General features: G+C 40.0%; 107 protein-coding genes, 1 pseudogene and 2 riboswitches. Of the genes and pseudogenes, 45 read left to right on the top strand and 63 right to left on the bottom strand.

Annotation, left to right across the window (positions count from 1 at the left end):
- The first annotated feature begins 197 nt into the window (after positions 1–197).
- Both BN2425_RS06755 and BN2425_RS06760 read left to right on the top strand, forming a co-directional pair.
- Positions 198–623 carry a hypothetical protein gene (locus BN2425_RS06755; RefSeq protein ID WP_052352792.1) on the top strand — a complete coding sequence of 142 codons (426 nt, stop codon included), beginning with the start codon at positions 198–200 and terminating at the stop codon, positions 621–623.
- Between the two features lie 78 nt (positions 624–701).
- Complete coding sequence (locus BN2425_RS06760) at positions 702–971, top strand: hypothetical protein (RefSeq protein WP_042456680.1); 270 nt, start codon at positions 702–704, stop codon at positions 969–971.
- 67 nt (positions 972–1,038) lie between these two features.
- On the opposite strand, the gene BN2425_RS22465 is transcribed toward BN2425_RS06760, so the two are convergent.
- The gene (locus tag BN2425_RS22465) at positions 1,039–1,542 is read right to left on the bottom strand and encodes a hypothetical protein (protein WP_042456683.1); all 504 of its coding nucleotides are present in this window, start codon (positions 1,540–1,542) and stop codon (positions 1,039–1,041) included.
- 53 nt (positions 1,543–1,595) lie between these two features.
- A riboswitch (cyclic di-GMP riboswitch) is annotated at positions 1,596–1,681 on the bottom strand.
- 384 nt (positions 1,682–2,065) lie between these two features.
- Between BN2425_RS22465 and BN2425_RS06765 the strand changes: the two genes are divergently transcribed.
- Complete coding sequence (locus tag BN2425_RS06765) at positions 2,066–2,890, top strand: ATP-dependent DNA ligase (protein ID WP_042456686.1); 825 nt, start codon at positions 2,066–2,068, stop codon at positions 2,888–2,890.
- Between the two features lie 89 nt (positions 2,891–2,979).
- Here BN2425_RS06765 and BN2425_RS06770 read toward each other — a convergent pair whose 3' ends face one another.
- The 3 genes from BN2425_RS06770 to BN2425_RS06780 form a co-directional block, all read right to left on the bottom strand.
- Positions 2,980–3,984: a tyrosine-type recombinase/integrase gene (locus BN2425_RS06770; protein ID WP_042456690.1), complete on the bottom strand. Its 1,005-nt coding sequence runs from the start codon at positions 3,982–3,984 to the stop codon at positions 2,980–2,982.
- Between the two features lie 94 nt (positions 3,985–4,078).
- Positions 4,079–5,395, bottom strand: a complete 1,317-nt coding sequence (locus BN2425_RS06775; RefSeq protein WP_042456693.1) for a nucleobase:cation symporter-2 family protein — start codon at positions 5,393–5,395, stop codon at positions 4,079–4,081.
- Positions 5,392–5,988: a xanthine phosphoribosyltransferase gene (locus BN2425_RS06780; protein ID WP_042456695.1), complete on the bottom strand. Its 597-nt coding sequence runs from the start codon at positions 5,986–5,988 to the stop codon at positions 5,392–5,394. Before BN2425_RS06780 ends, BN2425_RS06775 begins: the two co-directional genes overlap by 4 nt.
- A 123-nt stretch (positions 5,989–6,111) precedes the next feature.
- Positions 6,112–6,213, bottom strand: a riboswitch (purine riboswitch).
- A 300-nt stretch (positions 6,214–6,513) separates the two neighbouring features.
- Between BN2425_RS06780 and BN2425_RS06785 the strand changes: the two genes are divergently transcribed.
- Complete coding sequence (locus BN2425_RS06785) at positions 6,514–7,704, top strand: glycine C-acetyltransferase (RefSeq protein ID WP_042456698.1); 1,191 nt, start codon at positions 6,514–6,516, stop codon at positions 7,702–7,704.
- Between the two features lie 24 nt (positions 7,705–7,728).
- Positions 7,729–8,694: an L-threonine 3-dehydrogenase gene (locus BN2425_RS06790; RefSeq protein ID WP_042456701.1), complete on the top strand. Its 966-nt coding sequence runs from the start codon at positions 7,729–7,731 to the stop codon at positions 8,692–8,694.
- Between the two features lie 255 nt (positions 8,695–8,949).
- Here the strand turns inward: BN2425_RS06790 and selD are convergent, their stop codons facing one another.
- Positions 8,950–9,969, bottom strand: coding sequence for a selenide, water dikinase SelD (selD, locus tag BN2425_RS06795; protein ID WP_406603186.1), 1,020 nt, complete (start codon positions 9,967–9,969; stop codon positions 8,950–8,952).
- 224 nt (positions 9,970–10,193) lie between these two features.
- Here selD and BN2425_RS06800 point away from each other — a divergent pair.
- Positions 10,194–10,379 (top strand): annotated as a pseudogene (locus BN2425_RS06800) (Rdx family protein); the annotation flags it as partial.
- Positions 10,380–10,461: 82 nt separating this feature from the next.
- Here the strand turns inward: BN2425_RS06800 and BN2425_RS06805 are convergent.
- Positions 10,462–10,866, bottom strand: a complete 405-nt coding sequence (locus tag BN2425_RS06805) for an Hsp20/alpha crystallin family protein (RefSeq protein WP_042456710.1) — start codon at positions 10,864–10,866, stop codon at positions 10,462–10,464.
- Positions 10,867–10,968: 102 nt separating this feature from the next.
- On the opposite strand from BN2425_RS06805, the gene selA reads away from it, so the two are divergent.
- Positions 10,969–12,381, top strand: a complete 1,413-nt coding sequence (selA, locus tag BN2425_RS06810; RefSeq protein WP_042456713.1) for an L-seryl-tRNA(Sec) selenium transferase — start codon at positions 10,969–10,971, stop codon at positions 12,379–12,381.
- 46 nt (positions 12,382–12,427) lie between these two features.
- On the opposite strand, the gene BN2425_RS06815 is transcribed toward selA, so the two are convergent.
- Positions 12,428–12,568 carry a small acid-soluble spore protein P gene (locus BN2425_RS06815; RefSeq protein WP_042456716.1) on the bottom strand — a complete coding sequence of 47 codons (141 nt, stop codon included), beginning with the start codon at positions 12,566–12,568 and terminating at the stop codon, positions 12,428–12,430.
- Between the two features lie 111 nt (positions 12,569–12,679).
- Between BN2425_RS06815 and BN2425_RS06820 the strand changes: the two genes are divergently transcribed.
- The gene (locus BN2425_RS06820; protein WP_042457133.1) at positions 12,680–12,949 is read left to right on the top strand and encodes a hypothetical protein; all 270 of its coding nucleotides are present in this window, start codon (positions 12,680–12,682) and stop codon (positions 12,947–12,949) included.
- 76 nt (positions 12,950–13,025) lie between these two features.
- Here BN2425_RS06820 and sspO read toward each other — a convergent pair whose 3' ends face one another.
- Positions 13,026–13,175, bottom strand: a complete 150-nt coding sequence (gene sspO / locus BN2425_RS06825; RefSeq protein WP_042456719.1) for a small acid-soluble spore protein O — start codon at positions 13,173–13,175, stop codon at positions 13,026–13,028.
- Positions 13,176–13,494: 319 nt separating this feature from the next.
- Here sspO and acnA point away from each other — a divergent pair, with 319 nt between their 5' ends.
- The 9 genes from acnA (at position 13,495) to BN2425_RS06870 (ending at position 23,065) form a co-directional block, all read left to right on the top strand.
- A complete protein-coding gene (gene acnA, locus BN2425_RS06830; protein WP_042456722.1) occupies positions 13,495–16,200 on the top strand; it encodes an aconitate hydratase AcnA in 2,706 nt (901 codons plus the stop codon).
- 322 nt (positions 16,201–16,522) lie between these two features.
- Positions 16,523–18,250 carry a ribosomal protection-like ABC-F family protein gene (gene abc-f / locus BN2425_RS06835; protein ID WP_042456724.1) on the top strand — a complete coding sequence of 576 codons (1,728 nt, stop codon included), beginning with the start codon at positions 16,523–16,525 and terminating at the stop codon, positions 18,248–18,250.
- Positions 18,251–18,388: 138 nt separating this feature from the next.
- Complete coding sequence (locus BN2425_RS06840) at positions 18,389–18,934, top strand: peroxiredoxin family protein (protein WP_042456727.1); 546 nt, start codon at positions 18,389–18,391, stop codon at positions 18,932–18,934.
- Between the two features lie 187 nt (positions 18,935–19,121).
- Positions 19,122–19,253: an FbpB family small basic protein gene (locus tag BN2425_RS06845; RefSeq protein ID WP_042456729.1), complete on the top strand. Its 132-nt coding sequence runs from the start codon at positions 19,122–19,124 to the stop codon at positions 19,251–19,253.
- A gap of 64 nt (positions 19,254–19,317) precedes the next feature.
- Entirely contained in the window at positions 19,318–19,461 is a 144-nt protein-coding gene (locus BN2425_RS06850; RefSeq protein ID WP_042456732.1) for an acid-soluble spore protein N, read from the top strand.
- Positions 19,462–19,597: 136 nt separating this feature from the next.
- Positions 19,598–19,828 (top strand): small acid-soluble spore protein Tlp, encoded by a 231-nt coding sequence (gene tlp / locus BN2425_RS06855; protein ID WP_042456735.1) that lies wholly within the window; start codon positions 19,598–19,600, stop codon positions 19,826–19,828.
- A 121-nt stretch (positions 19,829–19,949) separates the two neighbouring features.
- Complete coding sequence (locus tag BN2425_RS06860; RefSeq protein WP_406603185.1) at positions 19,950–22,280, top strand: AAA family ATPase; 2,331 nt, start codon at positions 19,950–19,952, stop codon at positions 22,278–22,280.
- Positions 22,281–22,288: 8 nt separating this feature from the next.
- The gene (locus tag BN2425_RS06865; protein ID WP_042456738.1) at positions 22,289–22,735 is read left to right on the top strand and encodes an acyl-CoA thioesterase; all 447 of its coding nucleotides are present in this window, start codon (positions 22,289–22,291) and stop codon (positions 22,733–22,735) included.
- Between the two features lie 30 nt (positions 22,736–22,765).
- The gene (locus BN2425_RS06870; RefSeq protein ID WP_042456741.1) at positions 22,766–23,065 is read left to right on the top strand and encodes a hypothetical protein; all 300 of its coding nucleotides are present in this window, start codon (positions 22,766–22,768) and stop codon (positions 23,063–23,065) included.
- A gap of 235 nt (positions 23,066–23,300) precedes the next feature.
- Here the strand turns inward: BN2425_RS06870 and BN2425_RS06875 are convergent, their stop codons facing one another.
- Together BN2425_RS06875 and plsY are read right to left on the bottom strand one after the other, a co-directional pair.
- Positions 23,301–24,452 (bottom strand): CapA family protein, encoded by a 1,152-nt coding sequence (locus tag BN2425_RS06875; protein ID WP_042456744.1) that lies wholly within the window; start codon positions 24,450–24,452, stop codon positions 23,301–23,303.
- 457 nt (positions 24,453–24,909) lie between these two features.
- Entirely contained in the window at positions 24,910–25,509 is a 600-nt protein-coding gene (gene plsY, locus BN2425_RS06880) for a glycerol-3-phosphate 1-O-acyltransferase PlsY (protein WP_042456747.1), read from the bottom strand.
- Positions 25,510–25,691: 182 nt separating this feature from the next.
- Here plsY and BN2425_RS06885 point away from each other — a divergent pair, with 182 nt between their 5' ends.
- From BN2425_RS06885 to BN2425_RS06925, 9 genes are all read left to right on the top strand, one after another.
- The gene (locus BN2425_RS06885) at positions 25,692–27,428 is read left to right on the top strand and encodes a glycosyl hydrolase family 18 protein (protein ID WP_042456750.1); all 1,737 of its coding nucleotides are present in this window, start codon (positions 25,692–25,694) and stop codon (positions 27,426–27,428) included.
- A 354-nt stretch (positions 27,429–27,782) separates the two neighbouring features.
- Positions 27,783–28,736 carry a GGDEF domain-containing response regulator gene (locus tag BN2425_RS06890; protein ID WP_052352793.1) on the top strand — a complete coding sequence of 318 codons (954 nt, stop codon included), beginning with the start codon at positions 27,783–27,785 and terminating at the stop codon, positions 28,734–28,736.
- Positions 28,737–28,781: 45 nt separating this feature from the next.
- Entirely contained in the window at positions 28,782–29,582 is an 801-nt protein-coding gene (locus BN2425_RS06895) for an ATP-binding protein (RefSeq protein WP_042456753.1), read from the top strand.
- Between the two features lie 124 nt (positions 29,583–29,706).
- Positions 29,707–30,120, top strand: a complete 414-nt coding sequence (locus BN2425_RS06900) for a CoA-binding protein (RefSeq protein WP_042456757.1) — start codon at positions 29,707–29,709, stop codon at positions 30,118–30,120.
- Positions 30,121–30,421: 301 nt separating this feature from the next.
- A complete protein-coding gene (gene parE, locus BN2425_RS06905) occupies positions 30,422–32,401 on the top strand; it encodes a DNA topoisomerase IV subunit B (protein ID WP_042456759.1) in 1,980 nt (659 codons plus the stop codon).
- A complete protein-coding gene (gene parC / locus BN2425_RS06910) occupies positions 32,398–34,842 on the top strand; it encodes a DNA topoisomerase IV subunit A (RefSeq protein ID WP_042456761.1) in 2,445 nt (814 codons plus the stop codon). The genes parE and parC overlap by 4 nt, the downstream gene beginning before the upstream one ends.
- Before the next feature lie 90 nt (positions 34,843–34,932).
- A complete protein-coding gene (locus BN2425_RS06915; protein ID WP_042456762.1) occupies positions 34,933–35,691 on the top strand; it encodes a hypothetical protein in 759 nt (252 codons plus the stop codon).
- Between the two features lie 67 nt (positions 35,692–35,758).
- Entirely contained in the window at positions 35,759–36,235 is a 477-nt protein-coding gene (locus BN2425_RS06920; protein WP_042456764.1) for a staygreen family protein, read from the top strand.
- Positions 36,236–36,402: 167 nt separating this feature from the next.
- Positions 36,403–36,825 carry a PH domain-containing protein gene (locus BN2425_RS06925; RefSeq protein WP_052352794.1) on the top strand — a complete coding sequence of 141 codons (423 nt, stop codon included), beginning with the start codon at positions 36,403–36,405 and terminating at the stop codon, positions 36,823–36,825.
- 158 nt (positions 36,826–36,983) lie between these two features.
- Here the strand turns inward: BN2425_RS06925 and xerS are convergent, their stop codons facing one another.
- Positions 36,984–38,066: a tyrosine recombinase XerS gene (gene xerS, locus BN2425_RS06930; RefSeq protein WP_042456766.1), complete on the bottom strand. Its 1,083-nt coding sequence runs from the start codon at positions 38,064–38,066 to the stop codon at positions 36,984–36,986.
- Between the two features lie 359 nt (positions 38,067–38,425).
- Here xerS and BN2425_RS06935 point away from each other — a divergent pair, with 359 nt between their 5' ends.
- Positions 38,426–38,827, top strand: coding sequence for a hypothetical protein (locus BN2425_RS06935; RefSeq protein ID WP_052352795.1), 402 nt, complete (start codon positions 38,426–38,428; stop codon positions 38,825–38,827).
- Positions 38,828–38,883: 56 nt separating this feature from the next.
- Here the strand turns inward: BN2425_RS06935 and BN2425_RS06940 are convergent, their stop codons facing one another.
- Positions 38,884–39,390 (bottom strand): hypothetical protein, encoded by a 507-nt coding sequence (locus BN2425_RS06940; protein WP_042456768.1) that lies wholly within the window; start codon positions 39,388–39,390, stop codon positions 38,884–38,886.
- Between the two features lie 154 nt (positions 39,391–39,544).
- Between BN2425_RS06940 and BN2425_RS06945 the strand changes: the two genes are divergently transcribed.
- Positions 39,545–39,745 carry a hypothetical protein gene (locus BN2425_RS06945; RefSeq protein ID WP_042456771.1) on the top strand — a complete coding sequence of 67 codons (201 nt, stop codon included), beginning with the start codon at positions 39,545–39,547 and terminating at the stop codon, positions 39,743–39,745.
- A gap of 4 nt (positions 39,746–39,749) precedes the next feature.
- Entirely contained in the window at positions 39,750–39,986 is a 237-nt protein-coding gene (locus tag BN2425_RS06950) for a hypothetical protein (RefSeq protein ID WP_042456774.1), read from the top strand.
- A gap of 84 nt (positions 39,987–40,070) precedes the next feature.
- Here the strand turns inward: BN2425_RS06950 and BN2425_RS06955 are convergent, their stop codons facing one another.
- The 4 genes from BN2425_RS06955 to BN2425_RS06970 form a co-directional block, all read right to left on the bottom strand.
- Positions 40,071–40,325 (bottom strand): hypothetical protein, encoded by a 255-nt coding sequence (locus tag BN2425_RS06955; protein ID WP_042456776.1) that lies wholly within the window; start codon positions 40,323–40,325, stop codon positions 40,071–40,073.
- 130 nt (positions 40,326–40,455) lie between these two features.
- Positions 40,456–41,658 carry an ABC transporter permease gene (locus BN2425_RS06960; RefSeq protein ID WP_042456778.1) on the bottom strand — a complete coding sequence of 401 codons (1,203 nt, stop codon included), beginning with the start codon at positions 41,656–41,658 and terminating at the stop codon, positions 40,456–40,458.
- Complete coding sequence (locus tag BN2425_RS06965; protein ID WP_042456781.1) at positions 41,658–42,335, bottom strand: ABC transporter ATP-binding protein; 678 nt, start codon at positions 42,333–42,335, stop codon at positions 41,658–41,660. Before BN2425_RS06965 ends, BN2425_RS06960 begins: the two co-directional genes overlap by 1 nt.
- Positions 42,319–43,533: an efflux RND transporter periplasmic adaptor subunit gene (locus tag BN2425_RS06970; RefSeq protein ID WP_042456784.1), complete on the bottom strand. Its 1,215-nt coding sequence runs from the start codon at positions 43,531–43,533 to the stop codon at positions 42,319–42,321. Before BN2425_RS06970 ends, BN2425_RS06965 begins: the two co-directional genes overlap by 17 nt.
- A gap of 207 nt (positions 43,534–43,740) precedes the next feature.
- Here BN2425_RS06970 and BN2425_RS06975 point away from each other — a divergent pair, with 207 nt between their 5' ends.
- Positions 43,741–43,995: a DUF2533 family protein gene (locus tag BN2425_RS06975; RefSeq protein ID WP_042456787.1), complete on the top strand. Its 255-nt coding sequence runs from the start codon at positions 43,741–43,743 to the stop codon at positions 43,993–43,995.
- A 9-nt stretch (positions 43,996–44,004) separates the two neighbouring features.
- Positions 44,005–44,316: a hypothetical protein gene (locus tag BN2425_RS06980; protein WP_042456790.1), complete on the top strand. Its 312-nt coding sequence runs from the start codon at positions 44,005–44,007 to the stop codon at positions 44,314–44,316.
- A gap of 82 nt (positions 44,317–44,398) precedes the next feature.
- Here BN2425_RS06980 and BN2425_RS06985 read toward each other — a convergent pair whose 3' ends face one another.
- From BN2425_RS06985 to BN2425_RS07000, 4 genes are all read right to left on the bottom strand, one after another.
- Positions 44,399–45,733 (bottom strand): YheC/YheD family protein, encoded by a 1,335-nt coding sequence (locus tag BN2425_RS06985; protein ID WP_042456794.1) that lies wholly within the window; start codon positions 45,731–45,733, stop codon positions 44,399–44,401.
- The gene (locus BN2425_RS06990; protein ID WP_052352796.1) at positions 45,717–46,172 is read right to left on the bottom strand and encodes a CotY/CotZ family spore coat protein; all 456 of its coding nucleotides are present in this window, start codon (positions 46,170–46,172) and stop codon (positions 45,717–45,719) included. Before BN2425_RS06990 ends, BN2425_RS06985 begins: the two co-directional genes overlap by 17 nt.
- Positions 46,173–46,263: 91 nt before the next feature.
- Positions 46,264–47,289 carry a YheC/YheD family endospore coat-associated protein gene (locus BN2425_RS06995; RefSeq protein ID WP_042456797.1) on the bottom strand — a complete coding sequence of 342 codons (1,026 nt, stop codon included), beginning with the start codon at positions 47,287–47,289 and terminating at the stop codon, positions 46,264–46,266.
- Positions 47,290–47,303: 14 nt separating this feature from the next.
- Positions 47,304–48,527 (bottom strand): ATP-grasp domain-containing protein, encoded by a 1,224-nt coding sequence (locus BN2425_RS07000; RefSeq protein WP_042456800.1) that lies wholly within the window; start codon positions 48,525–48,527, stop codon positions 47,304–47,306.
- Between the two features lie 221 nt (positions 48,528–48,748).
- Here BN2425_RS07000 and BN2425_RS07005 point away from each other — a divergent pair, with 221 nt between their 5' ends.
- Together BN2425_RS07005 and BN2425_RS07010 are read left to right on the top strand one after the other, a co-directional pair.
- Positions 48,749–49,564, top strand: coding sequence for a UTP--glucose-1-phosphate uridylyltransferase (locus tag BN2425_RS07005; protein WP_042456802.1), 816 nt, complete (start codon positions 48,749–48,751; stop codon positions 49,562–49,564).
- Between the two features lie 39 nt (positions 49,565–49,603).
- Positions 49,604–50,368 carry a hypothetical protein gene (locus BN2425_RS07010; protein WP_042456805.1) on the top strand — a complete coding sequence of 255 codons (765 nt, stop codon included), beginning with the start codon at positions 49,604–49,606 and terminating at the stop codon, positions 50,366–50,368.
- 81 nt (positions 50,369–50,449) lie between these two features.
- On the opposite strand, the gene BN2425_RS07015 is transcribed toward BN2425_RS07010, so the two are convergent.
- The 4 genes from BN2425_RS07015 to BN2425_RS07030 all read right to left on the bottom strand — a co-directional run bounded on the left by BN2425_RS07015 (position 50,450) and on the right by BN2425_RS07030 (position 54,354).
- On the bottom strand, positions 50,450–51,199 hold the full coding sequence (locus tag BN2425_RS07015; RefSeq protein ID WP_042456808.1) for a GT-D fold domain-containing protein: 750 nt from the start codon (positions 51,197–51,199) through the stop codon (positions 50,450–50,452).
- A gap of 100 nt (positions 51,200–51,299) precedes the next feature.
- On the bottom strand, positions 51,300–52,280 hold the full coding sequence (locus tag BN2425_RS07020) for a Gfo/Idh/MocA family protein (RefSeq protein ID WP_042456811.1): 981 nt from the start codon (positions 52,278–52,280) through the stop codon (positions 51,300–51,302).
- Positions 52,277–53,236, bottom strand: a complete 960-nt coding sequence (locus BN2425_RS07025; protein WP_042456814.1) for a glycosyltransferase — start codon at positions 53,234–53,236, stop codon at positions 52,277–52,279. The genes BN2425_RS07020 and BN2425_RS07025 overlap by 4 nt, the downstream gene beginning before the upstream one ends.
- Complete coding sequence (locus tag BN2425_RS07030; RefSeq protein WP_042456817.1) at positions 53,233–54,354, bottom strand: FAD-dependent oxidoreductase; 1,122 nt, start codon at positions 54,352–54,354, stop codon at positions 53,233–53,235. Before BN2425_RS07030 ends, BN2425_RS07025 begins: the two co-directional genes overlap by 4 nt.
- A 202-nt stretch (positions 54,355–54,556) precedes the next feature.
- Between BN2425_RS07030 and BN2425_RS07035 the strand changes: the two genes are divergently transcribed.
- Genes BN2425_RS07035 through BN2425_RS07045 form a run of 3 tightly spaced genes read left to right on the top strand, consistent with a single transcriptional unit; the run spans position 54,557 to position 57,877 of the window.
- On the top strand, positions 54,557–56,095 hold the full coding sequence (locus BN2425_RS07035; protein WP_042456820.1) for a glycosyltransferase: 1,539 nt from the start codon (positions 54,557–54,559) through the stop codon (positions 56,093–56,095).
- A gap of 46 nt (positions 56,096–56,141) precedes the next feature.
- Complete coding sequence (locus BN2425_RS07040) at positions 56,142–57,158, top strand: glycosyltransferase family protein (RefSeq protein WP_042456824.1); 1,017 nt, start codon at positions 56,142–56,144, stop codon at positions 57,156–57,158.
- Entirely contained in the window at positions 57,155–57,877 is a 723-nt protein-coding gene (locus BN2425_RS07045; protein ID WP_042456828.1) for a glycosyltransferase family 2 protein, read from the top strand. The genes BN2425_RS07040 and BN2425_RS07045 overlap by 4 nt, the downstream gene beginning before the upstream one ends.
- 135 nt (positions 57,878–58,012) lie before the next feature.
- Here the strand turns inward: BN2425_RS07045 and BN2425_RS07050 are convergent, their stop codons facing one another.
- The 5 genes from BN2425_RS07050 to BN2425_RS07065 all read right to left on the bottom strand — a co-directional run bounded on the left by BN2425_RS07050 (position 58,013) and on the right by BN2425_RS07065 (position 61,020).
- Complete coding sequence (locus BN2425_RS07050) at positions 58,013–58,273, bottom strand: hypothetical protein (protein WP_042456832.1); 261 nt, start codon at positions 58,271–58,273, stop codon at positions 58,013–58,015.
- 152 nt (positions 58,274–58,425) lie between these two features.
- Positions 58,426–59,742 carry a YheC/YheD family endospore coat-associated protein gene (locus BN2425_RS07055; RefSeq protein WP_195891910.1) on the bottom strand — a complete coding sequence of 439 codons (1,317 nt, stop codon included), beginning with the start codon at positions 59,740–59,742 and terminating at the stop codon, positions 58,426–58,428.
- A gap of 186 nt (positions 59,743–59,928) precedes the next feature.
- Positions 59,929–60,072, bottom strand: a complete 144-nt coding sequence (locus tag BN2425_RS22470; RefSeq protein ID WP_154663471.1) for a hypothetical protein — start codon at positions 60,070–60,072, stop codon at positions 59,929–59,931.
- Positions 60,073–60,170: 98 nt separating this feature from the next.
- Positions 60,171–60,650, bottom strand: coding sequence for an MltG/YceG/YrrL family protein (locus BN2425_RS07060; protein WP_052352797.1), 480 nt, complete (start codon positions 60,648–60,650; stop codon positions 60,171–60,173).
- The gene (locus BN2425_RS07065) at positions 60,640–61,020 is read right to left on the bottom strand and encodes a hypothetical protein (RefSeq protein ID WP_052352798.1); all 381 of its coding nucleotides are present in this window, start codon (positions 61,018–61,020) and stop codon (positions 60,640–60,642) included. The genes BN2425_RS07060 and BN2425_RS07065 overlap by 11 nt, the downstream gene beginning before the upstream one ends.
- Positions 61,021–61,223: 203 nt before the next feature.
- On the opposite strand from BN2425_RS07065, the gene BN2425_RS07070 reads away from it, so the two are divergent.
- The 4 genes from BN2425_RS07070 (at position 61,224) to BN2425_RS07085 (ending at position 64,687) form a co-directional block, all read left to right on the top strand.
- Positions 61,224–61,490, top strand: a complete 267-nt coding sequence (locus BN2425_RS07070; RefSeq protein ID WP_042456839.1) for a ferritin family protein — start codon at positions 61,224–61,226, stop codon at positions 61,488–61,490.
- Positions 61,491–61,513: 23 nt separating this feature from the next.
- Positions 61,514–61,858, top strand: a complete 345-nt coding sequence (locus BN2425_RS07075; RefSeq protein WP_042456842.1) for a spore coat protein — start codon at positions 61,514–61,516, stop codon at positions 61,856–61,858.
- 232 nt (positions 61,859–62,090) lie between these two features.
- The gene (locus tag BN2425_RS07080; RefSeq protein WP_042456845.1) at positions 62,091–63,290 is read left to right on the top strand and encodes an iron-containing alcohol dehydrogenase; all 1,200 of its coding nucleotides are present in this window, start codon (positions 62,091–62,093) and stop codon (positions 63,288–63,290) included.
- 26 nt (positions 63,291–63,316) lie between these two features.
- Positions 63,317–64,687, top strand: coding sequence for an aldehyde dehydrogenase (locus BN2425_RS07085; RefSeq protein ID WP_042456848.1), 1,371 nt, complete (start codon positions 63,317–63,319; stop codon positions 64,685–64,687).
- A gap of 47 nt (positions 64,688–64,734) precedes the next feature.
- Here the strand turns inward: BN2425_RS07085 and ftsH are convergent, their stop codons facing one another.
- The 3 genes from ftsH to BN2425_RS07100 form a co-directional block, all read right to left on the bottom strand.
- Positions 64,735–66,567 carry an ATP-dependent zinc metalloprotease FtsH gene (gene ftsH / locus BN2425_RS07090; RefSeq protein ID WP_042456851.1) on the bottom strand — a complete coding sequence of 611 codons (1,833 nt, stop codon included), beginning with the start codon at positions 66,565–66,567 and terminating at the stop codon, positions 64,735–64,737.
- The gene (locus BN2425_RS07095) at positions 66,564–67,196 is read right to left on the bottom strand and encodes a TetR/AcrR family transcriptional regulator (protein WP_042456855.1); all 633 of its coding nucleotides are present in this window, start codon (positions 67,194–67,196) and stop codon (positions 66,564–66,566) included. Before BN2425_RS07095 ends, ftsH begins: the two co-directional genes overlap by 4 nt.
- Positions 67,197–67,308: 112 nt before the next feature.
- Positions 67,309–69,246 (bottom strand): LTA synthase family protein, encoded by a 1,938-nt coding sequence (locus BN2425_RS07100; protein WP_042457154.1) that lies wholly within the window; start codon positions 69,244–69,246, stop codon positions 67,309–67,311.
- A 240-nt stretch (positions 69,247–69,486) separates the two neighbouring features.
- Here BN2425_RS07100 and BN2425_RS07105 point away from each other — a divergent pair, with 240 nt between their 5' ends.
- Positions 69,487–70,650, top strand: a complete 1,164-nt coding sequence (locus tag BN2425_RS07105) for a glycosyl hydrolase family 18 protein (protein ID WP_042456858.1) — start codon at positions 69,487–69,489, stop codon at positions 70,648–70,650.
- A gap of 42 nt (positions 70,651–70,692) precedes the next feature.
- On the opposite strand, the gene BN2425_RS07110 is transcribed toward BN2425_RS07105, so the two are convergent.
- The 4 genes from BN2425_RS07110 to BN2425_RS07125 form a co-directional block, all read right to left on the bottom strand.
- Entirely contained in the window at positions 70,693–71,688 is a 996-nt protein-coding gene (locus BN2425_RS07110; protein ID WP_042456861.1) for an LLM class flavin-dependent oxidoreductase, read from the bottom strand.
- Position 71,689: 1 nt separating this feature from the next.
- Positions 71,690–71,980: a DUF3219 family protein gene (locus BN2425_RS07115; protein ID WP_042456863.1), complete on the bottom strand. Its 291-nt coding sequence runs from the start codon at positions 71,978–71,980 to the stop codon at positions 71,690–71,692.
- A gap of 235 nt (positions 71,981–72,215) precedes the next feature.
- Positions 72,216–73,706 carry a class I adenylate-forming enzyme family protein gene (locus BN2425_RS07120; RefSeq protein ID WP_042456864.1) on the bottom strand — a complete coding sequence of 497 codons (1,491 nt, stop codon included), beginning with the start codon at positions 73,704–73,706 and terminating at the stop codon, positions 72,216–72,218.
- A gap of 256 nt (positions 73,707–73,962) precedes the next feature.
- Complete coding sequence (locus tag BN2425_RS07125) at positions 73,963–75,063, bottom strand: metallophosphoesterase (RefSeq protein ID WP_042456866.1); 1,101 nt, start codon at positions 75,061–75,063, stop codon at positions 73,963–73,965.
- A 195-nt stretch (positions 75,064–75,258) separates the two neighbouring features.
- Here BN2425_RS07125 and BN2425_RS07130 point away from each other — a divergent pair, with 195 nt between their 5' ends.
- Positions 75,259–75,621 (top strand): hypothetical protein, encoded by a 363-nt coding sequence (locus BN2425_RS07130; RefSeq protein WP_042456868.1) that lies wholly within the window; start codon positions 75,259–75,261, stop codon positions 75,619–75,621.
- Between the two features lie 44 nt (positions 75,622–75,665).
- Here the strand turns inward: BN2425_RS07130 and BN2425_RS07135 are convergent, their stop codons facing one another.
- The 10 genes from BN2425_RS07135 to wrbA all read right to left on the bottom strand — a co-directional run bounded on the left by BN2425_RS07135 (position 75,666) and on the right by wrbA (position 85,696).
- Complete coding sequence (locus BN2425_RS07135; RefSeq protein ID WP_042456872.1) at positions 75,666–76,460, bottom strand: alpha/beta fold hydrolase; 795 nt, start codon at positions 76,458–76,460, stop codon at positions 75,666–75,668.
- Positions 76,461–76,569: 109 nt separating this feature from the next.
- Complete coding sequence (locus tag BN2425_RS07140; RefSeq protein ID WP_042456875.1) at positions 76,570–76,815, bottom strand: hypothetical protein; 246 nt, start codon at positions 76,813–76,815, stop codon at positions 76,570–76,572.
- Between the two features lie 113 nt (positions 76,816–76,928).
- Complete coding sequence (locus BN2425_RS07145) at positions 76,929–77,207, bottom strand: DUF1292 domain-containing protein (RefSeq protein ID WP_042456878.1); 279 nt, start codon at positions 77,205–77,207, stop codon at positions 76,929–76,931.
- Positions 77,208–77,293: 86 nt separating this feature from the next.
- Positions 77,294–78,667, bottom strand: coding sequence for a nucleoside recognition domain-containing protein (locus BN2425_RS07150; protein WP_042456881.1), 1,374 nt, complete (start codon positions 78,665–78,667; stop codon positions 77,294–77,296).
- Entirely contained in the window at positions 78,668–79,360 is a 693-nt protein-coding gene (locus tag BN2425_RS07155) for a FeoB small GTPase domain-containing protein (protein ID WP_042456884.1), read from the bottom strand.
- Entirely contained in the window at positions 79,350–79,604 is a 255-nt protein-coding gene (locus BN2425_RS07160) for a FeoA family protein (protein WP_042456887.1), read from the bottom strand. Before BN2425_RS07160 ends, BN2425_RS07155 begins: the two co-directional genes overlap by 11 nt.
- Positions 79,605–79,718: 114 nt before the next feature.
- Positions 79,719–82,001, bottom strand: coding sequence for a helicase C-terminal domain-containing protein (locus tag BN2425_RS07165; protein WP_042456890.1), 2,283 nt, complete (start codon positions 81,999–82,001; stop codon positions 79,719–79,721).
- 113 nt (positions 82,002–82,114) lie between these two features.
- Positions 82,115–83,356, bottom strand: a complete 1,242-nt coding sequence (locus BN2425_RS07170; protein WP_042456892.1) for a glutamate-5-semialdehyde dehydrogenase — start codon at positions 83,354–83,356, stop codon at positions 82,115–82,117.
- Positions 83,357–83,362: 6 nt separating this feature from the next.
- Positions 83,363–84,475, bottom strand: a complete 1,113-nt coding sequence (proB, locus tag BN2425_RS07175; protein WP_042456895.1) for a glutamate 5-kinase — start codon at positions 84,473–84,475, stop codon at positions 83,363–83,365.
- Positions 84,476–85,084: 609 nt separating this feature from the next.
- Positions 85,085–85,696, bottom strand: a complete 612-nt coding sequence (gene wrbA / locus BN2425_RS07180; protein ID WP_042457158.1) for an NAD(P)H:quinone oxidoreductase — start codon at positions 85,694–85,696, stop codon at positions 85,085–85,087.
- A gap of 204 nt (positions 85,697–85,900) precedes the next feature.
- Here wrbA and BN2425_RS07185 point away from each other — a divergent pair, with 204 nt between their 5' ends.
- Positions 85,901–87,145 carry an MFS transporter gene (locus BN2425_RS07185; RefSeq protein ID WP_052352799.1) on the top strand — a complete coding sequence of 415 codons (1,245 nt, stop codon included), beginning with the start codon at positions 85,901–85,903 and terminating at the stop codon, positions 87,143–87,145.
- Positions 87,146–87,189: 44 nt separating this feature from the next.
- On the opposite strand, the gene BN2425_RS07190 is transcribed toward BN2425_RS07185, so the two are convergent.
- The 15 genes from BN2425_RS07190 to BN2425_RS07260 form a co-directional block, all read right to left on the bottom strand.
- Positions 87,190–88,743: an acyl-CoA carboxylase subunit beta gene (locus tag BN2425_RS07190; protein WP_042456898.1), complete on the bottom strand. Its 1,554-nt coding sequence runs from the start codon at positions 88,741–88,743 to the stop codon at positions 87,190–87,192.
- Positions 88,744–88,839: 96 nt separating this feature from the next.
- On the bottom strand, positions 88,840–90,195 hold the full coding sequence (locus BN2425_RS07195; RefSeq protein ID WP_042456900.1) for an aspartate aminotransferase family protein: 1,356 nt from the start codon (positions 90,193–90,195) through the stop codon (positions 88,840–88,842).
- A gap of 101 nt (positions 90,196–90,296) precedes the next feature.
- Positions 90,297–91,763: a CoA-acylating methylmalonate-semialdehyde dehydrogenase gene (locus BN2425_RS07200; protein ID WP_042456903.1), complete on the bottom strand. Its 1,467-nt coding sequence runs from the start codon at positions 91,761–91,763 to the stop codon at positions 90,297–90,299.
- Positions 91,764–91,888: 125 nt separating this feature from the next.
- Positions 91,889–93,520, bottom strand: coding sequence for a PucR family transcriptional regulator (locus BN2425_RS07205; protein ID WP_042456906.1), 1,632 nt, complete (start codon positions 93,518–93,520; stop codon positions 91,889–91,891).
- A 77-nt stretch (positions 93,521–93,597) separates the two neighbouring features.
- Entirely contained in the window at positions 93,598–93,816 is a 219-nt protein-coding gene (locus BN2425_RS07210) for a hypothetical protein (protein ID WP_042456911.1), read from the bottom strand.
- Positions 93,817–93,838: 22 nt separating this feature from the next.
- The gene (locus tag BN2425_RS07215) at positions 93,839–95,308 is read right to left on the bottom strand and encodes an NCS1 family transporter (protein ID WP_042456914.1); all 1,470 of its coding nucleotides are present in this window, start codon (positions 95,306–95,308) and stop codon (positions 93,839–93,841) included.
- Between the two features lie 149 nt (positions 95,309–95,457).
- On the bottom strand, positions 95,458–96,870 hold the full coding sequence (gene hydA, locus BN2425_RS07220; protein ID WP_042456917.1) for a dihydropyrimidinase: 1,413 nt from the start codon (positions 96,868–96,870) through the stop codon (positions 95,458–95,460).
- 24 nt (positions 96,871–96,894) lie between these two features.
- Positions 96,895–98,178 carry an NAD-dependent dihydropyrimidine dehydrogenase subunit PreA gene (gene preA / locus BN2425_RS07225; protein WP_042456920.1) on the bottom strand — a complete coding sequence of 428 codons (1,284 nt, stop codon included), beginning with the start codon at positions 98,176–98,178 and terminating at the stop codon, positions 96,895–96,897.
- Positions 98,179–98,352: 174 nt separating this feature from the next.
- Positions 98,353–99,708 (bottom strand): NAD(P)-dependent oxidoreductase, encoded by a 1,356-nt coding sequence (locus BN2425_RS07230; protein WP_042457163.1) that lies wholly within the window; start codon positions 99,706–99,708, stop codon positions 98,353–98,355.
- 395 nt (positions 99,709–100,103) lie between these two features.
- A complete protein-coding gene (locus BN2425_RS07235) occupies positions 100,104–100,916 on the bottom strand; it encodes a uroporphyrinogen-III synthase (protein WP_042456923.1) in 813 nt (270 codons plus the stop codon).
- 18 nt (positions 100,917–100,934) lie between these two features.
- Complete coding sequence (locus BN2425_RS07240; RefSeq protein WP_042456928.1) at positions 100,935–101,609, bottom strand: NAD(P)H-binding protein; 675 nt, start codon at positions 101,607–101,609, stop codon at positions 100,935–100,937.
- 146 nt (positions 101,610–101,755) lie between these two features.
- Positions 101,756–102,139 carry a YidH family protein gene (locus tag BN2425_RS07245; protein ID WP_042456931.1) on the bottom strand — a complete coding sequence of 128 codons (384 nt, stop codon included), beginning with the start codon at positions 102,137–102,139 and terminating at the stop codon, positions 101,756–101,758.
- Between the two features lie 88 nt (positions 102,140–102,227).
- On the bottom strand, positions 102,228–102,995 hold the full coding sequence (locus tag BN2425_RS07250; protein ID WP_042456934.1) for a cobalamin-binding protein: 768 nt from the start codon (positions 102,993–102,995) through the stop codon (positions 102,228–102,230).
- 26 nt (positions 102,996–103,021) lie between these two features.
- Positions 103,022–103,615: a hypothetical protein gene (locus BN2425_RS07255; protein WP_042456937.1), complete on the bottom strand. Its 594-nt coding sequence runs from the start codon at positions 103,613–103,615 to the stop codon at positions 103,022–103,024.
- Positions 103,616–103,731: 116 nt separating this feature from the next.
- Positions 103,732–105,264 carry a DHA2 family efflux MFS transporter permease subunit gene (locus BN2425_RS07260; RefSeq protein WP_042456940.1) on the bottom strand — a complete coding sequence of 511 codons (1,533 nt, stop codon included), beginning with the start codon at positions 105,262–105,264 and terminating at the stop codon, positions 103,732–103,734.
- A 190-nt stretch (positions 105,265–105,454) separates the two neighbouring features.
- Between BN2425_RS07260 and BN2425_RS07265 the strand changes: the two genes are divergently transcribed.
- Positions 105,455–106,366 (top strand): TetR/AcrR family transcriptional regulator, encoded by a 912-nt coding sequence (locus BN2425_RS07265; RefSeq protein WP_042456943.1) that lies wholly within the window; start codon positions 105,455–105,457, stop codon positions 106,364–106,366.
- 38 nt (positions 106,367–106,404) lie between these two features.
- Here the strand turns inward: BN2425_RS07265 and BN2425_RS07270 are convergent, their stop codons facing one another.
- Both BN2425_RS07270 and BN2425_RS07275 read right to left on the bottom strand, forming a co-directional pair.
- Positions 106,405–106,779 (bottom strand): hypothetical protein, encoded by a 375-nt coding sequence (locus BN2425_RS07270; protein ID WP_042456947.1) that lies wholly within the window; start codon positions 106,777–106,779, stop codon positions 106,405–106,407.
- A 174-nt stretch (positions 106,780–106,953) separates the two neighbouring features.
- A complete protein-coding gene (locus tag BN2425_RS07275) occupies positions 106,954–108,105 on the bottom strand; it encodes a lactate 2-monooxygenase (RefSeq protein WP_042456951.1) in 1,152 nt (383 codons plus the stop codon).
- Between the two features lie 225 nt (positions 108,106–108,330).
- Here BN2425_RS07275 and pepF point away from each other — a divergent pair, with 225 nt between their 5' ends.
- Positions 108,331–110,145, top strand: coding sequence for an oligoendopeptidase F (gene pepF / locus BN2425_RS07280; RefSeq protein ID WP_042456954.1), 1,815 nt, complete (start codon positions 108,331–108,333; stop codon positions 110,143–110,145).
- Positions 110,146–110,323: the final 178 nt, after the last annotated feature.

Below are 110,323 nucleotides of genomic sequence, written 5' to 3' on the forward strand. Positions count from 1 at the left end.
AATTTCAGTTGACAATTACAGAATTCTCTATATACTGCAAAAAGATTTTTTGATCAATTAGACTTGGATACCAAAAATAATTTAAAAGTTGATGTCACTGATACAATAGCACAATTTACTAAAAAAAAGGTAGAGAACGAAAGCCAAATAAAAACGATGAGTCGGCAAGAGTAGATATTCTGGATTTTCAAGGTGATATGAAGCTTAATTTGTTTTCCTATATTATGGAAAAGACAAATGCAAGAACTGATAATATAGGAGAGAATTTCTTTAACATAGCTAGTGCCTATGATAATTTTTACAATAATCCAGACTTAATTTATATTGTTGGTGAAGTTTCGCTGCCAGAAGTATTTTTAAACAATATAACTAAACCGTTACCAGAAGTAACGGAGTATATCAATAATTTAAAAATAGAAATTGATAAGAGGAAACAGAATTCAAAAGGAAAATACGGAGTTAGTATTGGAATGTCAAAAGAAGCGGTATTAAATTCTTCTTGGGGAAAACCACAAGACATAAACACAACTATTACTCAATTTGGGACTCATGAACAATGGGTTTATGGTGGGGGGAATTATTTATACTTTGAGAATGGAAAATTAACTTCAATTCAAAATTAGATAATCTTTCACAATTATATTAATAAAACGCTTTCAAAGTAGATTATGCTTATGTGTACCTAAATTTGGAGGTGTTCTATGAGTTCTATGAAACATATCATTCAGTTTTGCAACACATACACACAAGAAATACTTAGAGAAGAGTCATATGAAAATTTCAAAAGAATTGAAGAGATAATTACTGGTTTAAGCAATGCGGTTGGTGAAATTTATATATTGGACAGTAGTATGAGAATGCACGTTGCTGCCTATGTAACCGATAAAATTATAGTAACTGATCGTGAGTTTATATATAAGGTATTTTTTAAAACAAAGTTATGTGAATTACAACCAATGGTTAGAAGGTAGAGGTATAGTTACAATAAAGTAATAGACTTCAGTACAAAAAAACCAGCTAAAAGCTGGTTTTAGTATATTAAGGTGTAATTGATGAAGGGAACAACTCATTGAATTTTGCATCTAAAGCATCATTACCCTCTTGAATTTTTGTATTAGCGGTCTTAGTTAACTCAGCTTGTTTGTTAGCAATATCAGTAGTTGCCTGCTGATCTGCTTGTGTTTGTAATTCATCATTATGGTCAGTAATTTCTTTAGTTACTCTTGCTTTTTCAGTATCTCCCCAACTACCAACTTCTGTCTGAATTTTATTTTTAAGATCAGATAAAAATCCGCTCAAAGAAGTGACGGCATTTGTTTTTTCTGAATCACCTGTGTTAGTAATGTCTGTATTTTTTGTACCGAAAATACTATTAGCATAATCACTAATCTGAGATAAGAATACAGGATTCATAGCAGCAAATGCTCCTGTTCCTCCAACAAGTAGACCGAAGGCTAAAGTTGCGCCTGCTATCTTCTTTTTAAATGAAGATTTTGATCCAGAAGCTAATTGTGCAATTCTCTCTTTTCTAGATTGTTCCATATTGACTTTTCCCCTTTTTGAGATTCTATTTTTGAATCTCCACTTTAAAATAAAGTGGCAACTGGCTGACGTAGTGAAATACACCTTAGTCCCTATAGTTTTGCGTCCACGTTTTTCAACGTGTTTGCATTATTATTTAACAATAAAAAACATATTAGTGTATATGAGTAAATTTTGGATATAAATCATTCTTTTCATTATCTAAATGAAACTTTAAGTTAAAGATAGTCAGAGTAGCTGTAAAAGCTGCTCTTTTTGCTTATTATTAACTTATTTGGTATTAATGGAATATTTTTACATATCATTTTTGTATTTATATAATAACTATAAAAAAATAGATGAGAAAACATTCTATATAAAAGGTATAGGAACTGTAACGTATGAAGGTTAGTTAGATATGGAGAAGTTAGTAAAAAGGTTGCTGAAATCTAATAACATTACTGGTAATAGTGACTAGAATTTACATTTAATTACCATAAAGTAATAATCAAACCTCATGTTAAAATTACTATGAGGTGCTTTTATGTTTATATCTCCAATGCTATTACAAAAGACAGATCATCCTTTTGATGATGATTCATATATTACAGAATTGAAACTTGATGGATTCCGTACCATTTGGACAAAGTTCAATAATCAAGTGAAAATTTATACCAGACATAATAATGATATTACTTCTAAGTTCCCTGAGTTGATTAATATTCCTGTACCTGATGGGACTGTTTTAGACGGTGAAATCATTGTATCAGATGACAAGGGTAGACCAGATTTTGAATCGGTTATGGAAAGGTTTATGTCTAAAAAGTCAGAACACAGTATATCATTTTGTGTATTCGATATTATTTATTTTAATAGTCAAAGGATTTCTAACTTACCCTTGATTGAAAGAAAAGCAATACTTGAAGAAGTCATTACAGAGGATACTCCAATATTAAATAAAGTTAAATGGATTGAAGGAAATGCTGAACAATACTTTGAATTGATAAAGCAGAATGAATTAGAGGGGATAGTACAGAAACGTTCTGAATCTAAATATCAGATTAATAAGCGTTCCAATGATTGGTTAAAGGTGATTAATTATACTTATGAGAATGTTTGTATATCCGGCTTACGGAAAAATGACTTTGGATTGCTGCTGAACTTTGAAAGTGGGGAGTACGCTGGACTAATGGAGTTCATGCCTACTGCAAACAGGAGGGAATTCTATAAGCAATCTAAAGACTTTATTGTTGAGGAAAATGATAAGTTCATTTACTTTGATCCTAAAATAAAAATGAAAGTTAAATATAGGAACTTAACAAAAAAGGGACTTCTAAGAATCCCTAGTTTTGTGGAGTGGGTTTGTTGAATGAGTGGCTACTTTTGTCACTTTTAATTTTAATATTATTTGAAGTTCATTAAGAAAAGACGATACTGAATGTACCGTCTTTTTCTTTGTTATCTTAATTTACCTCTTTTCTTTACTTTTACTAAAGGACTATATAATTCATGTTGATTTTTTATTATTTGTTCGTCAAAGTGAACATATTTTTTGGTAGTGCTTATTTGGCTATGTCCAACAATAGATTGAACAGCAAAAAGTGAAGCACCTGAAGCTAACATTTCTGTAATTGATTGTCTTCGAAAATCATGACAGGTAAATGTTTTATTAATTCCTGCTTTTTTTACATACCTAGTGAGATTTCTTCTAAAAGTATCTTCAGCCATTTGTTCCCCATACCAGTTTAAAAACAGATTTCTGTTTTCAAAATGAGTTTGGTTTTCTGAAATTAATTCGATTAGCATTTTAATAACTATACCCGATAACGGTATTATTCTTGATTTTCTTCCTTTTGCTTTATCGGCAGGTAATATTATTCTTCTTCCGCTTAAATCAAGATCATCAATAGTGATACTTATCGCTTCTTTGATTCTTAATCCAGTGTCATAAAGAAGAAACATTATACACTTATCACGAAATTGAGGGTACTGGCTAGTGTCTGGGACATTCAATAATTTTTGCATTTCAATTTCATTAAGTGGGTGAAAAATTCTTTCATCCTCTTTTATAAACTTGACTTGTTCAGGAGGATTTACATTAACTAATTCTTCTTTCTCTAAAAAGTTATAAAAGGTTTTAAGAAATCTTAAACGAGCATTAGTTGTTTGAATTGATAGACCGTATTGCTTAGTTTTGTAATTAAAATGGTCATTCCTTAAATAATTTATATATAGTCTTACAGTTTGAGTTGTTAACTGGTTAATGGTTATAACTTCAGCATGAAACTCATTTAACCAATTTCTAAAAAAATGAAAATGCTCATGATAACTTGTAAAGGTGGGATTTCTTAATCCTTCAGCTTTTTTCGATGAAAGGAAGTATTCATATGCTTGTTCAAATGTAAAAGCTACTAATTCAGTTTCTTCTTTTACGTTTCTGCCTAAAACACGTTTTCTTTTCATTGACGTCACCTCATTTATACTATTTTCGTTAAGAAAATGTAGGCAACGTATCGACATATTTTACATAGTAATATGTCGGATATTAAAGAGTGCTTTATGCTACAGTTTGACCCTTCGAATTGTTTAATTTTTGGTTTTGCTTCATTGGCTTTTTCATCACATTAAATACAAGATTAAGAATAATGGCTGTAAGGCTTCCGGCAACAATACCGCTGTTGGAGAGAATCTTGATGGTTTCAGGAAGCTTGGCAAACAAGTCTGGAACTGTGGTAACGCCCAGTCCTACCCCAACGGAGCAGGCAATAATCAATAAATTTTCTTGTGAAGAAAAATCAACCTTGCTCAACATTCTGATTCCAGACGCAATAACCATACCAAACATCGCAATCATTGCACCGCCCAAAACTGAGGTAGGGATGACCGTTGTTAAAGCTGCCACTTTTGGAAGAAAACCTAAGAATACGAGTATTCCACCGACGGTATAAATGACTCGTTTATCTTTTACACCAGAAAATTGGACAAGCCCGACATTCTGCGAAAAAGTGGTGTACGGGAAGGAGTTGAACAAAGCACCAATCACACTTGCCAAACCTTCAGAACGATAACCTTTGACTAAATCGTCTTCGGTAAGTTTTCTTCCCGTGATGTCACTCAAAGCAAAATAAACGCCAGATGATTCTACCAGACTGACAATTGCCACCAATGTCATCGTGATAATCGGAGCGAGTTCAAAGGATGGTACAGCAAAATGAAATGGGCTTACCATATGGAACCAGGATGCATCTCCAACTGCAGAAAAATCAACCTTACCCATAAAAGCAGCAGCAATGGTACCGGCAATCAGTCCTAAAAGAATCGAAATAGCCCGTACAAATCCTTTGGAAAAACGGTAAAGAATAATGATAAAAATTAACGTTCCAAACGCTAGAACGATATTTGAAATTGAGCCAAAGTCAGGGCTTCCTTGGCCGCCAGCCACATTATTCATTGCCACAGGGATTAAAGTGGTTCCAATAATTGTTACAACAGAACCTGTAACAACTGGAGGAAAGAAGCGAATTAACTTTCCAAAATATCTGGAAATTAGCATGACAACAATTCCTGAAACCAATATCGATCCGTATATGGCGGAAAGACCATATTGCCCGCCAATGGCGATGATTGGACCAACTGCCGTAAAAGTACATCCCAAAACAATAGGCAGCCCAATGCCAAAGTATCGGTTTTGCCATACCTGCAGCAAGGTCGCAATGCCGCTTGTTAATATGTCTAAAGAAACTAAATAGGCCAGTTGCTCACTGGATAAACCAAGCGCACCGCCAATAATCAGCGGAACAATAACGGCACCGGCGTACATCGCCAAAACATGTTGAATTCCTAATGAGGCTATCTTCATTGGATGTAATTTCATTTCATCAATTCCTCCACTTTTTCATTGATAAAAGTTACGTTTCCGTTTGATAGTGACTGAATTCGTGCTAGAGATTCGACGCGAATTCCCATTTCTTTGAGTATCTCTGCACCTTGCTGGAACGACTTCTCAATGACAATCCCTATGCCGGCCACATCGGCACCGGCTTGCTGCACCAATTGAATCAGGCCCAAAGCAGCTTGGCCATTGGCTAAAAAGTCATCAATAATTAACACTCGATCTTGTTCATCCAAATATTTTTTCGAAAGAGAAATTTCGTTGGTTTCGTTTTTAGTAAAAGAATGGACAGCAGCCGAAATTAAATCCTCTGTCAATGTCAATGGTTTTCTTTTTCTGGCAAATACAACCGGTACATTTAGATATAATCCGGCCATGATGGCTGGAGCAATGCCGGACGATTCAATCGTGACGATTTTGGTAATTTCATCTTTAGCGAACAAGGTAGCTAACTCTTTACCAATCTCCTGCATGAGAACAGGATCCATTTGATGATTTAAAAAAGAATCCACCTTTAGCACATGTTCTGATAAAACTTTTCCGTCTTTCTTAATTCTGTCTTCTAGTAGTTTCATATAAAACAGCCTCCTTAAACAATAAAAAGCCCAAAGGTTATCGCTCACACATTAGAGTGAGGCAATGACCTTTGGGCTTAAACGTCCATAAGGAATAAAATAGAAGACCACTAATGAAGCTGGTATCCTTCATTACCCACTCATAGTCGAATTGTTTACGGCAATCCGGTAGAAACTTGCGAGCCATATTCTCGCGATTATATGAGTGATACCTTTTAAGTTAATCAAATTATATCATGACAACATGGTTTTTCAACCCTTTTTCGTAAAAGTCCGAATGAAATATAATTTATCTTTAATTTTGTTCGTGTTATGGAAACCTTTCCAAAGCTAATTTTTGAAACATATTTACCAAATAAAAAATTCAAAATTAATGTCCACTGTATATGAACACTTTTAAAATTTTATGATAAATTATAAGTAAGGAAATGTTATTATATAGCGGTTGGCCTCGCTTACAAATGTCTTTACTGAGTGGACAATTGTATTTTTTTAGAAACATCATAAATCAAGGGGGAGATTCAGGTGTCTAGTAAACAGTTAGTGAAATTTTTAAATGAAAACCTTGAAGATTTAAAGGAGAAGGGTCTCTATAATGTCATTGATCCACTAGAAAGTGCCAATGGCCCTGTTATCACCATTAATGGGAAAGAGCTAATTAATCTTTCTTCTAACAACTATTTGGGTTTGGCTGCAGATGAACGTTTGAAAAAAGCGGCCGTAGATGCCATCAAGCAATACGGGGTTGGTGCAGGTGCGGTCCGGACCATTAATGGCACATTAAAGCTACATGTGGAATTAGAGAAAAAGTTAGCAGAGTTCAAACATACAGAAGCGGCCATTGCTTACCAATCCGGATTTAATTGTAATATGGCGGCCATTTCCGCTGTTATGGACCAAAATGATGCCATTCTTTCGGATGAATTAAACCATGCATCCATCATTGACGGCTGCCGGCTTTCTAAAGCCAAAATCATCCGCTTCAACCACTCGGACATGGACGACCTAAGAGCAAAGGCCAAGGAAGCAACGGAATCTGGTCAATACAATAAAGTCATGGTCATAACCGATGGCGTGTTCTCTATGGATGGAGATATAGCGTTACTACCGGAAATTGTGAAAATTGCCGAAGAATTTGACCTCATTACATATGTAGACGATGCCCATGGCTCTGGTGTACTGGGTGAGGGAGCTGGAACAGTCAAACATTTTGGTCTTTCTGACAAAATTGACTTTCAAATAGGTACTCTATCAAAAGCAATCGGTGTGGTTGGAGGGTATGTGGCCGGAAAGCAAAACCTGATTGACTGGCTAAAGGTCCGCAGCCGTCCATTTTTGTTCTCGACATCATTAACACCGGCAGATGTAGCAGCTTGTATCCGGTCTATAGAAATATTGATGGAGAGCACGGAGCTCAATAATAAGCTTTGGGAAAATGGCACTTATTTAAAACAGGGATTAAAGAAAGTCGGTTTTCATATCGGGAACAGTGAAACACCGATTACTCCCTGCATCATCGGGGAAGAAACGTTAGCACAGCAGTTCAGTAAGCGCCTAATCGAAGAAGGGGTCTATGCCAAAGCCATCGTTTTCCCAACGGTTCCACGCGGTACAGGGAGAGTGCGCAATATGCCGACTGCAGCCCATACGAAAGAAATGCTTGATAAAGCCATTATTATTTATGAAAAAGTAGGCAAGGAAATGGGTGTTATTTAATCTGTAAAGGATGGAGAAACCACCATGAAGCGTATTTTAGTAACAGGGGCCCTCGGCCAAATAGGTTCGGAACTCATCTTAAAGCTTAGAAACATCTATGGTGCGCACAATGTTATTGCAACCGATATTAGACAAAATGACAGCGAGGCTGCTCAAAGCGGTCCTTTCGAAGTGTTAGATGTGACTGATTTTAAGCAGATGATGAAAATAGCCACCAAGTATCAGGTGGACACCATTGTTCATTTGGCAGCCATTTTATCCGCTTCTGCGGAGGCGATGCCCGTGTTTGCCTGGAATTTAAATATGGGTGGCTTGCTAAATGCCCTGGAAACGGCAAGAGAATTGAAGTTGCAATTTTTCACTCCCAGCTCGATTGGCGCATTTGGCCCGTCTACTCCTAAAGACAATACCCCGCAGGATACGATTATGCGGCCTACTACCATGTATGGTGTCAATAAAGTGGCTGGTGAGCTTTTAGCAGATTACTATTTTTATAAATATGGTGTGGATACTCGGGGTTTAAGGTTCCCTGGATTAATCTCCCATGTCACGGAGCCAGGGGGAGGCACCACCGATTATGCGGTTGACATCTATTATAAAGCGGTTCAGGAGAAAAAGTATACCTCCTATATCGCGAAAGGGACATTTATGGATATGATGTATATGCCTGATGCCTTGAATGCGATTATTGATTTGATGGAAGCAGATTCGTCTCGGCTGGTTCACCGCAATTCGTTTAATGTGACAGCTATGAGCTTTGATCCTGAAGGGATTGCGGCCAGTATCAGGATGCAGATTCCCGATTTCAAACTGGATTATGATGTGGATCCTTGCCGGCAACAGATAGCAGAAAGTTGGCCCAATTCGCTTGATGCCTCTGCTGCAATGCAGGAGTGGGGGTTCCATTATGAGTTTGATTTAGATAAGATGACGGAGGATATGATTAGCAAACTACGGCAAAAGCTTAACTTAGAGATTCCCAAGCCATAATGGCTTGGGAATTTTAGGTCAGACCATGTACCTAAAGAAGAATCAGCCATGAGGACAAAAACTTAAAGAATTACTTGTTTGGTTGTCCTCAAAAGGCAGTCATGAAGACAGAACATTAAAGAATTGCTTATTTTTGACTTCATGAAGCCGTTATGAGGACAGATTCTTTAAGATTTGGTTGCTTCTTGTCCACATGAAAGGGCAATGACCAAATGCAAACATAAAAAAACAACGAAGCTGCAACTCGCTTCGCTGTTATCTTGTAACATAAATCAATTTGTCCTTTTTCTCTGTTACCCGGCCAATGATGGATGCAACAGCTATACCCTTAGAATGCAATGCTTCAACACAACTGTTTGCTTCCTCTTCACTAATCGAGACTAATAGGCCGCCGGACGTAACCGCGTCGCAAAGAACCAGCTGTTCCTCAGGAAGAATGTCTTCATAAACCACATCACCGCTCAGCCACTTATGATTCGACTTGGAACCGCCAGGAACCACGCCATCTTTCGCAAGCCCCACAGCACCATTGAGAATTGGTACTTGGGAAAGAGAAATCTCAAAGCTAACGTTACTGCCACGGGCCATTTCGCTTCCGTGTCCTAGTAACCCGAATCCGGTCACATCGGTAACAGAATGCGGATGATAGTTGGTTAACACCTCTGCCGCTGATTTATTTAGCATAGCCATCGTTTCCGTTACGATTCTTTCCTGTTCGGCTGTTACCGCACCGCGCTTGATCCCGGTCGTCATAATTCCCACGCCAATCGGCTTGGTTAAGATTAGAACATCGCCTGGCTTGGCACCAACATTTTTCCAAACCTTATCAGGATGAACCAGCCCGGTTACCGATAAACCAAATTTTGGTTCCTGGTCATCAACCGAATGGCCGCCAACTGTAAGGGCGCCAGCCTCTTTTACTTTATCGGCCGCACCGCGCAAGATATCTCCAAGCACTTGTGCCCCCAATTTTTTAATCGGGAAGCCGACAATATTCATGACTGTTTTGGGCTCACCGCCCATTGCATAGACGTCACTTAAAGAATTAGCCGCCGCAATCTGTCCAAACATATATGGGTCGTCCACTATGGGAGTAAAATAATCAACCGTTTGAATCAAGGCAATCGAATCAGTTAATTTGTACACACCTGCATCGTCGCTTGTTTCGTTTCCGACAATTAATTCTGGCACAGGATCTTGTTTCGGTAAAAGACGCAAAACTTGCGTCAGGTCTTCAGGACCAATTTTGCAGCCTCAGCCAGCTTTTGTGGACATTGAAGTCAAGCGGATTTTTTCTTGTTCACTCACTATGCTCACCTCCATTCCACTAGTATACCTCTTTCCTTATGAAACCGCACGATAAGTGCAAAAGATTTGCGGAATACTAATAATCTAGATAAAATATTTCTACTTACTAAATATTTCTCCAATAGGGGGTAAGCACAATGAAAAACTATCATATTATTGTTGAATTTTGCATGCAATGAAACTATGCGCCAAAAGCCGCGAGTTTCGCGGAAGAATTGTTTACACATTTTAGACGGGATATTGAAAAACTAGAACTGATCCCAAGCTCTGGTGGGGCGTTTGAAGTAACCTTAAATGGTGAAAAAATTTACTCCAAACTCGATACAGGTGTATTTCCTGATACCGAAGACATGATTCAAATTATTTCCCAAAAATAAAACAATACCCTCATGCCCAAATGGTATGAGGGTATTTGTATCCGGTAATTATATTATGTAAACTAGGTGTAAAAAAGAAAATCTATGGCAACGTAATATACCGGTCCTTTCCTTGACCTGCATTCGTCTTTGATATAACAATTTCAAGCACCTCATTTTCAAATGAAGCGGTTACGCAATGGTCGATAATGGGGAAGGGGAAGTCAATGGTTCGATTCCGTTGTGGAAAGGGTGAAGGATTAGTATAAGAATGTTTTTGTGCATTAATTATCAACCGGTTACCAGTGATTTTGACCGTTATTTCTGAGCTCGAAAAATCATTCATATAGGCTTCAACAATCCAGTCATTTTCTGTTTCGTAAATATCGATCTTAAATTGATTATGGTCCGCCAGCGAGGTTAACGGATCCAAAAAATATTCCCTTAGAAATCGTTCCATCCGCTCATCGTCAACAGACAGTTTTGATTGTATTCTTCTCTTTCTCATTCCACGATCCCCCTTGCTTGTATCATTCTATTCAGACAGTTAAAAAAGGTGTAAAAAGTGATATAATAGGCATACCAAGGATATGTGAAGGAGTTTTTAACTGTGAAAAAAAGCTTACGCGCAATTCCCCCGATCCATGTGTTGCAGCATCATGGACAATTTTTAACTCTTTTAGAGGAGACGGATTTGGATTCCGCCTCTTTAACAAAACATCTAAAAGAGGTAATTGAGAACATTAGAAATTCCATCATTCAAAATGAATGGGATGGCGCTATTCCTGGTACTCCTAAATTTACTGATGAGATTTTTCAACATTTAAAATTACAAATCAAACAACAGTTTTCCTTTACTTTAAAACGAGTTATTAATGCTACCGGAACTATTTTACATACAAATCTAGGTCGGGCGCGGTTAAGTGAATCTGCTATCCAGCATGTGGTTGAGACAGCAAGAAATTATTCCAATCTTGAATATAATTTAACGGAAGGTGAGCGAGGTTCCCGGCATAGTCACATTGAAAGCCTTCTTAAAGAAATTACCGGTGCAGAAAGTGCCATGGTGGTTAATAATAACGCTGCAGCCGTTTATCTTGTTTTAAGGGCATTAGCAGAGAATAAAGAAGTGATTGTTTCCAGAGGACAGCTTGTTGAAATCGGCGGCTCTTTCCGGATTTCCTCAATTATGGAGGAAAGCGGTGCCAGGCTAGTAGAGGTTGGCACAACGAACAAAACCCATTTAAGCGATTACCAAAGGGCTCTGACTCCTGAAACAGGAATTATTATGAAAGTACATACCAGCAATTTTAAGGTGATTGGTTTTACTCATACAGTTGAGACTGAGGAGCTCGTTCAGATTACAAGAAGCCAGGAAGGACTGATTTTCTACGAGGACCTTGGCAGTGGTGCACTGTACGATCTTCGTAAACATGGTATTGGTGAAGAGCCAGTAGTAAAAGATGTTCTTGACATGGGGGCTGATGTTGTTACTTTTAGCGGTGATAAGCTGCTCGGAGGACCTCAGGCAGGCATTATTGCCGGGAAAAAAGCGATTATTGACCAATTGAAGAGGCATCAACTGGCCCGTGTTGTACGGGTCGACAAGATGACCCTTGCTGCTCTTGAGGGTACATTAATAGATTATGCCCGAGGCGGGAAAGCCATTCAAAATATTCCAACCATTCGTGACTTACTGGTGCCTGCTACTGAATTAGACGACAGGGCCAGAAGATTTGTTACAAAATTATTACAATTGACTGACCGCTATCAAGCTACAATCTTTAAGGATACAAGCCAGGTTGGTGGAGGAACAATGCCGGATGTGGAATTGCCGTCTACCGTGATCTCCCTAAAGCATGTTACCTTATCGGCTGAGCAGCTAGGGAGAAAATTGCGTACCGAAACAAGCCCGGCCGTTGTCGGCAGAATTCAAAGAGATGAATTTATGATTGACTTAAGAACTGTGGCACCAAACGAGGAAGCTACGTTGTTAGACGCCTTATATACCGTAGGACAATAAGAATTTTGATCGGCTGACTCAACTTATGTGGAGTCAGCCGTTTTTTTTACATATCATGATGTGATTTGCTTTTTTGGCGGGTGTGATTGCGATTTTTTACTTTATGGGAACCGCTAAGCGGCTCAGGCTGCCCAGATTGCTTAGGCGCGTTTTTTCGCATATCTGCGCCATCATTTTTGTTGGTCATTTGTATCCCTCCTCATAGTTTTAGGATGGAATCATTATGTCATTTTATGCTGAATATTTTCCTGAAGTGTCGAGCAATTTAAAGGGTAATAACACGAAGGGAGAAGCAGCAATGCAAAGAAATCCTTATAATAAAAACAAACAAGAAGCATTTCAAGCAGCTCAGCAGGGATTTGAAAATGCTCAAGGACTATACGAAACCATTGTCAGTGACAGTGCAAATTATGGGCATCAGCTGAAACATTTAAAAGATGAAGTAAATGAGGCTTATCAACAAATTGAAAACGCACTGGAAGTAGCATCTGAAACTCAGAGGCCTCAGCTGGAACAGTTCCAAAGAGATTTGCAGAACATTGTCCAAGAAGTTAATCTTGAGGAATAAACTGAAAATCAACTTTTGAAAAAAGCGGAAACGTGCATCCGCTTTTTTCGTTTATTAAAAAGATATAGAAACCAAATCATTGATTTTTCTTTCGTTTTTTATTGTTAAGCTTTTCCATTTCCGTTAGTGGTTCCATTCCCATTTCTTCATTAAAACCGGCACCTTTGCCTTGTGCTTTCGCCGCATTCATTCCAGGCCGTACATGATTTGCCTTTCCTTTTGCCATTCGTTTCACCTCCTAATATTTTTACTATTTCCATTCATGCGAAATAAATGACAAATGAAAGTTTTTTTGCCATAATAATAGAGGATAGCCCTCGGACTTACTGTTCTCATTAAATCCAAGATGTTTATTGTGTTTTCGAAATATTCCGAACAAATTACATAAAATAAATAAGTAAAACTTATCAAACACAATAACTTTCTTGTTATTTACTTATGTAATCGCTTGTATTAAGATTAGAGTTGTGAGAAAAGTTAAGCCGAATGGGAATATTCAAACTTTTCGTTTTTTAGCGAATGCATACGAATAAGGGGGTAAAAACATGGTGAAAAATGATGTATTTAACGCACGTTCTTCCTTTGAAGCAAACGGCAAGCGTTATAACTACTACCGTTTAAATGCGTTAGAAGAGGCCGGCATTGGCCAAGTATCCAAACTGCCTTACTCTGTAAAGGTATTACTTGAATCCGTGCTCCGCCAATATGATGGCCGTGTTATTACAAAAGAGCATGTTGAAAATTTAGCTAAATGGGGTACAGATGAGCTGAAAGAAGTGGATGTTCCATTTAAGCCATCTCGTGTTATTCTTCAAGACTTTACAGGGGTGCCTGCAGTTGTTGACCTTGCTTCATTAAGAAAAGCAATGGCTGACCTAGGCGGCGACCCAGACAAAATCAATCCGGAAAAAACGGTTGATCTGGTTATTGACCACTCAGTACAAGTTGATGCTTATGGAACTCCTGATTCACTAGCAGTCAATATGGATCTTGAATTTGAACGGAATGCTGAGCGTTACCAGTTCTTAAGCTGGGCTCAAAAAGCATTTAACAACTATCGTGCTGTTCCGCCAGCAACTGGTATCGTTCACCAAGTAAACCTTGAGTACTTGGCTGATGTTGTTCATGTTTCAGAGGTTGATGGAGAACTAGAAACCTATCCTGATACTTTAGTAGGAACAGACTCTCATACTACGATGATTAACGGTCTTGGCGTTCTTGGCTGGGGCGTTGGCGGTATCGAAGCAGAGGCAGGTATGCTTGGACAGCCATCTTATTTCCCAGTGCCTGAAGTAGTGGGGGTTAAGTTGACTGGAGAACTTCCAAATGGCGCTACTGCAACTGACCTTGCTTTAAAAGTAACCCAAGTGCTTCGTAAACATGGTGTGGTTGGTAAATTCGTTGAATACTTCGGCCCGGGTGTATCTTCACTTCCACTTGCAGACCGTGCAACGATTGCTAACATGGCTCCTGAATATGGTGCTACTTGCGGATTCTTCGCTATTGATAACGAATCACTAAACTACATGCGCCTAACTGGCCGTGACGAGAATCAAGTGAAAGTTGTCGAAGAATATTGCAAAGCAAACGGATTATTCTTTGATCCTTCATTTGAGCCAGTTTATACAGATGTCATTGAAATTGACCTTGCTGAAATCGAAGCAAACCTTTCTGGACCTAAACGTCCACAAGACTTAATTCCTCTTTCCAAAATGAAAGAAGAATTTGTCAAGGCAGTTTCTGCTCCACAAGGAAACCAAGGCTTCGGCTTACAAGCAGATGAGCTTGAAAAGTCAGCTGTTGTTAAATTTAATAATGGTGATGAAACAACCATTAAAACAGGTGCTGTTGCGATTGCTTCTATTACAAGCTGTACCAACACATCTAACCCATATGTTTTAGTTGGCGCAGGACTTGTTGCGAAAAAAGCTGTCGAATTAGGTATGGAAGTACCTAAGTTCGTTAAAACATCTTTAGCTCCTGGTTCTAAGGTTGTAACTGGATACCTTCGTGATTCTGGATTGCTTCCATACTTAGAGCAAATCGGCTTCAACCTTGTTGGTTATGGCTGTACAACATGTATCGGTAACTCCGGTCCATTAAAAGAAGAAATTGAAAAAACAATCGCTGAAAACGATCTTTTAGTTACATCTGTGCTTTCAGGTAACCGTAACTTTGAAGGACGTATTCACCCGCTTGTTAAAGCCAACTACCTTGCTTCACCGCCATTAGTAGTTGCTTATGCACTTGCTGGTACTGTAAACATCGACTTTGCTAACGAAGCTATCGGTAAAGATAAAGATGGAAATGATGTATTCTTCAAGGACATTTGGCCATCTACATCTGAAATATATGATGTGGTTAAACGTACGGTTACACCAGAACTGTTCCGCAGAGAATATGAGAACGTATTTGGCGATAACGAGCGCTGGAACCAAATCAAAACAAGCAATGAGCCATTATATACATGGGATGAAGATTCTACTTACATTGCGAATCCTCCATTCTTTGAAGGCTTATCACCAGAACCGGGCACTGTTGAACCTTTATCTGGTCTTCGTGTTGTTGGTAAATTCGGTGATTCAGTCACAACTGACCATATTTCACCTGCAGGAGCGATTGGCAAAAATACTCCAGCTGGTAAGTATTTGTTAGAAAAAGGCGTGCAGCCTCGTGACTTCAACTCTTACGGTTCTCGCCGTGGTAACCATGAAGTTATGATGCGCGGTACATTTGCAAACATTCGTATCCGTAACCAAATCGCACCAGGCACTGAGGGCGGCTTTACGACTTACTGGCCAACTGGCGAAGTTACTTCTATCTACGATGCGTGCATGAAGTACAAAGAAGATGGTACTGGCCTAATGGTTGTTGCCGGAAAAGATTACGGTATGGGCTCTTCCCGTGACTGGGCTGCTAAAGGTACTAACCTCCTTGGCATTAAAACCGTTCTTGCTGAAAGCTTTGAACGTATCCACCGTTCTAACCTAGTGTTAATGGGTGTTCTTCCGCTACAATTCAAAGAAGGCGATAACGCTGAAACATTAGGCTTATCTGGTAAAGAAACATTCGAAGTTCAGGTGGATGAAAACGTAAAACCACGTGATCTTGTGAAAGTGACTGCTACCGACGAGAATGGTAACAAGAAAGAATTCGAAGTAGTTGTGCGCTTCGACTCTGAAGTGGAAGTTGACTACTATCGTCACGGCGGAATTCTGCAAATGGTTCTTCGTGAGAAATTACAAGCCTAAAAGCTTGATAGACACCATGTCCGATGGGGCATGGTGTTTTTCCTTACAGGAAACCATTGACAATATGTATTGGTTTTCATTACTATAGAGGTATCTTAACGAAAAGGAATGAACAAAGGGCCAATGAAATTTTAATCTTATTTTTCAGAACAGATTCGAATAAACGAAAATGTTACCCTGAAGAATAGGATTAGTATGTCCTTTTTTATGTCCAAATCGTTATAATGCATATTCTATAAACCCCTCATGTGGTTTATTTAATGATGTTTTTATATGGAATTTACGACATAACTCTCTTCAGGTGACGTGAAGGGGTTTTTTTATGCTTACAAACACAATCATAAAAGTTAAAGGCTTAGAAAAAAGCTTTGAGTTAAAAAAAGTTCTTGATGGAATTGATTTCGACATTAAAGCTGGTGAGAGAATTGGTCTGGTTGGTTACAACGGGACCGGAAAAACAACACTTGCGAATATTTTGTTTGGAAAACTCGCTCCTGATAAAGGGGTGATTGATAAACCCGATTATTTACGAATCGGTTATTTATCCCAGTCAATTGATTATGAGGTCAATGATTTTAAAAACTCACTTGCGGTTGCTTCAGATCACGAATTGTACCAAATTGCCAGTCAATTGGGTCTTCGTAAAGTAAATAAATGGGAACAGCAGCGGTTAGCTCATTTAAGTGGTGGAGAAAAATTGAAACTCGCCTTATCGATGGTTTGGGCCTCTAAGCCAGATTTTCTTATTTTGGACGAACCAACCAATCACATTGATTATCAAGGACTGCAGTGGCTGGTTAAGGAATTGAAAAAATTTAATGGACCTGTTCTGCTCATCTCCCATGACCGCCATTTTTTAAATCAAACGGTTACTCGTATTTTTGAACTAGACAATGGCCGAATCAAATTTTTCAACGGAAATTACAGTGCCTATAAAGAAGATAAACAGAAACAAATCGAGGCCCAATCACATCAGTACCAGATCCAACAGCGGCAAATTGAAAATATTGAAAAGCAAATGCAGCAGTTAAAATCATGGTCGGAAAAAGCCCATCGTGATTCCACCAAGAAAGGTAATGGTCCAACCAAACGTCCGGAAGGCTTTAAAGAATACCATCGTGTCAAAGCCAAGAAGTTAGATAACCAAGTTAAATCGAAAATGAAACGGTTGGAAAACGAGCTATCTAAAAATAAAATTGAAAAACCTGAAGATGAAGTAAAGGTGAGGTTTGAATTTGAAAATCACGGAAAAAGAGGAAAACGTATTTTGGAAGCTAAACAGCTTACAAAAGTTTTTCCCGGCAGGCCGTTATTCCTTTCTTCCAACTTTTATGTAAACCATGGCGAACGAATCGGTTTGGTGGGTGCAAATGGCTGTGGCAAAACGACTCTGATAAAAATGATCCATGGTGAGGAAACTTCATCTGATGGAGAATTGTGGCGGAGTGAATCGATCAAAATGGCTTACTTAAGCCAGGACGTTAATGACTTACCTGCTGATAAAAATGTTCTAGAAGCGTTGGGTTTCACAGACAGGGAGAGAATCTACAAAGCACGGACGATTTTGGCAAACTTAGGCTTAAAAGAAACGCAAATTTTAAAACCTATCGGTGTATTAAGCTTGGGGGAAAGAACGCGGGTAAAGCTGGCTGATATATTAATGAAAGACTACGATGTTCTGATACTAGATGAGCCAACGAATCACCTTGATTTGCCAAGCAGGGAACAGCTTGAAAATACTTTGGCAGAATTCAGCGGAACCATTCTAACAGTTTCCCACGATTATTATTTTTTAACTAAGCTATGCAACCGGCTTTTGGTTTTTGAAAATCAAAAGGTTACGCGGCTTGAAATGACAGCAGAGGAATATTTTAATAATAAACAAGCTAACTCTAGGGATAACAAAAAAGAAGCACTAATGGTCATTGAAAACAAGATAACGGCGATATTGGGAGAGTTATCCTTAACGGACAGCAAAGACCCAAAATACGCGGAGCTGGATCTCGAGTTTGCCAAGCTCCTTAAGGAGAAAAAACAGCTTCTTAGTTAATTAAAGGTAAGCCGGGTACGGGTTCCTTGTTCACTCTTATTAAAGTTCACAAATTAGCCAAATAAACAAGCTTTGTTATGACTGGGATAATAGTGTAAAATTCTATGTAGCGAATTATGGATGAAGGAGTGATTCGGGATGATTAAAAAAGTAATTGCTGCTGTCCTTTTGATAAGTTTACTGACTGTAGCAATTGTTCAAGCAGTGAATAAAGACAGCAAAACACCCGAAACCGCAAGTACAGATACTACAGCTACAACAGCTGAAGAAGGTTTGGCGATTAAAAATAAAGCGCCGGATTTTGAATTAAAGACTTTGACTGGTGAAACCGTTAAGCTTTCCAATTTAAAAGGGAAAAAAGTTATGATTAACTTCTGGGCAACCTGGTGCCCACCATGTAAAGCAGAAATGCCTGATATGGAGAAGTTTCATCAAGAGGTTGGCGATGATATTACCATCCTTGCGATTAACATTGATCCCCAGTACGATGTTCAAGCTTTTGTTGATGAATACAAACTCACTTTCCCGGTACTGCTTGATAGCGATGATACTGTAAACACTAAATACAAAATCTTATCTATTCCTACTAGCTATTTCGTTGATAGCAAAGGAGTGATCCAGAATAAATTTTCTGGCGCTATGACATTGGATCAGATGAAGGGATTTGCAGAACAATTGCAGTAACCTAGACATATCGGCCAAAATAATAGTAATACTGGCCTACTCCGCATAGGAAAGACGTTGGATAACCAACGTCTTTTTCTATGAGTAAAGAACCAAAAAACGCTTAAATTTTCAAAAAGTTGTAATAATTGAAAGGGTTTGCGGGCATAATTACTGTTACAATCGTTAGTAAGGAAGGTGAATACCGATGAGAAAGCCAAGAAAACGTTCTTTTGCAGAACTCGTTTCTGAAAATAAATCCCAACTCTTAAAAGACAGTGCGGCATTAGAAAAAATCGAGCAGCGCATTGAAGCAAAGCGCCTCAATAAAGCTGAGTAACATAAAGTTTTCCAATCATGCTTCCCTGGCTATCCGGGTAAAATGTAAGTAAGGGGGGATCATGATGAGTAATCCAAAACGTGACTCTAAGCACCATGTACCTGAACATCTGGGAACACAGCCTCGCGGATTTTCCGGGAACAAAGGTAAGAAAATGAATGATACATCAGGAGATCACGCCCAAGTGATTCAAACAAAAGGTGAATAATGATGGAAGAAAAGACCTGCTGGCCCTAAAGCCTGTCGGGTCTTTTTCACGTTTTCGCCTTAATTTTCTGTAATATTTTTACCCTGCCGTTACAAACTATATCTGTACCAATCACACCACCAAAGGAGGAGTACGAATGACCTACAACAATAAACCAAATCCGGACGATCGAAGCGATAATGTAGAAAAGCTGCAGGCAATGGTCCATAATACGATTGAGAATATGGAAGCCGCAGAGGAATCTCTTCGTTTTACTGACAGCGAAACTCAACGTCAAGAAATAGAAGCAAAAAATGAACGCAGACGGGAAAGCATCGCCTCTTTCCGTTCGGAAATCAAAGACGAAGCCCACGACTCACAACAATAACCATTTTTCAAGGACCAGTTCTTTTTCGGACCGGTCCTTTTTATTATCTCACAATGCCTTTATTTTTTGTAACAAAGCATCCTATGGTAAGATAGAAGAGAAATTTTGATATAGAGATGTGATGAACTTGAATATTAACCAACAAAGAAACGGAATGGTTGACTATAAACAGCAAATACTTGAATGGGAGAAAGAAATATCAAGTACAGGCTTTATCCAGGAGGAGAGCACGTTAATTGCAGCTATTAGCCAGGAAAAGGATCCTGTACTATTATCTCAACTATTAACCTTGTCAGCCCGTTCAAGACTTGGACGGAACCAGGATGATTCCTTAGCAGCTGCCCTAGTGGAAAAAGCATTGAAGCTCAATCCTGCTAACAAATGGGCGATGGAATTCACGATTGGTGTGGAATGGAAAAAACTTAAGGATGTTATGTCCCCGCTTTCTTTCCCGCCAATTAGAGAAACCGACAATCGTTCGGCGAAAAAGAAGGTAGCCGAGCAGTACATTGAAATCTGCCAAAGCTTTTTATCGGAAGCAGATGAACGATTTCAAGACCTTCAACATAAAAAAGATATTGCCTCTAGCTTGATTGGAAAAGATGTCTTCCAACAGTATCAGAAGCTCTATGATTTGCTAGCTTCTGCTATCGAAGAAACAGGCAAATTGTTAAAAGCTTCTGAAGACTATGAGGAATCCATCATTGGCGTGTTTCATACGGCGGCTTACATAGATGAATTAAAACTCCATTTATCGAAGGTGGAAGAATTAAAGAGCGAATGGGAAAAGCTATTTCTTCAAGAAGAACAACCTGCTCCATCGGACAAAAATGCCTTAGAACAGCTGAATGAGTTAATCGGGATGGAATCGGTTAAAAAGCGTGTTAATGATTATTATCGGTTTTTAAAGTACCAAAGACATCGTAAAAAGATGGGCTTAAAAAATAAAGACGAACTTAGTCTTAATATGATTTTAACTGGTAATCCAGGGACCGGGAAAACCACCTTAGCCCGTTTGCTGGCTAAGATTTATCATGAACTGGGTGTTTTGCCTCGCGAAGAAGTGGTTGAAACCAACCGTGCCCAATTAGTTGGTTCGTATATGGGACAGACGGAAGAAAACGTCCGAAGTATGGTGGAGCGGTCAATAGGCGGCGTGTTGTTTATTGATGAAGCCTATAGCTTAAAACGGGAAGGCCAGACAGGAAACGATTATGGACAAGCTGCCATTGATACGCTCGTTTCGTTAATGACCGGAAAAGAATACGGCGGTAAATTTGCGGTGATCTTGGCTGGATATCCGGAGGAAATGCGTTCGTTTATCGATGCCAACCCAGGTCTCCGAAGCCGGTTTCCTCAGTCCAATTTTATTCATTTGCCTAATTACACCAATGATGAGCTAATCCAAATTGCTGAAAAGGCGGCAGCGGAAAATGATTATTTTTTAACAGAAGCAGCCAAGAAAGAGCTTGCTCATCGAATTGAACAGGAGCGGGTAGATGAAACCTTCGGCAACGCGAGAACTGTAAGGAATATTGTGTTGGAGGCTATTTTTAAAAAGGGTTCTGACCACGACGATGAAGAGGATATTTTAAGGTATATGTTGTTAGATCAGCAGGATTTTGTCGTCGAACGCGAGACCAAGGAATTAAGTCCGCTTGAACAGCTAGACCAATTAATTGGGCTGGAATCGTTAAAAACGGAGATGCGATCCTTGTTCTCATTTGTAAGAATGCAGCAGTTCAGAAGAAATAAAGGGTTACCGGCCGTGCCAATTCAGCTTCATTCTGTGTTTACTGGCAGGCCAGGAACCGGGAAGACGACCGTTGCAAAAATTTATGCGGAACTACTAAAAGAATGTGGCATATTAAAACGAGGCCATTTAATTGTTTCCAGCAGAGCGGATTTTGTCGCAGGTTATGTTGGACAAACGGCAGGTAAAACAAAGCAGAAAATTAAAGAAGCCCTTGGAGGCGTATTGTTTATTGACGAAGCTTACTCCTTGCTCAGCAACACATCAGGAGATTATGGAAAAGAAGTCATTGATACGCTTGTTGATGAGATGACCAAGCATAATGAAAACTTAGTCGTGATTTTGGCGGGATACCCCAATGAAATGGACGAACTGCTTGAGAGTAATCCAGGACTTCGCTCACGCTTCAAGAAATTCTTTTATTTTCCTGATTACTCACCGGAAGAGCTGCTTTCCATCATGGATTCCTATGCTAGCCGATATCACTATCAGCTGACGGAGGTAGCGAAGCAACTGCTCCTAGAGATGTTGAATGAAGCAAAGCATCATGGCAACGGCCGGTTTGCGACCAACATGGTCGATGAAATGATTCAAGCGCAAGCATCGAGATTGATGAAAGAGGAAACCATTGAAAATCTAGATGAAAAAGCAATTTTACTAGAAGAAGCCGATGTTAAGGCTGTTAAGAATAAAATCTAATATCGATAATGGGGAGGAAGATTGGAGTGGAAGATTATTTTGTATCAACTAGAGAGATCCTGCTATATTATGCAGACACGGATATGATGGGTGTAATTTATCATGCGAATTATTTGAAGTTTTTTGAACTGGGCCGGACCGGCTTTATCGAGGATTTAGGCTACAAGTATGTGGATATGGAAGAGAGCGGCTACTATGCACCTGTTTATGATGTCCAGGTAACCTATAAGAAGCCATTGCGCTATGGTGATCAAGCATTCGTTAAAACCTGGGTAGAGCTGAATGATGGAATTAAGACGATTTATGGTTATAGTGTCATCAATGGAAATGAGGAAGTTTGCGCCGAAGGAAAAACAACGCATATCATTGTGAAAAAAGATAATTTTAGGCCGACCGCCTTCAAAAGGGCTTTTCCTGAGTGGTACCGTAAATATGAAGAAGTAAAGAAAAAATAATGTTTTGGCACATTGGATGGGGTGAAAAGGTTGGCGTTTGGAATCAAAAGACAAGATGTGACAGAATGGAAACGCAAAATTGACCAAGGTGAAATTGCCTTTTTAACTCATTATTGGCTAGATGCTCGATTCCCGGGATATAAAACCGTCACGAAAGTAGGCTGTAATGACCTGAAAAAGCTGGCCGCATGGGGTAAGCAATACGGACTTAAGGAAGAATGGATTGACCACCGTAAAGATGGCTATTCACACTTTGATTTAATTGGTGAAAAGCAGGAAGAGATCTTAAGAAAAGAAGGACGCTTGGAGCACATCTGGAAAAATAGATAGCAAAATGACTGTCTTTAATAAAGGCTCTTAAAGACAAAAACCAAAACGAAATTGAGGATATTGTCGTTAATAAAACCCATTAAAGACAAAACCAAATAGAAAACTGAGAAAATTGTCGTTAATATGGCCTCTTAAAGACAAAATAAAATTAAAATGAGAAGAACTGTCGTTAATAAAACGATTAAAGACAGTTCTTCTTTAGAATTTAATGGATTTGCCTTTGGTAGTCAAAAAACTACTTTAGCCATTGCGACATATGCTGTTGGATTTCCCGGTATTTTGCTTCTGCATTTTTCAAACCAGCTGAACCCGCTTGTTCGAGCGGGACAACACGGAAATTTCGATGCTTTTGGCTGGTGACATAGGTCGGATAAAAAGCAGGATTTGAGAGCTCAATTTTACTTCCTTGTTCTGACACGCGCTTGGTAATTTCAACAGATGCAAGACCACCAATATCTTTATAGTCACCATGTTGAGCGGAGATAAAGTTTCCCAATGAATAGATGACGAACATTTTTCTGCCATCAGTTGTTTCAATCCAATCCATTGGCTGAAGGACATGTGGATGGGAACCAAACAGGATGTCTACCCCTTCATTGGCAAGAAAAGCTGCTAAGTCCTTTTGGTCCTCGGTAGGAAACCGTTGATATTCTTTCCCCCAATGGATACTCATGATGACGACATCTGCCGCTGCTTTTGCACGCTGAATTTCTTCTTTCATTTTATCTCGGTCAATTAGATTTACGAGATAGTCTTTTCCTTCAGGTACAGGGATTCCATTGGTGCCGTAAGTATAGGAAAGAAAGGCAAGTTTAATTCCATTTTTTTCGATGACTCGTAAACGCTGCTGATCTTGTTCATTTTGGAAACTTCCTACATGCGGCAGCCCAATACTTTCTAAATAGGCCGTTTCTGACCGAATTCCTTTTTCCCCTTTATCTAATGAGTGATTGTTCGCAGTGGAGACGATATCAACTCCGGTATGGACGAGAGCATCTGCCACTTCGTGCGGACTATTAAATGTAGGATATCCAGAGAGTCCTAATTCTACTCCACCAAGTGTGCTCTCTTGGTTGGCGGTAAGGATGTCGGTTTTTTCTAATAGAGGTTTTACACTGGAGAACATTTGGTCAAAATCATATTGCGATCCATTAAAAGCATCCTGATAAACGGGGCTATGAATCAGTACATCCCCAATCGCACCTACTGTGACCTGTTGCGTTATGACGCGAATGGTTTTTTGAATCGGCCGATATTTGTGGATCTCTGCCGAGTAAACCTTTGGAAGCGGTTTCGGTTTGTTCGATTGCTGTCTAAATAAGCCAAAGGCAATTATACTGCAACCAAGAACTAATGCGATCGAGGTAATAATCGGTTTTCTCATCATACCTACTCCCTAGTGCTTTGGTAAGCATATTATTTTTATAGTCTTTGACCATACTATAATATATTTATGTGGAAATTTGTATCCTCTCATTCGACAAAATTTTGGAAATGAGGTGCTATCATGTTTAAGGTGACGGAACCAGCCCATCATGTTCTCATTCAAATTATTAATCAAGAGAAGACCTTTGATGAGGAACAACTATTATTGCGTTTAAGCATGGGCATTGGCTGAGGGACTCCAAAATTAAATCTGTCTCTGGAAGAGCGGAAAATACAAGGGGACCTTACCTTTGAATTTGGTGATTTACAAATCCTAATTCATGAAAAAGACTTTCCTTACTTTGATCATACAAAGCTGGATTACGTAAGGGATGAATCGGGGAAAGGAAGCTTTCAATTGTTAACCATTTAAAAAACGGAGCTGCCGGGAATACCGACAGCTCCGTTTTTTAAAACCTTTATAACCACTTTATTTTGGGTTCCGTTTTATTCATGATTCGTTTAATGTTGGCACGGTGTCGATAAATGACAAACGACACTAATAAAAAGACAACTATTAATAAAGGGATATCCCACGATTTGATTAAACCATAAAGCACTACATACAGGATAGCAATCACTCCAGCTATCATGGATGATAGTGAAACATACTTTGTTATGTAAAGGCTAATAAAAAATCCAATCAGAATGGTAATAAATAAATAAGGGGAGCAGAATAGTAAAACGCCGCCAGATGTAGCAACAGCCTTACCGCCGCGGAAGCCTGCAAAAATAGGGTACGTATGTCCAATAACAGCTAGCATACCCGTAAGCAGCGGGTTCATGTCAATAGAAAAAATAACCGGCAATGCCGCCGCTAAAGTACCTTTCAAAATATCAGCCAATGTAACGGCTAGTCCAGCTTTTACACCCAAAGTTCGGAACGTGTTAGTTCCTCCTAAGTTTCCGCTTCCATGCTCACGAATATCAATTTTATAAAACACTTTGCCTACAATTAAGCCGGAAGGGATCGAACCAAGAAGATAAGCCAGGACCAAGATTAAAATCAATTGAACCATATTACAATTCTCCTTCAAAATAAAATCCAGTGTTTCTATTTTACCATGTAATGTTCATGAAACGCTATTCTACTTTTAACGATTCTGTCAATTTATCATATGAATTTGATAGAAAACAGCGAAAAATCCCTTCCCAATTCTTTTGGGATACCGTACCATAGTAACGGGGAGGAACGAATGTCATGGCTAATATGGAAATCATTACTCAAAAGAATTCAAAAAAGTGGATAATAGGAGGGCTCATTAGTGGCATCCTGTTGATTGTATCCGCAGTTATTTTACTATTATATCCCTTTCCTTCAAATGAAAAACACGCCTATTTTAAAGGGGAACACCCAATCATTTTTAAAGGGATGCCGCAGGGGAATGCTGTGGTGCAAAATCAATCCATCTATTTACCAATGCAATTTATCCAAGAAAATCTTGACCTGGCAATCCGTTACGATGAAAAATCAAAATCTGTCATCATCACAACAAAAGATAAAGTGGTTCAAATGCCAACCGATTCCTTAACCTATTTTATTAATGAACAGCCGGTATCTCTACAATTATCTCCAATTATGACTATGAATGATCAGGTCTATATTAGCATTGATTCGATTCTACCTTTTTATTCTTTTCAGTATACAAGATTGCAAGATTCTGATGCCATTATAATTGAACAAGATGGTGATACATATACCAATGCGACCGTTATGAATAAGGATATCAATGAAAAGAGATTAAGAATCAGAACAAAACCTGAATGGCAGGCACCTTACTCAGCGCAATTGAAGCGAAATGAAGCTGTAAGGATAGAAGGGGAAAAACAAGATTTTTACTTTGTTCGCAAAGCTAACGGAATGGCGGGTTATATCAAAAAGAAATATATCCAACCAGGTGAACTTGAAAAGATTACAGTCGCTCATGATACTAAAAAGTTTAACCTGCCAAAGGTGAATGGACCCATAAATTTAACATGGGAAGCTGTCTATACGAAAAATCCAGATATGACAAAAATTCCTGAAATGTCAGGAGTTAACGTGATTTCACCCACCTGGTTTTCATTGGCGGGAGCAGATGGTTCTGTTAAAAATCTTGCTTCGTTAGATTACAGTCATTGGGCGCAAACTAGAGGCTATCAAGTCTGGGGCGTGTTTTCCAACGCCTTCGACCCAGAATTAACACACCAGGCTTTTAAAGACTTTGAAACTAGGAAAAATATCATCCGGCAGCTGCTTTATTTCAGTCAAATGTATCAGCTGCAAGGAATTAATTTTGATATTGAAAATGTTAATCAAGAAGATGGTCCGTACATAACACAATTAATGCGGGAGGCAGCACCCTACCTTCACGAAGCCGGGCTGGTGGTATCAATGGATATTACATTTGCAGCAGGTGAAAATAACAATTGGTCCTCCTTTTATGAAAGACCCAAGCTAGCGGAAATTGCCGACTATTTAATCGTGATGGCCTATGATGAACATGCAGGGAGTTCGTCAGAGGCAGGAAGTGTCGCCAGTTTTCCTTGGGTAGAGAATAATTTGGATCAACTGTTAAAGGAGGTTCCTAATGACAAGTTAATTCTGGGTGTACCACTTTATACTAGGCTTTGGAAGGAACAAACTAACAGTGATGGAACGACTCTAATTACCTCCAAGGCCCTCTCGATGGACCAGGCTAGTGAATGGTTGGCAGAAAAAGGCGTGCAGCCGGCTTATGATGAGGAAAGTGGCCAGAATTATGCAGAGTATAAGGCACCAGAGGAAAACGCCGTTTATAAAATCTGGATGGAAGACGAAAGTTCTTTAACAAAACGAGCCAACCTAGCAGTAACGAAAAACCTTGCGGGTGTGGCTAGCTGGTCAAGACTTTTTGCAGGTCAAACCGCTTGGACAGCCTTACAGATGACCACAAACAACAATGTCACACAAAATTAATTTATTAGACCAGTCTTTTGACTGGTTTTCTTTTTTATAGAAGTACCTTTATTACCATGAAAAGATGGCTCTTTTTAACATTAGAGCTCTGTTAAACGGATATAATGTTGATTTTTTTAACTATGTTGACTGGAGTGGAAATCATCGGCCAAATTCGGAATAAAGGTAGAAAAATAGTCAATTTTATTACAAAAATATGGAGACTTTTCAAATCATCTGAGAATTCGTTGAAAGGCAGACACCGAGCTCATATAATTTAAATAAATCTAATACAAAAGCAAGTATAACCGGCCGGAACTAAGAAAAGCGGTCGGTTTTATCATATCAAAAAAATATGGATGTGAGGTGTTAACTATGGCGATCAATAATCCATCTGCTCTTTATCAGTCCTTTTCCGGTGTTAGTGTTTTATATGTTGAAGATGAAATGTTTTCCCGAGAAAAAATGCTGCGAGTCTTAGCCCGTCGATTTTCAACCATACACGCTGCAAAAGATGGGACAGAAGGTCTTATTCTATATCAAAAATATCATCCAGACCTGTTGATTATTGATATTAATATGAATCAAGATGACGAACTTGATCTGATTAAAAACATACGTAATATAAACGGGCATATACCCATCATAGTTACTACTGCTGAAGACGAACAAGAAATCTATACAACCTTAATTGAGAATTATTACGTCAATCATGTGATTCCGAAGCCCATCTATCTAGAACGTTTTTTAAATAGCGTTCAACAATCAGTTCACCAAATTGAGACGAAGAAGGAAATAGAAAATTATAAAAAAGAACAATTAACGATAATAGACCCGTTAACGAATGCCTTAAAAAGGTGTAAATTTAACGAAATATTAGAGGAAATGGTCACAAAGGCAGATAAAAGTTCACACACTTTTTCCTTAGCTGTTATGGATTTGGATGATTTAAAAGAGCTAAATTCACGTTACGGCTATAAAGCCGGTGACTATGTGTTAAAAACCGTTTCTACTATCGTACAACAGAGGATCCGTGAGCATGACGTTCTTGCACGCTGGGGTGGCGACTGTATGATCATACTTATGCCAAAAACGCAATTGGAAGACGCATTTGTCTTAGCAGAATCCATTCGTAAAATAATTGAAAACTTTTCCTTTCAAGGGTTGGAACGAGTAACCTGCAGCCTTGGAGTTGCCTCTTATTCAGCAGGTATGACAAAAAGAGAACTGTTATTTCATGCAGAACAATCCTTATACGAGTCCAAACAAGGCGGGAAAAATGAGGTTACTGTTTACAATCCGGTATCAATAAACAATCAATTGTCTTAAACAATTTTTACGGCTTGGTACTGCTCATTGGAAAGGGAGGAACATATGAGAACGCATAAGGATATACCAAATAAGTATCCAAATCCTGAAATACATTCTCAAAAGGAAGCGGGGCATACGAAACAAATCAACCCCTTTTTCTTTCGGCAATCGCGGCTTGCTCAACTGGGTGAAATGTTCGAAACCATTGGACCTCAGTGGCAACAGCCATTAAACCATTTATCGTTGTTAATTCAAGATATTAGAGAAGCATTGGAATTCGGGGAACTGAATGACCAATACATTGACCATTTTATAACGGAAAGTATGTTACAGATAAACCAAATGTCACAAACCATCCACGATTTACGAAAACTATATAAACAGGATAAAAGTCCATCCTCTTTCTCAGTTGCTGACTCCATTGAAGAAGCTTTGGCTCTTTTTTCTCCATGTTTGCAACAACATCAAATCATCGTTAATTTTGTACATCGAGGACAGTATATGGCTTTTGGTTATCCACATCAATTTAGTCAGGTGGTATTAGGGATAATTACCCGTATGAAAGATTCGTTCCTAGAAAAGGATATTTATAAGCGTATGATAGACATCAATCTTGAAGATACAGACAATTATATAATAGCTGAGTTAAGCGCTAATGCAGGTGGTATGGACCAAGCGGTATTGGATCAGACTTTTGAATTAGCTGCTACCTCAAAGACTAAGACATATGGATTAGACTTTAGCCTATATATTTCTAAGCTGATTCTTGAAAATATGGGCGGCTCTATGACAGTGGCTCATACGAAAACGGGGACAAAATTTTGTTTATTTGTCCCAAAGAATGAGACTTTTCCTAGTGCGTGAGTAGAGATGACCAAAATCTCACCTCATTCAGATAACATTATCTTGGAATCAATCAATTTTGCTGTATTTTTTTCCAAATAAAGATAAAATAAAGATAATCAATGTCATATTAGGGGTGAAGGTAATGGCTGTGGAATATCCAAGTTTAGAAGAAATGGGAGCAATTTTGAAAAAGGCCAAACGGATTGCGGTTGTGGGGTTAAGTAATAATCCGGCACGAACTTCCTATCAGGTTTCAGAGGTCATGCAAAAGGCTGGATATGAAATTATTCCAGTAAACCCAACTATTGACGAAGCTCTAGGTGTAAAGGCCGTAGCCACGTTAAAAGATATTGACGGGCACATTGATATTGTCAATGTTTTCCGCCGTTCAGAACAGTTGTTCGATGTGGCGAAAGAATTCATTGAGGTGGATGCTGATGTATTTTGGGCCCAGCAGGGCCTGGTAAATGAAGAGGCTTATGAATTTTTAACAGAAAAGGGTTATCCTGTGATTATGGACCGCTGTATCAAAGTCATTCATTCCTTAACGAAATAATAATCATGAAACGTAAAAAGCTGTGGAAAAATACTCACAGCTTTTTATTTTTTTTCTACAAAACCTTTGAAAACAATGGTTGAAGCACGAAAAATTTTCATAACGCATTTGCCAAATCAAAATAAATCGCTAAAATAAAGCATAGACGCCGTAAGACCTTTGGTAAAATTAAGTAACAAACATTTGTTCTAATGTGTTATGATAATAAAGGATTTCAGTGATATTTAAAGAATAGTAATGAAAAAGGTATTAGCAAACTAGAAAGGTTTTTCTTTTTGTAGGGTATGAAAGGGGTATTTTAGTGGCAAGAACTCAGCAAGCTTTTGAATATAATGAAGATGCCATACAGGTACTAGAAGGCTTAGAAGCCGTCAGAAAACGTCCTGGTATGTATATTGGCAGTACCGATGCCCGAGGTCTTCATCACCTCGTTTATGAGATCGTCGATAATGCGGTAGATGAAGCATTGGCAGGATTCGGTGATCACATTACCGTAAAAATCCACAAAGATAATTCACTCAGTGTTGCAGATAAAGGTCGGGGCATGCCTACCGGAATGCATAAAATGGGGAAACCGACACCAGAAGTGATCTTAACCATTCTTCACGCAGGAGGTAAGTTCGGACAGGGAGGTTACAAAACCAGCGGAGGGCTGCATGGTGTAGGTGCTTCCGTTGTCAACGCCTTGTCGGAATGGTTGACAGTAACCATCAAGCGTGATGGATTTGTTTATGAACAACGGTTTGAAAACGGCGGAAAACCGGTTACCACCCTTGAAAAAATCGGGAAAACCAATCAATCCGGAACCACCATCCACTTCAAGCCGGATGCAACCATTTTCTCCACCACCACCTTCAATTTTGAAACTCTGTGCGAGCGTTTAAGGGAATCAGCCTTTTTATTGAAAGGGTTAAAGATAGAAATCATTGATCTTCGCAACGACTTTCATGAAGTGTTTCACTACGAAAACGGAATTGAGGCGTTCGTAGCCTATCTAAACGAAGGCAAAGAAACCCTTCATCCTGTTGTTAGCTTTGAAGGATCGCAAAATGGCATCGAAGTCGATTTTGCCTTCCAATTTAACGATGGTTATTCCGAGAATATGTTATCCTTCGTTAACAATGTCCGTACCAAGGACGGAGGTACCCATGAGATCGGGGCTAGAACTGCGATGACCAGGGTATTTAATGATTACGCTCGTAAAACGGGATTGCTTAAAGAAAAAGATAAAAACCTCGATGGAGCAGATATTCGCGAAGGTTTATCTGCCATCATATCGGTTCGAATTCCAGAGGCCCTGCTGCAATTTGAAGGGCAAACGAAAGGAAAATTAGGAACCAGCGAAGCTAGGTCTGCAGTCGATGGGGTCGTTTCCGAGCATCTATCCTATTTGTTAGAAGAAAACCCTAATACGAGTACACTGCTTGTAAAAAAGGCAGTCAAAGCTTACCAAGCTCGTGAAGCTGCAAGAAAGGCACGTGAGGATGCAAGAAGCGGGAAAAAACGGAAAAGTAAAGAAACGGTTCTTTCTGGTAAATTGACTCCGGCTCAATCTCGTAATCCACAAAAAAATGAGCTTTATTTAGTAGAGGGTGATTCTGCGGGTGGTTCTGCTAAACAAGGCCGTGACCGCCGCTTCCAGGCTATATTGCCGCTTCGAGGTAAAGTTCTTAATACAGAAAAAGCCAAGCTGGCTGACATCTTTAAAAACGAAGAAATTAATACGATGATTTATGCAATTGGCGGTGGAGTAGGCTCTGACTTTAATGTTGATGATATCAATTACGATAAAATTATTATCATGACGGATGCTGATACCGATGGTGCCCACATCCAAGTGCTGCTGCTTACATTCTTTTACCGTTACATGAAGCCGCTCGTCGAAGCAGGAAAAGTGTTTATCGCCCTTCCGCCACTTTATAAAGTCAGCAAAGGATCTGGAAAAAAAGAAATCATTGAGTACGCTTGGACAGACGACGAATTACAGGATGCGATTAAAAAGGTTGGCCGCGGTTATATTATCCAACGTTATAAAGGTTTGGGTGAAATGAATGCGGAGCAGCTTTGGGAAACCACCATGGATCCTGAAACCAGGACTCTGATTCGAGTTAAAATTGATGATGGCGCTAGAGCAGAACGCCGGATTACAACTCTGATGGGCGACAAGGTTGAACCTCGTCGTAAATGGATTGAAGGCAACGTCGAGTTCGGACTAGAGGAAGATGATACGATTTTGACAAATGAAAATATAACCGTTTCAGAGGGAGGAAATGAAGAATGAGCACAGCAGAAAGATTTCGCGACCTCCCTTTAGAAGAAGTCATTGGCGACCGTTTTGGACGATATAGTAAATACATTATCCAAGACCGGGCGCTGCCTGATGCCAGGGACGGCTTAAAACCGGTACAGCGCCGAATTTTATATGCGATGTACATGGAAGGGAACACCCATGAAAAGGGGTTTAGAAAAGCAGCCAAAACCGTAGGTAATGTTATTGGTAACTATCACCCGCATGGTGATTCCTCTGTGTATGAAGCTATGGTCCGTTTGAGCCAAGATTGGAAGGTTCGCAACGTCCTGATTGAAATGCATGGAAATAACGGAAGCATGGATGGCGATCCTCCTGCTGCTATGCGTTACACCGAGGCTAGACTTTCTGCAATTGCAGCGGAACTGCTTCGCGATATCGATAAACAAACGGTAGATTTAATCTCAAACTTTGATGACACAACGAAAGAGCCAACCGTTCTTCCAGCCATGTTTCCAAATCTGTTGGTCAATGGTTCGACAGGTATCTCGGCCGGGTACGCCACTGACATTCCGCCGCACAACCTGGCTGAAGTCATTGATGGGGTCATCATGATGATGGATACTCCGGATGTATCGGTAGACGAACTGATGACGGTTATCAAAGGGCCTGATTTCCCTACGGGCGGGATTATTCAAGGCATAGATGGTATCAAAAAAGCCTATGAAACTGGTAAAGGAAAGATTATTGTTCGTGCTAAGGCGGATATTGAAGATGTGCGTGGCGGCAAGCAGCAAATTGTCATCACAGAAATTCCATATGAGGTCAATAAAGCTAATCTTGTGAAGAAAATGGATGAGTTTCGGATCGACCGCAAAGTGGAAGGAATTTCTGAGGTGCGTGATGAAACGGACCGGACAGGCTTGCGCATTGTTGTTGAACTGAAAAAAGACACTGATGCAGAAGGTGTACTGTACTATTTATATAAAAACAGTGACCTTCAAGTAACTTATAATTTTAACATGGTTGCCATTTACAACCGCCGTCCGAAACAAATGGGCCTCCGCGATCTGTTGGATGCCTATATCGGGCATCAGAAAGATGTAGTAACGAGAAGAACCCAATATGATCTGGCGAAAGCGAAAGAACGCCAACATATTGTGGAAGGCTTAATGAAGGCCTTATCGATACTAGATGAAGTCATCGCTACTATTCGCGCTTCCAAAGACAAACGGGATGCAAAAGATAACTTGATTGCCAAATTTGCCTTCACTGAACCGCAAGCCGAGGCGATTGTCTCCTTACAGCTTTATCGATTAACGAATACAGATATTACCGCTTTACAGAATGAGGCGGAGGAATTAGCTAAGAAAATTGCAGAATGGACGAGCATTCTCGAGAGTGAGAAAAAGCTGCTTTCCGTCATTAAAAAAGAATTAAAAGACGTGAGAAAGCGTTTTGCAGATGAACGCCGCTCTAAGATTGAAGCGGAAATCGAAGAAATTAAAATCAACTTGGAAGTCATGGTGCCAAGTGAGGATGTTATTGTCACTGTTACGAAAGATGGTTATGTAAAACGGACAAGCCAACGTTCTTATGCAGCGTCAAATGGTCAGGACCTGGCCATGAAAGAAACAGATCGGCTGATGGCACAGCTTGATATGAATACTAAGGATGTTCTGCTCCTGTTTACGAGAAAAGGAAATTACCTATATTGTCCTGTTCATGAACTTCCGGACATCCGATGGAAGGATATGGGCCAGCACATAGCGAATTTAATTCCAATTGATCGTGATGATGAAATCATTCGGGCCATTCCAATTCAGGATTTCGAAGCATCTAGTTACATGGTATTTGTGACAAAGAATGGCATGGTTAAGAAAACAGAGTTAAGTCAATATAAAGCCCAGCGATATTCCAAACCATTAGTGGGAATTAACCTAAAAGATGATGACCAAGTGATCAATGTGCATCAAACCGATGGAACGAAAGATCTTTTCTTGATTAGTCATTTAGGATATTCTCTTTGGTTTAATGAGGAAGAAATCAGTGTCGTAGGGGTTCGTGCTGCGGGAGTTAAAGGGATGAATCTTAAAGATGGCGATTATGTGGTGGCTGGGCACTTAATTAGCGCAGATAGCCATGAATCCATTGTAACAGTAACCCAGCGAGGAGCCATTAAACGGATGAAACTATCCGAGTTCGAAAAGACTACCCGAGCAAAGCGCGGTGTCATTATTCTGCGGGAGCTTAAAGCCAATCCACATCGAATTGTTGGTTTTGTTACTGCCAATCATGATGATGAATTATTTATCCAAACGGAAAAAGGTTATACGGAAACGGTAAAAGCAGGAGATCTGCGCCATAGTGATCGCTACTCCAACGGTTCCTTTATCTTGGATGAAGGAGAAAATGGAAAAGTTACTTCGTTATGGAAGGTTGAAGCACCGAAACCAAACTCGGAAACTGAATAATTAGGAAAAAAGACTCGTTCTGGGTCTTTTTTTCATTATATCCCCAATTTTGGACATACTAGAAATTATTAGTAATTGGAGGGGATATGTATGAAAAAGGAAATCGCACTTGCGTTTACTGCGTTCTTTTTAATTTCACTTACAGCGATAACAGGCGTTTATGCCTTTGAAGAAAATAGTAAAACAGTAGAGATAGCTAAGGAAGAAGCCGATATAACTGGGGATGGACAAAATGAGGATATTACACTAAAAGGTGTACCATATGAAGAAGCCGAAGAAGGCTATTTAAGTGAAATTTATGCGGATATAAATGCATCTAATGGCAAGTCCTATACAATTCATTTAGAAAGTGGCTCAAAAGCTGCAATGGAACTGGTAGACTTAAACAATGATGGATTAAAGGATTTGTTTATCAACATTTTTACAGGCGGCAGTGATGGTACGACGATCGACCATTTGTATACCCTAAAAGATTTCAAAAAAACGGACTTGTCAGTACCGGCTCCATTGGATATGGAGAGTAGATTTTTAAATGGTTATAAAGCTGAAATTAAAATTGCAGAAACAGGTTATACCTATCACTTTGATTTAAAAGACCGGAAGAAATATTATAAAAAATTAGGCCTGTATTATAAAGGAAAGCTAAATGAACCTATTGAATTAACAGTGAATTCTTATAGCAGCTTGAATCCTGCTAAACTAGAAGATGGAAGGTATGGGTTAAAAGGAGTGCAAAGAGTAACAGGTATAGCCAATGCCGATCTCATTGCTCAGGCGGAATCTACCTGGACCTTCATCAATGGCAGTTGGAGACTAGCACATGTTAAGGTTTTAAAACAAGGACAATAGGTATTTGTCACCTATTAGACAAAAGCCCCATATACTATCACAGGATGCTTGAAAGGAGATGCTTGACATGAGTAATCCTTCAAACTTGATTACTACCTTCCTGCCGCCAGCAACTGCCTTCCGCCCAGTTGAGGGAAGAAAATATACGTTAACGCATTCTGATACCAGTGGGCAGCTTTTCCTTACCATCGGCAGTGAGTATAATTACGGCAGCACGAATCAAAGTTTCCGTGATGAAGTGATGGCCGAATGGGTTCACCAGTTAGGGGAGTATTCATTATTGGGCCGTGTCTACGTAAGCGGAGGGGAATTTGATAAGAACTACTCTAAAATCAGATTTGCCATTTTTCAAAAAGAATTAAACCTTGCTTTGCAGGCTATGGTCTTTGGAGACCAGGCGTTTTACACAAATTTCCCATGGTTATTGGATGCCCCCATCTATATTCGCTTCGAATCGGTCTATCCCGAGTTTAATCAAGTCTTATATTACGGAACACCAAGGAATTTCCTTTTATCTAACAATATGAAGGAACCCATTCAATAAAACACAGGCATATAGTCTGTGTTTTATTTTTGACATATATCACACATATGCCCATTAGCGTTAGTCTGCAACCTTTTTCCCGCCCGTCCGTATAAATAAATAATAAAAGAAGAATCTAGATCGCGCTGGAAAACGCCAAGAAGAGCAGGAAAGGGAGGGGGGCGTACATGCGGTTTTATTCTAAAAAAGGACTAATTACGGGTGTTTTGTTATGGGGCTGTATATGTTTTTTAATGGGCGCGTTTCTTTTGGCTCCGGAAGAACTTGAGAGCAAAGGTGAAATACTCGCGGCGATTTTGGTAATAGGGATTACCAGTGGATTGATTTGTTGGTGCTGGTTTGGAACTTATTATGAAATTAATGGTAACCAATTAAAAGTAGTGGGGGGGCCGTTCCGCTGGAAAATCGATATTAGGACCATTAAAGAGGTAAAAAGCAGTCGGAATATTTTATCCAGCCCAGCATTATCTTTAGATAGATTGGAAGTAACCTATGATAAATGGGGTATGATTTTAATATCACCTAAAAACAAACAAGAATTCTGTAAAGCTTTGAAAAATGTAAATTCAACCATTGATGTAAAACTATAAAGATTCTGGATTAAAATAGTTAAAAAGTTTATTTCGTCTCACTATCTTAAGTATACTTGCCTAGTGAGACGAAACCATTTTATTAAAATATAATTATATTATGTAAACTAGAATAAAAAAGTGAAAGGGGGGCTGCCAGATGGAAGTGACAGCTATTTTTATTGTTCTTTTGGCATATCCATTTTATCAACCGCAATCTTTAAATCGTCATTTTTTATATGAGTATAAATCATTGTCGTTTGGATTGATGAGTGACCTAATTGCCGCCGCAGCTTTGGCACATCGTTAATTTCAGCATGATATCTGGTAGCAAACGAATGTCGCAATTTATGTACTGATAATGATGGTTTTCCAAATGCTGTGGCGTATTTTTCAACTAATTTTTCAACCGATCGGGCTGTCAGCCGTCTGGATTTTCCTTTTGGTCCCATAGGTGCCGCTATAAACAACGATCTTACGTTTTTATCAATTTGGTATTTAGACATTCTGACTGCCAAGTATTCTTGCAAATCATTCATTGCCGTTTGGCTGAAGAACACAAATTGCTCTTTATTTCCTTTACGAATGACTCTGGCGCAATACTTATTAAAATCAATATCGTCCAGATCTAGATTAATTAATTCAGACAGACGCAATCCAGAGCCTAAAATAAGCGATATAATCGCTGTATCACGCTCTTTATTTAGCTGATAAAAGTTAAAGAGCTTTTTATTATCTTTGTTTAATTCGCCGTATTCATGGGCAACAAACAACCGGAATTGTTCATATTCGTCACCTAATAGGATTTTACCTTCCATTTTATTAGCCCGGGTTTCCATCGATTCTTTTATTTCATTAAATTCAATTTTTGCCATGACATTGCGATTGATATATGGCTTCAAATCAGGCGTCTCGGCGATGTTTTGCAAATAATTGAATAAGGACTTTAATGCGGATAATTTCCGATTAACGGTTAATTCTTTATTATTTAACTCGTAATGCAGAAAGTTTAGGAATCCTTCGATTTCAAGGACTGTTAATGATTCTAATCGTTCTAATGGAATGTCTTTGATGCTGTCGGACCATAACTGTTCTGAAATCATCCAGTTAAAAAAGATTTTATAGTCATGGCAATAATTAAACAATGACGCCGTCGATAGTTTTCGAAGTTTGTGATTAATGTATTCTTCAACATACCACGGGAGTTCATCAAGCAAGGTTTGCAGCTTTTTAAAGTCTTGCTGTTTATTTTGGTTTTTCATGAAATTCACCTCATGATGTATATATTCGACCTCCCTAACCGAAAATCCTTCTTTTATTACGTCAAATTTATATTTTACGTAATAATGTTTTTTTGCTGAGGGGCAAGTTCTTTAAGTTTAGTCGTAAAAAACTTGAGTATGATTTTAGAGTTGTTATTTTAAAAGTTTTACCCTGCCCCCTGGCGGTTGTTTATCTTCACTTTAGTTCTGGCCATATATCATCCAAACAAAAACTTTTTATGTTTTATTAATGATTTATCGCTGTACCCATATATTTATAAAAACACTAGTTCAGTGATAATTGTGACAGGTTTATATAAATTCTAAATCCTTCTAACCATTTTATAAGGAGGGTATTTATGTTTCGACTTTTTTCAAATAGAAATAAACTGAAAGAAAAAAAAGAAACAAATTCAGATATAGATATATTGACCAAGTTAGATCGAATCATTGAATTATTAGAAAAACAGCAAAATAAGGAGTCTTCTAGAGCGATCCATTTTGATAAAGTGCAAATAGACCATTTAGAAAATATTGTGTTCCATTTAGACAATTTAGAAATTGATACTCTAAGCGGTAAATTAATAATCGGGAATCATATTACTTCCGCTGAGGACTTTGCTGAGTCTTTGAAACTAAAGATTGACCAGGAAAGCGTAAAACGGGAAACAATGGCTGACTCCTCCCTTTCCACTCCCGAAAAAATGGTTAACACCTCTAAAGGGTATCGTTTCCACTATAATAGTGATAATGAGAACTAGCTATTAACGTAACCCCGATTAAAGGTTAATCCAAAGCTTTAATAACAGCGATTGGACTATTCTTTTTTAATGTTAGCTATTTTGATATCACGATCATCAATAATGGCATCTACAACATCTTGGTCGTTATTCTTATTCATATTACTTTCGATGAGATTGTTATTTCCATTAATATTCCCTTGAGTAGCATTACTTTTTTGATTTGCATCAATTCCTGTAACATGACCTTCCCCTACAAATAAAGAGCTCGCGGGCTGCATCCCATTGACATGCAAACTTTTCAAATGAACATTCGTTGTGTTGGCATGACTTGTAGTCTCCGGTGCAATATTTATGTCACGATCATCAATTGGCGTATCTACTATGTCAGGGTCATTTAATATCGAGATATTGTGAAAAAGCAAATTAGATTGTCCGCTGATACTTCCGATTACCCTATTTTCCTTTCCGTGAGCACTCCAACCAATTGCGATGTTTCGCTCCCCAATAAAAATACCGGATTGTCTTTCCATTGTTTGAACATGAATATTTCCAGTAAAATGAATATGTGAAGATTTTAACATTTAAGTTTCACCACTTTAGTTTATCCTTATTTAGGTCCTCATTTACTTTATGTCAATGAAACTGTGGTGGTGCCCGCCTAAAAATCTGTGTCATCCGCCTATTGTTTGAATACGCTAATGTATATAAAACAGTAGGTATTAAGGAGAATAAACCATGATTACTTTACATTTAGGAGACATATCCATAAAGACCATTAAACATTCATCTGGCATGTTTATGGGACAAAAAAATACACATAGAAAATTTCGTTCTGATAAAGTCATAAATGAAGAAGTGGGATTGATATCTGGCGATGAGAATACGTTAATGGATAACTATTGGGGTAAATTCAATGAAAAATGGGAGGAGGAATAAGTTGATGGCTTCCCCTATTCTATCTCCAACCTTTCATATTGGCAGCATCAAAATTGGAACTATAGAAAGCGCATCCTGTTTTAGTATCGGAAACAATTTTATTCAAGACTTTAAAAATAGCAAAAAGCACAACCAAGGATTGGGCAATATTCATGGGGATCGAAACAACTTTGAACGGATGAGTGCATCGTTAAGCCATCAAGACCGTAACACCCCGGCAATAAAAGAACAAACAAACTAATATAAAAAATAAAATACCCAAAAAACAACGAACCCTTTTTTAATTAAGGGTTTATTGTTTTTTGGTATGTGTAAGAGATAGAGATTATATATTCCCTCCACCGCCGACATTGGGTTTAAAATCCTGATCAAAGATCGGTCCATCAACCATTTCAAAACTATCTAAAATATTATTTGAAATAGCTGTATTTAGATTGTTAAATCCGTAATTCCCCCCCATGTTTAAATTATATTTTCGGTTCGCATCCATCCCATTTATTACGCCTTCACCAACAATAATCGAGGAGCTTGGCTGAGGAGAATTTATGTTCATCATACCTATATTCACTACTGAAGGCACTGTTTATTTCCCCCTATCCTCCCGTAACTGTTAATTATCTTATGTTCATACAATAGACTATGTGAACTTAAACGGGATAGGTCAACCTAACCCGGACCTTGCCAGGTGCGTCGTCCGCACTTTAGAGGTATTATTCGTACCGTAAAGCGTCAATCGGGCTTAGCTTGGACGCTTTGTTTGCAGGCAATATACCAAAAATGATGCCGATCAAAGCGGAAAAACTGACACCGATTAAGACAATCAGCGGATTCATCGCTGCACCAATCGGTGAAAACTTGGTGACCAGAATGGTAGCAACCGATGCCAAGCCGATTCCAATCATTCCGCCTAATGAGGTAAGCGTGGCGGACTCAATCAAAAACTGTAACAAAATCCTTGCTCTCGTGGCGCCAATCGCTTTACGAAGACCAATTTCTCTTGTTCGCTCTGTTACCGAAACCAGCATAATATTCATGACACCTATCCCTCCCACTAACAGGGAAATCCCAGCAATGCTGCCAATCAGCAGGGTCAATAAGGTAATCGTTTTGTTCAATTCGGCTTCGTATTCTTCGAAATTCTGGGTGGTATACCTTCCGTCCTCCAACTTCTTTTTCATGGTCAGGGTATCCGCAGCCAATCGGCCGGTCTCAGAAATTTTTTCAGAATCGCTGGCAATCACGGACAACTGCTCAATTTCCATATTGCCAAACATCATCGAAACCACGGTTCGCGGCATCAGCAATTCCCCCTCCGAACTCCGATATTGCTCCGGAACTGGCGATTGATAGACGCCAACCACTTTAAAGGGATTGCCATTGATATCGACGATGCTGCCGATGGGGTTCTCTGTTTCCTTAAAAAACTTTTTTCTGGCGGCGGTATCTATCAATATAGCCCGGTTGAGACCATCCGTATCTGCCGCATAGAATGGGCGCCCTTCCACGATCTTTATTTTTTTCGCTGTAAAGTATTCAGAACCGACCCCGGTAATCTGCAGATCTCCCTGCGTGTCGCTATATACCACCTGTCCACCGGCGTGATTGATGCCAACCACAGCCTTCACCCCGGGAACCTCGGCCAGCGTCTGAATATCCTCCGTCGTTAGTTGAGGCTCTTGCCAATACATACCCTCTTCTCCCTCTTTGGGCATATATTCATAGTAAATATCAATTGCATTTTTATCGGTAGCGAACATTTGATCGGTGAGCTGTTTTCTCGCACCTTGACCAATCGCCACAATGATGATGACGGCAGCCACACCAATAATGATCCCCAGCATGGTCAACACAGAACGAACTTTATGGTTCCAAATGGAGGATAAGGCAATCTTCAAACTTTCCAATAGGTTCATTACCTCTCCCTCCGATCATCGATGATCAATCCATCTTTTATCGTAATAATTCTGTTGGCATAAGCCGCTATTTCTTCCTCATGGGTTACCAGAATGACCGTTTTTCCTTCTGCATTCAGCTGGGTAAACAGTTCCATAATTTGTTCGCTAGTTTTGGAATCAAGCGCGCCTGTCGGTTCATCGGCCAAAAGAATCGAAGGATTATTCACAAGCGCCCTGGCAATGGCCACACGCTGCTTCTGGCCGCCGGAAAGTTCACTGGGCAGGTGTTTCATTCGGTCTCCCAGTCCAACCTTATCCAGCAGCTGTTTTGCTCTTTCCGTGCGTTCCCGTTTGGATACCCCAGCATAAATAAGGGGTGATGCGACATTTTTGATTGCATTATCTCTAGGAAACATGAAAAATTGCTGAAAGACAAAGCCAATGTGTTCATTTCTTAATCGCGCTAGCACACGTTCTTTTGCAGAGCCGATTGGTTCCCCGTTTAATTCGAAAGTTCCCGCTGTCGGATAGTCCAAAAAACCGATAATATTCATTAACGTCGATTTTCCTGAACCAGATGGACCCATGATGGCAATAAACTCTCCATCCTCAACGGTTAAATCAATTCCATGTAAGACAGGGACTTCCAAATCCCCTTTACCGTATATCTTGGTAATGTTAGTCAACTTGATCAAACGATGTCACTTCCATTCCGTCATGCATATCTGGAGTTGGTGCAATCACTACAAGTTCGCCAGCGTTGATCCCTTCTTTAATCGCCATGACTTCATCATTCATGGCTCCGGTTTGAACTTCCCTTCGCTCGAGCTTTCCATCAGCCAGAATATAAACCACCTTGGCGCCACCTTCATCAACTAGTGCAGGATGTGGAATCACAAGAGATTTTTCTTGACCGCCTGACTTTATTTCCAGTGACACGTGAAAGCCTTGACGCAGTTCTTTTGTATCGTCCGTAATCGCGACTTTAAATGGATACATCGTGACATTTCCGCCGTTAGGGCCCATCATCATCTCACCACTGCCGCCGCTGTCGGTTGGAAATTGGGAAACTGACTCAATCTTACCCATCCATTCACGGTCCTTAAATACTTTTGGCCGGATAATGACAGCTTGTCCTTCCTGAATTTTCACGGCATCAAATTCACTCATTGTGCCAATCACCTTATAAGGCTGGCTGGAAATAATGTGAACAACAGGTTCTGCTGAGCCGGTTTCTGTTTTGGCCACGTTTTGGTTGACTTTGATCACAATACCATCCATCTTGCTGACAACGGTCATATCATTAATTTGGGCGGTTAGTTCCTTGATTTGTTCTTCTGCTGATGAAATTTCTGATTTGGTATTTTCATATTGCATTTCAAGGTCATTTTTTTCTTTGGAAATCTGGTTCACATCTTCAACAACACCCTCACTGCCCTCTGTCGGAATAGTGGTTTGTGGTTGCTGCTTTTTTGCTGCGGCAATCCGTTTGGTTATATCGGCAATTTGAGCTTGTTCTGTTTTTCCTCTATTTTTCAGCAATTCCAGACCACGTTTAGCTTTGTTTAACTCATTTTCCAATTTCGTTGAATCATAGATAATCAATGGATCTCCCGCTTTAACAGCTTGATTCTCCACTGTTTTAAACTCTTTAATCGTCCCTTTTTCTGGCTCGAGAAAAACTTTTTGCTCATTTTCTGGTACGATTTCCCCGGTGACAAGAATCGACTCAACCAATTCCTGCTCCTTAACCTTTTGAACGGTAACTCCCATTTGCTCGTTTTGGGTTCCAGCTGTTTTGGCTTTTCCTTTTGTAAGAAAATAAGTTCCAGTTCCTGCAATGATGAGCAATACAACAATCGACACAATCCATATCTTTTTCTTCTTTTTCACAATAAACCCCCGTCTAGTAAATTTGTTGTCTCTCTTTTTTACTATAATGGTTATGGGAAAAATTTCAACAAATATATATAAGATTACAAGATTTCCACTAATTTACATACATTTTTGACAATTTCATTGAACCTCTCTATTGTCCAAGACACTCCTTGTAAAATTTATGGTATGATGATAAAAGTTAATGAACTTAGGAGTGGAGTCATGAGTGTACATAAAGATTTAATCAAACATGCTGCCAACCAGAACAAAAGCTATCAAAAATTTCTGACATTAGATGAGCTGCGAGAGGCCTATATTGAGGAAGCTATTTCATTATGTAAACAAGGCAAACCTTTTACCACTGATAAAATAAATGAAGTGACCAATGAAATGAACCGAATCAATCTGCGCATTATTCCATTAAGAAAACTGGTAACCAATGAAATGGTACTAGAATACGTCAATCGAAAAAATTAAGGTGAGAATATGAATCAAAAACAATTAGAAGAAAAAATCATTGAAAACTATCAAGCTGAAGAAAAAATGATGATTCTCGTGTTTGCCCAGTGGTGTGTCAATCACGATCTTGATCCTGAGGAAATGTACAAGCGTGCCTATCCTGGACAATCTTTGAATCAGGCTTTAAGAGAAGCCCTCGAACTGACAGTTCCTAAAGAAGAAGCTGGAGATATTGCAAATGATACGTTACTTGGCGTTTTATCTTTGTTTGGAAACGATGATCTGGCTTTTATTGTGACCGAAGAAATCAACCATAACAAAGCGGTCAAAGGAAAATAAGCAGCTTCCTCCCTTCTTTGGTGAAAGATTTACATGTCTATATAAAGGATGACCTTCAGCTTTTTGAAGGTCATCCTTTGGTTTATGTTCTACCGTATCCTGCCAAGGCTGCTGCATATTGAAGCGGATTGGAAACAATTAGCTCGTACATTTCCTTATTATTGATGGTTTGGAGCGGCCCTTTGTGGTTATGCGAAAGTTGATTAATTTCTAGAATCATAATGTTTAATGATGCATCCAGCATGACATCAAAAGCAACGTCGGCCATTTGGATATCTGCTCTTTCAAGGACTTGGCAAACTTCTTTGCAGGATAGAATCATCTCATGTTCTTTTTCAATCGTAGATTTGTTAGTTAGCTTATATAAGCTTTGTAATGTTTGAGAAGTCGTCATGAAGGTTTCTGTTAAGTGGCGATTCGTAGCGATTTTACCTTCGTGACCCACCCTGACGTATGAGCCGCTGTGCATCCACACTTTTTCGTATCCTTTTTGCAATATGAGTCTAAAAACAATATTGCGCTTTAACTGTGGATTTTCAACTGGCTGCTGCAGAATATAGCTTCTCTTTTCCCTGCCCAGTTTGTTAATGAAACCATCAAGCTGGTTCATCACTTCCCGTTTTCCGGTTGTATCCTCTATAACATAGTGGTTCATTTCCTTGCTGATTTTATAAATACCATCTGCTTGCCTGCCTAAAATAGGTTTTACATAAACAGCTTTGTGTTTTTCAAGTAAATTCATGACAGAATCTTTCCCGGTCAACCTTATTGTTTCAGGAAGAAGGTCGCATACCTCAGGAACCGATGATAAGCGGTCATATATCTCCCATTTATCCAACAACGGATCATTAAACACTTTTCCTGGGATTTGTTCTGATAGGTCAGCTACCTCCTTTCCCCTGCACCTACGAAAGGCTGTTTCTGGAAATGGGAATGTCCCTATGCTCCATGTGCCGCCGGTCCCATTTTGATCAGGGATAAAATAATAGCCGGTTATCTTTTGGTCATTGATATCAATGGACTTAGCTGCACAAAAAAACAGTAGCCCCGCGAATTCCTGGTAATGTCTTGTATAATCTAAAAATCTCCTTAATCTCTTAATTATGCTCTTCTCATTTCTTCGAAAAATAAAGGCAATGACGGGACCAATAAAAATTTGGCGTTCTTTTATCTTCACATTAAATTCCAGTTCAATTGGCAGGGTGTAAGGACCCGTAAGGTTAGGATGGATGGCGATGGTATTTCCCTTCACATCACTCGAAAACGTAACCTCGACATATTTCCACCAGCTGCCATAATGAAAAACAAATGGCTCCCCTTTACAGTCAAATACCTGCCTTATACTTTCCGGAAAAACGATTTCATTCAATCCAATGTCTTCACAAATAGAAAATCTGAATCTACCATTTTGGCTCAATGATAATTTCCTTCTTTAATAAATTTGGATGAAAACTTTGTATCCCGCAAAAGCAATCAAGATCCACCTCAACACATACGGGTGTTTTGACTAATCGAAACACATCATAAACCGAGTCCGCTGGTTGGTTGTAAACATTAATGGGCCGTAACAATAATAAAGTGACACAATTGTTTTCTTCATTAACAGAATCAATACTGAAAAAGCTGGTCATAAAACATTCCCGTCTTTGACCCTTTTTATCAAAATAAAACCCGCTTAATTCAAATAGACCATTTTTTGTAAAAAGTAATATGGGAATAGTATCGATATTAAAAACTCTTTGCAAGAATTTCCCTAATATTGGAGTGGAAAATTCATTCAGCATGTCCTGTAGCATTTGTACCTCGAGCATCACTTCCATGACCCAGCTCTTTTGAGTTTCTCCTATCTCAGACAAGACGTTCCTCTCCATCCTTTCCTTCAACTAATATTAGGATATCGTTCATAATGAAAATTGGTGAGGAAAGCAGTACAATTTGGGCGAGCAATCATGAAGCTTCATCATTATGCTCGGCAAGGAATTTAGCATATTTGACTAAACGAATCGCAGTATCCAGTTCTCTGTGCCTTGCACCAGGTCTAGTATTTACTTCGAATAACCAAAACTTTAGGGCAGCATCGATTCCCAAATCAATCCCTAATTCATCAAAGGATTTTTTATATAATTCATCCATATATTTAGGAAAGTTCATTGCCAACGATTCAAGCCGCTGTTTCAAATGCAAATGATTTTCCGTAAATTGCTCTTGTAAAAATGGTTCCAATTCCCCCCTGTATCCGCCACTGCCTATATTACTGACTAACTGGCCATTTCCGCTAACACGCGGATAGATTAGATTAACTTCCCACTCTCCCTGTCCATTTTTTTGGACATGAATCCGGATGTCATAAGCCAATCCATATTTGGTTTTACACTCTATATAAGGCTGATACAAATAGTTTTTCTCCGATGCAAGCCGACTAATAAATAAACGAAATGGTTCCAGATTCAGAATGTCCGTTTTTGGACCGCTTTTAATGACAAAGGAACTTTCCGGTGTTTTAGTGATAAATAGAACTTTTTTTCCGTACTTTCCATCGACGGGTTTTACGACTACGCTTGAAGTATGTTCCGTATAAGCTAGTAAATCTGCCTCACTAATCAAAGGATAGGTAGGAATTAAATATTCATTAAATTTCCCATCCTCAAACAACTTGTGATAAACCTCGATTTTATTGCCGATGGCTTGACGGGTAAAGGGGATGAGCTGTTTTAATTGTTTATACACTCTTTTTTGAAATGGCGTTTCGGGGCTGCTTACATTGATAATGACATCGGGATAGTTTAATTTTGTTTTAATCCAGGAGCCATTTTCATGGACCCATCCATTGATTATTTTCGCATGTAAATCCACACCCCGGTAAGAAAAATAGCAAAAATCAGCGCCATCCATTTTAGCTACTGCTGCACATGCATAAGCGCGTTTCAGCTTTTCAGGGGATTTCCGATTATGAAGCATCCCAATCAGTGTCATTGCTTCTCATCCCCTTAAAGGTTTTCTAGGTAAAATCTGATTTCTTTGGCAGCATTGATGGCAATTTGTTTTGCTTCATCGCGAGTGGAGCCAGCAGCAATAATATAGGCATATCTATCTCCCATGGATAAGGGAGGGTTTAATATCGCCCCTTTTCTAGGTTTAATATAGACATCTTTTACTCCATCATGGGATTGTGCTCTTTTTTTTCCAGTCACCATTAACAGCTTTCCATAAGAAGAAATCGTCATAAATTTTGCATAAACATGCTTGAATGTAGAATGGGACAAGTCAGGATCTTGATTCAAATTCATTTTGATAATTTCATTTACTAAACTTATACCAGTTCCTTCTGAAATAATTTTATTCATTGCACCCCCGGACATCCGCGGATTGATTTCAATTAACTTCCATTCTCCTTTGGAATAACGAAGTTCTAAATGACAGGATCCCGATGCCATCCCCAACTTGCAAAGAATTTCTCTGACCACTTCCTCCAGCCCGTTGGTTTGGGTTTCGGAAAGACTGGCGGGATAACAATATCCCGTTACGATAAATCGTTCATTTAAACAAATATCCTGTTCAATAATTGCTACAATATGAATTTTCCCTTTCCATGCAACTACCTCCACCAAGTACTGGGCGCCTTCGATATACTCCTCAATTAAAATGGGGGATGATTGAACCGAATATCTTAATTGTTCAATTCCTTTGATTAATTCCTGTTTTGTTTTTACGAGGAGCACGTCCTTTGATCCATTTGACTGGGGCGATTTTAATATGAGAGGAAGTCTATCTTCAAACTGAGGGATAATCTCTTCCATTAAATCTTCAGGTTTTACCAATGAGAAAAATGGATTTGCCGATAACTCCTTCAATTCTTCCCTAAATCGAGTTTTGTCTTCCATAAGATACAGGGCCCGTGTAGATAATTTTGCAAAACCCATTTCCTCTGAAATGGAGGAAGCAAGCGAAACAAACGGATCAACCAAACTTAAGCAGGCCTTTATGTGATATCTTTTCTGGGCTAACTCTTTTATCTTTACTTTAATCAATTCTTTATTGTTCAAATTTTCAAAGTAAATCATAACATCCACTTCTGGAAATTCCTCTCTTTGTCTTTTGAATTTTGGCCTGTCTGTAAATAGTATCACCGCATAGCCTAGTTCTTTTGCAGCCCGCAATGCCTCCCGGCTAGTTCCCGATTTATTGCTGCTAATAAAAACAATCGTATCCACGCTTTTTACCATCTCCCGGAATGCCTATAATCAAACCATGTCTTTTGCATTATATGATAAACCTTCCTCCCGGAAATCGGCTTTTACCCAATATTTACATTAGAAAGGGACGATTAATACAACATGGTATTTCCCCCATTTACCGCCCGTTATCTTGGCGGTGATTCACACCTTGTACAAGTTTGAATACACTGACAATAGATTGAAAGGAGGGGACTAGCATGGTGAAAAAAGCAATCATACCTGCTGCCGGTTATGGAACGAGAAATTTACCAATTACAAAGGTAATACCTAAGGAAATGATGCCTGTTTGCGGGCGCCCAGCACTTGATTACATTATAGAAGAGGCCGTTAATTCCGGTATTGAACAAATCCTAATCATTGTGTCACGTTCAAAAAATATGATTCTTGATTATTACGACCGTTCAATGGAATTGGAGTTTTTTTTAGAGGAAAATGGCAAAAGCGAATTGTTAAAGAAACTCGAACTGCCGAATGTGCATATTCAATTTGTCAGACAGACCTATTCCAAAGGATTGGGGGATGCCATTCTCCTTGGTAAACCTTTTGTCGGGAATGAACCATTTGCCGTTTTACTGCCAGATGAAATTATCTTACCAGACAAAAAGTCAAAACCTGCCTTAATGCAATTAATTGATATGTATAACCTTCATAACAAGAATATCCTCGGTCTTAAAAAAGTACCTGTAGAGACTCTGCATAAATATGGAGTGGTTAAACCAGAAAGAATCAAAGGTAATCAATTTAAAATAACCGATATCGTTGAAAAACCGGAGGAAACACCTCCCTCCGACTTAGCCGTGATTGGAAGATATATTTTAGAACCGGCGATCTTTGATTACTTGGAAAAATTGCAGCCTGGTGCCGGGGGCGAAATTCAACTTACGGACGCTATTAAAGGTATGGTAAAACATCAGCCAAACTATGGGATTAAGATTGATGGATTAAGGTTTGATATCGCTGTCGAGCAGGAGTATATCCAGTTGATTAATTATATTAGTTCACATACCGAGTAAGGCGATTATATCTTTTCATAAAAGGAATGGTACGAGATTATGAAAAAAATTGTATTTGCCATTTTAGTTCATGAAAAAAGAGAAATAGTAGATGATTTGCTAAGAAATGTGAGGAAGTTCTGCCCAAACAGCGATATCGTATTGTATAACGGCGGAACTGACCCTAACTTATTAAACGGTGTAAATGTTCCCGTTTGCCCAACTAGTAAACCTTTAAACTACGGATTAACGACTTGCTTTTTCATATTAGAAACAATGAAATGGCTTGATAGGATTGATTATGATTTTGATATCCTGGTTTGTTTAGACTCCGATGCTCTTTTTGGAAAATCAGGGTTTGAAGAATTTTTATCAAAGGAAATGGAAGATAAGGAGTTTCTCGGTATTGAATGTTCCCCATCTTGGGATAATCATCCCTGTAGAACCATAAAAAAAGAATGGCATAAATGGGAACCAATCATGAAGACTTCAGATTTCTACTGGTGCTTTAATGTCGCTCAGACATTCAGCAAAAAACTTGTAAAAGAAATGGTTCATTTTGAAGATATACTGCTATTTACACATAAACTGCATCGGAACACAGCTTTTGCAGCAGAAGAAATCGTCTACGTTACCTTAGTAAAACGATTGGGATACGACATACCATCGTATCCATCCGATTTAGTGAATACTGTTCGCTATCGGCCCCATTTTACAAAAGACGAAGTCATCTATCACCTAAATAACCACGAGCATGCCTATTTGTTCCATCCTGTATATCGTGAGAATGATGATGAGGTAAGACAATATATTAGAAGCTTATAACAGAGAAAACAAGAAAAAAGCACGCAATGTGCTTTTTTTCTTGTTCACAAGGTAACGTTTTATTATTCTAATAGAAATTAATTACTCATGATTTTGTTGGTTAGTTAAATACCATTCATGAACCGTTTTATCATGCTGATAATTTTCGTCTACCAACATGTTTAACGCATGTCCAAAATCCAATGCAATTTTATTCGTTGCTTTAGCAATTTTGGGAGCAAAAATAGTGGCAGGTACACCAGCAGAGATAATGGCTACATCCCAATCATCAAAACCGAGCAGCTTTTGATAAACATCATCTACTTGACTGAATCCTTCCAGGTTGGAGGTAAGGGTAACCGTAACCCCTTTTTCTCCGAAAACCTTTATGGCATCCTGTGCTAATCTCCCAACGATTGCTACTCTTTGCGTTTTCAGCCAATCCCAAAACATCGTAAACAATGCAAGTTGGACGCCAATATGATTCGAACACACAATAGGCGGGAAATACTGAATTCTTTCCAGAAAATCATGTGTTGCTTTGGAACATTCCTTATCAAAGTCCGTTCCGTCCCAAGGATAATAAAGACCGACAATATCAGCTTCTCTTATGGCGGAGGTCAGCTCTGCCTTTATAATATCCCGGTCCACATCAATTCCAGCATAGCGGCTGAAATATTCAATATTCCATGTCCACTCCTGATTTTCAGGCCAACTGGCATATCCGACTTCTGTGTGACCAAATCGGGACAGAGACAATGCGGTCTTTCTGGATGAAGCTTCTTCCAACATTTTCACGATATGATATGGTTCTACATACTTCCCCTGTTTAAAAAAAGTAATCGGGTCCATGCAACCAATCCTTTCTTTAATCTTAATACGCATTAACAGCTTATGCTTGCTTCCATTCTATGCGCTCAATCTTTTGACCAAAGTTCGCCAATCTAATAGATTAGTGGAGCTTTATTCTCTTTCCAGTGGCGCTTGAAAGTTTCAAAGCATCCATTACTCTCAGATTGTTAATGGCGTCATCAATTGGAAAATCGAGCGGCTGATGGTTAATTAGACAATCGGTAAAATAGTTAACCTGATAACGATAGGGCATAACCCGATCGCTTTCAAATGACTGGATTAATTTTTTATTTTTCAGAACATCAATAGCAAAGCTATTGGCGGTAATTCTGAAATTTGTGGCAATCTTTCCTTTTGTTCCAAGTATTTCATAGAATGAACCATGCGGCATGTCAAAAGACGAGCTTACTTGGGCGAAACGGCCATTCGCAAAGTGCAAGAGGCCAACAAAGCGCAGGTCCACGCCATTTGCTTTGTTAACGATTAATTTTCCATCTGCTTCAGTGGGCTCCCCATTCATAAAAAAGCGAGCCCATGAAATCGGGTAACAACCGACATCGTACAATGAACCGCCTCCCCAGTCAGGGTTAAATCTTGTACTATTGGATTCCGGAATAAAAGAAAAATGCCCATTGAAAAGGACCGGTTCCCCTATTTCCCCTGAGTCGATGATTTCTTTTACTCTAAGATGCGCAGGATGAAACCTCCAAGCAAATGCTTCCATTACCTTTAAAGGCTTATTTCCAAGAACCGCCTTTACTTCCTGACATTCCCCTTCACTTAAACCAAGAGGTTTTTCAATTAATACATGCTTCCCCGCTTCAATTGCTTTTATGGCCCACTCCTTGTGCAAATGATTGAGCAAGGCGATATAAACGACATCCACTTCTGGGTCCCGAATGAGTTCATCATAATGCTCATAAGCCTTTTTTACTCCGTATCGATTTGCTGCTAGTAAACTATTTTGTTTATTTCGCCCCGCTACCCCGACCCATTCATTTAAATGATTCATTTGGATGGCAGGACCCATTTTATTTACTATTTTGCCAGTGCCTACTATCCCCCATTTTAGTTTTTTCAAGCTTTCCACCCCTTTTGATCTTGGTTTCCTTTTATGATTTCAACGGTGTATATTGATTGACTCATTGCTCGAAACCGGTACACATTCTGTAAAATATAGAAGCTTAAGATCATTAATAGCAACAAGACAACTCCTGCCAAACATAAAAACAATAAACTGAATAAAAATAGATTCATATCGATTAGTTGTGAATGGCTGACATATCCATAAACGAAATAACCACAAAGAATGACAGCAATCAACAAAGGAGCCAATAGGAGAACAAGCCCAAGCCTTAGCCAAATCTTTGAAAAAACTAGAAGATTAATAAATGCAACAGAAATGATGTCCGAAAACTTTGATGGGACAGATGTTACCTCTTCTGTTGTGGTCAGATTTATATGCTTAGTTGAATATCCGATCAATGCATAGTTGACTCTTCTGAAAAAGTAATGTTTGGGACTTCTTAACATGATGTTCAGGGCCCTGCGTGACACCACTTTTAAATCCGATTCTGGAAGAACATCATAATCTCTTAGAGTCACGTTTAATAAAAATTGCTTTAACCTTCTGCTTAATGAGTTTCTACTTGTTCCATATTTGGCGGTTACGATGTCATAACCACTTTGACATTCATTGAAAAGTTTCAATATGTCTTTTTCGTTCGGAATATATAGTGATTCCAATTCGAAAATATAATCGCCCATGGCATTTTCAAGACCTATACACATCGCTTCCTCATTCGTTTGATGATTCGCTAGGTGAAGAATCTTTATATCTCCTTTCCAGATTTTTGCCCTCTCCTTAAGGTCCTGAATCGAATTAGAGGTCTGTTGGTTATTTACGACTAGTATTTCATAGTTTTCAAAATGAGTATTGGAAAGAAGAATGAGCTTCTCAAGAAAAGATACAATGTTCTCTGGGGAATTTTGATGATCCATTACCATTACATAGGAAATATAAGGTTTTAGTCTCACTTTATCACCTCATCCAAATCAAATATGGTGTTAATTTTTCCTGATAAAATTGTGATAAATTTGGGGGATTCCGAATGAGTAATGATTAATGTGGGCCGAGAATCATCCACTTCCGATTGCATGGACAAAGTTTTTACGGTAAACAGGGATTTTTCATAACTAAACTGTACATTTTCATTAAAATACAGTTTTGTCTGTTGAACCATTTCGTGCCATGCGGTATAAGGCTTTAATGGACATGTGTTACAATTTTGCAATGAATCTGGTGAACAGGTCGGATGATGATCTTGACATGGAAAGGATGGCCGGGTTTCCATAGAGGTATAGTGCGGTGTATAAGTGACGGACGTCAAGGAATGAAAACCAGTATGTCCAAATGGCATGAGTGAAAAAAAGGGCCCATCCATAACCGTAAAACCATTCTCCTTATTTTGTTCATTCATATTAACCAGGATTACTTCACAGAGTTCGTATTTTAAGGGCAGCTCTTTTAATCCGAAGCACATTAAAACACTGTTTGTCCCCGCATAGGTTGCATTGATGACTCCGTTGGTTTTTATTTCATTGCCATTTTTAAAAAAGATTTGAAAGTGATCAGCCCCTCTTTGGGCACCCATGATTTCAGTATGAAAGAAAAATTCCACATTATTTAACTCTACTAATTCACCCATAAAAAAATCTTTCAACGATTTATGGTCAAATGAATACTCCAAAGTTTCGTAAGCCTGTTCGATTAAATGCCCCGAGAAATACCTGTTTACATCGACTTTTGCTGCTGGTACGTTAGCTTGTCTACAAAATTTTTCAAATTGATCAGCGGAAATATAGGAATTCTTATGTGAAATTGCATATATTTTTTTAAATCGATTGTTTACCGCAAAAGGAAATTCCTCTATAAACCTTTGATTATATTTAATAGATTGAATGGCTGTAGCTAAACTGCGGGGATAATGATAGCCATTATGAATTCGGGCTTGGTTAATGAAACTGGCTCTTTGAAATGCCTCCTCTTCCACCTCAATTATTCCTACCTTAAACCCCCGTTTTCCCAGAGTTTTTGCTGCATACAATCCAAAAATCCCTGCACCAAACACAATAAAATCATAGTTACTTTTCATTGGAACCACCTAATCCATATAAGTTGTCATATTAATTAACCTATTCGGGTCCCTTAGATTAAGCAACGCGCCACTTGCCTAAATTTCTGTCATTCCTTTGTTTATGGTCCGGCAGCCTATCCCTTACCTAGTACCATTCACTCTGATTCGAATAGGATATAATGCGTCTGAAAAACGTATTTTTTGTATTGGGGGGAATCATGTGCACCAAGCAGCAAATAAAAGCAAATCTATTTTATTTTTTATCCCATGGATGGTGATGGGGGGCGCAGATAAGTTTAACCTCGACTTGATGAGATTTCTTAAAAGTTCAGGGTACAAAATTTTCGTTTGTACCACCGAACCATCAGGGAATGAGTGGCAAGACCGGTTTGAAACCTATACGGAAGCGATCTATCATTTTCCCAATCAACTACCTTTTGAGAAACGGCCAAAGTTTGTCCTTGAGTTAATGGAAAAAGAGCAAATTGATATCGTCTTTATTTCTAATAGTTACTTTGGCTATTATATCCTTCCGTGGCTCAAGGATAATAGCCCTAGGAAGTTTGTTGCTGTCGATTATATTCATATGGAAGAGTTATATTGGTGGGATGGCGGCTTTGCGAGGTTTTCGTCGACCGTTAGTGATTATTTGGACAAAACCTATGTGACGTTTGGAAAATTAAAACAACGACTTATTGATCGATATCATATTAAACCTGACAAAGTAGAAGTGGCCTACATTTGCATTGATGGTGAAGATGAATTTAATCCTCAGTTGATCCCTTTTGGGCAAATAAGGAACCAATTGCAAATCAATCACGATACGCCAGTCATCTTATTCCCATGCCGCCTCCACGTTCAAAAACGGCCTTACCTCATGTTAGAAATCGCAAAAAGACTAAAACAAAGAGGTAACCATTTCGTCATATGGGTAGTAGGAGATGGACATGAACGGTATAAAATGGAGAAACTCGTAAATGAATATGGACTGACTCAACAAGTTCAATTTTTAGGCAGTACTAGAGATGTACGACCTTATTACAGAGATGCCAATATGACACTCCTATGTTCCATACTTGAAGCTATCACTTTTTCCAGCTATGAATCGATGGCAATGGAAACACCCGTTCTTTCTTCGGATATTGGAGGACAATCTGAATTAATTACCCCCGAGACAGGTTTTATCCTTCCGACAACTATGGAAGAGACAGAAATATTTAATGAACAGTCCTATACATCGGAGGAAGCTGATTGTTTTGTTGAAGTCATTGAAACCTGCATAAGACAGCCTGAAATGTTGGAAGAAATGGGAAAAAATTGTCGGAAGCGTATTTTAAATACGTTTAAACAGGAAGAAATGTTTTATAACTTAGTAAAAGAAATCGAAGAATTGCAGCAAAAACAATATATAGGGAATATTCAAAGTGATTTAACAGATGCCCTATACGTTCTTACACATGATTACAATCATCAAAAATGGAATTTAGATCAGAAATTAGAACAAGTAAACCAATATAAGAATACTGAGTTTCTATCCAAAGCAGCTAGAAGATCAGCAGAGAAATATTTAACCTTAATTAGAAAAGAATTGAATCGCCACAAACATATTTTCGACGACACCTTCCATGCCCACTCTGTACGAAGCGGTGAAGCTAAAGTTTCGGAACAGCTTTTAAAAACATATATAAAAATGGAAATAACAAAGCGAATGGATTGGAAAATTGGTCATTATTTAAAAAAATTGAGTCAATTAAACTAATACTATAGGTTCTAAAAACACGCCATCCATCTAAAGGAGACATGACATGATTTTATGCACTATTGCGACCCAAAACCATCTAGCACGTGCTCTTGTATTAGCAGAATCCATAAAAAAATATATGCCCCAATTAAAAGTCGTTCTCTGCCTGTTAGAAAAGTCTCTTCCTAAAGAATTTAGTAACATTTCATTTTTTGACCGTGTTATTCTGGCGAAGGATTTGTTCGAACATAGTTTTGAAACAAAAATATTTAAATACAATGCTTTTCAATTAGCCAATTCTTTAAAGGCAAAACTGCTTTTGTATTCGCTAAAGGCCTTTCAACAGGAAGAATATTTCGTTTACCTTGATTCCGATATTGAAATGAAAATGTCAATCGAAGAGATCATTCATTGGTTTAAAGGACATGACATCCTTCTTACTCCACATCTTCTTAAACAACCGCAAAATGAGGAGTTAGAAATTCATGTTCAGCAAACCGGGATCTTTAACAGCGGTTTTGTTGCAGTCAAAAGAAGCGAAAATACAACGTCATTCCTAAATTGGTGGGATGAAAGATTAGAGGAATTCTGTTATTTAGATTTAAAAAAAGGAATATTTTACGATCAGAAATGGTTAAACTTAGCCCCCTGCTTTTACGATGTCTTTACCATTAGAAACCCGGGTTACAATATAGGAATTTGGAATATGGCTGATCGAGAGGTTGTCGAGATCGGCCAAAACTTGTTTGTATATAAAAATGAGCCAGTCCGGTTCATTCATTATTCGGGCTTATTAGGCAACGAATCTCAAACACTATCCCAGCGACTTAAGTCAACGATTGAAAACTACAATAATAAACTGGAAAGCTATAACCTTAATCAGCTAAAACAAATGGATTGGTCTTATAATTACTTTCACGATGGCACCAAAATTTCCGAAGACACGCGTAAAAACTATAGACAATTTTACGATTTTCTCAAAATCAAGCTTCATAATCCTTTTCAATATTCCAATCAATTCTTTAATCTAAAGAATATTAAGCAGTTCATTTCCGGTAAAGGAGCAGGCCTTAAATCATGATATCCGTTATAGCATGTACAAACAGGCCTAGATTTGTTTTGAATATAATAAAAAACTTTAGGAGGCAATCCATTAAGGACAAAGAGCTAATCATTATATTAAATACACTAGAGATTGCCGCTTTATCGGTTGAACAGCTAGTAGGTAAATATAAAATCAAATATAAGATATATCAATTTCCTGACCATATTTCCTTAGGAGAATGTTTAAATTTCGGCATTGAAACCGCATCGTTTGATATTGTTGCTAAATGGGACGACGATGACTATTATGGTCCCCATTATCTAAAAGAAGCTTACAATGCGTTGACATCACAGAATGCCGATATTGTCGGGAAAAGTACTTTTTATATTTGTTTTGAGAAAACAAGTGAACTTCGCCTATATAACCCCAACTCCGAAAATCAATGGATTATTAATCCTGGAAAAGAATTGTATAAAAAAAGGTATTTTTTTAGTGGTGCGACGTTGGTTTTTCATAAGAAAGTTTATAGCACCGTTCCCTTTCCACCTGTTAATCAAGGAGAAGATTATTTATTTCAGCAGCAATGCTTTTTGCATCAATTTAAAATGTTATCTCTTTCAAACCGATATTATGTTTACGTTAGATATGGATCACCCTACCATCATTCTTCAGATAGTAAAGAATCCATATTACGGAAACGAAGTAAATTTGTCAGTCCGGCCAACCCAATGGAATTGAACAGATTTGTTAATTAGGCAATTGACTTTATTAAAAGCTCTGTAAATTTGGCTGTTGATTTTCGCTCCAATCAACAGAGTTCAAAAAATTAACAGTATTGTTTAACAAAGTCTTATGAAAAAAGATGAGGGAGCTGAAGCCCCCTCATCTTTTTAACCTAGCAAATCGATTGTAAAACTCTCAACATCTTTGCAACGGGTCACCGTAATTCTTGTTGGAACAAAAGGAGTTGTTATACCTGTTTCAATAATTTTAATGCAACAGTCCTTCGTTACATCATCAAGTTCCCCTTCAATAATATCACCGGATTTTGTTCGGATACTGATCTCTTCATGTATGAATTTTTTCAGAATCCGGCATAAGCAATCTTTCTTGCAATCACAACAATCATGATGATCCTTTTTCACGCCCATATACTCTTTTTCCCTCCTAAAGTTTGTCTTCTTTCATACTCTATTCATATGGAGCCAAGCTGTAAGGGCAATTTACCTTTTAATTCACATTTTTAAATACATTGGAAACAAATTTATTCAAACTGTAAAGTTTACTGCACCTTAAAGGCACTCTAATCTCTTAAACTATCAGAGTGGAATCCCGCCAACGCCTTTGCATACAACAGTGGCATGCCTACTGTTTTCTCATACAATTCCTCGTCAATTTCCTCTATGAAGTTATGTTCATGAAATTTATTTGCCTCGAGTACCCATATTCTCTGTTGGTCATCTATTATCACATCAAGACCTAAATCTCCATATACTCCAAACGCAGCCTCTATTTGCATACAAACTTTTTTGCAAACTTCGATTAACTCATCTTGTTTTTTAGCTGCCTCGTCTGGTTTAAAATGAAAAAAGGTTTGTAGGGCTTCCAATCCGCTTACATGGGTTGGAGCATCATTAGTGATGATGCAATCTGGTTGGCTAAAACGTCCTAAAATGCCGGTGCAATTCCATTCACTTCTTTCATTTTTTTGCATAATGACTCGAAAATCGACTCTTTTCCGCCCATACGAGGCATGGGCGGCTTCTTGGATTAAATATTTTTTGGAAGGTAACATATGTCTACAAAATTTGTTTAGACCACCTTCCTTTGCTACCTGCATTTGTCCGTTTTCAAAACTGATTTCATACGTGTCTTCCTTTTTTTCGATCATATAAATTCCCTTTCCCAATGATCCATTTTGAGGCTTTAAATATACCTTTGGAATTAGGTTAAGGATTTCTTTAAAGAGGGCTGGATTTTTGTATTGATAGGTGGGCAAAACATACGGTTTCGTTTGGTCTGAAACTAACATGGCACAATGAAATTCCCATTTATCAAACATGTATGAATTGAAAATCTTGCCGTCGAAAGCTTTTGATACTGTTTTTCTCAAGTTTTTTGGGGGCTTTTTTCGAAGATAGATTGCATCTGGAAACGGGAAGGTGCCCTCATTCCAGTGTGACTCAAAGTCATTGCTTGGATTGTAATAAAGTCCTTTGACAGTTTTTGTGTCCCAATCGAAATCTTCCCAATAACATAAATACACCAATCCATTGACTTTTTGATACTGTTTAAAATACGGTGCTAATCGCTTCAGTCTCTTTTCCGTAAATTTATGGCCCGTTAATACCATTCCAATCACAGGTCCGAATTGGATTTCCTGTCCATTTACCACCAGCTCATACGATAAATCAGGAAGATCAAAAGGCAATTCTAATTGTGAGCTTAATCCAATTGACAGTTCGCCAATAAGGTCCGTTTGCTTCACCATCATCTGCTTTTGCCATTTACCGATATGGACTACATAATTGACACTTTCATTTAATTGATGCTCCATCATTTTTGCTCTGGAAAAAAATATATGATCGGGCGCCCCTTCTTCCATCCATTGAATCTTCAAAAGAACCACACATCCTCTTATCTGTTCTATAGACTCCATATAAGACAGTTTATTCGCCAGTTTCTTTAATCGTGGGGGCTATTTGGTAAATAGGAAGGACAGCGTTTTTTGATTTGAAGTAGAAAGGCTGCCTTTTTGAACTAACAGGCAGCCTTTTGGTATATCGTCCTTAGATCAATTTTATCATTAAGGTTCTATTTTTCTTGTGACATTATTATCCGTTGAGGCAAATTCCGTTCCATATTTTCCTGAAGAGCCTGCTTGGTGCCTGGATGCCTCAGCTTGATTATCCTCGATCGAGCGGGAGTTTTGCTTTTTATTCTTTGCCATCCGTTTATTCACCTCCTCAGGTTAATATAACCAAAAGGTAATGGGATATGAAAAAATAAAAACGCCAATGGCAATCGGCCATTGGCTGGAATTCTTTATTAATTACCGTAAATTGTTGAAATGATTTGGTCGTAGCTCATGCTGCTATCGACAGTGTAGGTTCCTGTCCGCAAATTGTTAACTAAACCTCTTTGCTCGATATCTGATGCAAACTGAAACGCATCGTCAATCAGTTTTCCATCTCTTAGGATCCGTCCGACATCAATGCTCCCCATTCCATCCGTTACATTGACAACGACTTGTGTCGGAGGTTGAGCGGGAGTTTCGGCGGGAGCGGCAGGTTGCTCCTGCTGTGTTTGTTGTGCATCTGCATTCGCGTTATTTTGCACCTTCGGTTGGACTGTGTAACCAGCAGCTGTCAATTTGTTCACCATTTCCTCTTCAGAAAGCGCAACTTTTTGTGTGGTTTTAGAAGAAGCTTTCGAGACTTCACTATCTCCATTCAAGTAAACAATCCCAAGAATACCTGTAGCAATAAATATCCCTGCAGCAAAACTGCTTATTGTACTAATTTTCATTGACAGCTTGTCTCCTTTCTTCCCTTTCCGATAGATAAGGAGCAAGCAAATAACTGATTTCACTCTCAGGCACTTGTTTCATCTCGGCAATACTTTTAATAGAATAGTTTCGTTTATATAAGTCTAGGATTTCGCGTTTCAAGGTTCTTTCATCGGCAGAAAGTTGAAGGCCCGCTTCTGTACTCACTACTTCGAGGTCGAGTTCTAGATTTCGAATCGACTCTCTAATCTCATTTACATCTTTCATAACCGCCACATGGATTAAATCGATCTGTTTGTTTTCTTTCACTGATGCTTTTTTGGTCATAAAAATGGAAACGATCAATAATATAGCAGATCCTCCAAACAAAATAGCTAATGCTAATTCCAAAATGTTATCCTCCTTCTTTAGGGAACTATCGCTACATTCCCCTATTATACATGGAAAGGGATAATTTTTCGATTATATTCGACTAATTCCAACAAAAGTCATAGTATTTTAACAAATTGAGCCAACATGAACCCATTTCTTACATAAATAGTCTTATCCTTGCTTAACCTATACATGATATAAGACTGAAAGGAGATTTTTCTATGGAAAGTACTCAAGCACCAATTCCGAACCCGCCGCGTGCGATTACGTCAAAAGACATTCTTTATTTAAAAGATGCCTTGTCCTGGGAGCTTTTGGCGTTCAAAAAGTTCCATTTCATGGCCCAGCAAGTCAGCAATGATGAAATTAAACAAGCTTTGGACAAAGCAGGTAAAATGCATCAGGACCATTATCAAAGAATCTTGACCCATCTGCAAGTCAACAACGATGAAGCCATGGCTAACCTGCCAAACACTCAGCTAAATTAATACTGAAAAGGAGGTTACTTCAAATGCAAAATCAACAAAGTCAAAACGGCAATAAAATTGCTAATCCACAAACTGGACAGCTGCCTAAAGTTAAAACACCAGAAATGAACGACCGTGATTTTATCAATGATGGGCTTAGCACTTGCAAATATCTGACCGACAGCTTGAATATAGCTGTCCGTGAAGCGAGCCATGAACAGCTATATTCGGATCTGCTGCAAATTCTGACTGAAACACATCAAAGCTGCCGTGAAATGTACAACTTAATGTTTAAGAATGGCTGGTATAAGCTTGAAGCAGAAGAACAACAAAAACTTGATCAAGCTTTCCAGCAATTCAGCAACTATTCTTCGCAATTTCCTTACTAAAGGAACCTTCGTTTAGGAAAAGTGGAATCGCTCCTGCATCTTATGGCAGGGGCTTCCCTTCCTTCATTATCCTATCCCTAATTTACCTGATTATTTTCTGAGATAATTTTACTGAATATTTAATATATTAAAAATATCTATTGACATCGCTTCAATAAGTACGATAACGTATCATCAAAGACTATATTAGTTTGGTACTCTATAAAAAACTAATCAAAACGGGGGAAATGGTATGTATAAGGTGTTTTGCCGGACGTTTCAAGGTGTTATGAAGTTTACCTCTTCCTTTCTGCCTTGGCGTGAACCGGAGCTGCTTGTGGGAGAGAATAGTTTAAAGAAGCTGCCGGGCCTGATTAAAAGCCAAGGAATTGAAAGCGTTTTAGTCGTAACAGATAAGGGAATTAGCTCTATCGGCCTAATGGATGAATTTCTACAGGGGTTGAAAAATGAAGGCATAAGCTTTGTCATCTATGATGAAACCGTTCCAAACCCAACAATTGATAACATTGAGGATGCCCTTAAGGTCTATCACCAAAATAACAGTAACGGACTCGTGGCCTTTGGCGGGGGCTCCCCTATGGATTGTGCAAAGGGCGTGGCCGCGCGGGTTGCCCGCCCTAAAAAGTCAATTCCCCAAATGAAGGGTGTTCTAAAGATAATGAAAAAAGTCCCGCCGCTGTTTGCCATTCCAACAACAGCTGGAACCGGAAGCGAAGCGACACTGGCGGCGGTTGTTTCAAATAGCGTAACACATGAAAAGTATGCCATAATGGACACAGCTCTTATCCCCCATTTTGCGGTACTGGATCCTGTCCTAACCGTAAATTTGCCAAAGCACATTACCTCGACTACTGGGATGGATGCCTTAACACACGCAGTGGAAGCTTATATTGGCAGAAGCAACACAAAAGAAACGATCCAATACAGTAAAGAAGCGATTACCTTGATTTTTGAAAACTTATATGAATGTTATTCAAATGGTTCAAATATAGCGGCTCGAGCGAATATGCAAAGAGCTGCCTATCTCGCAGGTATGGCATTTACTCGCGCCTACGTTGGGTATGTACATGCTATTGCCCATACGCTAGGCGGATTTTACTCCGTCCCCCACGGGTTGGCGAACGCAGTGATTTTGCCTTATGTCCTGGAGTACTACGGGGAATCTGCGCATAAACCACTTGCAGAGCTGGCGGAATTAGTCGGTTTAGGGAAACCGGGAGATTCAGAGCAGCAAAAGGCAACTGCCTTTATCACTGCGATTAAAGAGCTGAATAGTAAAATGGACATTCCAACCAAAATTAATGGAATCAAAGAGAGCGACTTACCGGTTATGGTTGAACGGGCATTAAGCGAAGCAAATCCGCTTTATCCTGTACCGAAAATACTGTTTAAGGATGACATCTTCCAGTTATATGAAACGATAAAAGCTTAATCAGGTTTGATTATGGAGGTTACAAGATGGAAAACTACCATGGAATAGTGGCCAAACAAACGGCATTTTTTCATACAGGAAAAACGAAAGACCTTTCGTTTCGTTTAGAAGCCCTGCAAAAGTTACGAATGTCGATTAAACAAAATGAGAAACAGTTAATGGATGCATTACGGGCTGATTTAAATAAATCTGAATTTGACGCATACACGGCGGAAATCGGCTTTGTTCTGGAAGAACTGAGGTTTACAATTAAAAATTTAGAATCTTGGGTCAAGCCGCAAAAAGTAAAAACCCCCATTACGCATATGGGATCACAAAGCTATATTTATTCTGAACCATATGGGGTCGCTCTGATAATAGCGCCATGGAATTATCCTTTTCAATTGGCAATCGCTCCGTTAATCGGTGCAATTGCTGCTGGGAATTGCGCCGTGATCAAGCCTTCAGAATTGACACCTGTCACTTCAAAACTATTGGGAAAATTGGTTGGTGAACTATTCCCTGAAGAGTTTATTGCTGTTATTGAGGGCGGTGTTGAAACGAGCCAAGCACTGTTAAACGAGAGATTCGACTATATCTTTTTCACCGGAAGTGTGCCTGTCGGCCGGATCATCATGGAAGCAGCAGCAAAACATTTAACGCCGGTTACATTGGAACTTGGAGGGAAAAGTCCTTGTATCGTACACGAAGATGCCAATATCAAACTGGCTGCTAAACGAATTGCCTGGGGCAAGTTTACCAATGCGGGACAAACTTGTATTGCTCCTGATTATCTTTACCTCCATAAAGCCGTAAAAGAAGAGTTTTTGCAGCAATTTAAAGAAGCCATAACAGAGCTTTATGGTGCAGAACCGCTTAATAATCCTGATTTTACCCATATTGTCAGTGAACGGCATTTCAACCGATTAACCTCTTTCTTGGATAATGGGAAAATTTCTATTGGCGGGAAGACTATACCTGATTCACTGATGATCGAGCCCACGGTATTAACGGATATTACCTGGGAAGATCCGGTGATGCAGGATGAAATCTTTGGCCCGATACTTCCGGTTTTGTCATATTCCAATCTGTCAGAGGTAATTGAAGGAATCCACCAACATCCTAAGCCGCTGGCATTTTATATCTTTACGGAAAACTCTAGCGTCCAGCAACAAGTGTTGGATCGTGTCTCGTTTGGCGGCGGCTGCATTAATGATACCGTCTACCATTTCGTCTCCCCTCACCTGCCGTTTGGCGGTGTAGGAAATAGCGGAATTGGTTCATATCACGGTAAAGGCAGCTATGATACGTTCTCACATAAAAAAAGTGTCCTAAAGCAGACCACACGTTTCGATATCCCTTTCCGCTATCCGAATGTAAAAGACGGCTTGAAGAAAATTAAACTGTTTATGAAGTAAAAAAACCTTGCGTGCATGTCAGCGCGCAAGGTTTTTTCTTGTACTTATTAAATCTCTGCCGTTTTTGCTTCTAAAATTTTCATAAATTCCTCGCCAGTAATGGTTTCTTTTTCTAATAGGAATTTTGTTAATTCATGTAATTTATCTTTATTTTCTTCTAAAATCCGAATGGCTTTTTGATGACAGGATTTAATGATATTCAATATTTCAGCGTCAATTTTTGCTGCTGTATCCGCTGATACCAACAGGGAGGTGTCCCCGCCAAGGTACGGGTTATTGACTGTTTCTAATGCCATCATATCAAATTCATCACTCATTCCGAATCGAGTAACCATGGCTCTAGCGATCTTGGTAGCCTGTTCGATATCATTGGATGCACCAGAGGTAATCGTTTTATTAATGATTTCTTCAGCAGCACGACCACCCATGAAAGTCGTTATTTTATCCAATGCTTGTTCTTTTGTCATCAAGATGGTTTCATGCTCATCCACTTGCATCGTGTAGCCTAAAGCACCGGAAGTCCGCGGGATGATTGTAATTTTATGGACTGGAGCTGAATGGCTTTGTTTGGCCGCTACTAATGCATGACCGATTTCGTGATAAGCAATCGTTAATTTGTCTTTCATGGATATAACAGCATTTTTCCGTTGATAGCCGGCAATGACAACCTCAACTGACTCCTCAAGGTCGCTTTGGTTGACTTTAGTTCGCCCCATTCGAACGGCTCTAAGGGCAGCTTCATTGATAATATTGGCTAAATCCGCTCCCGAAGCACCAGATGTCGCCCGTGCGATTACATTGAAATCAACGTTGTCTTCGAGCTTTACCTTTGCAGCATGAACCTTTAGGATCGATTCACGGCCGGCAAGGTCAGGTAATTCTACCGGTACCCTGCGGTCAAACCGTCCAGGCCGTAATAGGGCTTTATCAAGGGTCTCCGGCCGGTTAGTAGCCGCCAGGATGACAACGCCTTTATCAGGGTCGAACCCGTCCATTTCTGTTAACAGCTGATTGAGGGTTTGTTCCCGTTCATCATTGCCTCCCATCATACCTGAATTCCGGCTTTTCCCGATTGCATCAATTTCATCGATAAAAACAATACATGGGGCTTTTTCTTGAGCTTGTTTGAATAAGTCTCTTACCCGGGCAGCCCCCATCCCCACAAACATCTCTACAAATTCCGAACCGGAAATCGAGAAAAATGGCACTTTTGATTCACCTGCTACTGCTTTTGCCAATAACGTCTTACCAGTACCAGGAGGTCCCACTAACAAAGCGCCTTTTGGAATGTTGGCCCCAATCTCTCGATATTTTTTAGGGTTGTGGAGAAAGTCGACAATTTCTTGCAATGCTTCTTTCGCTTCGTCTTGCCCTGCCACATCCTTAAATGTGATGCCTGTCTGAGCTTCTACATACACTTTGGCATTGCTTTTGCCGAAGGAAAGGGCACCGCTCCCCCCTCCTAGCCGATTTTGCATTCGTTTCATCAGCCACTGGCCAATGGCAATAAAAATAAGGAATGGAAGAATCCAAGACAAAATAAAGTTTAACAATGGTGAGGTTTCTCTCGGAATGACCTTGGTGAACTTGACATTGGCGTCATGCAGCCTGGTCACTAACTGCGGGTCATCAATGACACCTGTTTTGTACAACTTGACTTTATTTGTTTTGACGGGTTTAAACATAATCGTGTTGTCATTAATTTCTACTTCCTTTACTTTCCCATCTTCCACCATATTTAAAAATGTCCCGTAATCAACCTCTTTTACGGAATGCTCCATAACCGCTGGAAAAATAAAGCTATTTAAAAGCAAAAGGATGACGATCGCAATTCCATAGTAAAACAATATCGGTTTTTTGGGTGGTTTAATTTCTTTCATGAAGTTCCCCTCGATTCTCTTTCTAAATGCCGGACAAGTCCAGATTTTAATAAAGTTAATTCTAACCGGTACCTCCGTAACGCCTCCTCATTGGGTAATTCTTTGGCGAATTTTTCCACAATATTCCGAAAGGTGACCGCTGAGATGATCTGCAATAAATGATTAAGTTCCTCTTCACTTGAAAAGTTTAAAATGCTGGTATTCAACAAGGAACTAAGCACTTTTAAATTATTATTCGTTTCATGTTCTTTAAAAATCCTCGAAAAAGTACTTTCGATCCGGTAGGTCATATTTAAAAACGCATTCCGAAAAAAATGGACATTTTCTTCTTCCTCAATAATTATTTGAAAAAACTCTTGCATGGTATCAAACAAGTCTCCATTATATTTTTTTATAAGGGTAAAAAATTGATGATTGATACATGCTACAAAATCATTAAGGATGAAGAAAAATGCATCTTCCTTGTCTTCAAAGTATTGATAAAAGCTGCCGCGTGGGATGCCTGCAGCTTTTACAATATTGGAAATCGATGCATCGTATAACGGAACTCTTGAGAACTCTTTTTTAAGCGAAAGAATTAAGGTAGCTCTCTTATCTTCCGGCAGATTAAAAAAAGTGACTTTGGGCATGGTTTCCCTGCTTTCTCCGATTTTAATAGGATTGTGACACCTTGTCATAATAAACTTATAATATATGACAAGGTGTCATAAGTCAATTATTAACGACACCTTGCCATTTCAGTTATTTTTTCGTGATTCTGTTGGCTTGTGTATTCTTATAGTTATAATCGGACCGATCAACCGGTTTAAAGTTCTGAGGAGTATAAAAACGTAATAAATCTCCATTTACCACCTGATCGGAGAACGCCAATTTCGTTTCAACCTGGTTTTGGTATTCCTTTGCCTCTTTAAGTTTATCTATGCCCACCAACAATCCAGTCACAGAATCATAAAATTTACCCTTAACGGAGATGATCGTGGGGCTTACATAATCCCCGTTCCTAAATGGAATCAGTTCATCATGTTTTTCCGAAAATAAATCCGTGCCAAATTGAACATATTCTTTGCTGTCCATACCTTGGAGATGCAGCAAGGTCGGAAGAAGGTCGATTTGCCCAGCATATTCATGGTTCACGCCGCCTTGCATGCCTGGCACACGAATGAATAAAGGCACCCGCTGCAAATTAGAACTTTCAACAGGTGTAATCTCCTTCCCTAAAACCTGCTCCATGGCTTTATTATGGTTTTCGGAGATCCCATAATGATCACCATACATGATGATCATCGAGTTGTCATACAGTCCAGATTCTTTTAAGTAGTCAAAGAATTGTTTAAGGGCCTCATCAGCATATCGGGCTGTTTGGAAATACTGGTCAACTGAAGGGTCACCCGTGGTATGAGGGGCAATGGTTATTTCTTCTTCATCCATCTCATAAGGATAATGGTTAGATACGGTAATAAATTTTGTATAAAAAGGCTGTGGCAATGTGTTTAGCAGCGATATCGACTGCTCGTAAAACGGTTTATCCTCTAAGCCGTAGTCAGCTAGATTTTCTTCGTCCATCTTATAATAATTTTCGTCAAAAAAGTAATCATAGCCAAACGACTTGTAGATTTCGTCGCGGTTCCAAAAGCTTCCTGAATTTCCGTGGAAGACCGCGGAAGTGAAGCCCTGCTGCCCTAAGATAGCCGGTGCGGCTTGGTACGTATTTAGTCCCTTTGTCGTAAACGCGGAACCTTGTGGCAGTCCATATAAGGAATTTTCCAAAATAAATTCCGCATCGGCAGTCTTGCCTTGACCTGTTTGATGGTAAAAATGGTCAAAATAAACTGTGTTGGCTTCGTTGGTCAGCGAGTTTAAGAATGGTGTCACCTCTTCGCCGTTTAGGCGGTAATTAATTAAGAAGTTTTGTATGGATTCTAGATGAAGATAAATCACATTCATCCCTTTTCCTGCCCCAAAATAAGCTGGATTCGGTTCAGCGTAATTAGATTGAGTATAATTCATTACCTCTGTTGTATCGTCGCTGTCTGCCATAACCCTTTGAGCAGAGGCTTTAGTGCTGTTAACTGCATCGTATAGAGTATAATTGTACATACCTAAATATTTCACAATATAATTACGGTCAAAACCTCTTGTTAATAATTCTGGCCGGTCATTTTCTGCTATCCCAAGATTAAAAAAGGATATACCAAATGAAAAAGCAAATATAGAGGCTGTTTTCGAGCGGCTCATGTCTTTTTGCTCGATTTTAATAATCCGAAAAGCAAGCAGTAACATCAAGGCAAATACATCAATAAAGAATAAAAAGTCATACGGTTTTAATAAAGAAACGACACTCCCGCTTACATCGCCGAAATTTTGTGTTTGGGTCAGTGTTGGCAATGTTATAAAGTCATTGAAAAAACGGTAGTACACGACATTGGCAAACAGTAGAAAAGATAACAGCAAATCAATGGAGAGCAGGCAAATGTACTTTTTTCTTCCCTTGAAGAATGAGGCAAACCCTAAGAACAACAATGCAGATCCTAGAGGGTTAAAGAATAAAAGCACTTTCTGCAAAGAATTATCTATTCCTAAATCAAACTGGGTCAATTGTGCTAAGTAAGTTTTCATCCATAAAAGGACTGCAGTTAAAATGAAAAAACCAATATATTTATTAATTGGCTTCTGAATCATATTAAAAAAATACGGCAATTTGTAACACCTTCCACACTATGTTCATTTTCTCTATCTCTGAATTTTTCTTATTTTACCAATTCATTATGAACAATCTATGAACAAACTTTAAACTATAAAGACATACATTTATGTTTAAACAAATTTAAAATAACCAAAAGGTGAATGTTACCAGCTAAATCTCCTCCTGATTTCTGATACAATTTTAATGTTTATGAATGAAATAGGGGGATAATTTGAATGAAAAAAAGACATTTCCTCCTAACATTGGTAATCATGGTTACCTTCGTTGGAGGAATTTTAATTGGAGTTTTACTTTCTGGCCATGATGATTCGTCCGTTGTAAATAAAACCACGAAAACAATGCCTGGAAGAGAAATAAAGGTGGAAGAGAAACAATTACCTAAAGTGGAGAAGGATGCTTCGAAAGTTCTGATTGGCTATGTCCAGGATTTTCGCGATCCTAATATGATAGATTATGAGAAATTGACACATGTGATTTTTTCCTTTGCCCATCCCACTAAGGATGGCAGTTTCACGCTGACTGGGGACCAAGCGTTAGATAATCTTCGGACCATTGTGTCTAAGAGCAAAGAAACCAATACGAAGGTCATGCTTGCTATTGGCGGATGGTATCACATGAATGGCGGCGAGTCTTATGATTACTTTAAACCGGCGATAGCTAACCCTGACTCACGGGCAAAGCTAGTGAACGAGCTGGTTAGTTTTGCTGAGCGAGAAAAGCTTGATGGAATTGACATTGATTTTGAGCACCCTCATTCAGCAGAGGATGCCCAGTACCTCGCAGCGTTTGCAAAGGAACTTAGCGACCGTCTTCATCCTGAGGGTAAGGAGCTATCGATTGCAGTCTATGCCAAAATTCACGCCGTAACGCTGACGGAAACCAACTTTGTAAAATATGAACCATCGATGTTTCAATCTGTGGATCATGTCAATATTATGGCCTACGATGGCCAGTGGGATGATGGGTATCATGCCGCTAATTTATCGCCCTATCCCTATACGGAGAAAATCGTCAACTATTGGGCCTCTTTCTTTGATGAAAATCAATATTCAAAAGAAAAGCTCGTATTAGGTGTTCCGTTTTATGCCCAGCCGGAAGACCCGAATAGTAAACAGGTCTCATTTGCCGCCATTATGAAGCAAGATCCGAATAATGCGGCTAATGATATGGTGAGCATGAATGGCACAACTTATTATTATAACGGTGCCGAAACCATGAAAAAGAAAACCGCTCTTGCAGTTGAACATGGGTTCGGCGGGATGATGCTTTGGGAAGCCGGCCTTGATGCCCAGGGGCCGCTTAGTCTGACAGAATCGATTGCTCAGTCATTAGAAGATTCTCAAAAATCTCCTGTTAAATATTATAGTGTTAAACCATAGGAAAAGGCTGTATCCACGAAAATGAGAGGATACAGCCTTTTTTTAAAATGCCGCTTTGCTTAGTAATTGATAAGAACGTAATCGGTCTTTAGGGTCATGAGTTATTGTCACGATCATGATTTCGTCTGCCTGATATCTGGCTTGAATCTCCTCTAACTTCTGATAAACCTTTTTGGGTCCACCAATTAACACTTTCTGCCTCATTTTATTTAATGTCTCATGGTCCTTAGCAGCTAACGGATAATTTTTGGCACGTAGAATGGACGGAACTCCCTTATCCCTCTCCCCTTTGCTGCTTTGCAATGACCAGATCAGACTGCTTAAGGCAACCTCTTCGGCTTTTTCATCTGTTTCTGCGCAGATTGCGGAAACAGTTAAGATAACATATGGTTTATCACCTTGTTTCCGGGCTTGAAAGCTAGACAAATAATTCTGAATGATGGTTTCTCCTTCGGAGTCGCTCATAAACTGGCCGAAAACGTAAGGCAATCCAAGTTCTGCAGCAAGTAACGAGCTTTTTTTGCTCGTTCCTAACAGCCATGGCTGCGGTGATACTGGCGGAATGGGTGCTGCTGAAAGGCTTGCAAATTCATGGCCTTCAGGGAAATCCCTATATAAAAAATGAAGCAAGTCCTTTAGTTTGTCGGGAAATGCCCATACATTTTGCAAAAAATGGTCAGACAGAGCGTTCGTTGCCTCAGCAGAACCACCTGGAGCCCTGCCAATGCCAAAATCAATCCGATTAGGAAATAAAGTGGCTAGCAGGTTAAACACTTCTGCCATTTTATAAGGTTTGTAATGTGGCAATAATACGGCACCCGAACCAATTCTGATTTTTTCTGTGTTGGCTCCAATATATGGAAGTATGACTTCAGGTGCAGGGCATGCGAGACCGGGCAAGTCATGATGTTCGGCAATCCAGTACCTGGTATATCCTAATTTCTCACCCGCTTGGGCTAACTGTAAAGAGGCATTCAATGCCTGTTGGGCCGTTTGGTTGGCAGAAATCGGGGCTTGGTCTAATATGCTTAATTTCATTTTAGCTTCCTTCTTTCATTTCTAGCAAGGATAACGAAAAGTCTCCTGTTTGCCCTTTTTCATAAAGATTGGTAAAAGATGTGAAGTACTGGTGAATTGTTCCAGTAAAAGATAAATTTTGCTCCGGCACATGGACTTGGAAGGTTCCTTTGTAGAGTAAAGTTGTTATATCATGATACTGGTCGCTCGTTACTTTAAACTTTACGGAAATCAATTGTAATCCATTTACCTGATCTTCTTCGTATTGATAGACATCTATCTCTGTATCATTTAATAATATCATGTTTACCATTTCGGATGACTCCTTATACTTTTTTCTACATCATAGCAGTTGAACTTTGTAGCGACAAATTTCCGGTTTGTTTTTGTTAATAAGCAAAAAGAACAGCCCGATAGCTGTTCTTGTCGCGGTTATATATTTAATAATTTTTGTTCTCATGACCCGTCATGAGGACAAAAATTAATAGTTTTGCCTTGGATTTGTCCTCATGGAGCTCAGGTCAAAAGCTGAGCCGGGCAGCATAAGTCTATTTTTTCCTTAACGGAGTTTTTAATATTTTGCCGGTAGTTGTCTTAGGAAGTTCTGTTAGGAAATAAATTCTCCTTGGAACTTTATAGTGAGCCAGCTGCTGTTTACAGTAGGCAACTATATCTTCTGGGGTTTGCTCCGTCCTGGTAACTACATAAGCTGCTACTTCTTCACCGAATACAGGGTCCGACTCACCGACGACCGCACATTCTACAATTTCGGGGTGAGTGTATAGAACCTCTTCCACTTCCCTAGGGTAAACATTGTAGCCACCACGGATAATCATGTCTTTTTTGCGGTCGACAATGTAAAGATAACCTTCTTCATCCTGACGGCCTAAATCGCCAGTGTAAAGCCAGCCGTCTTTTATTGTTTCATTGGTTTCTTCTGTCTTTTTGTAATAGCCCTTCATCGTATTCAGACCTTTAAAAATAATCTCTCCCACCTCGCCAACCGGTACTTCTTTTCCAGAGGGGTCGACTATTTTGAGGTCTATTCCTGGCAGCGGCACTCCTACGGAGCCAGGTTTCTTGGTGATTTCATCCGGGAAACAGCTAATCATCACAGTGCTCTCTGTTTGACCATAGCCCTCGCCGATTTCCACGCCCATTTCGGTTTTTACTTTTTCTAAAATTTCAACCGGTAAACTGGCGCCTCCGGACCCGGCAATTCGCAAGCTTGAAAAATCAAACTCTTTAATACGGGGGGAATGAACAAACATGGTATACATGGTCGGTACCCCAAGAAATACAGTAATCCGATTTTCTGCAATTCGCTGCAAAATCACATCGGGGATAAACCGTTCTTCCAGATAAATGGTAGAACCCTTTAATACACATTGCAGAAGCCCTTGCAGCTTAGCATAGGCATGGAACAAGGGAAGCACAACTAAAACTCGGTCTTCCTTCGTTAATGCTAAAATTTCCGCACTTGTTTGGGACATCCATTCGAGATTGCCATGGGTAATAATCGCCCCTTTTGGTTTTCCTGTAGTGCCGGAAGTATAGATAATTTGGGCATCGTCATTTGACGTTTTAGGTTCCGGCCAAAAATCAGCCGAATGGCCGTTGACCGCTTCCCAATGGATAAACCTATCAACAGAAGGCAAGGAAAAGATTTGCTTTACTGTAGAAAATTGCGAAGCAGACTTTTGTACCTCAGCCAGGCCGACCTCATCTACTATTAATGCCTCCACTTCAGCATCATTTAAAATATAAACGATTTCACTAGATTTAAACGTCGGATTGATCGGTACCACTGTTGCCCCAATCGCTAACAAAGAAAAGTAGGCGATTGCGTATTCTGGCTTATTGGCCATCATCAGTGCTACATGAGAACCATTTTGCAAGCCATATTTCTTTAATCCTGCCGCTTTTTCTTTTACAAGTTCTGCTAGTTCCTGATACGACAAGCTTGCATTTCTAAAAACGATGGCTGGATGTGTTGGTAGTTCATTAGCCGTGTTTAATAGAATTTGACTAATATTCAAATCAATTCCCCCTTTATTTTTTGAAAAATATGATAGGCATATAGTCATAATGTATGCGCTTTCGAATAGTTCTATGAGACTGGCAGACTAAACATTCTATATATTCTTTACGCAATATATTTGTTCCTGCAAAAAAATGGAAAAAGCAAGAAGATCTATCGAATATCGACTAGATCTTCTTGCTTTTCATTATTTAAGGCTCTGTTATATATGGCTGTTGTGATTTCCGCTCCAATCAATATCGTTCAACAGAGCCTTATTTAAAACTGATGTCAATTTGGACAACTTCTGATTTAGTTCCAATCCTAAGCGGTGTCCCCCAAAAGCCATATCCAGATGAAACAATGCTTTGCAGCTGGCCCTTTTTGAGATAGCCCCAATCATTCTCATAAATTCTATTTGTTACAAGGTTTCCCGGGAAAATCTGTCCTTGATGGGTATGGCCTGAGAGTATTAAGTCCACACCATTCCTTTTGGCAATATCTAGGTCATAGGGCTGGTGCTCCAGTAATATAACAGGCTTAGTCGGATTGGTTTGCACCATGAGTTCAGATAAGGCCATCCGTTTTACGTCCTGATAGCCTCTGTCTTTTCTGCCGACTAAGGTGATGCCGTTATCCAGTTCAACTACTTCATCGGCTAACAGTTTCATGCCGCTGTTGTTAAAAGTCTTGATCAGATCAACATTGGGATCCTCCCGGTCATGGTTACCAAGTGAAGCATATACTGGAGCCTTGATTTTCTTTAGAATATCCGGAATCCCCTCCTTCAGATAGGGGTCTATATCATCACTAATCATATCTCCGGGCAACAGCACTAAATCAGGATGTAACGAATTAATCATCCTTACAAGTTTTTCCGCCTGCCCACTTCCAACCATGTAACTAAAATGCAAATCCGATGCCATCACAATTTTATAATTTTTTTCCCCTTCTACTTGCTTAGGGATACTAATTTTATAACTTGTGACAACAGGGTGATAGGCAGTAAAAACGCCCACAGTGAATAAGCACGCTGCAATCAATAGGGTTATAATCCCTGCCCACTTTATCGCCTTATCTCTGGCTATGTTTGTAAACTTTATTAGGTAAACCGTTAGATTCACAAGTGGCAGTAAGATCATGAAGATGTAAAACAGTCCAAGCCAGATGGCGCCCGTCCAGTTGATCAAGTTGTGATCTCCTGCCCAGCGGCTGATAATAAACGAATAAGCAAACAGCACCAGTAAAATCCAGTACAAATATTTAAGCCGTCTTTTTATACCGTTAAATATCGATTTTAGCCACTTTAAGCCATTCCATCCTATGTAGAAAATAAGCAAATTATATATTAAGAAGACGACGATAAATAACCACATGCAAGGATCCCCTTTAACAAGATGTCTTACCATTATTAGACATTATTTTCATAAAAATAACAACAAATTGGGTCTCAGACACCAAATTGTCAAAAAAATCACCCTTTGTCGAAAGATTTTCGGCGGTTTTTGAAGGATAATGTCGATAGCGGGAGAATAGTTTAATAGTCTTAAATTACCAGAGGAGGAAATTAGATGAAAAAGTTAGTCATGCTGATTTTTGGGGTGTTTATTGCATTAGCATTGTTTACTGTAACTGGGAGTCCCGTGCAGGCGGCGGAACCTGATGATGATTGTACGTGTCACGATTTGCTCCCAATAACAGGTGCGGAGAGGAATAAAATCGTTGCCAAGTTTCTTAGCAGTCAAGAATTTCAAGCAAAAAAAGCTGAACTTCTTGCAACAGGCCATACATGGAATGGTGCGCATACCATCGAAGTTATCCTTCCTGCAGGAAGCGTAACGATGGTTGGTGTGCCATTTGTCGATGCAGACGGAGTGCCATTAATGTATGCATTTGTGAATGGGATGTTCGTAGGTACAGCACCAGTTGAATGATGAAAAAATCCTTCCCCATCTAAAGGGAAGGATTTTTTTAATTTTTAAGAGCTAAAAACAGTGTCTGAAAATTTCTTAATGATAGAAATAAGTTCTTCGGGGTTCTCATACATGCTCATGTGCCCAGCGTCCTTTATCAATGCATGTTTAATGTTAGTTTTGCTGACTGAAAAAGTTTTGTCAGGAGATACAATTCGGTCGTTTTCACCAGCGATTAAAAGAACTGGTAAGCCGGTTGCTTCTAATACAGAATTTCGGTCTGGACGATTTTTCATGGCAATCAAGGTATCCATGGCTCCTTGAGGTGAGGTGGAATACCCAATTTCTTTGGCGGCCGCAACATAAGGTTTGTTGGAATTTTCAGTGGCAAATAGGTTTGGTACCAGCCCTTCAACAAAAGAATGGATTCCATTCTGGTTGATTCTTTGCACGTTGGCTTCTCTGTTCTTTTTCGCCTCTTCTGAATCAGGAAAAGCAGTTGAATGAACGATTGAAAATCCCTTCAGCCTATCTAAGTATTTTTCCGCAAATGCCAACGTGATATATCCCCCCAGTGAATGTCCTAACATAATCACGTTCTGCACATGTAGCTCATCGAGGAAACCAAGTATGATTGCCGCTAGATCCTCCATTGTGCATGGTGCTCTCAGTACCTCTGATTGCCCATGGCCGGGTAAATCCGGAGCGATGACCCGGTAATTTTTCGTAAGTACCGGGACTACTTCTTGCCAATAACCCGAACTGCCACAAAAACCATGCAGCAGGACAATTGGGAAGCCTTCCCCTTCATCCATATACGATATAGCAGTGTCCTGGACCACTACACTTTTTTTACCCATACCTCTCACTCCTTAAAAAATGCATTTTTAATAATTCTCGTTTCGTATTCAAATACCCTTTAAGAGTTGCAAGAAATGAAAAAAGAGAGGTTTTCCCTCCCTTTAATGGTTAACTGATTTGCTCTTCTTCACCTGTAGCAAGCAGTGTCCGTTTATGTGGAATAATCGTTAAATTCGATCGTTTAAGCAGATAATTTAAATGATCAATCGGCATAGACCCATGACCTTTACCTTCACTCAAGGTAAATTGAACCGTCACTCCATTGTTCGTGGTTACCGTCAACGATTCAGCCGAATTAAAGTTCCCTTGGATTACCTTCGAAATCTGATACTTGGTCCCTTCTACAATAGACATTATGCCTCTCCTTTTTATTATGATTCTCTTACTACTATTCCCTTTCCAATTTTATACATACATAAATTTTCCAACCGTTTAGCCCATGAAAAAAGAGAGGGTCCTTCCCTCTCTTATGCATCCTCCATCTCTTCATCCATCATTTCATCGAACGTGGCTGAAACCTTATCGAATTCCTCATCACTTTCGATAGCGGAAAAATCACCGTCTTCATCGACTTTCAAGAAAAAGATGTCGATGTCCTCTTCCTCTTCCTGTCTAATATCTTCTACAAATCCAACCGCCACATAATCGGCATCATCAATGGTCATCACACCTAAAACTTCTACTTCCTGCTCCTCATTATTCTCATCGCTGATTGTAAAGATTTCTCCCACTTCAATGTTGGGCATCAAATTTCCCTCTCTTCATGTAAGATTTTCTACCTTTCACATTATTTCTAAAAGGGAAAAGAATTAAACCAAGAAAAGGAACCCTATTAAATAACCCCGAGCATTTTGGCGGACTGGGTAATCACCAGCGGTACGATAATGGCGATTACGGTTGGTATCGCAAAAGCTACAAACGTCCATTTTTTACTTTTCGTTTCCTTGTAAATATTAATTAAAGTAGTCCCGCATGGGTAATGGAGCAAGGAAAATAGCATCATATTCAAGGCTGTCAACCAAGTCCACCCGTGGTCTAGAAATATCTTCTTTAAGTCAACAAGGCTGTCAACTTCCGTCAACGAACCTGTTGACAAGTAGCCCATCAATAAAATCGGAAGGACAATTTCATTGGCCGGCAACCCCAGAATAAACGCCATGAGAATATAGCCATCCAACCCGAGCAATTTACCGAACGGTTCCAAAAACTGTACTCCGTACATCAAAATGCTGGTATCGCCTATATAGATATTGGCAAATACCCAAGTAAGAACAGCGGCCGGTGCTGCTACTTTCACAGCTCTTACAAGGACTGACCATGACTTTGTTAGTGAAGAACGTATGACCGTGTCAAAAATCTTCGGTTTGCGATAAGGAGGCAATTCTAATGTATAATGAGTCGGGACGCCCTTAAGAGCTGTTTTGGAAAGAATCCATGAAACAAAGAATGTAACGACGACCCCGAACATCACAATTCCGATAATGACAGCGGTAGTGACAAGAGATTGGACACCGCCTGTGAAATTGGCTGCCATAAATAAGGATGCTAATAAAATCAATGTCCCCCACCTGCCATTGCAAGGAACAAAGTTATTCGTCAGGATGGCAAGCATCCGTTCCCGTGGGGACTCAATAATCCGTGTTGAGATGACAGCCGCTGCATTACAGCCGAAACCCATCGCCATTGTTAAAGATTGCTTGCCGTGAGCACCGACCATTTTAAAGATCCGGTCCATATTAAATGCGACACGCGGCAAATATCCGTAATTTTCCAAAAGGGCAAACGTCGGAAAGAAGATAGCCATCGGAGGGAGCATGACGCTAATCACCCAGGTGGTACCTCGGTATAATCCTAAAACAAGTACACCATGGAGCCAGTTAGGTGCATGAACAAAATGAAAAAAGGCGGTTAAATAGGGTTCTAATGATCCAAAGAAGTCAGCTAGCAGAGAAGATGGTATATTTGCACCCGCAATGGTGATATAAAACACGACTGCTAACATGACCAGCATGATGGGGAAACCAAATATCGGGGAAGTCAAAAGCCGATCAAGTTTTTCCGTTCGGATATCAGTTTTATCTTTTGTATAACGAATCCCATGTTCGCATAGTTTACGGCTCTGTTCGTACAACTGCTGGACAATTTCATCCCTTAGTTTTGGAGTGGACAATTCCCGTGCCTCTGATAACAACTGGTCGATTCCCATTTATGAAGTCCCCTCTCTAACTAAATATTTATTTAACTCATCCAGCAATGCCTCATCCCCGTCGAGCAATCGGAGGGCAACCCATCTTGAAGATAAACGGTCACCGATAATCGCTTTTACCTTTGGTTCCATCTTCTTGATTTGCTCCTCTATTTCATCTGAATATGTGATAGTCATCGGATGACATTCAATTTTTCCAGTAACGATCCGGTCAAGCGTATCTAACAGCAAAGGAAAACCGGTTTTGTTCCGTGCAGAAACTTTAATGACTGGAACCCCGAGTTTACGAGTCAATAGCTTCTCATTAATGTGGATTCCCTGCTCCTCAGCCATATCTATTAAATTAATGCATATGACGACATTTTTGGCCATTTCCAAAACCTGTAAGGCTAAATTAAAATTCCGTTCCAACGAGGTGGCATCCAATACGACTAGCGTAACATCTGGTTGTTCAAACACAATGTAGTTTCTAGCCGTCTCTTCGTCTTTTGAGTTTGAAAACAACGAATACGTACCGGGAAGGTCTATCAAATGAAAGGTTTTATCTTTATACGCAACCGTCCCGCTAGCTAGGGTAACCGTTTTACCAGCCCAATTTCCAGTGTGCTGTCTGAGACCTGTTAAGGCATTGAACAACGTTGTTTTGCCGGTGTTAGGATTCCCGGCTAAAGCGATGCGATATTCATTTCCCATTGGACATCAGCTCACCTTCAATTTTCATGCTTTCCTCTTTTCTCAAAGCAATGGTTGTCTGGCTGACACGATAGGCAATCGGATCGCCTAACGGGCTTTTCCTGACTACTTCAACATCAGCTCCTGCAACAAATCCTAAATCTAGTAGTCTTCTTCTCATGACACCATCTAATTGAATGGACGTTATTTTTATGACATTCCCTTTTTCCGCCTCCGCTAATTTAACAACTTTTGAACCATCCATTTCTCTTTCCCCCTTTTAAAAGTTTTTGCCAAGTGCAACTTTTTGTTAATTATATTCCATAAAAAACCATTTTGTCACGCAGAATGAAAAAAAACTAGCCGCTTTTTTCAGCAGCTAGTTATATAGCACTGTATAGCTTTTCCACTCCTCAGGGAGCAATGATTGGTACTTATTTTGCAAAAAACGGTCATCACAGAGGACGATGGCCCCGTAATCCTGTTCCGAACGGATGAGCCTCCCGCCAGCCTGTAAAACCTTGTTCATTCCTGGAAATACATAAGCATAATCATAACCATTCCGGCCATTGTGTTGAAAGAATTCCTTAATCAAATTCCGTTCAAAGCCAATTTGCGGTAGACCGACTCCAACCACCACTACTCCATTTAAACGATCTCCTTTTAAATCCACCCCTTCTGAAAAAATGCCTCCCAAAACGGCAAAACCAATTAGTGGTTCATTCGAGTCAGCTTGAAAACCATCCAGAAATGTTTTCCGCTCTGTTTCTGTCATTCCGGCCGATTGGATGAGTGTCTTCGTGCTACTATTTGCCTGATTAAATTCTTCATAGACAGCAAGCATATATTGATAGGACGGGAAAAACACCAAATAATTGCCTGTACGGCTGCCAATCAATGCATTCAGCATGGAGACAATGGCTGCTTGTGACCGCTCTCGGTCACGGTATCTTGTTGAGATTGGCTTAATAAACACGTCCACTTGTTCCTTGGAGAAAGGGGAAGGAATGGACACCCGATAATCGTCTTCCCCACCACCAATCAAGTCTTGATAATATTCAAGCGGGTTCAGAGTGGCAGAAAAAAACACCTTCGAGCGATAGTTTTTAGCCATTTGTTTTAACAATTTGGAAGGGTTAATGCAGAATAGTTTTAAGGTGACATCATTTCTTTCTTGTTGACCATAAATAATATAATGTTCGTCCAGCAATTCCATGACTTTTAAAAATTGATTGATGGTGAAATACGCATCCAATAAATCAGGCATGGGACTTGTTGTTAGCAGCTTCTCCGCTTCTTCTGCAAAGTGATGAAGCTGAATTAATAGTTGGTCATCCATTGCTTCAAGAACGATTTCCTTTTTTTCATCCATCGATTTTTTAAAAACTAAAAACCAGGAGTTTATTTGGCTGGCAACTTCAAATATTGGCTTGTTTACTCCTTTATACTGTTTCTTGATCTGCAAGAATAATTGCTTGTTTATCGACGCTGAGAACATTTCACGCCCGCGGTCGACTAAATTATGCGCTTCATCGACCAAAATCGCTGTGGATTTTTTGTCTTCTTCAAACATTCGTTTAAGTGAAACCTTTGGGTCAAAAATATAATTATAGTCGCAAATGATGGCGTCGGCCCTATAAGCAAGATCGAGGGAATATTCAAACGGACAAACACGATGCTTACGGGCATATGTCGCAATCACATCCCGAGTCAATGCCTGTTCGTTTTCAAGTATATCAAGTACAGCACCGTTAATTCGATCGTAATAACCATTGGCAAATTCACACACATCCGGCTGACAAATGGTTTCATCTTTAAAACACATTTTATCCTTTGCCGTAATTGTGACCGTCTTCATACAAAGTCCGTTTTCACGCATCCGGGCAAAGGCCTCTTCAGCTGTTTGTCTCGTGGTGGTTCTGGCCGTCAGGTAGAAAAGGCGAGTCAGCATCCCTTCTCCTATTGCCTTCACTGCTGGAAACAGCGTTGAAATAGTTTTGCCAATTCCTGTTGGGGCCATGGCAAATAGATTTTTCTTATCTAGTAGTGACTTGTATACGGCTCCAGCCAATTTTCGCTGGCCTTCTCGGTACGAAGGAAACGGGAAGCCAAGTTCTTTACTGCTCGTATCTCTTTGACCTCGGTGTTGTTGCTGCCATTTTGCAAAAGGAGCATAGGCTTCAATCACTTGATTAGCGAATGCCTCTAATTCAGATAAGCTGACTGTTTGTGTTAGATACTTTTTCTCATCGGTTTCTACGTGAACATAGGTTAATTGAACTTCTAACTCCGAGAGCTGATTTTGAGTGGCATATATGTAGGCATACATTTTCGCCTGGGCCCAGTGAACAGGATACCCATTAGGCTCAGTTGTCTCCAACGGCTTTGTGAACGACTTGATTTCATCGATTGTTACTTTTCCATCGTGAAATAATAATCCGTCGCATCGTCCATCGATTTTATAGACAAGTTCATCAAAGGGAATGTCAATGGAGAGGTAAACTTCCCTTTCATCCTTCTCCCCATATGTTTTTTGAATCGATTGATGAATTCTCGTTCCCTCAACCAACGTGGATTGCGGGCGGAACCGGGAATCAATGCTGCCAGAGCTGTAAACATATTCGACAAGAGTTCTGACAGAGATATGGATTGCATGGGACACGAAAACACCAACTTTGTATAAGAATATATGTTTGCTTTTTTATTATACCAGATGTTGACCTATATAAGACAAAAAACCAAGTATGGAACATCATCCATACTTGGTTTTCATTCTTAGGCCCTGATTTGGCCAGTACCTCTTACAAGTGCTTTGGTTGTAGTAATCGCCTTGAGTCCCATTGGCCCGCGGGCATGAAGCTTTTGGGTACTGATGCCAATTTCGGCACCATAACCGAATTGTTCTCCATCGGTAAAACGGGTGGAGGCATTATGATACAAGACCGCTGCATCTACTGCCTGGAAAAATAGATTTACATTCTTGGTATCCTCGGTGATAATCGCTTCGGAATGTTTCGTGCCATAACGATCGATATGGGTAACAGCTTCACTTACATCTTCCACTAATTTTACAGCTAATACTGGAGCCAGAAATTCTACTTCCCAGTCTGTTTCGGTGGCTGCTGTTATAAATGAGAAGCGGAAAGACAATCGTTCATCGCCGCGCAATTCCACGCCTTTTTCATGGAGTGCCTCGATCAAGTCCCCCACATAAGGCCAGTTTTTCTGAATCAGGACGGTTTCTGCAGCATTACATACAGACGGACGCTGCAATTTTGCATTAAGGACAATGTTAATTGCCATATCCTTTTCTGCTGATTCATCAATAAAAATATGACAATTTCCTACACCAGTTTCCAATACTGGGACAGTGGCATTTTCAATCACGTTTTGAATTAAACCAGCACCGCCTCGTGGTATGAGAACATCGAGGTATTGGTTCAGCCTAAACATTTGTGAAGCCGTCTCGCGGCTTGTATCCTCTAATAGTTGAACCGCATCAGCTGGAATCGCTGTTTGTGCAAGCGCATTTTGCATGACTTGAACAAGTGCTTTATTCGAATTCAGTGCCGATGTGCTTCCTCTTAACAGAACGGCATTCCCCGCTTTCAAACATAAGCTGGCAGCATCGACAGTTACGTTTGGGCGAGCCTCATACACCATCCCAATCACACCAAGTGGAACTCGAATCGATTGAATGGAAAGTCCATTTGGCCGGTCCCATGCCTCGATGATTTCACCGATTGGATCAGGCAGTTCCACCAATTGCCGTATGCCTTCCACGATTTGCTCAATTCTTTGCTCTGTAAGCAGCAGTCGGTCTAATAATGATGCAGATAGCCCTTGTTGTTTACCTTTTTCAATATCCTTGCTATTTTCTTGTAAAAGGTACTCTTTTTCTTTTAAAATTTGTTCGGCCATAATCGCTAGTGCTTCATTCTTTCCTTGCGTTGAAACAATTGCTAGCTTTTTGGAAGCTGCTGTCAGTTTTTTAGCCTTTTCGATAAGTTCAGTCATTTCCCCTCACTCCTCGCGTAATATTACCCAATTATCCCGGTGAATTACTTCCGGTTTATGATTAAACGAGTAAGCTTTTGATTGCTCACTCGGCAGGCCCTTTACCTTAGTTAAATTCTTAGATGAAAAGTAAATTTGTCCTTTGCCGATGGTTTTCCCTTTTTGATTGCGGACTTCTACCACATCTAGCGCATTGAATTCTCCAATGACGTTGGTTACACCTACTGGGAGTAAACTTTTCCCTTTTTGAACTATTGCTTGTTCTGCTCCATCATCGATTTCGATTACCCCGCCAACATGGGAATGATAGGCAATCCATTGTTTTCGCATCTGCATTTGTGTATGAAACGGTCCACCAATATAGGTTCCATCACCTTTTCCGGCTAAAATATCTGCTAACTTGTCTTTTCCGGATCCTCGCCCAACAAAGACACTGACACCAAGTGATAAAGCTTTTTGGGCAGCGAGCAGTTTGGATTTCATGCCACCAGTACCAACCGATGAACCGTTTTCGTCTGCATATCCAAGCAGCTGTTCGGAAACCTCTGGGATAAAATGATATTTCTTAGCATCCTTGGAGACTTTCGGGTTGCCGTCATAGAGTCCATTGACATCGGTTAAAATGATGAGGGCATTAGCATGCAGAAATCCACTGACAAGAGCCGATAGCATATCATTGTCCCCAAAGGTTAATTCCTCGATCGATACTGAGTCATTTTCGTTAATGATGGGAATAACACCCCGATGCAGCAACTCATTTATAGTAGAATATAAGTTTTGAAATCTCGCTTGGCTATAAAAGTCCTCTCGTGTTAGCAAGATTTGTGCGGCAACTGTTTGGAACTCTTTAAATAGTTCATTATAATGCTGCATTAACAGCCCTTGCCCTACCGCTGCGGCCGCCTGTTTTCCTGCTGTCGTATTCGGGCGGACCGGGTATCCCAACGCACCAAATCCGGCGGCAACGGCACCGGAGGAGATTAAGATCACGTCGTGGCCTTGCTGTTTTAAGTATGCCAATGCCTCCACGTGGTCCCTGATTTTGTCTTCAGAAATCGTTCCTGTAGCAGTCGTCAGTGAACTGCTGCCAATTTTCACAACAACAAGCTGTTTTTTCATTGTTTCCGAACCCTTCTTTTAAAAATTGGTGTCATTTTAATTGGAAAATAAAAAACGACTCATCTGTCCTTCTAAAAAAAGGACGGAAGAATCGTTTCCGCGGTACCACCTTTGTTGATGCCTTGCACCCACTCAAAACCCGTAACGAGGGTTCACGGCTTATGTTTTCATAAGCAGTTCATCAAAGGGCAGGTTCAACTTTCTTTCCATGAGAAACCTTCCAGCCGATGGGTTTCACTCTCTAACATGTTCCAAAAATTTACTAGTCCCTTACCGTTTACAATTTATATTTATTTGATTATCTAAAGAAAATCGAAAAAAGTCAATAGATTAATTTAGAGAAATCGCTTACAATTAATAACAAATCCTAATTTTTCCAGTAGATAAGCAGGTACTCTTATGAAGACAAAAACCAATCGTTTTAATCAATTATTGTCTTCATAAGAGGATCATGAGGACAAAGTGAATGCCTTTGATCGATTTGTTGTCTTCATGCCCATTTATGGGGACAAAAGCGGGGCTTCATCAGTCTTTTTTGTCTTCATGAATCTAACAATTAAGAAAAAAGCAAAAGAGCCAACCGCCCGATGACGATTCGCTCTTTTTGATTTATTGTTGCCCTTTTTTAATATATTCCGCAATCGTTACTGTCCGCTTGGCTTGGTGCTTAACGGCTGCTTCCACATCTCCGACCATTTTTCCATTTTCATCAACGGTAACACTGGTACCATAAGGGTTTCCGCCTGCAGCAAATGTAATCGGATCGGTATAACCAGGCGCAGCAATTATCGCACCCCAATGGTACATGGAAGTATAAAGCGATAAAATGGTCGCCTCTTGACCGCCATGCGGATTTTGCGCCGATGACATTGCACTGACCACCTTATTCACCAATTTGCCCTGTGCCCATAGACCGCCTTGAAGATCTAAAAATTGCTTCATTTGCGATGGAAGATTTCCAAACCGGGTAGGTACACTAAAAATAATCGCATCTGCCCATTCTAGGTCAGACGATTTGGCTTCAGGAATGTGGGCCGTCTTCTCTGTAGTAGCTTTCCATACTTCATTGCCTTGAACAACGGATTCGGGAGCAAGTTCAGTCACTTTAAAAATTTTCGCCTCAGCACCGGCTTCCTTGGCTCCATCTGCCGCCCATTGTGCTAGCTGGTAGTTCGTACCGCCCATGCTGTAAAAAATAACAGCCAAATTTACATTCGTCATAGAAATTGTCTCCTTTTCTGTGGATTTGCCAAACAACCTGTCCAAAAAGCCCATTGTGTTCACCACCACAACAAATTTTATTTTTACCAACTCTGTCTGTTTTAGACAATTTTTTAAAAATTATTTCCTTTCAATTTTGTTCGATACTGGTTGGATTATACACACCAATTTCTGGAATAAAAATGTTAATGGAGGGAGACCTTGATGGAGACAAATAGTCAAACACAGGCGAATCTGTGGCTCTATTGCTTAATCGGAATCTTAACCACCGTTGTTGTGCTAGCTTTTGCAAGACTTTCATATGGAGTCATTCTTCCGTTCATGAGAGACGGGTTACATATTACGTATAAAGAAGCAGGTTTCTTGGGAACCACAACGTCATTGGGATACGTTAGCACATTGATTGTCGCAGGGATCCTGGCTGCAAAATGGGGCAGCAAAAAGACAATATTACTTGGAATATCTCTTGTTACATTAGGGCTTATCGGGCTTAGTTTTACCTCCTCCTATGTTATGGCATTTTTATTTATGCTGCTTTTGGGGATTGGGACCTCCTTTACATATACGCCGTTTATCTCCCTTCTTGTCGCCTGGTTTCCGCAAAAAAGAGGGTTTGTAATCGGAATGGCAACGAGCGGTGCTGGAATAGGGATTCTTTTTGCAGGAATTATTGTACCGTTTTTAAGCAGGCTAGATTCTGAATTGGGCTGGAGATTCGCCTGGGGAACCTACGCCATTATCGGTTTGACAGTGGTCCTGTTAACCTTTTTATTTATAAAAAATCCACCTGAGGCAACAGAACCTGGACAACACGCAATCAAAACCAACCCAAAAGAAGTCTATAAAAATCGGCATGTCATCCATGTCGGTCTTATCTATGGAATCGTTGGACTTACCTACATCGTACAAGTCATTTTTATCATGAGCTTTATGCTGGAGTCGGGCATACCAGTCAAATACGCAGGACAGTTAATGGCTTTGAATGGGATCTTATCAATTTTTAGCGGACCAGTTTGGGGGAAAATATCGGATCATCTTGGGAGAAGAACTTCCCTTATTGCCACCATGGGTCTTGTGATGGTTTCCATGTTGGTTGCCTTATTCTTCCCAACAATGATTGGGTTCACCATTCACACCATATTAATCAGTTGTACCTCAACAGGGCTTTTTACACTGACACAAGCTTCTAGTATGGATTATGTGAAACCGGCTGATATGCCGATTGCTTTCAGTTATGTCACTTTTTACTTTGCGGTCGGTCAATTGGTGGGTCCAGCCTTTGCCGGCTGGCTCATTGAGGATTGGGGAGGTTTCAAATCAGCCTTCCTGTTTACCTCTATTTGTTTAGCTGTCGGTTTACTGCTAACGATAAAGCTGAAAAAATCGGCGCCTGAACAGGCCTTTGTAGAAACGATTAGCACAAAATTAAACAAACAAATTACTCATTAAAAAATAAGCGCAGTTACCGTTATGAGGTAAATGCGCTTTATTTTTTATGGTCTCATGCCATGGCTGGAAGGACCAAGCTGCTGAGGCAATAGTGCGTAGGCATCTTTGACCCATTCGCACAAAAGCGGCCTTGTATCTCGTGGGTCAATGATTTCTTCAATGCCAAAGGCTTCTGCTGTACGGAAAGGTGATCGTACGGATTCCATCCGCTCAAGCAATTCATTTAGTAGTTCACTCGGGTTGTCGCTTGCCTCCAATTCCCGCCGATAGGCAACATGAACACCCCCTTCAACCGGTAAAGAGCCCCAATCTCCGGATGGCCAGGCATAACGCAAATTCAATCCGTGCCCATTGGTCATGCCAGCCCCGCCAACACCAAATACCCGACGTAAAACGATTTCAACCATGGGTACAGTGGCCTGATAGATTGCGGCGATGGCCCGGACTCCTTTGCGAATGGTGCCTTTTTTCTCTGCTGGAAGACCAATCACCATTCCTGGTTGGTCAACCAAATTGACAATTGGCAGATGAAAGGTCTGACAGAGGTCAACAAACTTTTCCGTTTTTTCGGAACTCTCCGCTGTAAGGCCACCGCCATTCACATACGGATCTGCCGCTATTACCCCGACTGGATAGCCATCCAGCCTCGCCAGGCAAGTGACCGTTCCTCCACCATAGTAATTGCCCATTTCAAAAATTGAACCGTGGTCAAAGATCAATGGGAGGAGCTCGCGAATTTTGTAGGGAGTCCTTCGGTTTCTTGGAATGAAGGAAATCAATTTTCCTTCCCTGCGGTCAGGATGGTCATCAGATGGTTTGACAGGCGGCAGCTGCCAAACGTTTGGAGGGAGATAGGATAAGAAAGTACGAATTTGTTCGAAAGCATCTTCCTCGGTTTTGGCAATGTTGTCGACTGCCCCACTTGAACGATGTACTTGTACCCCTCCTAGCTCTTCTTTCGTTAAATCCTGCCCCATTCCATATTTAACAACCGGCGGACCTGCAACAAATAATTGCGAGGTCCCTTCGATCATAATGGAAAAATGGGAGGCGGCAACACGGGCTGCTCCAAGTCCCGCTACCGAACCCATACAGGCTGCTACGACAGGGACACGCTCCATATTAGCTACGACCAAGTTCCATGCCGGGTTAACTGGAACATATGTGTCCTCCGTATCAAGGAACTTGACACTGCCTCCTCCGCCAGTCCCGTCCACAAGGCGAATCAAAGGAATTTTCAAATCATGCGCCATTTTTTCGGCGTAAACCTGCTTCCCATAAATGGCACCGTCCGCTGCTCCGCCTCTTACGGTAAAATCATCCCCGCCAACCACAACCTTTCGGCCATCAATGCGGCCCGTCCCTAAAACAAAGTTAGCAGGAGTAAACTCAACCAACTCCCCCATTTCATTGTACTTAGCTTTTCCAGCTAAAGCGCCTGTTTCGTGAAACGTTGCAGCATCAAGCAGCTGGTCAATCCGCTCCCGTACTGTCAGTTTCCCGTAAGATTTATGCTTCCCTACACGTTCCTCCCCGCCCATTTGTTTGGCCAGTTCTTCTCGTCGTCTCAGTTCATGTATCTCAGGTTCCCAACTCATTCATCTTCCCCCTTTATGGTTTAGTAAACTGAAAATGGTAAACCACAAAAATGAAAAGCACTTGTATCTATTCAGTCCACAAGTGCTTTTCCTCCACTATTTTATTTTGTTAAGAGCTTCTGTTAGGGTCTTAACCAGGTAATGAATATCCTTCTGTTCAATACTTAACGGTGGTGACAGGGTTAACACATTGTTATAACCGGCTACTGTAGCTCCGTTTTTGCCGATAATCACTCTATTTTCTTTACAGTCGGCAATCACCTTATTTACAAGTCCCACATCAAGTGGTTCCTTTGTCGTTTTATCACGGACCAATTCAATTCCGACTAAAAGTCCTTTTCCGCGAACATCTCCGACAAACGGATGATCTGCCAGCAAACTTTTTAAATCATTTAATAGCTGTTCCCCTAAATCTCTGGAACGGTCAAATAGTTTCTCTTTTTCCATGATTTCAAGATTTTTTAGTGCCAGGGCACAAGCTGCCGGGTTGCCGCCAAAGGTATTAACATGCCGGAAATAGTCATATTCTTCCGTTCCTTTAAAGGCTTCATAAATCTCTTTTCGAACCGCAGTCGCCGAGAGCGGCAGGTAAGCACTCGTGATGCCTTTTGCCATGGTAATGATATCAGGCTTGACGCCGTAGTTCATAAAGCCAAATGGTTTTCCCGTACGGCCGAATCCACAGATGACCTCATCGACAATTAGGAGAGCGCCATGTTTTTCACATACTTCCTTTGCCGCCTTCATGTAACCATCAGGTGGTATTAAGATACCGCCGCCAGTGATAATTGGCTCCATAATCAACGCTGCAATCGTTTCGCTTAACTCCCATGTCATCGTCCGGTCGATTTCTTTTACCGATGACAATTCTCTCGGGTCTGACACATTGAGATCATCCCGGTAGGAGTCTGGCGGTGAAACATGGATAAAACCGGGTGCTAGTGGTTCATATTTATATTTTCTTTGTGCTTGCCCGGTCGCCGCCAAAGCTCCCATCGAATTGCCATGATAACCACGGTAGCGTGAGACAATTTTATAACGGTTATGCTCACCACGTTGTTGATGGTACTGTCTGGCTATTTTAAACGCCGTTTCGTTGGCTTCTGACCCGCTGTTGGAGAAAAAGATGACGTATTCATCCCCAAGCATTTCATTCAGCTTTTCCGCCAGTTTAATAGACGGCACATGGCCTTGTGATAATGGAAAATAAGCCATCTCTTTTAGTTGTTCGTACGCTGTCTCTGCCAGTTCAGTCCTGCCATACCCGATATTGACACACCACAATCCTGCCATCGCATCTAAATACCGTGTGCCATCCACATCTGTAATCCAGGAACCTTCCGCTTTTTCAACCACAATCGTTGATTTCGGACTGTATGGCTTCATTGAATGCCAAACATATTTTTCATCTTTTTCAAGCAATGAATCCTGTGACCGCTCTGTTTGAACCATGCTTGCTCCTCCATTCTTGTCAGCGTAAGAGTTGCAATTAGTGAAAAATAACTATCAAAATAGTTTATGTTCGCTTTCGTATTCGTGAACAGCTTTCTAAACTAGGCATCAAATCTTGAAGTAATCATTTTTTTACGAGTATAGAAGTTTACACCGTCTTTTCCGTTTACATGAAGGTCTCCATAGAAGGAATCCTTCCAGCCTGAGAATGGAAAAAACGCCATTGTCGCTGGCACGCCCACATTGATTCCGAGCATGCCGGCATCCGCTTCTTCCCGGAACTTACGGATAGCCTTGGCATTGTTTGTATAAATTGTCGCGCCATTTCCATATCTGGATTTGCGAATGTATTCAAGACCTTCATCTAAATCTTCAGCACGGAGAAGACTTAACACAGGGGCGAAAATTTCCTCCTTGGCAATGGTCATATCAGGTGCTACATGGTCAAAAATGGTTGCCCCGAGGAAGTTTCCTTGAGGATGATCATCCATTTCATCACGTCCATCCCTAATTAATTCGGCGCCTTCGGCCAGACCTTTTTCAATATAACTGAGAACTTTCTCACGGTGCTCTTTACGAATGACAGGAGTTAATAACACTTCTTCATCCATGCCGCTTCCAATGATGAGCTCATCTGCTTTTTTCTTGAGGGCTTGAACAAACGGCTCGTTGTCTCCCACTACGACAACAGCGCTGCATGCCATGCAGCGCTGGCCGGCACTGCCAAAAGTAGAACTAATGATATGCTGAACAGCCTTATCCATATTAGCGTCTGGCATGACAATATGATGATTTTTCGCTCCGGACAGAGCCTGGACCCGCTTGCCGGCAGCTGCTGCCTGTTCATACACATACTTAGCGACTGGCTGTGACCCAACAAACGATATGGCCGCTATATCTTCGTGCTCCAGCAGGCCATTGACTACCTCATGGGCACCATGGACCACATTGAGAACACCCTTTGGAGCCCCTGCTTGTGTAAACAGTTCCGCTAGCCGATTGGCAAGGATGGGGGTTCGTTCGGAAGGCTTTAAAACAAACGTATTTCCACATGCAATCGCAAGGGGGAACATCCATAATGGGACCATCATCGGAAAGTTAAACGGGGTAATTCCGCCGACCACTCCTAACGGATAGCGAAACATTTCAGAATCAATGTCTTCGGCTATATTTGATAACGATTCCCCCATCATTAACGTAGGTGCACCGCAGGCAAACTCGACGCACTCGATGCCCCTCTGCACTTCACCGTAAGCCTCGTTGTAGGCCTTACCATTCTCTAATACAATTAATCTCGCTAATTCTTCGTGATTTTCTGTTAATAGATGATGATATTTGTAAAAAATTCTCGCCCTTTTCGGCACCGGAACCTGCTTCCAAGATTTAAATGCGATTTTTGCAGCAGCCACTGCCCGATTCACATCTTCTTTTGAGGAAACCGGTACCTTGGTTAACACTTCATTTGTGGCAGGATTCGGCACATCCAAGGTCTGGCTGCTTACAGATGATACCCACTCCCCATTAATAAAATTTTTCAAAACCGCCGTTTCGTTCTTTGTGACACTCATTTTTCCGCCTCCTTACTAACGATATAGATTTATATAGTTTCATTATCTCGTATTGGTACCAGTGTTTCATTAGACAGACTGTAAAATGCAAGGAGAGAAATCTTCAACATAATGACATAGAATCACTACATTTTGCCAAGACGTTCGCTTACATGTAAATGATTAGACTGGGAGGCATGTAAATAATCATGAACCAACAGCATAAATTCAATGGCCACCCGTTTTTCATGGTCCATAAAATCCTCGCCAAGTAAGTTCTCCAGCTTTTGCAGCCGGTGGTAAAGCGTTTGTCTTACGATGAATAATTTATTTGAGGTTTCTTGTTTAGACCCATTGCACTCCAAATAAGCTTTTAATGTTTCTAACAGCTTGGCATTGTACTTTTGGTCATACTGAATCACCGGATTTAGATATTCAGCCGCCAATTCTTGCAGATCGGTATGTTTGCTCAGTTGGGAAATTAACCGATATAAGTGCAAATCTTCATAAAACTGACAGATTTGTTTTCCGGTCATTTTTTGCTGAATTCGGAGTGTTTCTTTAGCTGTGAAATAACTTTTATGTACCTCTCCCAACGAATCCGTAAACTTGCCAGCTGCAATCATTAATTTGGATGAGCATTGCTTTCGGATAAATTCAGATTCTTCCATACTTTGAATAGCCTTTTTAATCCGTTCCTTCATATTCTTCTTCGCCCGGTTGTTCAGCAAAACAAGCGTTAATTCGTTTCTTTTTTCTATGAAAAAGACGATAAAACCCTGCTGTTCAAAAACCGAACGGAACAAAAGCTTTAAATAGGTTGCATCTGGGGCTGATTTTTCCTTGAAGGGAAACAGTTTCGTAATTAAAACCGCAGCATTTTGTGTTTTTGGTTTTAACCCATTTTCAGCCAAGTATGATAAAATCTCCTCAAGCATATGCTCACCTTCCAGCCACCCTTGCAGCCACTCCGTTTCTTCCGCCCGCTTTTTTTCCTCCACATACATATCTCGTAATAAATGCTGGGCCAACGCAGTTGCTGTTCTGTCTAGAATTAATAAATCAAACTCACTGATGGGGATGTCTTTCGAATAAATAGCCAGCTCGGCAAACTCCTGTCCGAACAGAAAAATGGGAGCATATGCGAATTTGTCAGATGGCTCATCTTTTGCGGTCTCCAGCTGCTGAAGAACAACACCCTGTTCACGATGAGAAATTTCCGGAACAAATTCAGGATGCTGATTTTTTAATCGGAAAATAATCTGGACGTCTAATGCCGAGAAAATAAATTGGAGAATATCCTCGTAGCTTTCAATTGACAGCAGTCTTTTATTAAGACGCTGCGAATAATTTTCAAGATCAGAAATCTTTCGGTATTGCTGCTTGATAATTTCAGAGTGGATATCCTGGGTAATTTCTACAAATGGCACCTCCTGATGAAACAAAATAATCGGAAATTGGTGCTGATTAGCAATTTCAATCACTTCAGCGGGAATCTCGGATAGGTATGTACCCATTTCTATACATAAGCCTGCGGCATTATTTTCAATGAATTCCTTGACCATGGAAATAAATTGCTTGGTGTTATCTCGCCAAGCAATTCCTGTCGATAAAATGAGTTCGTTCCCGTTTAGAAGATTTCGAATGCTGGTGACCTCCACTACATGAACCCATTTTAAGATATTGGTAACACCTTCGTTTCCTGCTACAATACTAGTATTTTCAAAGTGCTTCCTTTGTAAGATGTCAGCTACTGTTAAATGGAATTGCTCCTTCATGGGCCACACTCCTTAATAGACTGCTTTTTGGGGTAAAACAGGACTGGCGTCCCAAACCGCCAATCCTGTTTATGGAATTAGGTAGACAGCTGATTTTGCTTAACCAATAGACTGGAAAGATACTTTCTGGCATTTGCATTTCCAACCAATAAGGTCTCCTGTTGATTTCCTTCAGCATCGAAAAACTCTACTGTGGCACCATTTAAATGTTCCTTAACGGACTGAATCCTGTATCCTTTTCCGATCAGAATATCGATTTGTTCTCTTTGGGCTAGAAATTGCAGATGTTCCGACATAACCATCCTCCTTACTCATGTGTTAAAATAAATCAACATTATCAGGGATTTTCTCTACTATAGGCTCTAATTCCTCGGAGATAATCCAATCCCGGCCTACCGATATGCCCAAATACTTCTCATCACTTGGGTCTTGAATTTCAGCTTGGGGATACTTTTTAAACCACCAAAATTTTGCCAGCACAAAATAGATGGCTGCCCCGGCAAGAAATCCAACCACAAACCCATATTCCGGGAGAAAATAGGAAGCAACTGCCCCGATAATCCAAGCAATAAACCCAGCCCAATTGATGCCGCCGAGATATCGAAACTGTCCATGGTCTTCATATAATTCGGGAACATTCACTCTTCTCTTCCTAAGCAAATAATAATCAGCGAACAGGATCCCGACAATGGCGGACAAAATGCCACCAACAAATAACAGAACCGGAATAAGAATGTCAAATAATTGCCATGGCTGAACAATGGTTCCGACAATCCCTGCGGTGATGACCCCTGCCCAGAATGGAAACTTTGGGCCGCCTACATTGGAAAAAATGGTGGCAGCGGGCACAACATTTGCTGCTGTATTAGTCGACCATTGGGCCAAAACAATCATTAAAAGGAGAACGGCGAGAAGAAATCCACCTGCTGATTCCTGTAAGGCGACTACTGGGTCGGCATTTAAAACCGCAATATAAGATACCGCCCCGATGATAATCATGAATGTTTGTGTAATTGGCATGGCAATAAGGTTTCCGATTAAAGAACTCTGATTACGTTTGAACCAGTTTTTTTCATTAGCAGGGGCCTTCATAAACCGGGATATCGAGGGAATATCTGCGCTTAACGTGGCCCAAAACCCCATATTGGCAAAAATGACTACCATAAACGCGGTAAATGCTGCCCCGCCAGTTACCGGAGATTCCACCCAGCTCCAAACATCCCTTCCTGCTGCTTGGGCCTTATCTGAAAGGGAAGAATACATCCAGATTGCGATAATAATAATGACAGGTGCCGCCAAATCAGCAAACCGTTCAATCGATTTAATTCCCAATGCAGTGTTCACCAATTGTACGATGGCAAAAATAATAAAGCAGATAAACCAATTATCAAAGCCAAATAAAATGTTTAAAATCCCATTCATTGCTGTTGAACCAAAATAGGTATTTAAGCCAAACCACATGGAAGCCGTAATCCCCCGAGTAACGGAAGGAATATGAGTGCCAATTGTGCCAAAAGGCGCCCTCATGTATACCGGAAATGATAACCCGTGTTCAATCCCAATATCAGCAATCAATGAAATGAAGAATCCAATCGCAAGACTGCCAATCACGGTGGCAAGAATCACCCATGGCAGAGAAAGATTGATGACACCTGATCCGCCGATGGCAAAGGTCGCCAGTACCACAACCATCCCAACCCACATAAATGAATAGCCTAATTTAGTGATTTTCCGGTCTTTTTGACCGATGGGCAATAAATCAGGTGATTTTAAATGGCTTTTTTTCATATGAACACTCCAATTCGGTTAAATTTTTATAGAATTCTTTTCGCAAATTCTTTTAATGCCTTAACCTATCGATTCAAAAAAGGCAATTGCTCTTCGATGGAAGCAATTGCCGGAGTTGTTCACTAATGTGTAGGGACTGTATTTACTAGTTAAATAGACATTGTTTCGTTTTCTGTAATCGGCGTATTGTATTTCGCACGCTTTAAGTATTGTCCTGATCCAGGTTTGCCGACAAACTGCTTATCTCTGACGACAAATTCGCCCCGGACCATAACCGAAATAGGTTCTCCTGTCACTTTCATACCCTCAAATGCATTGTAATCCACAGCCATATGATGAGTTTCTGCTGAAATGACCCGTTCAGCATTAGGGTCAAAGATTACTAAGTCAGCATCAGCCCCAATGGCAACTGTTCCTTTTTTTGGAAACAACCCAAACAATTTTGCGGCCCTAGTCGAGGTTAAGTCAACAAATTGATTCAACGAAATCCGTCCCTTTTTCACCCCCTCAGAGAACAAAATGGTCAGTCTATCTTCAATCATCGGACCGCCGTTAGGTATTTTGGTGAAATCGCCAAACCCAAGTTCCTTTTGTCCTTTAAAATCAAAGGAACATTGATCAGAGCCAAATGTTTGCAGGGTGCCGCTTCGTAAAGCATGCCATAGCGCCTCTTGATTCCATTTTTCCCGAAGCGGTGGTGACCAGACGTATTTGGCTCCTTCAAAATTCGGTTTTTCTAAGTAGCTTTGATCGAGCACAAGATATTGCGGACAGGTCTCTCCCCATACTTCATAGCCTTTGCTCCGCGCTTCAGCAATCCTGTTTGCAGCATCCGCACAGGAAACATGCACCACGTACAATTGCGAGCCTGCCAAACCGGCAAATCTTGCCGCACGGCCTGTTGCTTCCCCTTCTAATTCAGGTGGTCTTGTTAAGGCGTGGTAAATCGGGTCGGTATTACCTTCCTCCAATGCTTTTTTGGTTAAATAATCAATGACATCGCCATTCTCAGCATGAACCATCACAAGCGCGCCAAGTTCCTTGGCTGTTACAAAAGTGCGGAACAATGTCTCGTCGTCTGCTTGAAAAACATTTTTATAGGCCATAAACACTTTAAAGGATGTAATGCCCTCTTCGTTAATTACCTGCGGCAGCTCGTTTAACACATCGTCATTGATCTCAGAAATCATTAAGTGGAAGCTGTAATCAATGGCCGCTTTCCTATTTGCCTTTTCGTGCCAAGTTTGAATTGCATTTTTCAGGGGTTCGCCTTTATTTGTTAAACAAAAATCAATCACAGTAGTGGTACCGCCGAACGCTGCGGCTATTGTTCCAGTTTCAAAATCATCCTTTGTGACAGTACCGCCAAACGGCATATCTAAATGGGTATGCGGGTCAATTCCTCCTGGAAAAACCAAACAGCCCTTTGCATCCACTATTTCAGCTCCAGCAGCGGATAGGTTCGAGCCAATCTGGGTAATCTTTCCGTCCTCAATTAAGAGTTCTGCCTGATAAGTATCTGCGGCTGTTACTATCGTTCCATTTTTTATGATCTTTTTCATCTTAATATGCCTCCTTAGATAAATTTACTTGCTGATATCCACTTTACAAGCGGCTGCATTTAATACAGCTTGCCGTTCATTCCAAGTCATCGGCGGCAACTCTCTTGGCAGTTCAATCATGTCAATCGCTCCATCTACCGGGCAGACAATCGAACATAAATTACAACCGACACAATCTTCTTCTCTGACTTTAAGATAGCTTTTTCCTGTTGAATCTGTAAGCCTTTCTATACATTGATGGGAAGTATCTTCACAAGCGATATAACATTTGTTGCAATTAATGCAAACATCTGTATTAATTCTGGCTGCAATATTGTAGTTTAGATCCAAGTCGCCCCAATCAGAGTATTTTGGAACTGATTTTCCGATTATTTCACTTACTGAGACAATTCCTTTACTGTCCAAATAGTGATTCAGGCCCTCAATCATATCCTCCACAATCCGGAAGCCATGGTGCATGGCAGCCGTACAAACTTGCACACCTGTTGCCCCCATGAGCATAAATTCCACCGCATCTCGCCAATTAGAGATGCCGCCGATTCCAGAGATCGGTATATTAATTTGAGGGTGCCTGGCGCAGTCTGCCACCATATTTAACGCGATTGGTTTGACCGCAGGACCGCAATATCCGCCATGTGCTCCCTTTCCGGCCACATGGGGGATTGGATTCCAGGTATCTAGGTCAACACCCATCAGACTATTGATCGTGTTTATCATACTGATTGCATCCGCACCGCCATTGGCAGCAGCTTCAGCTGTCGCCGTAATGTCGGTAATATTAGGGGTTAACTTCACAATAACGGGAGTTTTTGCGACTTCTTTCACCCAATAGGTTTGCCGTTCCACTAATGCAGGTACCTGGCCAGATGCTGAACCCATCCCACGTTCTGCCATGCCATGTGGGCAGCCAAAGTTGAGTTCAAGGCCGTCCACCCCGACATCTTCCACCCGCTTGACTATTTCATGCCACTTTTCTTGCTGAGGTTCTACCATTAACGAAGCAATGACGGCATGATTGGGAAATTTCTTCTTTGTTTCATAGATTTCTTTTAAATTGACATCGAGCGGCCTGTCGGTAATAAGCTCAATATTGTTAAAACCAGCTACTCTTTGTCCGTTAAAGCTGATACCCGCAAATCTGGAAGTTACATTCAAGATGGGATCGCCCAATGTTTTCCATACTGCCCCACCCCAACCTGCCTCAAATGCACGCTGTACTTGGTATCCCGAATTTGTCGGAGGTGCTGATGCCAGCCAAAAAGGATTAGGAGATTCAATCCCCGCTAGATTTATTCGTAAATCAGCCATCTATATCCCCCTTTTTGATATATTTAAATACTTTGTTGAATGAAATATTAGTAGTAAGATGTGCGAGATTGGTTAATTATTGTTATTTTGTAGTTAATAGAGGAATGTTTTGTAGTCATAATAAGCCTTGTAAAAGGTTAAAGAAGTACCATACCAATCATACTGTTACTAGAATTAGACTGGACTGCTTACAGAGGAAAGTTGTTTATGAATTTCATAAGCCGCCATTTTTCCTTGCTGTGCTGCGGTTACTACCATGGCTTCGCCTTTACCTTTCCCAAAAATAACATCGCCGCACGCAACGATTTTGGGATTGGAGGTTTGCCAGTTTTGCGGATTCACCTGGACAACCCCGTTTTCATGGGCTATACCAAACTGTTCTATTAAATTAATATGTCTAGTTTGGCCAATCGCTTTAATCACGGCATCTGCCTGAATCACAAACTCGGAGTTTTGGATCGCTACAGGGCGGCGGCGCCCATCTGCTTCCGGGTCACCTAACTTCATTTTATAACACTCAATTCCGATTACTTTTCCATTTTCATCCCCGAGGATTCGCTTCGGTGCCGTCAACCAACGGAACTCCACTCCATCCATTTTGGCAAATTCGTATTCAAAATCGTAGGCCGTCATTTCTTCTGCCGTCCTGCGGTAGATAATTTTTACATTTTCTGCCCCTAAACGAACGGAACAAGTAGCCCCGTCAATTGCGGTGTTGCCTGCTCCAATGACTACCACCTTTTTACCAATAAAATGTTGTGATAATTTTCCGGTTTTGGTAGCCTTGACAAATTCGATGGCATCATAGACACCATTTAAATTTTCACCCTCAATTTCTAGACTAGGGACATTTCCCATTCCTACAGCCAGCACAATTCGGTCAAACTTTTCCAAGAGTTCTTGTGCGGAAATATCTTTGCCAACGGCAGTGTTAGTGCGTATTTTGACATTCAATTTTTTTACCTGCTCCACTTCCCAGTAGGAAATCCGCTGTGGAAGCCTGAATGAGACAATCCCATACGTATTTAATCCGCCTGCTTTTTCTGCTGCTTCAAAAATAGTAACATCATAGCCAAACCGTGCCAGTTCTCTCGCAGCAGATAACCCTGCCGGCCCAGCTCCAATGATGGCCACTTTTTTTCCATTTGAAGGACCAGGACCAAAAAGTGTGCGGTCATTTTGAATCGCCCAATCGGTTGCAAAGCGCTGCAGTTTCCCAATCATGATGGGAGAGGTCGAATAATTTAACACACATGAACCTTCACATAATTCTTCGGTCGGGCAGACTCTTGCACAACTAGCTCCGACAGGATTAGAGGACATAATCGTTTTTGCAGACCCCAACAAATTTCCAGACGCGATTTTTTTAATAAAAGTTGGAATATCAATGCCTGTCGGGCAAGCTTTGATGCAGGGCGCATCATAACAATAAAGGCAGCGATTAGCTTCTTCCGTTGCCTCTTGATTCGAATATCCTTGCTCCACCTCTTGGAAGTTCTGTTCGAGATTGATTAAGGATATCCGTTGCATTTTTTCTGTTGGCAATAGAAACCCTCCTTCTAATATTCCATCAGAGAAATAGGCGAAATACCTTAATACTTATTCCCTAATAATTTGCGAGAAACAGGCCTCCTTCCTACTTTATTTACTAAATTGCAGAAGATTCCGAATTTTAATCTTATTTTACAGGGCATTTTTTATTAATTCACCTGACAACCTGTAAAATTATGCCACTCAATCACTTTCCATTATGTAAAAACGACTGATCCTTGGTAGTCCTAATCAATTTACCATATCTGACATGCAAAAAATGTAAAAATACCTCGAGCTGTCATATTTTCTAACCAACTTTTTTACTACTGAGGGAGGGCCAAATAAAAAACAGAATTCCTGGTAAATAGGAAATCTGTTCTTATTCCATATTCTTAAAGACATCGAGAGTAGTGCCTGCTGAGTTCAACCACCATAGCTCCCATTCTCTCGTTTTCGGGAGTGATTACGCGTTCCACACCCTCTTCTCTTAAGGCTTCTGCCGTCACTTTGCCGACAGCAACGGCTAAACTATTATTTGCAAAACATTCTAAGATAGTAGAATAGAGATCATGCTCTCTTGCAAAGTCAAAAAGGGAGCGCACTTGTACGGCTGTGGTAAAGCATACCGCATCACATTCCTGGTTGATTAACTCCTTGCACAGAAGTGCAACCACTGCTGGGTCTGGTGCTAGATGCTGGTATGGAAGTAATTTGTGTACATTAGCCCCTCTGTCTTCAAAAAAGCTTGTTAATAAAGGTGCGGTTTCACCATGCAATTGAATGGTGACGCTATTCCCGTGGAAATCAAAGCTTTCAAGAGCCTGAATCAGATCTTTCGTTGTACCATCCTCAGCAACTGCTGCAGGCACAACAGTTAATCTTTTTAGTGCAGCAAGAGTTTTATAACCACGGGAAGCCACGTTTGCAGCTCGAATTTTGGATATAAATTCTTGCTCTATACCAAGGTTGCTAGCAATCTTTTGCAATGTTTCAATGCCAATGCCAGTGGTAAAGATAATCCAGTCGGCTCCATGTTGAATAAATTGGATTAGATCTGGCTTTACTTCTTCCTCTGACAAAAAGACGGTACCTTGGAGAGGCCGTGATAATGCGATTCCTCCCTGTTTCTCAATTAAAATAGTTAATTCCTCGATTTTTCGCGAGCCGCAAATGGCCACCCGCTTACCTGTTAAACCTTTTTCCATTTAAGCAATTCCCCCGATTTATATTTTTAATATATTACCTGCCATGGTTTCAATTTCATTTGAAGGATGAATATGGACACCTGTTTTACCAGCTATAGCGGCAGATATCATGGCGGCGGCTACTTGTTTCGCTTTAATGGCTTTAAATGGCTTTAGGGGGCCAAGCATTATGGCATTAAAGAGTCCACTGGCCTTTTCGGCCATCTTTTCTCCAAACCGAAACTCATCCCGCTTTCCTAGCAGCAAGGATGGACGAAAGATATGTATACTAGGTATAGATACTTTTTTTAGTGCCTCTTCGACATCTCCCTTAACCTGGTTATAGAAGAACAGTGATTTAGGATTGGCCCCCATTGCTGTGATAATGAGAAACCTTTTAGCTCCACCATTACAGGCTAGGTTCGCAGCTTCTGCTGGATAATCGTAATCAACTCTTCGGAACGCTTCCTTGCTTTTTGCCTTTTTCATCGTTGTTCCCAAGCAGCAATATACATCATTTACATCAAACAAATGAGCAAATTCATTCATCCGTTCAAAATCAATAACATGGACTTCACATGCTGTATGGTTAATCTCAATTGGTCTTCTTACAAGAATATGTATTTTTTGATAAATAGACTGTTGGACTAGTAGTTGGATTAACTCCTTTCCAACTAGACCGCTCGCGCCAAGGATCAGTGCCGTTTTGTTCATTGTTTCTGCCCCTTTCAGCCAAAAGACTTTCTATTTCTATCATAAAGAAAGGACCGAAATTTAGCTAATTTTTTCTAAGTGAAGTGGTACTTATTATTACTTACTATCCTAAAAAGGCTGCCTACTCGGCAGCCATTTCGCTTTATTCATAACATGATAAAATAACTGCCAAACAGCAGGGAAATGATAATGATGAATATACTTAGTGTAATTATATATTTTCTAGATGCAGTAAATGTTTGGTCATTTATGGTTGTTATTTTTTTAAAATAGACAACAGTCGCCATGATAATGGTAATAATTCCTAGAGCTACTGAGGCAACCCCGATCAAATTTGCTAATATGTCTCCAGCTTTAGAAAGACTAAATCTCATATTATAATGTAAATTTGTCACTAAGAATCCAACACCTATAACCGCAATTGCCGTTCGGATCCACGCTAAAAATGTTCGTTCATTGGCTAAATGCTGTTGGATATATTTTGAATCGACAGTCGGCTTATCTTGGTATTTTACTTGCCTGCTAGTCATCCTATCCCTGCTTTGGACAAAATTATGAGTGTACCCTCAAACATATTATTGGCAAACAATCCCCTATCCATTCGAAAAATAGTAGAACTTAATTATGAATGAGTGTAACCAGCTTTTCCAGACCTTCTAATAATCTTGGTGACGGCCGGCAATACAGTTCTTCTTCCAAGATAAGGATTCGCTTGTCACTAGAAAAAGGAAGGTCATCAAAACCGGGACGTTTTGTCACCAGATTCTTTTGAATCTTTTCCTTTCTAACTCCTACCCATGCAAGGCATATATAATCCGGCTGCCGTTTCACGACATCTTCCCAATTTGTCTGCACGCTGGCCAATTCAACATCATGAAAAATATTTATTGCTCCAGCAGCAACAGATACTTCTGTTAGCCAGTTGATTTTTCCAGGCGTAAAAATGGGTTTGGGCCACCACTCCCAATAAAGCTTTGGCCTAGAAATATGCATTGAGTTTTTCTGCTTTATGTTATTTAATCGTTCAAGAAACTGTTGTGCAGATTCTAATCCTCGTGATGCCTCACCAAGTGCTTCTGCCGTAGTGATCAAATCCAGCTCAATATCCTTTAGGGATTGAGGATTCAATACAATATGTGGTATCCCTCTTTTCTTTAGGGATTCCACATTTCGTTCCATACCTGGGACACTTAAAGAAGCAAGGACTAGATCGGGCTTTAATTGTTCAACCCGATCCATATCAATAGATAAATCAGGTCCAAGCCTTGGGAGTCCTTTAATGGAATCCGGCCAATCTGAGAAGTCATCCACCCCTACTAAATAATGGGTTAGCCCTAGGTACTCGATTATTTCTGTGTTACTTGGACATAAAGATATAATGCGCATCTTCTCCTCTCCCTTCTTCTCGCGTATCAGACACCAGCTTCAACTGTAACCACTAACTTAAAGAGAAACTGATAAATTAGCTGATAGGCTTCACCAATGGTCATATTCTCATCAAAGCCTGCTAAATAATTTAAAGCAAAGTTGATATTCCATAGTCCTTCTTCACTATTAAACAATAAATCAAAACTAGCTTGCTCTCCATGCATGTTATCAGAAAAGTATTGCTTAAGCTGTGGCTGAAACTTTTTCTGCAATTTTAAACCTAACATGACATCGTAGGTTCCAAACACATCATCAAGCTCTAGAGAAACCGCATCCACCAGAACAATATCAAACCACTTTGATTCTAAATAAATGAATTCATTTTTATGTTTATAAAAATAGACTAGTGGCTGTGTGAGAAACGCGAAGCTTTCATTGCGAATTAGATTTTCCGATTCTTTATCACAGCGCTCAATATAGGCATCAGCGAATCGTTCAGTTTCATCCATCTCGTTCAATGGGCCCGTGATGAGTTCATGCTCCTCGGCATAGTCTTTTTCCTCTTTGAATAACGAAACACCTTCTTTTCCTTTAGTTGTCTGTTGTGTAATATACTGTTGTATCCGATCCTTTAGCATGGTAATTCCTCCAGTAGTACATTTTACTATCATATTGATTCTTTTTTTCAAAAAAATCAAATGTTTCGAGGAATTATAAATGAAAAAAAGTGGCCTTATTGGCCACCAATAGCAGTTTAATTATTTTCCGCAAGTTTTGAGGATATTTGCGAATCATCTTGATTTACCATAAGCGGATCCTCCGCCTGTTTAACTCGTTTAATGAAGAAGGCCAGTACTAGAGCGATTCCAGCTACAAATACGGTGACAAAGAATGCGTCATTTATGCCTTCAAGCATCGCTTTCATCAAAGTTTCTTGTTTCAACTGGGCGAGAACTTCTGGTGTTGGCTGCTGTGTTAAGTGTTTCATTGCTTCAGCACCGATTTCTTTGGCATGTGTCTCCGTCCTGTTGGACATTACGGTTACTAATAATGCTGTGCCAATCGCACCGGAAACTTGCTGCAGGGTGTTGTTCATCGCTGTGCCATGTGGATAAAACCGAGCCGGCAACTGATTTAACCCGTTAGTAGATACAGGCATCATGACCATAGACATCCCAAACATCCGAAATGCGTACAAGAAAATCAATTGAGTATAAGTCGTGTCCAATGATAGCTTACTAAACTCATAGCTTGTAATGACCGTAATGGTTAATCCAATAATCGCTAAAATCCGCCCGCCGATTTTATCAAAAAGTTTTCCAGTGATGGGTGACATTAATGCCATGATAATAGCACCAGGCAGCATTAATAATCCTGCATCCATAGGTGAAATGCCTCTTAGGGTTTGCACATAAATCGGCATCAGCAGCATTCCAGAAAACATAGCCATTGTTACAACCATGGAAATGGTAACGGATAATGCATACATAGGATATCTAAAGATCCTAAAATTTAGCATCGGCCGTTCTTTCTTTAATTGGACAAAAATAAAGATGATTAAGCTGATCACCCCAACAGCGATCGTCCCATAAACATACGGACTGTCCCAGCCTTTTTTTCCTGCCGAACTAAACCCGTACAACAGACCGCCAAAACCAGCGCTAGATAAAATTAATGAGACAACATCAAGCCGAGTGTTCACTTTCGCTTTTTGATCCTTAATTAAAAAGAATCCTACAATGAGAATGGTGATCGCTATTGGTGAAATAAAATGGAAAAGCATTCTCCAATCATAGTGTTCAACAATCCATCCTGATAATGTCGGACCAATGGCGGGTGCCCCCATCAAAATTAATCCAAAAACCCCCATCGCTGCTCCACGTCTTTCCACAGGGAAACTGATGAGCATCACATTCATTAATAACGGCATCATAATCGCCGAACCGGATGCCTGAATCATCCGACCCGCTAATAATATGGGGAAGATATGAGCAGTACCTGCTAAAAGTGTACCAAGTGAAAATAAGGTCATGGCGAATAAAAATAACCTTCGTACTGTATATTTTTGAATTAAAAAAGCTGTTGTCGGAATTAAAACCCCATTCACCAGCATAAAACCTGTTGCCAGCCACTGAACTGTGGATGGTTCGACATCTAAATCCTTCATAATCGAAGGCAGAGCAATATTCATTAACGTATTGTTCAAAAATGCGATAAATGCCCCAATCATCAGGACAGCAATAATCCCATATGGTGGTCGTTTGGGCTCCTGAATCGATTGCTCCATTGTGATTCCTCCTCTATTAAACCCATTGTTCATTTTTTTATACCCCTGTTTCATAATTACCTATATTATACTGTAATTACATAATTTGCAATAAAAACCTTTTGGATTTTTGCCTGTTTGTAACTTGGGGAAAAATGGGTTACTATTAACTTGTACACTCAGTACAATTTTTTGACCAAGGTGATCGTTAATGAATGACCGAAAGCAGCATGTCATCAAGATGGCAAAACAGCTTTTTATTGATAAAGGATACCAAGCCACGTCTATTCAGGATATTTTAGAGTACAGTGGAATTTCGAAAGGCACATTCTATAACTACTTTACTTCTAAAAATGAACTGTTAATGGCCATTATTAAATCCTCTATCTCCGAACGGGAGAAAAGTCGAGATGATTTGTTAGTGGGACAAGCCCCCTCAGATATTGAAACTTTTATCAAACAAGTTGAATTTCAATTAAAATTAAACCGAAATACAGGGTTACTTGCCCTTTTTGAAGAAGTAATGGTAACCAACGACGCAGACCTTAAGCATTATATGGAACGCAATCAATTGAACAACATTCGCTGGATCCACTCACGGTTTTTGGAACTATTTGGTGATAAAGCGCAGCCCTATCTATACGACTGTGCGATTATGTTCTTAGGAATTCTTCGTGAGAATATTAAATTCAATCAAATAACGAATCAGACGAATGTGAATATTAGCCGAGTGGTACGTTATTCCGTCAAACGAATAGAAAATATAGTCAAGGATGTAATAGAATCAGAGGATCAATTACTATCGCCTTTGCAATTGGAAAAATTAATACCAAATATGAATAAAGGGAATGAGTCGTTTCATAAGCAGTTGCATCATCTTATATTTACCATCAAGAATGAACTGAACCAAGGCAATAATATTACCAAACAAATGGACTTGCTTGATTTTATCGAGGAAGAATTTCTGGATTCAAAAAAGCCGCGGCAATTTCTCATTCAAAGTGCATTGGACTCATTAAAATCGGATGAACAGCTCGAGATTAACGGCATGTTTTTAAAGCTAGAACGTCTGCTAAAGGATTACTTTTTTGAGGTAGAATCAGAAGCTATGAAAACCCCCTGATTTTAATCTTTCAGGGGGTCTTTAAGTCTGATATGTACTTAATTAAAGAATGCCTTTTGGATTTCCCAAATGAAAAAATGTTGTGAATACTGTCTAACTTCCACGACAGCGTCTTCTCCATTTTTTGTAAAAATCAATCCAGAACCCATTTGTTCTTTGTAATCCCATCCATTTGTTTTCATATATTCCTTCACTGTTTTATAATCTTGATTATTCCTATTCTCCGACAAATATTTTCTCCGTTTTTCAGATTTCTCCACTAATACATAGTCGGAATTGGAAAACTGAAGCTTTACGGTGGAAACCAGCATTGGGATTGGATTTCCCTCTTGGAATATGGATTTGGAACTGCCGGCAATTAAAGAAAATGCGATTCCTATGGCAACTATTAAATAAACAATTCTTCTCCGCATCAGCAGCTCCCCATTCTTCTGATTTCCTACTCTATTATTATTAGACGATTTACCCAAGGATATTGTTTCAAATAAATGAGGATATTTTCCAGATATGAACCAAACTGTAAAAAAGCTGATCCTAAAAGTAGGCAAAGTTACCTCTATAGGATCAGCTTTGTGGTAAAAGTTCTCTTAGACTTTTTTTAATAAGTCGCGTGATAGTTCTGACACTGCTTTTTTTCCAGACAAAGCTAGTGTTAAATCAAAATCGGCCAGTAAATTACGCAATACTTGCTTTACTCCATCTTCCCCTGCTAAAGCAAGTCCATACATATAAGGTCTTCCTACTAGGACAGCTTTTGCTCCTAAACATAATGCTTTTATAATATCAGACCCACGTCTAATCCCACTGTCCATTAACACAGGGATTTTCCCCTGCACTTCATCGATAATGTCTGGTAGGGCATCGATGGCGGCGATGGCACCATCCACTTGTCTTCCACCATGATTGCTGACAATGATCCCATCTGCTCCATTTTCTACAGCAAGACGGGAATCCTCAGGATGGAGGATTCCTTTTAACAATACTGGCAGCTTTGTTTGCTGTTTAATAAATGCCAAATCATCCCATGTTAAGCCAGGATTTCCGAAAACCTGAGCCCAAAGCATAATCGCAGATTGCATGTCCTCTTGTGGAGGACTGTCCAGTCTGGAGAGGAAAACGGGATCTTCAAGATAATTTCCAATCCCTTGAGCTTCCAAAAATGGCAGATATGCATGTTCAATATCTTTTTCACGCCATGCCATCATCGGTGTGTCCAAAGTGATGACAATCGCATCGTAACCAGTCCTTTCTGCCCGTTTGACCATAGAGGCGGCGATTTCCCGGTCATTGCTCCAATAGAGTTGGTACCATTTGGGACTTCCCCCCATTTCGGAGGATATTTTTTCTAAACTATATGTAGAAGCGGTACTGGCGATAAATGGAACTTCCATGCTGGCAGCCGCCCGTGCTGAAGCGAGTTCGCCTTCTGGGTGGACAATCGACTGTACACCCACAGGTGCCAATAAAATAGGATAGTTTAATTTTTTTCCAAACAGGTCGATCGATAGGTCTCTTTTTGAGGTATCACGGAGCATTCTAGGCACGATTTTCCATTTGTTAAAAGCTTGATTATTTTCTCTAGCTGTTACCTCTGCCCCTGCTGAAGCAGCGACATAATAATAAGGCTTGTCACTAAGATACTCTTTCGCCCTTTTTTCTAGCTCCTCATAGGAAACGGGAATAATATTTTTTTCAACATGCTGGTACACCTTAAACTGAACTTGATTGCCAAAACTCACGTGAATCCCCTTCTTTCACTATTAATCTAGCAAACGCTTTCAGTTTGATGATATCATTGTGAATTTAATAGGTCAACGAGTAGACAAAATATTTAGAAAATAGCAACTCCACCCTGTTTCGAAAAGTAAAACATAGAAAAATCAATAGTTTTTTGTTGACTTAATTTTCGAAAAAATTATATTATAATAATTAGTTACACGAATTAACTTTAGGAGGAAACAATCATGGAAAGATTAGCAGAAAAACGGTTGGCCCGTTCTGAAGTTCCTGAGGAACTAACATGGGACCTGAGTGCCTTATATCCTACAGAACAGGCATGGCAAGAGGAGCTATCATTAATTGAACATGATCTAAGTTTGTTTGGCCCATTTAAAGGAACTTTACATACAGGTGCAAAAGCCCTTTTGGATTGCTTGTTGGCTCAAGAAAAGCTCACAGAAAAACTTGTCAAAGCAGGGACCTATGTCGAGCTGCGTCAAGCGGCTGATGGAACAGATCCTGTTAATCAGGGAAACACAGCCAAATTTGCCGCCCTGCAGACAAAATGCATGGCAGGTCTATCATTCATCAATTCAGAGATTCTTTCATTAGAAGAAGGTATGATTGAAAGATATTTAGAAGAAGAGCCAGAATTGGCTGATTTCGAAAAAAACTTGAAGGATTTACTGAAAACAAAGAAACATCAGCTTTCACCGGAAACAGAACAAGCATTGGCTGCATTAGGTGAAGTTCACAATGCTCCATATCAAATTTATCAAATGACTAAGTTGGCTGATATGCAATTTGCACCAATCCAAGATGAGCAAGGAAACGAACTACCAGTATCCTTTGCTTTGTTTGAAAACCGTTATGAATTTACAGCCGATACCTATGTCCGCAGAGAAGCTTGGAAATCGTTTGTTTCGACATTAAAACAGTACACGAACACAATGGCAGCTACCTATGCAACAGAAGTGAACAAACAGGTAGCCCTTGCACGTCTAAGAAACTATGAGTCTGTTACTCATATGCTATTAGAGCCGCAGCAGGTTTCTGTGGAAATGTACAATAATCAAATTGATACCATTTTTAAAGAATTGGCACCGCATATGCGCCGGTTTGCCAAGCTCAAGCAAAAGGCATTGGGCTTAGAGGAAATGCAATTTTGCGATCTGAAGGCTCCGTTGGATGCTGATTTTAATCCAAGTACCACTTTCGAAGAAGCTAGCAAATTAATATTGGAAGCTCTTCAAGTAATGGGACCAGAGTACTGTTCAATTATTGAAAAAGGCTTTAATGAAAGATGGGTTGACCAAGCGGATAACATTGGAAAATCTACCGGGGCATTTTGTTCCAGCCCTTATGGCGCACATCCTTATGTTCTGATTACTTGGCAGGATAATATGCGCGGCTGCTTTACCCTAGCGCATGAATTTGGGCATGCAGGGCATTTTTATTTGTCAAATGAGAATCAAAGAGTCATGAATACCCGTCCATCAATGTATTTCATTGAAGCCCCATCTACTATGCATGAAATGCTGCTTGGTCGTCATTTGCTTTCTAATACAGATGATAAGCAAATGCGCCGCTGGGTCGTACTTCAGCTGTTGGGCACCTATTATCATAACTTTGTCACTCACCTACTAGAGGCAGAGTATCAACGCAGGGTTTATGCGCTTGCGGAATCTGGGACTGCTCTTACGGCTAGCACATTAACCGAAGTAACAGGAGCTGTTCTTAAAGAATTCTGGGGAGACAGTGTCGTCATTGATGAAGGTGCTTGCTTAACCTGGATGCGTCAGCCTCACTACTATATGGGATTATATCCATATACCTATTCTGCAGGGTTAACTGTTTCAACGGCCGTTTCTCAAATGATTCAAGAGGAAGGTCAAACTGCTGTAGACAGATGGCTGGAAGTCCTTCGCGCCGGAGGCACTAAGGAGCCGCTTGAATTGATTAAACAAGCAGGTGTCGATATGTCAACACCTGAACCAATCCGTAGGGCTGTTTCCTATGTAGGATCATTGGTAGATGAATTAGAACACTCTTATAAATAAGCTATATGAAAAAGGCTGTCCTTTTGGGACAGCCAGGCTGTCGAAAAACCCTTCGGCAGCCTCTTATTACATCTAATTACTTTAACAGTTCACCGCGTTAATATGATATAATATCATTAACAATAGATTATTAATGAGGTAAACCTAAAGAGTCCGCCCAAATTGAATATGATTTTGT

It is taken from the genome of Neobacillus dielmonensis (genome assembly GCF_000612665.1).
Lineage (GTDB): Bacteria > Bacillota > Bacilli > Bacillales > Cytobacillaceae > Neobacillus > Neobacillus dielmonensis.

Coding starts and splice junctions, on each gene's coding strand:
- BN2425_RS06755 (WP_052352792.1), top strand. CDS start 198: ATGAAGCTTAATTTGTTTTCCTATATTATGGAAAAGACAAATGCAAGA.
- BN2425_RS06760 (WP_042456680.1), top strand. CDS start 702: ATGAGTTCTATGAAACATATCATTCAGTTTTGCAACACATACACACAA.
- BN2425_RS22465 (WP_042456683.1), bottom strand. CDS start 1,542: ATGGAACAATCTAGAAAAGAGAGAATTGCACAATTAGCTTCTGGATCA.
- BN2425_RS06765 (WP_042456686.1), top strand. CDS start 2,066: ATGTTTATATCTCCAATGCTATTACAAAAGACAGATCATCCTTTTGAT.
- BN2425_RS06770 (WP_042456690.1), bottom strand. CDS start 3,984: ATGAAAAGAAAACGTGTTTTAGGCAGAAACGTAAAAGAAGAAACTGAA.
- BN2425_RS06775 (WP_042456693.1), bottom strand. CDS start 5,395: ATGAAATTACATCCAATGAAGATAGCCTCATTAGGAATTCAACATGTT.
- BN2425_RS06780 (WP_042456695.1), bottom strand. CDS start 5,988: ATGAAACTACTAGAAGACAGAATTAAGAAAGACGGAAAAGTTTTATCA.
- BN2425_RS06790 (WP_042456701.1), top strand. CDS start 7,729: ATGAAGCGTATTTTAGTAACAGGGGCCCTCGGCCAAATAGGTTCGGAA.
- BN2425_RS06805 (WP_042456710.1), bottom strand. CDS start 10,866: ATGAGAAAGAGAAGAATACAATCAAAACTGTCTGTTGACGATGAGCGG.
- BN2425_RS06815 (WP_042456716.1), bottom strand. CDS start 12,568: ATGACCAACAAAAATGATGGCGCAGATATGCGAAAAAACGCGCCTAAG.
- BN2425_RS06820 (WP_042457133.1), top strand. CDS start 12,680: ATGCAAAGAAATCCTTATAATAAAAACAAACAAGAAGCATTTCAAGCA.
- sspO (WP_042456719.1), bottom strand. CDS start 13,175: ATGGCAAAAGGAAAGGCAAATCATGTACGGCCTGGAATGAATGCGGCG.
- acnA (WP_042456722.1), top strand. CDS start 13,495: ATGGTGAAAAATGATGTATTTAACGCACGTTCTTCCTTTGAAGCAAAC.
- abc-f (WP_042456724.1), top strand. CDS start 16,523: ATGCTTACAAACACAATCATAAAAGTTAAAGGCTTAGAAAAAAGCTTT.
- BN2425_RS06840 (WP_042456727.1), top strand. CDS start 18,389: ATGATTAAAAAAGTAATTGCTGCTGTCCTTTTGATAAGTTTACTGACT.
- BN2425_RS06845 (WP_042456729.1), top strand. CDS start 19,122: ATGAGAAAGCCAAGAAAACGTTCTTTTGCAGAACTCGTTTCTGAAAAT.
- BN2425_RS06850 (WP_042456732.1), top strand. CDS start 19,318: ATGAGTAATCCAAAACGTGACTCTAAGCACCATGTACCTGAACATCTG.
- tlp (WP_042456735.1), top strand. CDS start 19,598: ATGACCTACAACAATAAACCAAATCCGGACGATCGAAGCGATAATGTA.
- BN2425_RS06860 (WP_406603185.1), top strand. CDS start 19,950: ATGAACTTGAATATTAACCAACAAAGAAACGGAATGGTTGACTATAAA.
- BN2425_RS06865 (WP_042456738.1), top strand. CDS start 22,289: ATGGGGAGGAAGATTGGAGTGGAAGATTATTTTGTATCAACTAGAGAG.
- BN2425_RS06875 (WP_042456744.1), bottom strand. CDS start 24,452: ATGATGAGAAAACCGATTATTACCTCGATCGCATTAGTTCTTGGTTGC.
- plsY (WP_042456747.1), bottom strand. CDS start 25,509: ATGGTTCAATTGATTTTAATCTTGGTCCTGGCTTATCTTCTTGGTTCG.
- BN2425_RS06885 (WP_042456750.1), top strand. CDS start 25,692: ATGGCTAATATGGAAATCATTACTCAAAAGAATTCAAAAAAGTGGATA.
- BN2425_RS06890 (WP_052352793.1), top strand. CDS start 27,783: ATGGCGATCAATAATCCATCTGCTCTTTATCAGTCCTTTTCCGGTGTT.
- BN2425_RS06895 (WP_042456753.1), top strand. CDS start 28,782: ATGAGAACGCATAAGGATATACCAAATAAGTATCCAAATCCTGAAATA.
- BN2425_RS06900 (WP_042456757.1), top strand. CDS start 29,707: ATGGCTGTGGAATATCCAAGTTTAGAAGAAATGGGAGCAATTTTGAAA.
- parC (WP_042456761.1), top strand. CDS start 32,398: ATGAGCACAGCAGAAAGATTTCGCGACCTCCCTTTAGAAGAAGTCATT.
- BN2425_RS06915 (WP_042456762.1), top strand. CDS start 34,933: ATGAAAAAGGAAATCGCACTTGCGTTTACTGCGTTCTTTTTAATTTCA.
- BN2425_RS06920 (WP_042456764.1), top strand. CDS start 35,759: ATGAGTAATCCTTCAAACTTGATTACTACCTTCCTGCCGCCAGCAACT.
- BN2425_RS06925 (WP_052352794.1), top strand. CDS start 36,403: ATGCGGTTTTATTCTAAAAAAGGACTAATTACGGGTGTTTTGTTATGG.
- xerS (WP_042456766.1), bottom strand. CDS start 38,066: ATGAAAAACCAAAATAAACAGCAAGACTTTAAAAAGCTGCAAACCTTG.
- BN2425_RS06935 (WP_052352795.1), top strand. CDS start 38,426: ATGTTTCGACTTTTTTCAAATAGAAATAAACTGAAAGAAAAAAAAGAA.
- BN2425_RS06940 (WP_042456768.1), bottom strand. CDS start 39,390: ATGTTAAAATCTTCACATATTCATTTTACTGGAAATATTCATGTTCAA.
- BN2425_RS06945 (WP_042456771.1), top strand. CDS start 39,545: ATGATTACTTTACATTTAGGAGACATATCCATAAAGACCATTAAACAT.
- BN2425_RS06950 (WP_042456774.1), top strand. CDS start 39,750: ATGGCTTCCCCTATTCTATCTCCAACCTTTCATATTGGCAGCATCAAA.
- BN2425_RS06960 (WP_042456778.1), bottom strand. CDS start 41,658: ATGAACCTATTGGAAAGTTTGAAGATTGCCTTATCCTCCATTTGGAAC.
- BN2425_RS06975 (WP_042456787.1), top strand. CDS start 43,741: ATGAGTGTACATAAAGATTTAATCAAACATGCTGCCAACCAGAACAAA.
- BN2425_RS06980 (WP_042456790.1), top strand. CDS start 44,005: ATGAATCAAAAACAATTAGAAGAAAAAATCATTGAAAACTATCAAGCT.
- BN2425_RS06995 (WP_042456797.1), bottom strand. CDS start 47,289: ATGACACTGATTGGGATGCTTCATAATCGGAAATCCCCTGAAAAGCTG.
- BN2425_RS07005 (WP_042456802.1), top strand. CDS start 48,749: ATGGTGAAAAAAGCAATCATACCTGCTGCCGGTTATGGAACGAGAAAT.
- BN2425_RS07010 (WP_042456805.1), top strand. CDS start 49,604: ATGAAAAAAATTGTATTTGCCATTTTAGTTCATGAAAAAAGAGAAATA.
- BN2425_RS07015 (WP_042456808.1), bottom strand. CDS start 51,199: ATGGACCCGATTACTTTTTTTAAACAGGGGAAGTATGTAGAACCATAT.
- BN2425_RS07030 (WP_042456817.1), bottom strand. CDS start 54,354: ATGAAAAGTAACTATGATTTTATTGTGTTTGGTGCAGGGATTTTTGGA.
- BN2425_RS07040 (WP_042456824.1), top strand. CDS start 56,142: ATGATTTTATGCACTATTGCGACCCAAAACCATCTAGCACGTGCTCTT.
- BN2425_RS07045 (WP_042456828.1), top strand. CDS start 57,155: ATGATATCCGTTATAGCATGTACAAACAGGCCTAGATTTGTTTTGAAT.
- BN2425_RS07050 (WP_042456832.1), bottom strand. CDS start 58,273: ATGGGCGTGAAAAAGGATCATCATGATTGTTGTGATTGCAAGAAAGAT.
- BN2425_RS22470 (WP_154663471.1), bottom strand. CDS start 60,072: ATGGCAAAGAATAAAAAGCAAAACTCCCGCTCGATCGAGGATAATCAA.
- BN2425_RS07060 (WP_052352797.1), bottom strand. CDS start 60,650: ATGAAAATTAGTACAATAAGCAGTTTTGCTGCAGGGATATTTATTGCT.
- BN2425_RS07070 (WP_042456839.1), top strand. CDS start 61,224: ATGGAAAGTACTCAAGCACCAATTCCGAACCCGCCGCGTGCGATTACG.
- BN2425_RS07075 (WP_042456842.1), top strand. CDS start 61,514: ATGCAAAATCAACAAAGTCAAAACGGCAATAAAATTGCTAATCCACAA.
- BN2425_RS07080 (WP_042456845.1), top strand. CDS start 62,091: ATGTATAAGGTGTTTTGCCGGACGTTTCAAGGTGTTATGAAGTTTACC.
- BN2425_RS07085 (WP_042456848.1), top strand. CDS start 63,317: ATGGAAAACTACCATGGAATAGTGGCCAAACAAACGGCATTTTTTCAT.
- ftsH (WP_042456851.1), bottom strand. CDS start 66,567: ATGAAAGAAATTAAACCACCCAAAAAACCGATATTGTTTTACTATGGA.
- BN2425_RS07095 (WP_042456855.1), bottom strand. CDS start 67,196: ATGCCCAAAGTCACTTTTTTTAATCTGCCGGAAGATAAGAGAGCTACC.
- BN2425_RS07100 (WP_042457154.1), bottom strand. CDS start 69,246: ATGATTCAGAAGCCAATTAATAAATATATTGGTTTTTTCATTTTAACT.
- BN2425_RS07105 (WP_042456858.1), top strand. CDS start 69,487: ATGAAAAAAAGACATTTCCTCCTAACATTGGTAATCATGGTTACCTTC.
- BN2425_RS07110 (WP_042456861.1), bottom strand. CDS start 71,688: ATGAAATTAAGCATATTAGACCAAGCCCCGATTTCTGCCAACCAAACG.
- BN2425_RS07115 (WP_042456863.1), bottom strand. CDS start 71,980: ATGGTAAACATGATATTATTAAATGATACAGAGATAGATGTCTATCAA.
- BN2425_RS07125 (WP_042456866.1), bottom strand. CDS start 75,063: ATGTGGTTATTTATCGTCGTCTTCTTAATATATAATTTGCTTATTTTC.
- BN2425_RS07130 (WP_042456868.1), top strand. CDS start 75,259: ATGAAAAAGTTAGTCATGCTGATTTTTGGGGTGTTTATTGCATTAGCA.
- BN2425_RS07135 (WP_042456872.1), bottom strand. CDS start 76,460: ATGGGTAAAAAAAGTGTAGTGGTCCAGGACACTGCTATATCGTATATG.
- BN2425_RS07140 (WP_042456875.1), bottom strand. CDS start 76,815: ATGTCTATTGTAGAAGGGACCAAGTATCAGATTTCGAAGGTAATCCAA.
- BN2425_RS07145 (WP_042456878.1), bottom strand. CDS start 77,207: ATGCCCAACATTGAAGTGGGAGAAATCTTTACAATCAGCGATGAGAAT.
- BN2425_RS07150 (WP_042456881.1), bottom strand. CDS start 78,667: ATGGGAATCGACCAGTTGTTATCAGAGGCACGGGAATTGTCCACTCCA.
- BN2425_RS07155 (WP_042456884.1), bottom strand. CDS start 79,360: ATGGGAAATGAATATCGCATCGCTTTAGCCGGGAATCCTAACACCGGC.
- BN2425_RS07160 (WP_042456887.1), bottom strand. CDS start 79,604: ATGGATGGTTCAAAAGTTGTTAAATTAGCGGAGGCGGAAAAAGGGAAT.
- BN2425_RS07170 (WP_042456892.1), bottom strand. CDS start 83,356: ATGACTGAACTTATCGAAAAGGCTAAAAAACTGACAGCAGCTTCCAAA.
- proB (WP_042456895.1), bottom strand. CDS start 84,475: ATGAAAAAACAGCTTGTTGTTGTGAAAATTGGCAGCAGTTCACTGACG.
- wrbA (WP_042457158.1), bottom strand. CDS start 85,696: ATGACGAATGTAAATTTGGCTGTTATTTTTTACAGCATGGGCGGTACG.
- BN2425_RS07185 (WP_052352799.1), top strand. CDS start 85,901: ATGGAGACAAATAGTCAAACACAGGCGAATCTGTGGCTCTATTGCTTA.
- BN2425_RS07190 (WP_042456898.1), bottom strand. CDS start 88,743: ATGAGTTGGGAACCTGAGATACATGAACTGAGACGACGAGAAGAACTG.
- BN2425_RS07195 (WP_042456900.1), bottom strand. CDS start 90,195: ATGGTTCAAACAGAGCGGTCACAGGATTCATTGCTTGAAAAAGATGAA.
- BN2425_RS07200 (WP_042456903.1), bottom strand. CDS start 91,763: ATGAGTGTCACAAAGAACGAAACGGCGGTTTTGAAAAATTTTATTAAT.
- BN2425_RS07205 (WP_042456906.1), bottom strand. CDS start 93,520: ATGAAGGAGCAATTCCATTTAACAGTAGCTGACATCTTACAAAGGAAG.
- BN2425_RS07210 (WP_042456911.1), bottom strand. CDS start 93,816: ATGTCGGAACATCTGCAATTTCTAGCCCAAAGAGAACAAATCGATATT.
- BN2425_RS07215 (WP_042456914.1), bottom strand. CDS start 95,308: ATGAAAAAAAGCCATTTAAAATCACCTGATTTATTGCCCATCGGTCAA.
- hydA (WP_042456917.1), bottom strand. CDS start 96,870: ATGAAAAAGATCATAAAAAATGGAACGATAGTAACAGCCGCAGATACT.
- preA (WP_042456920.1), bottom strand. CDS start 98,178: ATGGCTGATTTACGAATAAATCTAGCGGGGATTGAATCTCCTAATCCT.
- BN2425_RS07230 (WP_042457163.1), bottom strand. CDS start 99,708: ATGCAACGGATATCCTTAATCAATCTCGAACAGAACTTCCAAGAGGTG.
- BN2425_RS07235 (WP_042456923.1), bottom strand. CDS start 100,916: ATGGAAAAAGGTTTAACAGGTAAGCGGGTGGCCATTTGCGGCTCGCGA.
- BN2425_RS07240 (WP_042456928.1), bottom strand. CDS start 101,609: ATGAACAAAACGGCACTGATCCTTGGCGCGAGCGGTCTAGTTGGAAAG.
- BN2425_RS07245 (WP_042456931.1), bottom strand. CDS start 102,139: ATGACTAGCAGGCAAGTAAAATACCAAGATAAGCCGACTGTCGATTCA.
- BN2425_RS07250 (WP_042456934.1), bottom strand. CDS start 102,995: ATGCGCATTATATCTTTATGTCCAAGTAACACAGAAATAATCGAGTAC.
- BN2425_RS07255 (WP_042456937.1), bottom strand. CDS start 103,615: ATGCTAAAGGATCGGATACAACAGTATATTACACAACAGACAACTAAA.
- BN2425_RS07260 (WP_042456940.1), bottom strand. CDS start 105,264: ATGGAGCAATCGATTCAGGAGCCCAAACGACCACCATATGGGATTATT.
- BN2425_RS07265 (WP_042456943.1), top strand. CDS start 105,455: ATGAATGACCGAAAGCAGCATGTCATCAAGATGGCAAAACAGCTTTTT.
- BN2425_RS07270 (WP_042456947.1), bottom strand. CDS start 106,779: ATGCGGAGAAGAATTGTTTATTTAATAGTTGCCATAGGAATCGCATTT.
- pepF (WP_042456954.1), top strand. CDS start 108,331: ATGGAAAGATTAGCAGAAAAACGGTTGGCCCGTTCTGAAGTTCCTGAG.